104 protein-coding genes and 4 pseudogenes (2 of these 108 only partly in view) are annotated in these 112,289 nt (G+C 71.0%); 52 read left to right on the top strand and 56 right to left on the bottom strand.

The window, feature by feature from the left end:
- From EDD92_RS03100 to EDD92_RS03090, 3 genes are all read left to right on the top strand, one after another.
- Nucleotides 1-296: the final stretch of a thiolase domain-containing protein gene (locus tag EDD92_RS03100; RefSeq protein ID WP_123962874.1), read on the top strand. Its footprint begins 871 nt before the window's first position; only the last 296 of its 1,167 coding nucleotides appear in the window; its start codon lies beyond the left edge, outside the window; the stop codon is at nt 294-296.
- Nucleotides 297-389: 93 nt separating this feature from the next.
- The gene (locus tag EDD92_RS03095) at nt 390-632 is read left to right on the top strand and encodes a DUF397 domain-containing protein (protein ID WP_123962873.1); all 243 of its coding nucleotides are present in this window, start codon (nt 390-392) and stop codon (nt 630-632) included.
- Nucleotides 633-780: 148 nt separating this feature from the next.
- Nucleotides 781-1,686, top strand: coding sequence for a universal stress protein (locus EDD92_RS03090; RefSeq protein WP_123962872.1), 906 nt, complete (start codon nt 781-783; stop codon nt 1,684-1,686).
- A gap of 52 nt (nt 1,687-1,738) precedes the next feature.
- On the opposite strand, the pseudogene EDD92_RS52325 reads toward EDD92_RS03090, so the two are convergent.
- A pseudogene (locus tag EDD92_RS52325) lies at nt 1,739-1,903 on the bottom strand (pyridoxine 5'-phosphate oxidase C-terminal domain-containing protein); the annotation flags it as partial.
- Nucleotides 1,904-2,002: 99 nt separating this feature from the next.
- Here EDD92_RS52325 and EDD92_RS03080 point away from each other — a divergent pair.
- Nucleotides 2,003-2,536, top strand: coding sequence for a CGNR zinc finger domain-containing protein (locus EDD92_RS03080; protein WP_399185365.1), 534 nt, complete (start codon nt 2,003-2,005; stop codon nt 2,534-2,536).
- A 4-nt stretch (nt 2,537-2,540) separates the two neighbouring features.
- On the opposite strand, the gene EDD92_RS03075 is transcribed toward EDD92_RS03080, so the two are convergent.
- The gene (locus EDD92_RS03075; protein WP_123962870.1) at nt 2,541-2,972 is read right to left on the bottom strand and encodes a plastocyanin/azurin family copper-binding protein; all 432 of its coding nucleotides are present in this window, start codon (nt 2,970-2,972) and stop codon (nt 2,541-2,543) included.
- A 265-nt stretch (nt 2,973-3,237) separates the two neighbouring features.
- On the opposite strand from EDD92_RS03075, the gene EDD92_RS03070 reads away from it, so the two are divergent.
- Together EDD92_RS03070 and EDD92_RS03065 are read left to right on the top strand one after the other, a co-directional pair.
- Nucleotides 3,238-6,144 (top strand): AAA family ATPase, encoded by a 2,907-nt coding sequence (locus EDD92_RS03070; RefSeq protein WP_123962869.1) that lies wholly within the window; start codon nt 3,238-3,240, stop codon nt 6,142-6,144.
- A gap of 134 nt (nt 6,145-6,278) precedes the next feature.
- Nucleotides 6,279-6,776: a hypothetical protein gene (locus EDD92_RS03065; protein WP_030927212.1), complete on the top strand. Its 498-nt coding sequence runs from the start codon at nt 6,279-6,281 to the stop codon at nt 6,774-6,776.
- Between the two features lie 6 nt (nt 6,777-6,782).
- Here the strand turns inward: EDD92_RS03065 and EDD92_RS03060 are convergent, their stop codons facing one another.
- Both EDD92_RS03060 and EDD92_RS03055 read right to left on the bottom strand, forming a co-directional pair.
- On the bottom strand, nt 6,783-8,753 hold the full coding sequence (locus EDD92_RS03060) for an N-acetylmuramoyl-L-alanine amidase (RefSeq protein WP_123962868.1): 1,971 nt from the start codon (nt 8,751-8,753) through the stop codon (nt 6,783-6,785).
- Nucleotides 8,754-9,044: 291 nt separating this feature from the next.
- Nucleotides 9,045-10,187, bottom strand: a complete 1,143-nt coding sequence (locus tag EDD92_RS03055) for an aminoglycoside phosphotransferase family protein (RefSeq protein WP_123962867.1) — start codon at nt 10,185-10,187, stop codon at nt 9,045-9,047.
- Nucleotides 10,188-10,431: 244 nt separating this feature from the next.
- On the opposite strand from EDD92_RS03055, the gene EDD92_RS03050 reads away from it, so the two are divergent.
- Nucleotides 10,432-11,922 (top strand): hypothetical protein, encoded by a 1,491-nt coding sequence (locus EDD92_RS03050; protein ID WP_123962866.1) that lies wholly within the window; start codon nt 10,432-10,434, stop codon nt 11,920-11,922.
- Between the two features lie 50 nt (nt 11,923-11,972).
- Here EDD92_RS03050 and EDD92_RS03045 read toward each other — a convergent pair whose 3' ends face one another.
- Nucleotides 11,973-13,406 (bottom strand): PP2C family protein-serine/threonine phosphatase, encoded by a 1,434-nt coding sequence (locus EDD92_RS03045; RefSeq protein ID WP_123962865.1) that lies wholly within the window; start codon nt 13,404-13,406, stop codon nt 11,973-11,975.
- A 397-nt stretch (nt 13,407-13,803) separates the two neighbouring features.
- Here EDD92_RS03045 and EDD92_RS03040 point away from each other — a divergent pair, with 397 nt between their 5' ends.
- Nucleotides 13,804-14,217: an SsgA family sporulation/cell division regulator gene (locus tag EDD92_RS03040; RefSeq protein WP_123962864.1), complete on the top strand. Its 414-nt coding sequence runs from the start codon at nt 13,804-13,806 to the stop codon at nt 14,215-14,217.
- Nucleotides 14,218-14,235: 18 nt separating this feature from the next.
- Here the strand turns inward: EDD92_RS03040 and EDD92_RS03035 are convergent, their stop codons facing one another.
- On the bottom strand, nt 14,236-14,844 hold the full coding sequence (locus EDD92_RS03035) for a DJ-1/PfpI family protein (RefSeq protein ID WP_123962863.1): 609 nt from the start codon (nt 14,842-14,844) through the stop codon (nt 14,236-14,238).
- Between the two features lie 108 nt (nt 14,845-14,952).
- The gene (locus tag EDD92_RS03030; RefSeq protein WP_123962862.1) at nt 14,953-16,050 is read right to left on the bottom strand and encodes a chemotaxis protein; all 1,098 of its coding nucleotides are present in this window, start codon (nt 16,048-16,050) and stop codon (nt 14,953-14,955) included.
- A 152-nt stretch (nt 16,051-16,202) separates the two neighbouring features.
- Here EDD92_RS03030 and EDD92_RS03025 point away from each other — a divergent pair.
- Together EDD92_RS03025 and EDD92_RS03020 are read left to right on the top strand one after the other, a co-directional pair.
- Nucleotides 16,203-16,673, top strand: a pseudogene (locus EDD92_RS03025) (amino acid permease); the annotation flags it as partial.
- Nucleotides 16,674-17,068: pseudogene (locus tag EDD92_RS03020) on the top strand (arginine deiminase family protein); the annotation flags it as partial. It abuts the pseudogene before it with no gap.
- 13 nt (nt 17,069-17,081) lie between these two features.
- Here EDD92_RS03020 and EDD92_RS03015 read toward each other — a convergent pair.
- On the bottom strand, nt 17,082-17,504 hold the full coding sequence (locus EDD92_RS03015; RefSeq protein WP_123962861.1) for a PaaI family thioesterase: 423 nt from the start codon (nt 17,502-17,504) through the stop codon (nt 17,082-17,084).
- A 79-nt stretch (nt 17,505-17,583) separates the two neighbouring features.
- Here EDD92_RS03015 and EDD92_RS03010 point away from each other — a divergent pair, with 79 nt between their 5' ends.
- On the top strand, nt 17,584-18,009 hold the full coding sequence (locus EDD92_RS03010) for a MarR family winged helix-turn-helix transcriptional regulator (protein ID WP_123962860.1): 426 nt from the start codon (nt 17,584-17,586) through the stop codon (nt 18,007-18,009).
- Between the two features lie 4 nt (nt 18,010-18,013).
- Here the strand turns inward: EDD92_RS03010 and EDD92_RS03005 are convergent, their stop codons facing one another.
- Nucleotides 18,014-19,600 (bottom strand): alpha/beta hydrolase, encoded by a 1,587-nt coding sequence (locus EDD92_RS03005; protein WP_123962859.1) that lies wholly within the window; start codon nt 19,598-19,600, stop codon nt 18,014-18,016.
- 321 nt (nt 19,601-19,921) lie between these two features.
- Here EDD92_RS03005 and EDD92_RS03000 point away from each other — a divergent pair, with 321 nt between their 5' ends.
- Together EDD92_RS03000 and EDD92_RS02995 are read left to right on the top strand one after the other, a co-directional pair.
- Nucleotides 19,922-20,611 (top strand): chaplin family protein, encoded by a 690-nt coding sequence (locus EDD92_RS03000; protein ID WP_311736753.1) that lies wholly within the window; start codon nt 19,922-19,924, stop codon nt 20,609-20,611.
- 124 nt (nt 20,612-20,735) lie between these two features.
- Nucleotides 20,736-21,590, top strand: a complete 855-nt coding sequence (locus EDD92_RS02995) for a GNAT family N-acetyltransferase (protein WP_123962857.1) — start codon at nt 20,736-20,738, stop codon at nt 21,588-21,590.
- Here the strand turns inward: EDD92_RS02995 and EDD92_RS02990 are convergent.
- Together EDD92_RS02990 and EDD92_RS02985 are read right to left on the bottom strand one after the other, a co-directional pair.
- Nucleotides 21,587-22,315 (bottom strand): class I SAM-dependent methyltransferase, encoded by a 729-nt coding sequence (locus EDD92_RS02990; RefSeq protein WP_123962856.1) that lies wholly within the window; start codon nt 22,313-22,315, stop codon nt 21,587-21,589. The genes EDD92_RS02995 and EDD92_RS02990 overlap by 4 nt on opposite strands.
- A 7-nt stretch (nt 22,316-22,322) precedes the next feature.
- Entirely contained in the window at nt 22,323-26,618 is a 4,296-nt protein-coding gene (locus EDD92_RS02985; protein ID WP_123970242.1) for an aminotransferase class I/II-fold pyridoxal phosphate-dependent enzyme, read from the bottom strand.
- 490 nt (nt 26,619-27,108) lie between these two features.
- On the opposite strand from EDD92_RS02985, the gene EDD92_RS02975 reads away from it, so the two are divergent.
- Nucleotides 27,109-27,885 carry a GNAT family N-acetyltransferase gene (locus EDD92_RS02975; protein WP_123970241.1) on the top strand — a complete coding sequence of 259 codons (777 nt, stop codon included), beginning with the start codon at nt 27,109-27,111 and terminating at the stop codon, nt 27,883-27,885.
- An 84-nt stretch (nt 27,886-27,969) separates the two neighbouring features.
- Nucleotides 27,970-28,890, top strand: a complete 921-nt coding sequence (locus EDD92_RS02970; protein WP_123962855.1) for an NAD(P)-dependent oxidoreductase — start codon at nt 27,970-27,972, stop codon at nt 28,888-28,890.
- Nucleotides 28,891-29,345: 455 nt separating this feature from the next.
- Here EDD92_RS02970 and EDD92_RS02965 read toward each other — a convergent pair whose 3' ends face one another.
- Entirely contained in the window at nt 29,346-29,609 is a 264-nt protein-coding gene (locus EDD92_RS02965; protein ID WP_123962854.1) for a GlsB/YeaQ/YmgE family stress response membrane protein, read from the bottom strand.
- Nucleotides 29,610-29,888: 279 nt separating this feature from the next.
- Here EDD92_RS02965 and EDD92_RS02960 point away from each other — a divergent pair, with 279 nt between their 5' ends.
- Nucleotides 29,889-31,337, top strand: a complete 1,449-nt coding sequence (locus tag EDD92_RS02960; protein WP_123962853.1) for a hydrolase — start codon at nt 29,889-29,891, stop codon at nt 31,335-31,337.
- A 39-nt stretch (nt 31,338-31,376) separates the two neighbouring features.
- Here the strand turns inward: EDD92_RS02960 and EDD92_RS02955 are convergent, their stop codons facing one another.
- Together EDD92_RS02955 and EDD92_RS02950 are read right to left on the bottom strand one after the other, a co-directional pair.
- Nucleotides 31,377-34,079: a glycosyl hydrolase 2 galactose-binding domain-containing protein gene (locus tag EDD92_RS02955; RefSeq protein ID WP_123962852.1), complete on the bottom strand. Its 2,703-nt coding sequence runs from the start codon at nt 34,077-34,079 to the stop codon at nt 31,377-31,379.
- 104 nt (nt 34,080-34,183) lie between these two features.
- Nucleotides 34,184-35,368 carry an ROK family transcriptional regulator gene (locus tag EDD92_RS02950; RefSeq protein ID WP_123962851.1) on the bottom strand — a complete coding sequence of 395 codons (1,185 nt, stop codon included), beginning with the start codon at nt 35,366-35,368 and terminating at the stop codon, nt 34,184-34,186.
- Between the two features lie 156 nt (nt 35,369-35,524).
- Between EDD92_RS02950 and EDD92_RS02945 the strand changes: the two genes are divergently transcribed.
- Nucleotides 35,525-36,982, top strand: a complete 1,458-nt coding sequence (locus EDD92_RS02945) for an APC family permease (RefSeq protein WP_123962850.1) — start codon at nt 35,525-35,527, stop codon at nt 36,980-36,982.
- Between the two features lie 125 nt (nt 36,983-37,107).
- Here the strand turns inward: EDD92_RS02945 and EDD92_RS02940 are convergent, their stop codons facing one another.
- The gene (locus tag EDD92_RS02940; protein WP_123962849.1) at nt 37,108-37,764 is read right to left on the bottom strand and encodes a hypothetical protein; all 657 of its coding nucleotides are present in this window, start codon (nt 37,762-37,764) and stop codon (nt 37,108-37,110) included.
- Between the two features lie 233 nt (nt 37,765-37,997).
- Here EDD92_RS02940 and EDD92_RS02935 point away from each other — a divergent pair, with 233 nt between their 5' ends.
- Complete coding sequence (locus EDD92_RS02935; protein WP_123962848.1) at nt 37,998-38,768, top strand: metalloregulator ArsR/SmtB family transcription factor; 771 nt, start codon at nt 37,998-38,000, stop codon at nt 38,766-38,768.
- Between the two features lie 76 nt (nt 38,769-38,844).
- Here the strand turns inward: EDD92_RS02935 and EDD92_RS02930 are convergent, their stop codons facing one another.
- Nucleotides 38,845-39,288 carry an SPW repeat protein gene (locus EDD92_RS02930; protein ID WP_123962847.1) on the bottom strand — a complete coding sequence of 148 codons (444 nt, stop codon included), beginning with the start codon at nt 39,286-39,288 and terminating at the stop codon, nt 38,845-38,847.
- A gap of 212 nt (nt 39,289-39,500) precedes the next feature.
- On the opposite strand from EDD92_RS02930, the gene EDD92_RS02925 reads away from it, so the two are divergent.
- A complete protein-coding gene (locus tag EDD92_RS02925) occupies nt 39,501-39,692 on the top strand; it encodes a hypothetical protein (RefSeq protein ID WP_037884436.1) in 192 nt (63 codons plus the stop codon).
- A 12-nt stretch (nt 39,693-39,704) separates the two neighbouring features.
- On the opposite strand, the gene EDD92_RS02920 is transcribed toward EDD92_RS02925, so the two are convergent.
- Nucleotides 39,705-40,622: a LysR family transcriptional regulator gene (locus tag EDD92_RS02920; protein WP_185123914.1), complete on the bottom strand. Its 918-nt coding sequence runs from the start codon at nt 40,620-40,622 to the stop codon at nt 39,705-39,707.
- Nucleotides 40,623-40,760: 138 nt separating this feature from the next.
- On the opposite strand from EDD92_RS02920, the gene EDD92_RS52320 reads away from it, so the two are divergent.
- From EDD92_RS52320 to EDD92_RS02890, 6 genes are all read left to right on the top strand, one after another.
- Nucleotides 40,761-40,844, top strand: a complete 84-nt coding sequence (locus EDD92_RS52320; protein WP_350760414.1) for a putative leader peptide — start codon at nt 40,761-40,763, stop codon at nt 40,842-40,844.
- 114 nt (nt 40,845-40,958) lie between these two features.
- Nucleotides 40,959-42,080, top strand: coding sequence for a dimethylsulfone monooxygenase SfnG (sfnG, locus tag EDD92_RS02910; protein WP_123962845.1), 1,122 nt, complete (start codon nt 40,959-40,961; stop codon nt 42,078-42,080).
- Between the two features lie 28 nt (nt 42,081-42,108).
- A complete protein-coding gene (locus EDD92_RS02905; RefSeq protein WP_123962844.1) occupies nt 42,109-43,326 on the top strand; it encodes an acyl-CoA dehydrogenase family protein in 1,218 nt (405 codons plus the stop codon).
- Nucleotides 43,327-43,412: 86 nt separating this feature from the next.
- Nucleotides 43,413-43,967: an NADPH-dependent FMN reductase gene (ssuE, locus tag EDD92_RS02900; RefSeq protein WP_123962843.1), complete on the top strand. Its 555-nt coding sequence runs from the start codon at nt 43,413-43,415 to the stop codon at nt 43,965-43,967.
- A gap of 5 nt (nt 43,968-43,972) precedes the next feature.
- A complete protein-coding gene (locus tag EDD92_RS02895) occupies nt 43,973-45,157 on the top strand; it encodes an SfnB family sulfur acquisition oxidoreductase (RefSeq protein WP_123962842.1) in 1,185 nt (394 codons plus the stop codon).
- Nucleotides 45,158-45,200: 43 nt separating this feature from the next.
- Nucleotides 45,201-46,346, top strand: a complete 1,146-nt coding sequence (locus EDD92_RS02890) for an LLM class flavin-dependent oxidoreductase (RefSeq protein ID WP_123962841.1) — start codon at nt 45,201-45,203, stop codon at nt 46,344-46,346.
- Here EDD92_RS02890 and EDD92_RS02885 read toward each other — a convergent pair.
- The gene (locus EDD92_RS02885) at nt 46,343-46,693 is read right to left on the bottom strand and encodes a nuclear transport factor 2 family protein (RefSeq protein WP_123962840.1); all 351 of its coding nucleotides are present in this window, start codon (nt 46,691-46,693) and stop codon (nt 46,343-46,345) included. The genes EDD92_RS02890 and EDD92_RS02885 overlap by 4 nt on opposite strands.
- Nucleotides 46,690-47,748 (bottom strand): acyl-CoA dehydrogenase family protein, encoded by a 1,059-nt coding sequence (locus EDD92_RS02880; RefSeq protein WP_123962839.1) that lies wholly within the window; start codon nt 47,746-47,748, stop codon nt 46,690-46,692. Before EDD92_RS02880 ends, EDD92_RS02885 begins: the two co-directional genes overlap by 4 nt.
- A gap of 98 nt (nt 47,749-47,846) precedes the next feature.
- Here EDD92_RS02880 and EDD92_RS02875 point away from each other — a divergent pair, with 98 nt between their 5' ends.
- From EDD92_RS02875 to EDD92_RS02850, 6 genes are all read left to right on the top strand, one after another.
- Nucleotides 47,847-48,203 carry a YciI family protein gene (locus tag EDD92_RS02875; protein WP_030927279.1) on the top strand — a complete coding sequence of 119 codons (357 nt, stop codon included), beginning with the start codon at nt 47,847-47,849 and terminating at the stop codon, nt 48,201-48,203.
- Nucleotides 48,203-49,399 (top strand): RNA polymerase sigma factor, encoded by a 1,197-nt coding sequence (locus tag EDD92_RS02870; protein ID WP_123962838.1) that lies wholly within the window; start codon nt 48,203-48,205, stop codon nt 49,397-49,399. Before EDD92_RS02875 ends, EDD92_RS02870 begins: the two co-directional genes overlap by 1 nt.
- Before the next feature lie 121 nt (nt 49,400-49,520).
- A complete protein-coding gene (locus EDD92_RS02865) occupies nt 49,521-50,843 on the top strand; it encodes an aldehyde dehydrogenase family protein (RefSeq protein ID WP_123962837.1) in 1,323 nt (440 codons plus the stop codon).
- Nucleotides 50,844-50,944: 101 nt separating this feature from the next.
- Complete coding sequence (locus EDD92_RS02860) at nt 50,945-51,322, top strand: helix-turn-helix transcriptional regulator (RefSeq protein WP_123962836.1); 378 nt, start codon at nt 50,945-50,947, stop codon at nt 51,320-51,322.
- On the top strand, nt 51,303-51,968 hold the full coding sequence (locus tag EDD92_RS02855; RefSeq protein ID WP_123962835.1) for an SRPBCC family protein: 666 nt from the start codon (nt 51,303-51,305) through the stop codon (nt 51,966-51,968). Before EDD92_RS02860 ends, EDD92_RS02855 begins: the two co-directional genes overlap by 20 nt.
- Before the next feature lie 220 nt (nt 51,969-52,188).
- The gene (locus EDD92_RS02850) at nt 52,189-53,094 is read left to right on the top strand and encodes an aldo/keto reductase (protein WP_185123913.1); all 906 of its coding nucleotides are present in this window, start codon (nt 52,189-52,191) and stop codon (nt 53,092-53,094) included.
- A gap of 48 nt (nt 53,095-53,142) precedes the next feature.
- On the opposite strand, the gene EDD92_RS02845 is transcribed toward EDD92_RS02850, so the two are convergent.
- From EDD92_RS02845 to EDD92_RS52045, 3 genes are read right to left on the bottom strand one after another with little or no spacing between them, the layout of a single operon-like run.
- Nucleotides 53,143-53,601, bottom strand: a complete 459-nt coding sequence (locus EDD92_RS02845) for a pyridoxamine 5'-phosphate oxidase family protein (protein WP_123962833.1) — start codon at nt 53,599-53,601, stop codon at nt 53,143-53,145.
- A 48-nt stretch (nt 53,602-53,649) separates the two neighbouring features.
- A complete protein-coding gene (locus EDD92_RS52050) occupies nt 53,650-53,811 on the bottom strand; it encodes a hypothetical protein (protein WP_311736752.1) in 162 nt (53 codons plus the stop codon).
- Between the two features lie 14 nt (nt 53,812-53,825).
- Entirely contained in the window at nt 53,826-54,347 is a 522-nt protein-coding gene (locus EDD92_RS52045; RefSeq protein ID WP_311736751.1) for a hypothetical protein, read from the bottom strand.
- On the opposite strand from EDD92_RS52045, the gene EDD92_RS52040 reads away from it, so the two are divergent.
- From EDD92_RS52040 to EDD92_RS02830, 3 genes are all read left to right on the top strand, one after another.
- On the top strand, nt 54,346-54,534 hold the full coding sequence (locus EDD92_RS52040; protein ID WP_311736750.1) for a hypothetical protein: 189 nt from the start codon (nt 54,346-54,348) through the stop codon (nt 54,532-54,534). The genes EDD92_RS52045 and EDD92_RS52040 overlap by 2 nt on opposite strands.
- Nucleotides 54,535-55,039: 505 nt before the next feature.
- Entirely contained in the window at nt 55,040-55,432 is a 393-nt protein-coding gene (locus EDD92_RS02835; protein ID WP_123962832.1) for a VOC family protein, read from the top strand.
- A gap of 49 nt (nt 55,433-55,481) precedes the next feature.
- Nucleotides 55,482-56,552 (top strand): adenosine deaminase, encoded by a 1,071-nt coding sequence (locus EDD92_RS02830; protein ID WP_123962831.1) that lies wholly within the window; start codon nt 55,482-55,484, stop codon nt 56,550-56,552.
- Here EDD92_RS02830 and EDD92_RS02825 read toward each other — a convergent pair.
- Together EDD92_RS02825 and EDD92_RS02820 are read right to left on the bottom strand one after the other, a co-directional pair.
- A complete protein-coding gene (locus tag EDD92_RS02825; RefSeq protein ID WP_123962830.1) occupies nt 56,534-57,049 on the bottom strand; it encodes a mycothiol transferase in 516 nt (171 codons plus the stop codon). The genes EDD92_RS02830 and EDD92_RS02825 overlap by 19 nt on opposite strands.
- Nucleotides 57,050-57,066: 17 nt before the next feature.
- Nucleotides 57,067-57,960 carry a LysR substrate-binding domain-containing protein gene (locus EDD92_RS02820; protein WP_123962829.1) on the bottom strand — a complete coding sequence of 298 codons (894 nt, stop codon included), beginning with the start codon at nt 57,958-57,960 and terminating at the stop codon, nt 57,067-57,069.
- Nucleotides 57,961-58,098: 138 nt separating this feature from the next.
- On the opposite strand from EDD92_RS02820, the gene mgrA reads away from it, so the two are divergent.
- Complete coding sequence (mgrA, locus tag EDD92_RS02815; RefSeq protein ID WP_123962828.1) at nt 58,099-59,091, top strand: L-glyceraldehyde 3-phosphate reductase; 993 nt, start codon at nt 58,099-58,101, stop codon at nt 59,089-59,091.
- A 67-nt stretch (nt 59,092-59,158) separates the two neighbouring features.
- On the opposite strand, the gene EDD92_RS02810 is transcribed toward mgrA, so the two are convergent.
- Complete coding sequence (locus EDD92_RS02810) at nt 59,159-59,446, bottom strand: DUF1905 domain-containing protein (RefSeq protein WP_123962827.1); 288 nt, start codon at nt 59,444-59,446, stop codon at nt 59,159-59,161.
- 70 nt (nt 59,447-59,516) lie between these two features.
- Entirely contained in the window at nt 59,517-59,900 is a 384-nt protein-coding gene (locus EDD92_RS02805; protein ID WP_123962826.1) for a nuclear transport factor 2 family protein, read from the bottom strand.
- A 324-nt stretch (nt 59,901-60,224) separates the two neighbouring features.
- Between EDD92_RS02805 and EDD92_RS02800 the strand changes: the two genes are divergently transcribed.
- The 4 genes from EDD92_RS02800 to EDD92_RS02785 are packed head-to-tail and all read left to right on the top strand — an operon-like array spanning nt 60,225 to nt 64,564.
- The gene (locus EDD92_RS02800) at nt 60,225-60,635 is read left to right on the top strand and encodes a hypothetical protein (RefSeq protein ID WP_030927310.1); all 411 of its coding nucleotides are present in this window, start codon (nt 60,225-60,227) and stop codon (nt 60,633-60,635) included.
- 59 nt (nt 60,636-60,694) lie between these two features.
- Nucleotides 60,695-63,034, top strand: a complete 2,340-nt coding sequence (locus EDD92_RS02795) for an FHA domain-containing protein (protein ID WP_123962825.1) — start codon at nt 60,695-60,697, stop codon at nt 63,032-63,034.
- Nucleotides 63,034-63,579 carry a hypothetical protein gene (locus tag EDD92_RS02790; protein WP_123962824.1) on the top strand — a complete coding sequence of 182 codons (546 nt, stop codon included), beginning with the start codon at nt 63,034-63,036 and terminating at the stop codon, nt 63,577-63,579. Before EDD92_RS02795 ends, EDD92_RS02790 begins: the two co-directional genes overlap by 1 nt.
- A complete protein-coding gene (locus EDD92_RS02785; RefSeq protein ID WP_123962823.1) occupies nt 63,569-64,564 on the top strand; it encodes a serine/threonine-protein kinase in 996 nt (331 codons plus the stop codon). Before EDD92_RS02790 ends, EDD92_RS02785 begins: the two co-directional genes overlap by 11 nt.
- Nucleotides 64,565-64,704: 140 nt before the next feature.
- Here EDD92_RS02785 and EDD92_RS02780 read toward each other — a convergent pair whose 3' ends face one another.
- Nucleotides 64,705-65,130: a nuclear transport factor 2 family protein gene (locus EDD92_RS02780; protein WP_123962822.1), complete on the bottom strand. Its 426-nt coding sequence runs from the start codon at nt 65,128-65,130 to the stop codon at nt 64,705-64,707.
- Between the two features lie 53 nt (nt 65,131-65,183).
- Nucleotides 65,184-66,461, bottom strand: coding sequence for a streptophobe family protein (locus EDD92_RS02775; protein WP_123962821.1), 1,278 nt, complete (start codon nt 66,459-66,461; stop codon nt 65,184-65,186).
- A 161-nt stretch (nt 66,462-66,622) separates the two neighbouring features.
- Between EDD92_RS02775 and EDD92_RS02770 the strand changes: the two genes are divergently transcribed.
- Both EDD92_RS02770 and EDD92_RS02765 read left to right on the top strand, forming a co-directional pair.
- A complete protein-coding gene (locus tag EDD92_RS02770; RefSeq protein WP_123962820.1) occupies nt 66,623-67,750 on the top strand; it encodes a DUF6777 domain-containing protein in 1,128 nt (375 codons plus the stop codon).
- Between the two features lie 117 nt (nt 67,751-67,867).
- Nucleotides 67,868-68,323 (top strand): ATP-binding protein, encoded by a 456-nt coding sequence (locus EDD92_RS02765; protein WP_123962819.1) that lies wholly within the window; start codon nt 67,868-67,870, stop codon nt 68,321-68,323.
- A 56-nt stretch (nt 68,324-68,379) separates the two neighbouring features.
- Here EDD92_RS02765 and EDD92_RS02760 read toward each other — a convergent pair whose 3' ends face one another.
- A complete protein-coding gene (locus EDD92_RS02760; RefSeq protein ID WP_123962818.1) occupies nt 68,380-69,267 on the bottom strand; it encodes an RNA polymerase sigma factor SigF in 888 nt (295 codons plus the stop codon).
- 195 nt (nt 69,268-69,462) lie between these two features.
- Between EDD92_RS02760 and EDD92_RS02755 the strand changes: the two genes are divergently transcribed.
- A complete protein-coding gene (locus EDD92_RS02755) occupies nt 69,463-69,855 on the top strand; it encodes a helix-turn-helix domain-containing protein (protein WP_123962816.1) in 393 nt (130 codons plus the stop codon).
- A gap of 22 nt (nt 69,856-69,877) precedes the next feature.
- Here the strand turns inward: EDD92_RS02755 and EDD92_RS02750 are convergent, their stop codons facing one another.
- The 3 genes from EDD92_RS02750 to EDD92_RS02740 form a co-directional block, all read right to left on the bottom strand.
- Entirely contained in the window at nt 69,878-70,480 is a 603-nt protein-coding gene (locus EDD92_RS02750) for a ClpP family protease (RefSeq protein WP_123962814.1), read from the bottom strand.
- A 1-nt stretch (nt 70,481) separates the two neighbouring features.
- Complete coding sequence (locus tag EDD92_RS02745; protein WP_123962812.1) at nt 70,482-71,120, bottom strand: ClpP family protease; 639 nt, start codon at nt 71,118-71,120, stop codon at nt 70,482-70,484.
- 115 nt (nt 71,121-71,235) lie between these two features.
- Complete coding sequence (locus tag EDD92_RS02740; RefSeq protein WP_123962811.1) at nt 71,236-72,444, bottom strand: epoxide hydrolase family protein; 1,209 nt, start codon at nt 72,442-72,444, stop codon at nt 71,236-71,238.
- A gap of 123 nt (nt 72,445-72,567) precedes the next feature.
- On the opposite strand from EDD92_RS02740, the gene EDD92_RS02735 reads away from it, so the two are divergent.
- On the top strand, nt 72,568-73,050 hold the full coding sequence (locus tag EDD92_RS02735) for a VOC family protein (protein ID WP_123962810.1): 483 nt from the start codon (nt 72,568-72,570) through the stop codon (nt 73,048-73,050).
- A gap of 73 nt (nt 73,051-73,123) precedes the next feature.
- On the opposite strand, the pseudogene EDD92_RS02730 reads toward EDD92_RS02735, so the two are convergent.
- From EDD92_RS02730 to EDD92_RS02695, 8 genes and pseudogenes are all read right to left on the bottom strand, one after another.
- Nucleotides 73,124-75,652, bottom strand: a pseudogene (locus EDD92_RS02730) (beta-L-arabinofuranosidase domain-containing protein).
- A gap of 159 nt (nt 75,653-75,811) precedes the next feature.
- Nucleotides 75,812-76,726, bottom strand: a complete 915-nt coding sequence (locus tag EDD92_RS02725) for an SGNH/GDSL hydrolase family protein (RefSeq protein WP_123962809.1) — start codon at nt 76,724-76,726, stop codon at nt 75,812-75,814.
- Nucleotides 76,727-76,807: 81 nt separating this feature from the next.
- Entirely contained in the window at nt 76,808-78,478 is a 1,671-nt protein-coding gene (locus tag EDD92_RS02720) for an ATP-binding protein (protein WP_123962808.1), read from the bottom strand.
- A 29-nt stretch (nt 78,479-78,507) separates the two neighbouring features.
- Entirely contained in the window at nt 78,508-79,182 is a 675-nt protein-coding gene (locus EDD92_RS02715; RefSeq protein ID WP_099926314.1) for a response regulator transcription factor, read from the bottom strand.
- A 233-nt stretch (nt 79,183-79,415) separates the two neighbouring features.
- A complete protein-coding gene (locus EDD92_RS02710; protein ID WP_123962807.1) occupies nt 79,416-80,294 on the bottom strand; it encodes a geranyl diphosphate 2-C-methyltransferase in 879 nt (292 codons plus the stop codon).
- Nucleotides 80,295-80,341: 47 nt separating this feature from the next.
- Nucleotides 80,342-81,391: a family 2 encapsulin nanocompartment cargo protein terpene cyclase gene (locus tag EDD92_RS02705; RefSeq protein ID WP_123962806.1), complete on the bottom strand. Its 1,050-nt coding sequence runs from the start codon at nt 81,389-81,391 to the stop codon at nt 80,342-80,344.
- A 14-nt stretch (nt 81,392-81,405) separates the two neighbouring features.
- Entirely contained in the window at nt 81,406-82,848 is a 1,443-nt protein-coding gene (locus EDD92_RS02700) for a family 2B encapsulin nanocompartment shell protein (protein WP_123962805.1), read from the bottom strand.
- Nucleotides 82,849-83,102: 254 nt separating this feature from the next.
- Nucleotides 83,103-84,107, bottom strand: coding sequence for a zinc-binding alcohol dehydrogenase family protein (locus EDD92_RS02695; RefSeq protein ID WP_185124389.1), 1,005 nt, complete (start codon nt 84,105-84,107; stop codon nt 83,103-83,105).
- Between the two features lie 162 nt (nt 84,108-84,269).
- Between EDD92_RS02695 and EDD92_RS02690 the strand changes: the two genes are divergently transcribed.
- Nucleotides 84,270-85,064 carry a VOC family protein gene (locus EDD92_RS02690; protein ID WP_123962801.1) on the top strand — a complete coding sequence of 265 codons (795 nt, stop codon included), beginning with the start codon at nt 84,270-84,272 and terminating at the stop codon, nt 85,062-85,064.
- A gap of 52 nt (nt 85,065-85,116) precedes the next feature.
- On the top strand, nt 85,117-85,815 hold the full coding sequence (locus EDD92_RS02685) for a ribonuclease H (protein WP_123962799.1): 699 nt from the start codon (nt 85,117-85,119) through the stop codon (nt 85,813-85,815).
- A 41-nt stretch (nt 85,816-85,856) separates the two neighbouring features.
- Here EDD92_RS02685 and EDD92_RS02680 read toward each other — a convergent pair whose 3' ends face one another.
- The 3 genes from EDD92_RS02680 to EDD92_RS02670 form a co-directional block, all read right to left on the bottom strand.
- Nucleotides 85,857-86,309 (bottom strand): SRPBCC family protein, encoded by a 453-nt coding sequence (locus tag EDD92_RS02680; protein ID WP_030927359.1) that lies wholly within the window; start codon nt 86,307-86,309, stop codon nt 85,857-85,859.
- Between the two features lie 85 nt (nt 86,310-86,394).
- Nucleotides 86,395-87,219: a tyrosinase MelC2 gene (locus EDD92_RS02675; protein WP_123962797.1), complete on the bottom strand. Its 825-nt coding sequence runs from the start codon at nt 87,217-87,219 to the stop codon at nt 86,395-86,397.
- A 34-nt stretch (nt 87,220-87,253) separates the two neighbouring features.
- Entirely contained in the window at nt 87,254-87,625 is a 372-nt protein-coding gene (locus EDD92_RS02670; RefSeq protein WP_123962795.1) for an apotyrosinase chaperone MelC1, read from the bottom strand.
- 406 nt (nt 87,626-88,031) lie between these two features.
- Here EDD92_RS02670 and EDD92_RS02665 point away from each other — a divergent pair, with 406 nt between their 5' ends.
- Complete coding sequence (locus EDD92_RS02665) at nt 88,032-89,513, top strand: MFS transporter (protein ID WP_123962793.1); 1,482 nt, start codon at nt 88,032-88,034, stop codon at nt 89,511-89,513.
- 4 nt (nt 89,514-89,517) lie between these two features.
- Complete coding sequence (locus EDD92_RS02660; protein ID WP_123962791.1) at nt 89,518-90,114, top strand: TetR family transcriptional regulator; 597 nt, start codon at nt 89,518-89,520, stop codon at nt 90,112-90,114.
- A gap of 341 nt (nt 90,115-90,455) precedes the next feature.
- Here EDD92_RS02660 and EDD92_RS02650 read toward each other — a convergent pair whose 3' ends face one another.
- Nucleotides 90,456-92,189, bottom strand: a complete 1,734-nt coding sequence (locus EDD92_RS02650) for a cholesterol oxidase substrate-binding domain-containing protein (RefSeq protein WP_123962789.1) — start codon at nt 92,187-92,189, stop codon at nt 90,456-90,458.
- A gap of 136 nt (nt 92,190-92,325) precedes the next feature.
- Between EDD92_RS02650 and EDD92_RS02645 the strand changes: the two genes are divergently transcribed.
- Nucleotides 92,326-93,309, top strand: a complete 984-nt coding sequence (locus tag EDD92_RS02645) for an aldo/keto reductase (RefSeq protein ID WP_123962787.1) — start codon at nt 92,326-92,328, stop codon at nt 93,307-93,309.
- A 15-nt stretch (nt 93,310-93,324) separates the two neighbouring features.
- Here EDD92_RS02645 and EDD92_RS02640 read toward each other — a convergent pair whose 3' ends face one another.
- Nucleotides 93,325-93,669 carry a hypothetical protein gene (locus tag EDD92_RS02640; protein ID WP_123962785.1) on the bottom strand — a complete coding sequence of 115 codons (345 nt, stop codon included), beginning with the start codon at nt 93,667-93,669 and terminating at the stop codon, nt 93,325-93,327.
- A gap of 160 nt (nt 93,670-93,829) precedes the next feature.
- Here EDD92_RS02640 and EDD92_RS02635 point away from each other — a divergent pair, with 160 nt between their 5' ends.
- The gene (locus EDD92_RS02635) at nt 93,830-94,327 is read left to right on the top strand and encodes a DUF6328 family protein (RefSeq protein ID WP_185123912.1); all 498 of its coding nucleotides are present in this window, start codon (nt 93,830-93,832) and stop codon (nt 94,325-94,327) included.
- On the opposite strand, the gene EDD92_RS02630 is transcribed toward EDD92_RS02635, so the two are convergent.
- From EDD92_RS02630 to EDD92_RS02620, 3 genes are all read right to left on the bottom strand, one after another.
- Nucleotides 94,251-94,958 carry a DUF2238 domain-containing protein gene (locus EDD92_RS02630; protein WP_123962783.1) on the bottom strand — a complete coding sequence of 236 codons (708 nt, stop codon included), beginning with the start codon at nt 94,956-94,958 and terminating at the stop codon, nt 94,251-94,253. The genes EDD92_RS02635 and EDD92_RS02630 overlap by 77 nt on opposite strands.
- 91 nt (nt 94,959-95,049) lie before the next feature.
- The gene (locus tag EDD92_RS02625; protein ID WP_123962781.1) at nt 95,050-96,066 is read right to left on the bottom strand and encodes a hypothetical protein; all 1,017 of its coding nucleotides are present in this window, start codon (nt 96,064-96,066) and stop codon (nt 95,050-95,052) included.
- A gap of 109 nt (nt 96,067-96,175) precedes the next feature.
- Nucleotides 96,176-97,147, bottom strand: a complete 972-nt coding sequence (locus EDD92_RS02620) for an LLM class F420-dependent oxidoreductase (RefSeq protein WP_123962779.1) — start codon at nt 97,145-97,147, stop codon at nt 96,176-96,178.
- A gap of 75 nt (nt 97,148-97,222) precedes the next feature.
- Between EDD92_RS02620 and EDD92_RS02615 the strand changes: the two genes are divergently transcribed.
- The gene (locus EDD92_RS02615) at nt 97,223-98,668 is read left to right on the top strand and encodes a serine hydrolase (protein WP_123962777.1); all 1,446 of its coding nucleotides are present in this window, start codon (nt 97,223-97,225) and stop codon (nt 98,666-98,668) included.
- Here the strand turns inward: EDD92_RS02615 and EDD92_RS02610 are convergent.
- From EDD92_RS02610 to EDD92_RS02580, 7 genes are all read right to left on the bottom strand, one after another.
- Nucleotides 98,660-100,285: a serine/threonine-protein kinase gene (locus EDD92_RS02610; protein WP_123970239.1), complete on the bottom strand. Its 1,626-nt coding sequence runs from the start codon at nt 100,283-100,285 to the stop codon at nt 98,660-98,662. The genes EDD92_RS02615 and EDD92_RS02610 overlap by 9 nt on opposite strands.
- 180 nt (nt 100,286-100,465) lie before the next feature.
- The gene (locus EDD92_RS02605; RefSeq protein WP_123962775.1) at nt 100,466-101,425 is read right to left on the bottom strand and encodes a threonine/serine dehydratase; all 960 of its coding nucleotides are present in this window, start codon (nt 101,423-101,425) and stop codon (nt 100,466-100,468) included.
- 152 nt (nt 101,426-101,577) lie between these two features.
- Nucleotides 101,578-102,615 carry a polyprenyl synthetase family protein gene (locus EDD92_RS02600; protein ID WP_185123911.1) on the bottom strand — a complete coding sequence of 346 codons (1,038 nt, stop codon included), beginning with the start codon at nt 102,613-102,615 and terminating at the stop codon, nt 101,578-101,580.
- Nucleotides 102,612-103,652 carry a lipopolysaccharide assembly protein LapB gene (locus EDD92_RS02595; RefSeq protein WP_123962773.1) on the bottom strand — a complete coding sequence of 347 codons (1,041 nt, stop codon included), beginning with the start codon at nt 103,650-103,652 and terminating at the stop codon, nt 102,612-102,614. Before EDD92_RS02595 ends, EDD92_RS02600 begins: the two co-directional genes overlap by 4 nt.
- A gap of 174 nt (nt 103,653-103,826) precedes the next feature.
- Nucleotides 103,827-104,504 carry an AIM24 family protein gene (locus tag EDD92_RS02590; protein WP_123962771.1) on the bottom strand — a complete coding sequence of 226 codons (678 nt, stop codon included), beginning with the start codon at nt 104,502-104,504 and terminating at the stop codon, nt 103,827-103,829.
- 64 nt (nt 104,505-104,568) lie between these two features.
- Nucleotides 104,569-106,044, bottom strand: a complete 1,476-nt coding sequence (locus EDD92_RS02585) for a CAP domain-containing protein (protein ID WP_123962769.1) — start codon at nt 106,042-106,044, stop codon at nt 104,569-104,571.
- 82 nt (nt 106,045-106,126) lie between these two features.
- Nucleotides 106,127-107,320, bottom strand: coding sequence for a serine hydrolase (locus tag EDD92_RS02580; RefSeq protein WP_260326286.1), 1,194 nt, complete (start codon nt 107,318-107,320; stop codon nt 106,127-106,129).
- 262 nt (nt 107,321-107,582) lie between these two features.
- On the opposite strand from EDD92_RS02580, the gene EDD92_RS02575 reads away from it, so the two are divergent.
- Together EDD92_RS02575 and EDD92_RS02570 are read left to right on the top strand one after the other, a co-directional pair.
- Entirely contained in the window at nt 107,583-109,388 is a 1,806-nt protein-coding gene (locus EDD92_RS02575; protein ID WP_123962766.1) for a M4 family metallopeptidase, read from the top strand.
- 293 nt (nt 109,389-109,681) lie between these two features.
- Nucleotides 109,682-110,929 carry an SGNH/GDSL hydrolase family protein gene (locus tag EDD92_RS02570; protein ID WP_123970236.1) on the top strand — a complete coding sequence of 416 codons (1,248 nt, stop codon included), beginning with the start codon at nt 109,682-109,684 and terminating at the stop codon, nt 110,927-110,929.
- Between the two features lie 2 nt (nt 110,930-110,931).
- Here EDD92_RS02570 and EDD92_RS02565 read toward each other — a convergent pair whose 3' ends face one another.
- On the bottom strand, nt 110,932-112,289 hold the 3' portion of the coding sequence (locus EDD92_RS02565) for a helix-turn-helix transcriptional regulator (RefSeq protein ID WP_123970235.1). Its footprint extends 1,657 nt past the window's final position; only the last 1,358 of its 3,015 coding nucleotides appear in the window; the start codon falls outside the window, past its right edge; it ends in the stop codon at nt 110,932-110,934.

The following is a 112,289-nucleotide window of genomic DNA, read 5'->3' as shown; positions in this document are numbered from 1 at the left end:
CCATGTGGCTGGAGAACCTCGGCTTCGCCGACGAGGGCGAGGGCTGGAAACTCACCGAATCAGGGGTGACCGAGCTGGACGGCGACCTGCCCGTCAACATGTCGGGCGGCGTCCTGTCGACCAATCCCATCGGAGCCTCCGGCATGATCCGCTTTGCCGAGGCGGCGCTCCAGGTGCGCGGGCAGGCCGGAGAACACCAGGTGGAAGGGGCCCGACGGGTCCTCGGACATGCCTACGGAGGCGGATCGCAGTTCTTCTCTATGTGGCTCGTGGGGAGCGAACCTCCGGACTCGTAAAAGACTCCGGAAAGGTCCCCCTCACGTGGCCTGTTGGCATCAGAAACCGATCGCTAGGCTGGCCGCGGACGACGAATCGGGAGGAGCACGGACGTGGCCGAGAGCACCATCCAGCAGCACCCGCTTGCGGGCTGGGACAAGCCTGAGCTGGACCTCAGCAGCGCCGATTGGCACTCGAGCAGCCGTGGCCTGGGGGATGTCCAGATCGCTTTTGTCGAGGGATTCATCGCGATGCGCAACAGCGGCCGCCCGGAAAGCCCTTCCTTGATCTTCACGCCTGCGGAATGGGGCGCGTTTGTGTCGGGGGCGCGGGAAGGAGAGTTCGACCTGACGTGACCCGGCGGCCCTGCGGCTGAGCCGACGGGCCGATCCGGGGGTGTTCCACCCGTCTTTGCGGACACGCGACCTTGAGCGCCCTTCCCGGGCCGATGCCTGAGCGAGGCTGGCCCGGGAAGGGAAGGTCGTCTCCCGGAGATGAGGAACCATGAGCAGCACCCTGCCGGTCATTGCGGCGGTCGACGGTTCGGACGACAGCCTGCGCGCCCTGGACTGGGCCCTCGACGACGCCCGCAGACGCGGGGTGCCGCTGCGGGTGGTCCATGTGCGGCAGTACGCCGTCTGGGCGCAGCCCGACATCCTTGCCGCCGGGCCTCCGGAGCCGGGCGACGATCCGGTGCTCGGCCAGGTGCGCAGGTATCTGAAGGGGCGGGCCGACCTCCCCGCCGTGGAATACCACGGGCTGGAGGGGGCGCCGGGCGCCCTGCTGCCCGAACTGGGTACCGGCGCCCAGCTGTTGGTGCTCGGCTCCCGAGGGCGCGGCGGCTTCGCCAGTCTGCTGCTCGGCTCCAACGGCATGGCCGCCGCCCGCGACGCCGAGTGCCCCGTCGTGGTGGTGCCCCGGCCCGGCCGTGAGGTGCACGGCGACGTACCGGTCGAGCCCGGCCCGCGCGTGGTCGTCGGCCTGCAGGTGGACAGCCCCGACGAGGCGACCCTGGCCTTCGCCTTCACCGAGGCCGGGCTGCGCGGCGCACGCCTCCATGTGGTCGCCGCCTACATGTGGCCCGTGCAGACCTGGGCCACCCCCGGCGAACTCGTCCCGCCGATGGTCGACCAGCACGCCGTCGAGAGCCAGACGTGGACCCTCGCCGAGGGCTTCCTCGCCCCGCACCGCTCACGACACCCCGACGTCCCCGTCGACACATACGCGATGCCGGGTGACGCGGCGGGCCAGCTGGTCGCGGCCTCCAAGGACGCCGGCCTGGTCGTCGTGGGCCGTCACCGCCGCCGCCTGCTGGCCCCCGCCCGCATGATGGGCTCGGTCGCCCAGGCGGTCCTGCTGCACGCGGCGGCCCCGGTGGCGGTGGTACCGCCGGCCATGGGCGAGGAGTGAGGACACCCGCGGGTCTGGCAGCGAGCGCCGGCATGGTCCACGGCCACAGCAGGTGACGGCGCCGGCCCGCGTCCTCCCGCAGGTGGACGAGACGAGTGTGCCGACGCTCCTGGTCGCCCTGCCAGAACTCGACCGACTCGGGCTGCACGGTGTGCAGCGTCCAGCCCGGAGCGACCAGGTCCGGCCCCCTCCCCAGCCGGGCCGGCGACTCCCTCACCGCCCTGTCGCGCTCGTCGAGGTCGGCGAGCGGCTGTGACGGGCGCCCCAGCAGGGCATCCGCACGGGCCCCCGCGCCCCGGCGCGGAAGTCGGCCGCACTGTCCCGGCGGCTCGCGGCCCCCACGGTTCCACGGACCTGGCGGGCCTGCTGCGGCCACCCCGAGACCGTGCCGGACGCCGCCGCCTTTGTCGCCGACCAGCCGAGCCTCACCGCCGTGCGCGACCTGCTCGGGGCCGTCCGCGCCCTCTTCGCCCACGCCGTACGCCCCGCCGAGCCCAGCCGCGCCGACGCCACCCGCCTGCTGCCCTTATCCGAAGCCGTCGCACTCCTCAACGCCGCGGCCGCCCGCACCCAGTCCGTCCCCGTGCTGCACTGGCCCGAGGACGCCGAACCCGCCGTCCACAGAAAGGCGGCCGACTGCGCGCACGACCTCACCGCGACCCTCGCGCAGGCCGCGATCGCCTTCCTCGCCGGCCCCGACCGGCGGCGGCTGCGCGCCTGCTACGCGCCGCGCTGCGGGCGCTACTTCCTCAAGGAGCACCCGTGCCAGGAGTGGTGCAGGCCCTCCTGCGGCAACCGCGCACGCGTCGCCCGCCACCACGACCGGCACAAGACCGTCCGGGGGTCTTGACGGTTCAGCCGACCTGGATGTTCTTGTTCATCCCGAGCTGCTTGTGACCGGGGATCGGGCAGTACAGGTCGTACGTGCCCTTCTTGAGGGTGACCGTCAGGTTCGCCTCCTGGCCGCCCTGGATGTTCTTGGTCTTGGCGTCCTCCACGCCGGGGCCGTCGACGGACAGGGCGTGCGTGATCTTGCCCTTGTTGTCGGCGACGAAGGTGTAGGTGCCCGGTGTGAACGACGACCGGGACAGCTTGAGCCCGTATTCGGTCTCGGTGACCGTCACCCGCGTCCCTGAGGCCTTGCTCGCGCCTGAGGAGGCCGAGCCGCCTCCACCGCCCCCGCCCCCGCTGGAGCAGGCGGCCAGGACGAGAGCGGCGGCGAAGACCGACGCCGTGACCCGGAGTGCCGTACCCGTCGTACGGACCTTGCATGCGGTGAGTGCCATGTGGCTCATCCCCTTCCGGGTCCGCCCGCCACCCGTCGGGCTTGTCCGTGTCTGCCATGGAAGACCCTCTATGGGGGATACGGACGGAGATGCCCCGGTGTTCAGGGCGGACGCCACCGCCTGGCGGAACAGCCCCTGAAGCGGTTCGGTCAGTAATCCACAGTCCGGGTCGCGCGACCCCCGCGAGGCGTACGCTGAGGTGCCTGTAGGTCACGGTGCGCGCCCGCTCCCCGCGCGGGCGCACCACCGTGGCGGGGGGTACGCCATGGGGCAGCGCAGCGTGCGGAGCAGCCGCACCATCTTCGAACGCGAGAGTGAACTCGCCGCAGTGGACGAGGCGTTGGGAGAGCTCACCGGGCTGCGCACGGACGGCGCCGAACCGTCCGACCGCCCCCGCGGCGCACTCCTCGCCTTCGCCGGGCGTGCCGGCATCGGCAAGACCACCCTCCTCGCCGAGGTCCGCCGGCGCGCCGCCACCCGGGGCTGCACCGTGCTGTCCGCCCGCGGCGGCGACCAGGAGCAGCGCGTCGCCTTCCATGTCGCCCGCCAGCTGCTGCAGCCCCAACTGGCCGGGTCCGCGGAGAGCGATCTGCGGGCCTCGCTGGGCAGTTGGTACGACATCGTCGGCCCCGCCCTCGGCCTGTGCGCCCCCACCGACGGCGCGCCGCCCGACCAGCAGGGCCTGCGCGACGGCCTCGACTGGGTGCTCACCCATCTCGCCGTGCTGCGCGCCCCGATGGTGCTCGTCCTCGACGACGCCCACTGGGCCGACCCCGAATCCCTGGGCTGGCTCGCCGCTTTCGCGCCCCGCGCCGAACAGCTGCCGCTGCTGGTCGTCGTCGCCTACCGGCCCGACGAACTCCCCGACCACGCCGAGTCGTTCAAGGGTTTACCGGGGCGCGCGGGCGGCCGCCCCCTCGACCTGGAACCGCTGAGCGCCGCCGCCGTGGCCCGCCTCGTACGGGAGACGCTCGGTGCGCACGCCGACGACGCGTTCTGCCGCGAGTGCTGGGCCGTCACCGCCGGCAGCCCGTTCGAGACGGTCGAGCTCGTCGCCAAGGTGCGCGACCGCGGCCTCACCCCGACCGAGACCGGCGCCCATCTGCTGCGCGACCTCGCCGCCGCCGTCAAGGGCAGCGGCCTCATCGCCCGCCTCGAACGCCTCGGCACCTCCACCGTGCGCTTCGCCTGGGCCTGTGCCGTCCTCGGCACCGAGATCCATCCGCTGCTCGCCGCCGCCGTCGCGGGACTCGGCCACGAGGAGGCCGCCGACGCCGCAGACGCCCTGCGCGGCGCCCGCATCCTCACCGGCGCCGAGACCCTCGAGTTCGTCCACCCGTTGATCGCCACCGCCGTCTACCGGGCCATCCCGCCCGGCGTCCGCGTCGCCCTGCACGGCCAGGCCGCCTGGTGCGTGATCAACGAGGGGCAGGGGCCCTCCGCAGCCGCCCGCCACCTCCTGGAGACCCACCCCGACGGCGACAACTGGGTCGTCCAGCAACTGCGCGCCGCAGCCGAGGAGACCCTCCGCGCCGGCGCCCCCGACGCCGCCCGCAGCTACCTCGCCCGCGCACTGCGTGAACCCCCGCCCTACGACGACCGCGCCGCCGTCCTGTACGAACTGGGCTCCGCCTCCCTGCTCACCGAACCCGCGACCACCGTCAACCATCTGCGGGCCGCCCTCGAGGAACCCATCGCCGACGCCCACCTGCGCCAGCACATCGTCTACCGGCTGTCCCAGGTCCTCGCCCACAGCGACCGCCTCGCCGAGGCCTCCGACACCCTCGCCCGCGAGATCCGCGTCACCGACGACGCCCGCGTCAAGCTGCGCATGGTCGCCGAACAGTTCATGTGGGACGCCTTCCGCGCCGACGAACCCGACCACCCCTCCCGCTCCCGCCGCCTCACCAAACTGGCCGACCGCCTCAGCGGCCGCGACCTCACCGAGCGCTACATCATCGGTCTGCGCTCCTGGGACGCGGTCCTGCGCGGCGAACCCGCCCACGTCGCCCTCCACCACGCCGAACGCGCCCTGGCCGGCGGTCTAGGCTGGGCCGAACCCGACCGCGGCTTCGAGGTGCCCGTCCTGGTCGCGCTCGCCTTCATGTACGCGGACCGGCCGGGGCGCACGGAAGAGCTGTTCGCGACCGGCATCGCCGACTTCGAACGCCAGGGCTGGCGCGGCGCCCACCTCTCCTTCGCCTACACGCTCCTCGCCTACGTCCGCTACCGCCGCGGCCGGCTCTCCGAAGCCCAGGACTTCGTCATGGCGGGACTCCGGCTCGCCGAGCGAGTGGGCCCCGGCACCCCCGCCCACTGGTACGCCGTGGGGATCCTCATCGAGGTCCTCCTCGCCCGCGGCCGCGTCACCGAGGCCGCGCAGGTCGCCGAGGACTACTCCTTCGGGGCACCCTTCCCGGCCGCCGTCGTCTTCCCCGACGCCCAGACCGTGCACGGCGAACTCCTGCTCGCCCGCGGCCGCACCAAGGAGGCGGCCGAGGAGCTGGCCGCCGCCGGGCGCCGCCTGGAACCGCGCGGCATGCGCAACCCCGCCTGGTGCCCCTGGCAGCTCCACCTCGCCCGCGCCGAGAGCCACGACACCCCCGAACGCGCCGTCGCCACCGCCCTCGAAGCGCTCGCCCGCGCCCGCCAGTTCGGCACCCCGTCCGCCATCGGCCAGGCCCTGCGGACAGCCGCCGACGTCTCCTCGGGATCGGCCCGCATCAAATACCTGGAGGAGTCCGTCGCCCACCTGGAGCGCTCCCCGGCCGCCTACGAACTCGCCTGCGCGCTCGTAGCCCTGGGCACCGAACTCCGCCGCACCGGCCGCCCCACAGACGCCGCCGAACACCTCTACCGAGGCCTTGACGCCGCCGTCCAGTGCAGCGCCGACGGCCTCGCCGAAACAGCCCGAGACGAACTGGCCGCTGCCGGCCTCCGGCCCCGCCGCCTCCACAGCACCGAGACGGACATGCTGACGTCCCGAGAGCGTACTGTCGCGAATCTTGCAGCCGAGGGCAGCACCGAGGCAGAGATCGCAAAGGAACTGCACTTGGACGAGCCGACGGTCGTACGCCTGCTCTCGGCGGTCTACCGAAAGATGGGCACGGAGAGCACGGGCTTGAGGGCAGCGCTGGGTCCTGAACAGCCGACGCAAGGGGCAACGCCTTAGGGGCGCGGGGCTATATCAATATGCGGTTGCGCCGCGGGGCGCGACCAGCCCCCACAACCCGCACCCACACGACGGCCTCGAAACCCCCGCGACCTCCCGCCCATCGCCGAACGGCACCACGTACCATTGGCGACATGTCGTTCCTCCGCCGCCGCAGCGCCACCCCCGCCGGGCCCGACTTCGACGTACTGGCCATGGACCCGGGCGACTGGCCCGGCAATCTGGGCGCCGGCCTGCTGCCCGCCCCCGACGGCACCTGTCAGGGCGTCTTCCTGCGCTACGACCTGTTCGGCGGCCGCGGCCCCGCGATGATCATCGGCAATCTGCCCGAGGGTTCCCCGGCCCGCGAGACCGCAGAGGACGAGATCCCCTTCGAGGTGGCCCAGCTGCTGATCGCGCTGGAGAACGACGAGGAGGTCAGCGTCGTCGGAGTCGAGGACATGCCGGTCATGCAGGGCGACAATCTCCTGATCGTGCGCCGCCTCAAGCTCTCCGAGAGCCGCATCTCCTGCGTGCAGTTCGACCGCAGTGACAACGTCCTGGTGACCATCGCCGCCTGGGACCGCCCCATCACCGACGACCTGTACGCCCTGCTGAAGCCGCTCCCGGCGGAGCTGTTCCAGCAGGGCTGACACCGACTACCGGCGGGACCGCACCACCTGCACGTCCGCCGCCCGTACGAACGCCACCCGGTGTCCGAACTGGATCTCGTAGTACAGGTCCTTGCCGACCACGACCCGGTGCGAGTCGGTGGTGAAGGTGACCGCGTAGTAGTACTCGCCCGGCACCTTGTCGCCGACCACGTACTTCTGTCCCTTCGGCAGCGTGTACGGCAGCGGCGAGACCGCCTGCGCGGGCACCTCGGCCGGGTAGGCCGTGGCCTCCGGGTAGGCCCGCCCGTACACCGGGACGCTGTCCAGGCCCGGCTTGGGGGTGACCACGTAACCCGACGCGTTCACCGCGGTCCGGTGCTTCTTGGGGTTCTTGAACCATGCCTTCTGGCCGAGGTACCAGATCGCCGTCCAGTCGCGGTAGTGGCCGGCCACGGCGAACTGCTGGCCGGTGGACGCCCGCGAGCCCACGTCATTGACGTCGATCGTCGAGTCGGCGTTCTTGTGCAGACCCACGTCCTTGATCAGGGCGGAGTCCTCGTCGTGATCGGAGTACAGCCGCACCTCGCTGGAGCCGTGCGCCGCGCAGGGCTCGTCCTTGGTGACACAGCCCGTGTACTCCGGCTGGTTCGCCTCGTAGTCGGGCCGGATCGTCACCAGCCCGCCGCTGCGGCCGGCGGTCTTGCGGAAGGGGTGGCCCAGCAGCTCGAAGTAATGCCGCCAGTCCCAGAACGGGCCGGGGTCGGTGTGCATGCCCGGGATGGCCGACGTCGTCGGGCCCGGCACATTGTCGTGGCCGAGGATGTGCTGTCGGTTCAGCGGGATGCGGTACTTCGCGGCGAGATACCGCACCAGGCGCGCCGACGCGCGGTACATCGCCTCCGTGTACCAGGCGTCGGGCGCGGCGAGGAAGCCCTCGTGCTCCAGGCCGATCGACTTGGCGTTGATGTACCAGTTGCCCGCGTGCCAGGCCACGTCCTTCGCCTTGACGTGCTGGGCGATGAGACCGTCCGTGGAACGCAGGGTGTAGTTCCACGACACGTAGGTGGGGTCCTGGACCAGCTTCAGGACCCCGTCCCAGGTGCCCTCCGTGTCGTGGATGACGAGGTACCTGATGCCCTGCGAGGCCGGGCGGTCGCCCACGTCGTGGTTGCCGTAGTCGTTGTTCCCGAACTCCTCGTACGGCGCCGGGATCCACTGGCACGACACGGACTTCGGGCATTCCGTGCCGTCGGCGGAGACGGTGCGCAGGCCGGACTTCTCCAGTTGCGCGGTGTCGGGCGCCAGGTCCGGCTGGGCGGTCAGGACGACGTGCTGACCGGCGTCCGTCGTGCGCTGCTCGCCGGTGCGCATCACCTCGTACACGTCGTTCGCATACGCCGCCGCCGTCCGCGAGTCGTCCGCGCCCGAGAAGCGGGCCACCGCGCCGTACCACTGCGCGGGGTCCGCGCTGAGCGGCTCGCCCAGGTCTTTCTGCTCGGCGGCCAGCAGCGCGGCACCGCCCGCCACATTGGCGCCTGGGTCCGTACGGAGCCGCTCGGCGCTCAGCCCCGTCAGGCCGGCCGCCTTCGGCAACGTCTTGAGCCGGGGCGGGAGTTCGGAGTTCTCCGGCACCTTCGTGTCCGGGTGCAGGGCGGCGCGGGCGGTGTCCCCGCGGGCGTCCCCCGTGCCGTCGCTGAGGCGCGCGGTGCGGGCGATCGCGGTATGGGCATCGGTGAGGTGCATCGGGCCGTAACCGCCCGACACGCTCGGCGCGCCCCCGTGCGCGTCCCAGCGGGACTGCAGATACGAGACGCCCAGCAGGACGCTCTGCGGCACGTGATACCTGGCGGACGCAGAGGCGAACGCCTGCTGGAGCCGGTCCTCGTCGGACCGGGCGTCGGACGGGGCCGCGCCGAGCAGCGGCAGCAGCAGGGCCGCCGCGGCGAGGGCGCCGGCGGTTCTGCGGGCGCGTCTGTGGCCGCGTGCGGACGTGGGGTCGGTGGCAGATCCTCGCAATGCAGCCTCCTGGGACGAACGAGCGTGGCGGGGCGTGCAGGGCCGAGCGGTGGGTCAGTGGTACCCGCTGGCCGACGATCCGTCAATCATGCCCAGAGGCAGGAGATTTCCCATGTCAACACGAGCGTGGAGGAGTTTCCGGGCGGCGGTGTTCGGGCCTGCGGGGCGTCAGTGGCGTACACCAATGGCCCCTCGCGAAGGCTTCGCCGAGAAGGTCTGCCGAGCAGGTCCGGACATACGAAGGTCCGCGGTACGCCGCTGTCCTGGGCGCACCGCGGACCTTCGTCCCCGTCAGCGAGTGCCGACCGCCGCGCGTACGGCCCGTCGGGCCAGCTGGCAGTCGTCGTGCAGCCGCCTGAGCAGCAGCCGCTGTTCCTCGCCGGACGGCGCAGCACCCGGGTGGGCCACTCCCGGTGCCGCCGGGGTCGTGTCGTGCATCGAACGCTGCACGGCTGTTTCGTAGGTACGGATCTCACGGGTCAGTACGAGCATCAGGTTCACCAGGAACGCGTCCCGCGAGGCCGGGCCCGCCGACTGCGCGATCTGGCTGATCTGGCGGCGGGCCACCGGCGCGTCGCCGAGCACCGACCACAGCGTGGCCAGGTCGTAGCCCGGCAGGTACCAGCCCGCGTGCTCCCAGTCCACCAGCACTGGACCGGCCGGTGAGAGCAGGATGTTCGAGAGCAGTGCGTCGCCGTGGCAGAACTGGCCCATGCCCTGCCGGCCCGCCGAGTGCGCGATGCCGTGCAGCAGCTTCTGCAGGTCGCCCATGTCGCGGTCGGTGAGCAGCCCCAGTTCGTGGTAGCGGGAGATACGGGCCGCGTAGTCGAGCGGGGCGTCGAAGGTGCCTGCCGGCGGCCGCCACGCGTTCAGTCGGCAGATCGCGCCGAGGGCCGCCCTGATGTCCGCGCGCGGCGGGGCCTCGGCCGGGTGCCGCTGCAGTGCCGCGACCCGTCCCGGCATCCGCTCGATGACCAGTGTGCAGTTGTCCGGGTCCGCCGCGATCAGCCTCGGCACCCGCACCGGCGGGCGGTGCCGGACGAACGAGCGGTATGCCGCTATTTCATGGCGGATCCGCTCGGCCCATGCGGGGGAGTGGTCCAGTAAACACTTGGCGACGGCCGTACTGCGTCCGGTCGTGCCGACCAGGAGCACGGATCGGCCGCTGCGGCGCAGCACCTGCACCGGAGCGAACTCGGGACAGATCCGGTGCACCGACGCGATCGCCGTACGCAGCTGGGCGCCCTGGGGGCCGGACAAGTCGAGTCTCCCGCTGAGCGGTTGGGTGCCGAGACCCGGCACGCGCCGCGTCCGGGCCGCGCCGAGCGCGGGAGCCGCCGGACGCGCGGCGGGATCGAGGTAGGGGCCGCTGCCCGCCGGGCGGGAATGCAGCGACCGGGGCGGGGCGGACACGGAGGACGATGCTGCGTACATGGGCGAAACAGATCCCTTCGTGTGCCTGCGACGACAATGCGCTACCCGGCCCGGCACCTCGGATGCACCCTGGGGAATGCATCCCTTGTTCAAGAAGGCGACCGGGTCGGGGTGGCGCTTTCCTACCTGACACCCGATGCCCAGTGGCACACCATCTGGCGAACCCTGGCGAACCCTGGCGAATAGTCGCCCGGCAACTTGCACCGGGCTACTGTCAACTCAGCCGAGAACCTGGGGGCTTGACGTGAGCGGACAACCCAACACCCGCCTATCGGACCTGTTCGGCCTGGCCGGCTGGTCCAAGGGTGAACTCGCGAGGCTGGTCAACCGGCAGGCGGCGGCCATGGGCCACCCGCAGCTGTCGACCGACACCTCCCGGGTACGGCGTTGGATCGACATGGGAGAGATCCCGCGCGATCCGGTGCCGCGGGTGCTGGCGGCTCTGTTCACCGAGCGTCTCGGCCGTGTCGTGACCATCGAGGACCTCGGTCTGGTCCGGCACGGGCGTGCGGGGAAACGGCAGGACGCCGGGAGTGTGGAACATCCCGACGGTGTGCCGTGGGCGCCCGAGCGGACCGCGGCGGTCCTCACCGAATTCACGGGAATGGACCTCATGCTCAACCGACGCGGCTTGGTGGGCGCGGGTGTCGCGCTCACCGCAGGATCCGCACTCAGCAGCGCCATGTACGACTGGCTGCACACCGATCCCACCCTCTCCGCCGACGCACCCGACTTCGACAATCCCCTGCACGCCGACCCCGCCGGGTTCGACCGCTACGAGGCAGCCCCCATCGGGTCGCAGGAGATCGAGGAACTGGAGCGCTCGGTCGAGGTGTTCCGGGCCTGGGACGCTGCCCGCGGCGGCGGGCTGCAGCGCAAGGCAGTCGTGGGCCAGCTCAACGAGGTGGGCGGCATGCTCGCCTACCGTCACCCCGACCATCTCCAGCGACGCCTGTGGGGCGTCGCCGCCAACCTCGCCGTCCTCGCGGGCTGGATGTCGCACGACGTCGGCCTGGAGCCCACGGCCCAGAAGTACTTCGTCATCGCCGCCCACGCCGCCAGAGAGGGCGGCGACCGGCCCCGCGCCGGAGAGGCACTCTCCCGGGCGGCTCGCCAGATGGTGCACCTGGGCCGGCCCGACGACGCACTGGACCTGATGAAGCTCGCCCAGTCCGGCTCAGGTGACGAGGTGCTGCCGCGCACCAGGGCGATGCTCTACACGATCGAGGCCTGGGCACAGGCATCGATGGGCAAGGGCCAGGCGATGCGCCGCACCCTCGGCCGGGCGGAGGACCTCTTCGTCTCCGACCGGGGCGATGTACCGCCGCCGAGCTGGATGCAGATGTTCAAGGAGGAGGACCTGTACGGAATGCAGGCCCTGGCCTACCGCACCCTGGCCGAGCACGAGCCGGGAGCGGCCGTGCACGCCCAGCACTACGCGGAGAAGGCGCTGGCCCTGCGCGTCGACGGACGGCAGCGGTCGAAGATCTTCGACTTCCTCTCCATGGCGTCGGCCTGCTTCATCGCAGACGACCCCGAACAGGCCGACCGCTATGCACGCCTCGCCCTGATGTCGATGGGATCCAACTCCTCCCACCGCACCTGGGACCGGCTGCGCCAGATGTACCGGCTCACCGCCGAGTACTCCAGCTACCCGAAGATCCACGAGCTGCGGGAGGAGATCAAACTCGCGTTGCCCAGGACGGCGAAGGGCGGCAACAGCGCACGGGCATAGGGGGCCCGTGCAGCTGTCGCTGCTTCACCTCACCAGGGCACCGCGGCGGTTCACCTCACCTTGGCGACGAGCAGGCACGCGTCGTTCTCGCGGTCGGCCTCGCCGTACTCCTGCACGACCATCCGTACGCAGTCCTGCGCGGTCGCTGCCTCGCCGAAGCGGGGGGCCAGGTCCAGGAGTTGCTCCACGGTCACGGTCTCCGTACGCCTGCGCCCGGGCACCAGCCCGTCGGTGTGCAGCAGGAGCACGTCGCCCGGCTCGAGGGTCTCTTCCGCCTGCTGGTAGGAGACCTGTGAGGTCGCTCCGAGCAGGACGCCGTTCGGTGCGTGCAGCCTGCGCCCCGTCCCGTTGCGGAACAGCAGCGGGGCGGGGTGTGCTGCCTGTGCCCAGGTCAGCGTGCGGGTCTCGGGGCGGTAGCGGCAGCAGACGGCGGTGCCGAGGGCGGGTTGCGCGGTGGCGTCGAGTAACTGGTTCAGCCAGGACATCAGTTGCCCGGGCTCGGTGCCGGCCATCGCCATTCCGCGCACGGCGCCCAGCAGCGTCGCCATGCCCGAGGCGACGGCCACGCCGTGTCCGGTGAGGTCGCCGACGCTGAGCAGGGTCTGGCCGTCGGGGAGTTCGAGCGCGTCGTACCAGTCTCCGCCGATCAGTGCACTGGTCGACGACGGCAGATGGTGCGCCGCCAGATCCAGTGTCTCGGGCCGTTGCTGCGGGAGCCGCAGGGAGCCACGCCACGGCGGCAGCACGGCCTCCTGCAGCTCGACCGCGAGCCGGCGCTCGGTCTGCGCGCGGTGCTGGTGGCGCTGCAGCGAGTCACGGGTCTCGCTCACCACCTTCTGGCTGCGGCGCAGTTCGCTGACGTCCCGCAGCACCGCCCACATCGAGGCGGTGCTGCCGTCAGTGTCGAGCACGGGCTCGCCCATCATGTGCACCGTGCGCACCACGTCGTCCGGGCGCACGATGCGGAACTCGCCGTCGATGGGCTTGGCGTCGACGAGGCAGTCCGTGACCATCGCCGTGAGCTTCGCGCGGTCCTCGTCCAGTACCAGGGACGGCAGTTCGTCGAGGGTGAGTGCGGGGGTGGCGGGGTCGCGGCCCAGGATCTGGTAGAGCTCGCCGGACCAGCTCGCCTCGTCCGTCAGCAGGTTCCACTCGGCGCTGCCGACCCGGCTGAGCAGCGAGTCGTGCCGGGGTGCGGAGGGCACGGCCCGGGCGAGGTGCGCCGTGTCCGCGGCCGGGAGAACGGGCGGCGGGCCGTCCCGCAGCTGCCCCAAGTGGGTGTCGAGGTCGGTGAGTTGGTGCAGTGCCAGCTCGCACAGCGCGCGCTGCCACCGCTCCTGCGGGTCCGAGCCGTCGCCATGGGAGTCCCGCCGTACGGCGTCCACCTCGCCCTTGAGTTGCCGCGTCTGCGATATCAGCGCCTCGACCGAGCCGCGTCCTGGCGGCTGGGCGGCTGGGTGATCCGCAGAGAGGTGGGACGGCATGACGCACTCCGATGCGGGGACGGTACGACCGGGGCCGGCGACTTGAAGGACCGTTACGACTGTTGCACAGCCCGCGACGCCCCGTAAGGGATTTGGCAACACACGATACGGTGGTGCTTCTGGCATATGCCACAGTCTTCACGGAGTGGTCGTGCGGTGCCAATGGTGTACGTCGCGGGCCAGGTCAAGTCGTAGGCAGCGTACGCGATTTGAAGGGTTGTTGAGAATTTCCGGTGCGCGTTCAGTCGCGCGTTCGACGGCTACTTGTTCTAGGTCTCGATACGTGACGCAGGTCACACAAAACTGCAAGCGCTTCCACGTAATGCAAACGGCTTCTGCGGGGTCGTACAAGCACACCGGTAATCCGGCCGACCTCCGACCGCAGTGGAGACCGACCATGGACCTCACCCTCGAGCAGCCCGCCCGCGGACGTCTGATCACCGCCGACGAGCGAGAGCTCCCGGTTCCCGCGACGTTGCGCTATGCCGCCACGGACCCGCTGGCCGTGCACGTCGATTTCCCGCCCGAGGTCTCCCTGGACGGCACGGGAGTCACCTGGACCTTCGGCCGCGCCCTGCTGGAAGAGGGGCTGCGCGCTCCCGCCGGCAGCGGTGACGTGCACATCTGGCCGTGCGGACAGGCCCGTACGGTCGTGGAGTTCCACTCTCCCCACGGCCTGGCCCTGCTCCAGTTCGACACCGCCGCCCTGCGCCGGTTCCTGCTGCGCAGCTATGCCGTGGTGGCGGCCGGCCAGGAGGACCTCGGCGCGGCCGTGGAGGAGGGGCTGAACTCGCTGTTCGGCAGCGTCTGAGGGCCGGTTCGCGGGGCGTCAGCGCAGTGCGGCCTCGCCCGCGCGGACGGCGTGCAGGGCGCGCTCGACGCTCTGCCGGTTCTCGCCGACCGGGGCCACGTAGTCGAGGACGTCGCGCGCGGCGTCCTCCCCGAGAGTGCGGGTGATGACCCAGGTGGCGAGGTACTGCGAGGCCAGACAGCCGCCCGCCGTGGCGACGTTCCCCTCGGCATGGAACGGCGCGTCCAGCACGCTGACGCCGCAGGCTTCGACAAAGGGTCGGCTCTTCCTGTCCGTGCAGGCGGGCATGGAATGCAGCAGCCCGAGCCGGGCGAGCACCAGCGCGCCCGAACACTGCGCACCGATCAACTGGCGTGCGGGGTCGAGCGGCAGCCGGGAGATCAGCCGGTCGTCGGCGACCACGTCCCGCGTCTTCACCCCGCTGCCGATCAGCACGACGTCGGCTTCGGTCACGAACTCCATGGGGCGCTGCCCGGTCACCTCCACGCCGTTCATGGAAGTGACCACCGGCGTAGGCGTCGTGATGAACGCCTCCAGACCGTCCTTGCGGCACCGGTTGATCAGCGCGGAGGCGATGAAACTGTCAAGCTCGTTGAATCCGTCAAAGGTGACCACGGCGACCTGCATGAACATCTCCTCGGGGCACGGCACCAGGGGGTCGCAGTTTCCCAGCGGTGCCGTGCCCGGGTCGCGGGCCAATCGGCCGGCGGTGGCCCGCATCGAGGCGGGCGAGGTTCAGTAGCGCAGGATTCCCGCGATCCCGTGGGCGTCGCCCAGCATCCCGTCCGGAACGAAGCGGACGTCCGCGCCCGTCTCCAGGCACTGTTCGACGATCTCGTCCACGATGTCCTCGCGGGAGTCCAGGTCGCCGCTCTCGGCCGGGATCAGATGGCCGCCGAGGATGTCGCGCACGGTCACGCGGTAGTTCTCCTCGACCGCGAGCAGCCGTACGCGGCCCTCGCGGGCGCTCTGCCAGACCTCGTCGACACCGGCGGCGAACGCCTTGCGCCCACGGGCCGTTTCGAGCTCCCGGGCCACGGCCTCGGTGCTTCTGCGGGCCTCGGCGGCGACCTTCGGCCGTACCGCCTGCCACACGGCGTCGGGGGTGCCGTGCGCGAGGCCGCCGTGCGGCACGTGCACCGCCTCCTTGGTGACGCTGCCGACCTCGTCCATGGCGGACAGGGCCGCCTGCTCGCCCGTGACGTACAGCGGCCGCGGCTGCTCGCGCAGGACCATGCCCATCGCGGCGTCGGCCTCCCGCAGGAAGTGGCGCGTGTCCTCGTCGCGGAAGGTGCTCGGCATGTCGCCGATCCGCTCCTGCCGCTCGGCGTCGAAGTTCACCGGACGCCTGGTCATGGGGAATCCGCCGGTTCGGTCCTCCGTGACGCGGTCGGTGCCGCCGCTCCACAGGGTGACCCGGTCGGAGGAGACCGACAGCACCCAGAACGGCCGTTCGGCGGCCTGCGCGGAGACGAGGTTGCGGGTCAGGAAGGTGTCCGAGAGCACCACGCGCTCCGGCACCGTACGGCCGAGCGACCACACCTGGTGCTCACCCGGAGCGGCGAAGATCACCAGGCCGTCCTCGGCATGCGCCAGATCCACCTCCTGAAGAGCCTGGTCGAGCTGACGGACCACGTCGGAGCGCCGTTCGCGGGTCACCGCGGGATCGGACTCCAGTTGCTTCTTGGCCTCGGCCACCACATTGCGCAGCCGGACCGGATCCTGGGCGTTTTCGGGCTCCCGGCGGTGTGTGGGCGTCAGCACCGACACGGCCGGATAGGCGCGCGGGCGCCGGAGCTCGGAGAGGGTTGAGGGACTCAGGTCGTGCTCCATACCAAGCACGATAGGGCCGTTTCGCCCAGAGGGCATTAGGGACAGCCACGCCGGGCAATCGGCACAATTCATTGCTGAACTCGCTCAGGTCGCCGGATGGCGCTCTCCGTATCGCCGGTCCATGTCGATGCCCGACCGTCGCAGGACGTCTCATGACGCAGGTCGAGAAGGAAACCCGGGCCCCGGACGCCGTCAGGCTCACCCTCCCGACGCTCACCACCATGGTGGTCGGCTCGATGGTCGGAGCCGGCGTCTTCTCCCTCCCGCGCCGCTTCGCGCAGGAGACGGGTGTGGCCGGTGCCCTCATCGCCTGGGCCTTCGTCGGCACCGGCATGCTGATGCCGGCCTTCGTCTTCCAGACGCTCGCGGTCCGCAGGCCCGACCTCGACGCGGGTGTGTATGCGTACGCCAAGGCGGGCTTCGGCGAATACCTGGGCTTTTTCTCGGCGTTCGGCTACTGGGCGAGCGCCTGCGTCGGCAACGTGACGTACTGGGTGCTGATCATGTCGACGATCGGAGCGATCGCGCCCGCGCTCGGCGACGGCGGCACGGTGCTCGCGGTGGTGCTCTCCTCGATGGGCCTGTGGCTGTTCTTCGCGCTGATCAGCCGCGGGGTCAAGGAGGACCGCGACCTGGTGACCCTGTACCCGGTCATCATGAACGCCGTCCGCACCTTCTCCCTGCGGCCCAGCGGCAAGGCACCCGGCCTCGACGTCACCGACGAGGGCCAGACACCCTTCGTCGACGTCGTCGCCAAGGCGCTCGGACTGCCGAAGCTGCGGATCGTGGAGACCGGCGGCGACGTGTACGCATCGCCAGCAGTGGGACAGCGGCAACAACGCGGTCGCCCTGGAGCCCGGCGTGGTCTTCACCTACGACCGCAACACCCAGACCAACACACTGCCGCGCAAGGCGGGCGTCGAGGTCATCACCATCGTGGGCGCGGAACTGGGGCGCGGACGGGGCGGCGGGCAACTGCATGACATGCCCGATCGTGCGGGATCCCGTCGAGTTCTGACCTGGCTTCCGGCCTAGCGCTTCTCGCCGTTCGGTTCGATCACCGCGATGTTCCCCTGCGCCACCGCGCACAGGGTCTGCGCCCCGGCGGCGTCGATCGTGATCAGGTCGCAGCGGGTGACCACCCGGGTGCGGCCGGCCCGCACCACCTGGCCGTGCGCGCGCAGGATCTCGCCCGTGGCCGGACGCAGGTAGTCGATGGTGAACCCGGACGTGATCAGTCCCGTTCCCACGACGGTCCCCGCGGCGAGCGTGAGCGTGTTGTCGGCCGCGTAGGAGAGCACCCCGCCGTGCACGAAGCCGTACTGCTGGAGCAGGTCCTCGCGGATGTCCAGTTCGAGGGTGGCCTCGCCGTCCCCGAGCGCGGTCACCCGGGCGCCCAGCAGTCTGCTGAACGGCTGCTCGGCGAGGACCTTACGGGCCAGGTCCAGATCCATCGTCCTGCCCACCTCTCCATCTCACTTCACTGGTGAAGTGAGGGTGGCGCGGACCGGCGCCGTCTGTCAACATCGGCCCATGTCCGAGCCTGATCAGCGCCTTTACTTCCTGCTGCAGCGGGCGGCGCACCAGCTGCGCACCACCGTCGACCGCCGCTGCCTGGCCGCCGCCGGCGTCACCACCGCCCAGCTCGGCGCGCTGTTCGCCATACAGGACCAGCCCGGGCTCACCCAGCAGGAGCTGGCCCGCATCCTCGGCCTGCGGGAATCCGCCGTCACCGCACTCGTCGGACGGCTCACCGCGGCGGGTCTCCTGCTCAAGCAGGCGCACCCCCGTGAACACCGGGCCGTGAGGCTGGAGTTGACCGAGACCGGCGCCGCTGCCCTGCGTGCCGCGCAGCCGGAGGTCGACCGCCTGAGCGCGGAACTGCGGGCGCTGCTCGGGGACGACGGGTTCGTGCGGACGGCGGGGGCGCTGCAGCAGCTCGCCTTCTGGCAGGGCTGACACGTCAGGTGGCCGGGGTCTCGTCGTCCTCCGGACCGCAGGAGCTGCCGGTCGGCGGCAGGCTGCCGTAGAGCAGGAAGTCGTCGACCTTGCCGTGCACGCACTTGGAGGACGCGTAACCGGTGTGGCCGTCGCCCTTGTTGTCGAGCACCACGGCCGAGGAGCCCAGCCGCTTCGCCGTCTCCACGGTCCAGCGGTACGGCGTCGCCGGATCGCCGCGGGTGCCGACGAGCAGCATCTTCGGGGTGTGGACGTCGCGCACCTTGTCGCGGATGAAGTCGGTTCCCTTGGGGCGGCCGTAGCACATCAGCAGCTCGGTGAGGCGGTAGCGGCCGAAGACCGGGGAGGCCTGCTCGTACTCGGCGCGCAGCCGGCCGAGATCCTTGACGATCCGGTCGGCGGCGGGGCGATCCGGATCGTCCGCGCAGTTGATCGCCATCAGCGCCGCCGGAAGATTGTCGAGCGGGACGTCGTTCTCGTCGACCAGGCCGGCGCCGGCGTGCTGCCGGAAGGGAAGTGCGGCCCCGCCGGACGAGAAACCCATCACCCCGCGTGCGTCGCCGTCCTCGACCAGCTGCGCGACAGCGCGCTCCAGCGACGGCCACAGCTCCTTGCTGTAGAGCGCCTGGCCGATCGCACCCACGAGATCCTGCCCGGTGAACTCCTGGCCGAAGTCCGTCGGCAACGGGTCCTTGTCGAGGGAGCCGACGAGCTGGACGACCTGCTGCCGGGCATCGCGCGGATCCTGGCCGAACGGACAGGCGATGTCCTTGGTGCACCAGGTGATGAAGTCGTCCAGGGCCGTCTGCTGTCCCTCGGCGCCCGCCACCCCCTGCTCGGACATCGGTTCGGTCAGCGTGTCCACTCCGTCGAGGACCAACCGCCCCACCTTCTTGGGGAACTGGGCCGCGTACACGGCGCCGAGCCGGGTTCCGTAGGAGAAACCGAGGTAGTTGAGCTTCTTGTCACCGAGCGCCTCACGCATCACGTCCAGGTCGCGTGAGGCGTTCACCGTACCGATGTGGGGGAGTACCGGACCCGAATGCTTCGCGCACTCGGTGGCCGCCTTCTCCAACCGCCGCAGCACGGCCCGCGGATTCTTGCTGTCCGCGATCCCGTCGGCCGCGGCTGCGGCCTCCTCGGCGCCGTCGCCGCAGCTGACCGGCGAGGACCTTCCGACACCGCGCGGGTCGAAGGTCACCACGTCGTAGCCGTTGGTGAGGCCCATGAAATCGTCGCCGCCGGAGGCGAGTTCGCTGACGCCCCCCGCGCCGGGGCCGCCGAAGTTCAGCAGCACCGAACCCCGCTTCTTGCCCGTCGCCCGGTAACGGGCGAGGGCCAGGTCGAGCGTGCCCGCCTTGGGCCTGGCGTAGTCGAGGGGGACGGTGACCTTTGCGCACTGAAGATCCTTGGGCATGTCGTCGCCCTTGCACCCGGACCAGGTGATCTTCTGCCGGTAGAACCGCGACAGGTCGGGCCCGGTGCCGTCCGAGGCCGCCGTGGGCAGCCCTGCGGCCAGCAGGGCCAGACCTACGGCTCCGGTGACGGTGAAGCGTCGGACAGCGGGCCGCGTTGATTGCTTGACCAGCATCAATGCCTCCCGGGGCGCCCGCCGGGGACCGGGAGAACGGCGCCCTCGATCACGATAAGCGGATGCCGCAGGGCGCGCCTCCGGGCGAGCGGGACCGCGCGGGATGCCTTACCCTCCGCTCCTTCGCTGCGGATACGGCGGGTTTGCTGCCGGTTCGACAACCGCGCCACTCGATGGGGTGAAAGGTGAATAAGCCATAACTCGGACGGTTTCTGGGCGTTTTATCCGGTGCGGGTGAGTGCCCGCTTCTCCGGCTCGGGTATGTACCCGCGGCCATGTCTGGAAGGCAGGGAACCTATGAGAAGGGTTACCCGAAACGGTGTGATCGCCGTCGCCGCTGCCTCGGGAGCGATGGCGTTGACGGTTCCGGCGTACGCCGTGGCCGGGGCGGACGGTGCGACCGCCGGCTCGCCCGGTGCGACCTCCGGCAACACCGCCCAGCTCCCGGCCCACGTTCCGGCGAACGTGTGCGGGAACACCGCGAACGTGGCGGGGCTCCTCAACCCGGCCGCGGGCAGCAGCTGCAGCAACAAGGGCGCGGCCGGCAAACGTGCAGCCGACGACGGCGCAGCCCACGGCAGCAGCGAGGATTCGCCGGGCGTGCTCTCCGGCGACACCGCCCAGCTCCCGGTCCACCTCCCGGTGAATGCCGACGGGAACACGGCGAACGTGGTCGGCGCCGGCGATGAGGCCGCCGAAGACGAGGCCACGAACGACTCCGGCGGTCACGCCTGCTCCTGCAGCAAGCCGGAGCCGAAGCAAACCGTCCCGGCCGAGGTGCCTCCGCAGCCTGCGAAGGTCCCGGCGAAGGTTGATCCGAAGCCTGTGGCCGCCCCGCCCAAGGCACATACCCGGTCGGTGCCCGCCCAGCACGCCGCCCCACGCAAGGCGCCGGCCGCCCTCGCCCATACCGGCACCGACCAGACCCTGCCCGCCGCCGTGGCGAGTGCCGCGCTGGTGCTGGGTGGAGCCGCCCTCCGTCGGCGCTTCCGCCCAGGGCCCGGGCGCTGAGCTCGCTCGGCAACGGCTCAAACCCACCGTGACGCGCCCCGCAAGATCCGCAAGGATGCTGCGGGGCGCGGTCGATCATCGCGCCCCGTTTGTCCGCCGTACCACCACGGAATGGAGCGCACGTATGACCTCCGCTGCCCTCGAAGACCTCGTCGTCACCCAGGCCGGACCCGACGACTGGCCGGTGATCAGCGGATGGGCCGCGGACGAAGGGTGGAACCCGGGAGCGGCCGACGAAGCGGCGTTCTTCGCGCAGGACCCCGACGGCTTCTTCCTCGGCCGGATCGACGGCGAACCGGTGTCGGCGATCTCCGTGGTCAACTACGGCCCCGACTACGCCTTCCTCGGCTGCTACCTCGTCCGGCCCGACCTTCGCGGCCGCGGCCACGGCCTCACCACCTGGAAGACCGCGCTGGCCCACGCGGGCAGCCGCACCATCGGCCTCGACGGTGTGGTGGCCCAGCAGGACAACTACCGCCGCTCCGGCTTCGAACTCGCCCACCGCACTGTCCGGTTCACCGGAACCGCGCCCGCGGCAAAGACCCCGGCCGGCGTGCACCCCGTGCAGGAGACCGATCTCGCCGACCTCGCCGCCTACGACAGCGCCTGCTCCCCGGCCGACCGCCCGCGCTTCCTGGCCCACTGGCTCACCGGCACCGGACACCGCGCCCTCGTCCGCCGCACCGGCGGCCGCGTCACCGGCTACGGGGTGATCCGACCCGGCCACGACTCGCTCCGTATCGGCCCGCTCTTCGCCGACACCTCCGAGGACGCGCAGGCCCTGTTCACCGCCCTGACCGCCGAGGCGGCCGGAAGCGAGGTCGCCGTGGACATTCCCGAGACGAACGCGCCGGGCATCGCCCTGGCCGAACGGGCCGGCTTCACCCCCTCCTTCGAGACGGCCCGCATGTACACGGGCCCGGTCCGCCCCTACGCCCAGCACCGCGTCTTCGGCGTCACGACCCTGGAACTCGGCTAACGCGCCACCGCCGTGAGCAGCACCATCCCCGAATCCCCGTAGTCCGGCAGGGTCGGGTCGGTGTCGATGTGGCTGACGGACAGGTCGCGGGTCATGGGGGTGAACACCCTGGTGACGATGTCCGGGTCCACCGGGCAGCCCGGCCAGCGCGACGCCGGGCCGATGCGGTAGGTGGGCATGTTCTCCATGAAGGCGGCCACCAGGTGCCCGCCGGGGACCACGCAGCGGACGAAGGCGCGGCAGAAGTCCGTGAACTCCGCGTAGTCCTCGGTGGCGCCCTCGGCGACGAAGTGCATGGACGCCAGTTCGTACCCGGCGGGCTCCAGCTCCCTGACGTCCGCGTGGACGACGTTGACGTGCGCGAGCGCCCCGGCCAGCGTGGCCGGCAGGTCGGGGTTGAGGCGTCGGCACAGCGCGTGGAAGGGCAGCCAGCTGGCGTCCGGGCCGCACTGGATCTGGCGCTCCAGGTAGTCGATGTTGCCCGCACTCGCATCGACGGCCTCGATCCGGCGGCTCGCGGCGGCCGCGAGGATCAGGGGATACAGGTTGGGTCCGGCCCCGAACTCCACCGAGCGCTGGACGGAGCCCGGCGCGAAGCGGCGATAGAACGCCGAGTGGTGGGTGATGACCGCCGCGTCGGAGGGGTGCAGGTCGCGGTAGTTCTCCGCGAGGTAGTCCGCGACCGGCCAACGGTCCCAGTCGACATCGTCGTTGTGCGTCTTCATGGCCGTCTCAGACCTTCGCCCTCAGCGGGAACCGCGCGGCCAGCCGGGTCAGGGTGCCGTTCAGCCGCTCGATGTCCTCGTCCGAGTTCAGTGCAGTGATCTGGATCCGGAAGCCCACCCGGTCCCGCGGCACCAGCGGATAGGCGGCCAGCGTCACGTAGATGCCCTCCTCCCACAGGAACGCCCCGACCGCGTCGAGGTCGTCCGCGTTCGCCAGCGGGATCTCGATGATCGGCAGGCGGTCCGTGTTCAGCGTCCTGACGTCCAGCCCGTCGAGGTGATCCAGCACCCGCGAGGTCCTGCGGTAGAGCTCGGCGCGCAGGACGTCCCCGCGGCGGTCGTTGACGTCCAGTCCGGCCAGCGCCGTGGCCAGGGAGGCCGTGGGGGAGGGGCCCGAGTACAGGTAGGGCCCCGCGGCCGTCTTCAGCCGGTTCTTCAGCTCGGTGGGCAGGGCGAGGAAGGCGAGCAGCGACGAGTACGCCTTCGAGAAACCGGCGGCCAGGACGATCCCGTCGTACGACTCGCCGGTGTGCCGCACCACTCCGTTGCCGCGAGAGCCGTAGGGACACAGCTCGTCCGGGCCGCGTTCCCCGATCACACCGAACCCGTGCGCGTCGTCCACGTAGAGCGTCGCGCCCCCGGCGCGGCAGACCGCGGCCAGCGTGGGCAGATCGGGGACGTTGCCGGTCATGCTGTTCACGCCGTCCAGGCACACCAGCCGCGGCAGGCCCGCGGGCACTGAGGCCAGCAGGTTCTCCAGTTCGTCGGGGCGTTCGGCGTGGAAACGGTGCAGGGTGGCGCCCTGGCCGCGGGCCACCACGCAGCCGTCGTACACCGTCCTGTGCGCCGTCGACTCCACGAACACGTGGCCGCCCTCGGCCAGCACCGGGATCGCCGAGGCGTGGATCAGGGTCAGTGTCGGCAGCAGCAGCGTGTCCGAGGCGCCCAACAGGTCCGCAAGCCGTGCCTCGATCTCCGGGTACAGGCGGGGGCTGCCCAGCAGCCGCGACCAGCTGGGGTGGGTGCCCCACCGCTGCAGGGCGGGATCGACGGACTCGATGATCTCCGGGTCCCAGTCGAAGCCGAGGTAGTTGCAGGACGCGAAGTCGACCAGCCAGTGGCCACGGCTGCGGATGTGCCGGCCCCGCACCTCGTCCAGCACCGCGTCGCTCATCGGGCTGGTGCGCCGCAGGTGCTCGAGGTCCGCCCACAGCGCCGCCCGCCGCTCCCGGGACGCGGGCCGTGCCGCCGGTACGGCCACCGCCTTGGCCGCACCGTTGCCGGGCGCATAGCAGTGTCCCTCGCTCTCCCGCAGCACACGCTCGCTCTGCTCCACCGTCATCGGCTTGGCGAACAGATAGCCCTGCCCGAACCGGCACCCCATGCCGGCCAGCAAGTCGCGCTGCGCCGCCTCCTCGATCCCCTCGGCGATCACCTGCAGGCCCAGGGTGTCGGCGATCCGCACGATGCCCTCGACGAGCGCGACCTGTTGCGGGTCGCGCGTGATGTCGTCGATGAACGTCTTGTCGATCTTCAGCGCGTCGATGGGGAAGTCCCGCAGATAGCGCAGCGAGGAGAAGCCCGTCCCGAAGTCGTCGACCGCAATGTGCACGCCCAGTTCTTTGAGGGAGCGCAGCACCGACTGGATCTGGGTGTCGCGGCGCAGCAGCACCGTCTCGGTCAGCTCCAGCTGCAGGGAACCGGGTGCCAGGCCCGGCGTGCGCAGCGCCTGTCCGACCTGGTCCAGGAAGCCCGCGTCGCGGAACTGGCGGGCGGACACATTCACGCTGACGTACGGCGGGCTGACGGTGCCGGGCAACTGCTGCAGTCCCACGATGTCGCTGACCGCGTTCTCCAGGACCCACGCCCCCAGCACCGCGATGTGCCCTGTCTCCTCGGCCAGCGAGATGAACTGTTCCGGAGTGACGGGCCGGTGCGGCGCCTTCGGCCAGCGGATCAGCGCCTCGAAGCCGACGACCTCGCCCGCCGCGATGTCCACGACCGGCTGGTAGCGCAGGGCGAACTCGTGGCCGGCTACCGCCTGGGCGAGCCGACTCTGCAGGTCGTGCCGCTCGACCATGCGAGTGTGCAGCAGCGGCTGGAAGCGCCGCCACTGCCGCTTGCCGGCCGACTTCGCCGCATACAGTGCGAGGTCGGCGTGGCTGAGCAGTTCCTCCGCGTCCGTGCTGTCGCGGGCCGTGGCCACCCCGACGCTGGCGGAGACCGTCACCGACTCGTCCGCCAGGGCGAACGGCCTGGTCAGCGTCTGGATCACCTGGGCCGCCAGCAGCTCCGCGTCCAGCGGTTCGCGGGCGTCCTCCATCAGGACGGCGAACTCGTCGCCGCCCAGCCGGGCCGCGGTGTCGGTGCGCCGCAGCGTCTTGGAGAGGCGGTCACCGACGGCGATCAGCAGATGGTCGCCGGCCGAGTGCCCGAGCGTGTCGTTGACCAGCTTGAAGTCGTCCAGGTCGATGAAGAGCAGACAGGTCATGGACGACTCGCGGCGGCCGCGCAGCAGGGCGCGTTCGATCCGCTCGAGCAGCAGGGTGCGGTTGGGCAGGCCGGTCAGCGAGTCGTGGAAGGCCCGCTGGGTCAGCTCGTGCGCCAGCCGGCGCTGCTCGGTCACATCGCGCAGGGTGACGACGAGCCCGGCCACGGTCCGCTCGTCCCGGAAGTCGCTGCACCGCACCTCCACCTCGACGCGGCCCGCCCGGTGGCGCACCCACCAGTGGTCGTGGGTGGCCCGCGGCCCGGTGTCCCGCACGGCCGTCAGCTCCCGCGCGGCACGGTGCCGGTCCCGCGGGTCGACCAGGTCGGGCAGCGATTCGCCGACCACGTCGTTGGTGCCGAAGACGGTGGCCGCCGAGGGGCTGGCGTACCGGATGGTGTTGTCGTCCTCGACGATGAGGATGACGTCCGAGGTGTTGCGCACCAGCGTGCGGAAGTACGCCTCGGACTCCCTGCGGACGATCTCCTGGCGCAGGGCGATGCGCTCCATGGCCAGCCCCGCGTGCGAGGCCAGGATCTCCATCGAGCCCCGCGTCTCGGCGAGCGTCTCGGCCGGCCCGGCGACCAGCAGGACACCCGGGACGTCTCCGTACGGGCGGTCGGGCGGGATCATCAGGCAGACCAGGACGGTTGCCGCCTCGTCCAGCTCGGCGCCGGTGTCGGCACCCAGTTCGCGGGCGCGCACGATCTGCGCGTGATACGGGGCCAGATCCGGCGCGTGTTCCGCGGGCAGCAGCAGGGTCCGGTGGACGACCGTGGTGCCCAGGAGCCGGTCGACGGCGGACTCGCAGGAGCGCGCGACCTCCTGCTGCCGGACCGCCGAGACCAGCGAGGCGCCCGCCCTGCGCAGTGCCAGTTCCCGCGTCACCGCCTTGCGGTGGGCCACCACCATCCCCGCCAGCCGCATGATCACCAGCAGGAAGAGCAGACCGGAGAACGCGGCGATCACGGCTGCATCGTGCGCCGAGCGCCTCAGCCCTTCGTACAGCAGGATTCCCGGCGCGATGAGCGTGACCAGGGCCAGCATCAGCAGCCGCCGCGGCGGCGGCAGCACGGAGCCCTGCTGGGGCAGGGCGGCGGTCAGCTGCACCATGTCAGGGTGCAGCGCTGCCTGGCCCCAGGCGGTGTAGAAGACGATCCAGCCGGAATCCAGCACCGTGCCCGCCTGCCAGGTCTCGTTGAGCTGCAGGATCCCGTAGGCGATGTCGAAGCCGAGCAGGGTGACCGTGCCGACGACCAGGTACTGCACCGACCGGTTGTGCCGGTCGACCGGATTCGGTGTCAGCAGGCGGGCCAGCAGGGCCAGGACCAGGACGTCGCCGAGCGGGTAGGCGATGCTGATGGCCCGCTGCTCCCAGGTCAGCCCCTCCACCGTGGCGAGCGGCTGCACCAGGTACACCCACACGGGCAGCGCCAGACCCGCGGTGATGATCAGCGCGTCGAGCAGGCTCGGCAGGTCGTGGCCCGCCCAGCGGTATCGGACCAGGCCGGACAGCCCGAGGGCGAAGAGTGGATAGGTGCTCAGGTAGGCGGCGTCCGCGGGGGAGGGGAACGGGTTGGAGGCGTGGAAGTACTCCTCCACGACGTTGTAGTAGGTGTCGCCCGCGATGAAGGTGAGCAGGGCGGCTGCGAGAACCCACCAGGGCCAGCGGTGCGCGGGCCGGTTGACCTGGCTGCCGATGAACACGGCGGCGGTGCCGGAGAGGCCGATGACGGCCCACACGGGGGCGCGCGCGGCGGGCACCGTCAGGTAGACGGCCGTGGCGGCGGCCACCAGCGCTATATGTGCGGCCATCAGCCGCTTTGCCGGCAGCAAGGGCAAGCGCCTCCCCCGTTGGAGGGGACCGGGCCGGGCCGTCCACCTGGTCTGGTCGTCCTGGCTTTCTAGATCGTAGGCACTGTGGCCGGGCGGCTGCATCTCGGGAGCGGAGGTCCACGCCCATGCCCGGCGCGACCGGTTGACGGGCAGGGTCCGCAACGGCGGAGCGGACATCCCGAACTTGATCGGCCATGACGACAGTTGCTGCGACGACGCCACGGACACGGTCCCGTCCGAGGCCCCACACCGACTACGGCGCGCCCGCGGTCCAGGACGTCCTGCAGATCCGCGGGCTGCTGGACTCCGGCCTGACCACGGCCATGACCCGGGCGACCCCGCTTCGGTCTGTCCGGCCCGGACGAGCTCCTGCTGGGAGTGCCCGACGCCCGATACCGCCGCGCTCCTGCAAGACCTCGCGGCCCGAAAACCTGTTGCCGCGGCCGCACCCGGATGCTGGAGTGAGCACATGGATCATGCCGGGGTGCTCGCCCTGTTCGACCGTGACATGCGCGAAGGCGCCCAGCCCGACGGGCCCGATGCACGCGTGGAGCGGGTCGGCAGCGTGGTCCGCCACGTCTCCTCGGCCCTCGGCTGGAACGGCGTGGTCTGGTCCGACCTGGACGAGACGGGCGCCGATGCGGCGATCGCCGAGCAGATCGCGTACTTCTCCGGGCTGGGCCGTGAGTTCGAGTGGAAGCTGTACGGGCACGACCGGCCGGTGGATATGGGACAGCGGCTCAGGGCCGCCGGATTCGAGCCCGAGCCGGAGGAGACGCTGATGATCGCCGAGGTGGCCGGCCTCGACCTCGACGCCGAGCCGCCCGAGGGCATCCGTCTGCTGCCGGTCACCGACGCGGCGGGCGTCGACCTGGTGGCGGACGTGCACGAGAAGGCCTTCGGCACCGACGGCTCCCGCCTACGCCACCAGCTGCTGGCCCGGCTCACCGGGGAGCCGGACACGGTGGTTGCCACTGTGGCCCTCGCCGGCGACGAGCCGGTGAGCGCGGCCCGTATGGAGCTCGTGCCCGGCACCCGGTTCGCCGGCCTGTGGGGCGGCGGCACCGTCGAGGCCTGGCGCGGCCGCGGCGTCTACCGTGCCCTCGTCGCCCACCGGGCCCGCGCCGCCGGGCAGCGCGGCTACCGCTACCTCCAGGTGGATGCCTCCAGCCAGAGCCGCCCCATCCTCGAACGGCTGGGCTTCGAGCCGCTGACCACGACGACGCCCTACACCTACGTGCCGTAGCCACGACGCCCGGCAGCGACCTGCGAGGCCGTCCCCGCCGCGCCGCGATGTCACATCCGCGGCCGCTCGATCCGTCGCACGGTCATGACGACGAACCAGAAGAACCAGAGCATCCTCCTCGCCGGAGCCAGGGGCATCCTCGGCGGTCACATCACCCGCGCCCTGACCGAGGCCGGCCACAAGGTCACCGACCTCGGCCGGGGACCGGGGAACGGCGTCCGGGCCGACCTCATGGATCGCGACGCACTGCTGCGCGCCGTCGACGGACAGCACTTCGACACCGTCATCCACGCCGCGACGGCCCTGCGCAAGGCGCCCATGCGCCACCGCGACATGCATGCCACCGACGCGCTGCGCATCGCCGGCACCGCCCACCTCGTGGAGGCGGCGCAGGCCACCGGCGCCGACCGCTTCGTGAGCGAGTCGATGGTCTTCGGCTACGGCTACGGGGACTTCGGCGAGCACGTGATCACTGAGGACGACCCGTTCGGCCCGCGCGGCACCACGGCGGAACTGGAACGGCACGTCGAGGGTATGCGCATCAAGGAGCAGCTCACCTTCGAGGCAGCCGGGCTGGCGGGCATCTCGCTGCGCTTCGGCCTGTTCTACGGCCCCGGCGGCACCGACGCCATCCTGCCCATGCTGCGCAAGCGGCAGCTGCCCGCCCCCGACGATCACGGCCGGGTCCTGCCGTGGACCGAACTCACCGACGCGGCACGCGCGGTGGTCGCCGCCGTCGAACGCGGCCGAGCCGGCCAGGCGTACAACATCACGGACCGCACCCCGCTCGGGTTCCGGGCCCATGTCCTGTGCGTGGCCGAGCAGTTCGGCCTGCCCAGGCCGATGACGGTGCCGCGGTGGTTCACGAAGCCGATGTCCTACGCGCACACGATGTTCCTGACCAGCATGCGCGTGTCGTCGGCGAAGGCGGAGCAGGAACTCGGCTGGACGCCCCGCTACCCGTCCAGCCGCGAAGGGCTCGCCGCGCTGGCGGCCCGACGGTGAATTCCAACTGGGGCCGTTCGGACCTTTGCCCAGGGCCGAACGACCCCGCCTCACGGGCCGCTCCGGCTGGAAACCTCGTGAGAGGAATCAGCCGCCCCGGGGACAGCCTCCCGACGTGCCCGACTCTCCCGCTGAGGGTGCTCGGTCGAGGCGGCAGGCCCGCCGATTGCCGAGGGGAGCCGCGTCGGCGGGCCTGACTCCGGGCCCTCCCGCTGCCCGACACGACGCTACTTGGCCGGGACGAGGATGCGGAACGCGCAATTCGGCTGCTTTCCGCGCGCCGCCGAGCAACACCGACCACACCCGGGCTAGGTCCCGTCGTTTGGATCAGGCCGGCTGTAGGAATCGGTGCGTGCCAGGCCCCGCGACGCCGAGCTGATCCAAACGAGAGGGCCTAGGCGCGCAGCGCCCCCGCCCGGGCTCGAAACGGTCGGTGCGTCACCGTGGTTGTCGGGTCAGCGGCGCGCCCTCGACCGGTCCAGGGCGGCGACGCCGAGGGCGGCGAGGCCGATCTGGATGAGCCACTCGATCCAGTCGATGCCGTTGGTGTCGGCCACGTCGAAGGCATTGGCGATCGCCGATCCGATCAACGCGGCCACGATGCCGACGAGGATCGTCAGCAGGATGCCGATGCGCTGCCGGCCCGGGACGACCAGCCGGCCGAGCACACCGATGACGATGCCGATCACGATGGCACTGATGATGCCTGAGATCTCCATCTCCGCCCCTCTTTGTCAAGGCCCCCGCACTATCCGGATGCCCCGTGCCGCGAGGGACAGTCCGTTCCGCTTCAACCACGGGTCAACGCCGGGTCAATCTCCGTCCGATGGGGCCGGCGACTCCTGTTCAGCTCCACTTCTGCCATGTACGGTTCAATCGATCGGCCGCCCGCCAGTCGTGCGGCCGAATGTCTACGCGCGCAGATGACCTGTGTCTACGCGCGTAGGTCCGGCCCCGCACCGCCCGCTCTTCCCCAACCCCACACGGAGGTACGCCGGATGCTCGGACTCACCAGATCCCGCCGAAGACTCACCACCGCGCTTGCCGCGTTCGGTCTGCTCACCGCGGCGGCCGCCGCCCAGGCCACCGTCGTCGCCACGCCCGCCCACGCGGCCACCACGCACCGCATCCTGTTTGACGACGGCCACGCCGAGGAGGCCGGCAACGCCGACTGGATCATCTCCACCAGCAAGCCCGACCCGCTGGGCGAGGACTCGTCCCCGTCCTCCGAGACCGACTGGACGGGCGCGCTGTCCTCCTGGGGCGTAGCCCTGCAGAAGACCGGCAGCTACAGCCTCAAGACCGCCACCAGTGCCCTCACCTACGGCGGCTCGTCCTCCACCGACCTGTCGAACTTCGACACCCTTGTCCTGCCGGAGCCCAACACCCTCTTCACCACCGCCGAGAAGACGGCGATCATGACCTTCGTCAAGAACGGCGGCGGACTGTTCATGATCTCCGACCACACCGGAGCGGACCGCAACAACGACGGTGAGGACGCGGTCGAGATCCTCAACGACCTGATGACCAACAACAGCGTCGACTCGACCGACCCGTTCGGCTTCTCCATCGACTCGCTGAGCATCAGCTCCGACCACCCGTCCGCCATCAGCGACAGCAGCGACCCCGTGCTGCACGGCTCGTTCGGCACCGTCACCAAGAGCCTCATCGCCAGCGGCACCACCGCCACCCTCAAGCCCTCCGACAACTCCGCCGTCAAGGGCCTGCTCTACCGCACGGGTTACTCCGGCAACACCGGCGCCTTCTTCCTCACCAGCACCTTCGGCAGCGGACGGGTCGCCTTCTGGGGCGACAGCTCGCCGATCGACGACGGCACCGGACAGTCGGGCAACACCCTCTACGACGGCTGGAACGACACCAGCGCCACCAATGCAGCCCTCGCCCTCAACGCCACCGCCTGGCTCGCCGGGGACGGCAGCAGCAGTGGGGGCGGCGGTGGCGGCTCCGGCACCTGCACCGCCGCCCAGCTCCTCGGCAACAACGGCTTCGAGTCGGGCAACACCACCTGGAGCGCCTCCAGCGGCGTCATCACCAACTCCAGCAGCGAGTCGGCCCGTACGGGCTCGTACTACGCCTGGCTGGACGGCTACGGCACCGCCACCACCGACACGCTCTCCCAGTCGGTGACCATCCCGGCCGGCTGCACCACCGCCGCGCTCAGTTTCCATCTGCACGTCGACACGGCGGAGACCAGCACCAGCACTGCGTACGACACGCTCAAGGTCCAGGTGCTCAACAGCTCGGGGACCGTGCTGGGCACTCTGGCGACGTACTCGAACCTGAACGCCGCCAGCGGCTACACCCAGCGCAGCTTCAGCCTGGCGAGCTACGCGGGCCAGACCGTCACCCTCAAGTTCACCGGCACCGAGGGCTCCACGCTGCAGACGTCCTTCGTCATCGACGACACGGCGCTCAACGTCAGCTGACGCCCGTGGGGCCCGGCTCCTGCGCCGGGCCCCGCACGGTCATGCGGCCGGGACCGTCCGCTCCGGCGTGTTCCACCCGGAGACCCGCACCCGCGGCACCGACCCGTGCAGATCCGCCGTCCGGTAGGTGGCGGTCAACGTGACCGCCTCGCCCGGCCAGAGCCCGACCTCGTTGTCCGACCACTCGACGGGCAGCACCGGCTTGCCCTGCGCGTCCACGAGATGGACGTCGGTGAACAGCGCCGGCGTCTTCCCGCTGCCCGTGCTGCGCAGGGTCACAGTCGTCGTCGCCGTCTCGCCCGACGCATCCGTCGACGCCGTCGCCGACACCGGCACCTGCGCCATGGCACTCAGGCCCTTGAGGTCGGCGTAGCTCGTCGTCGGCGTGTAGTACCAGTCGGTGTGGGACCAGTCGAGGGTGTCGGGCCTGGTGGACAGCCAGTACACGTTCCGGCTTATCTCCTTGCCGGAGGAGTCGCTCAGCGTCAGACGCGCCAGATACGTGCTCGCCAGCCCGGTCACCGACGTCGGCAGGGTGAGGGCGGTGCTGTGCGCGCCGTCCCCGCTCACCTTCACCCCGGTGACGGTCCTGTCGTGCTTCTGCGTGCCGTCGGGGTTGAACAGCGTGGCCCGGACGGTGAGCCCGGAGGCGGCGGAGTGCCGGTTGTCGACGACGACCACCGAGCGGTCGTCGTAGGAGTACTGGACGTGCAGCGGCTCGTTCGCCTTCCTGGCCCCGAAGTAGGCGCCGCCCTGGTCGAGGTAACGGTCCATCAGCTGCCAGTGCAGCGAGGTCCAGCCGCTGTTGAACATCCAGTACACGACGCCGGTCGACGGCTTCGACGAGTCGGTGGCGCCCCGCTCGTACGCCTCGAACTGGGCGCGGACGTTCTCGTACTGGGCGAGCTGCGCCTTGCGGACGTAGTCGGCCAGGCTCGTCGGGGCGCCGTAGCGGCCGGTGAGGGCGTCGTCGTAGAGCTTGAGGGTGCCGAAGGTCGACGACGGGGAGCGGTGGTACTGCTTGGCGTTCGGGTTCTTCCACAGGGTGTCGAGTTCGGCCGGGCTCATCATGCGGCGCAGGGTGTCGAGCGTCGGGATGTCGGGGCCCGCGCTGGTCTCGGAGTTGAAGCCGGTGGCGCCGCCCTCGCGTTTTGCGTACCAGTAGTTCGGCGGGATCCAGTCGTAGGGGCCGGTCATCTTCATGCCCGAACTGCCCAGCTGCGGTGAGGAGTTGGCGGAGGCGGCGGCGACCACCGGGACCGGCCAGTCGGCGGCCTCGAGGGCGTCGAGGTAGTTCTTCTCGATCGTGGCGTCGGGTGCGAAGTCGCTGCCGATGAGGAAGGAGATCACGCTCGGGTGGTCGCGCAGCCGGGCGGCCTCGGCGGCCATCGACGCCTTGGCGACCGGATAGTCCGCGGCGGTCCACTTGTCACCGGACTCGCCGCCGTTGACCTGGCCCTCCCACTTGTCGCAGCACTCCCAGCCGGGCAGCGTGAGGATGCCGTAGCGGTCGGCGAGGTCGAAGAACTCGTCCGGCTCCAGGTGGCCTTCGAGGCGGATGGTGTTCAGGCCGAGGTCGAGGGCGTACTTCAGCCGGTCCTCGACGTACGTCCGGTCCCAGCGCAGGAACTCGTCCGGCGACCAGCCGCCGCCCTTGACCAGCAACCTGCGGCCGTTGATGCGGTACTGACGGGCGCCGTCGGAGTTCAGGGGTGCCTGCACGTCGCGGATGCCGAAGGTCTGCTGTGTGGTGTCCGAGACGGTGCCGGAGACGGACGCGGTGAGCTTCAGCTCGTACAGGGGGTGTTCGCCCATGCCGGCCGGCCACCACACCTTCGGCGAGGTCATGTGGAGGCCGGGAACGTCGGACGGGCCAAAGCTGACGGTCTTCGTCTCGTGCGCGGCCAGCGTGAGGGTCTTCTCGAAGGTCGTCGTGCCGATGCTGCCGGAGACCGTGGTGGTCGCCGGCGCGCCGGAGTCGTTGCGGGCCTGCGCCTTCACCGTCAGGTCGGCCGAAGCGAGCGAGGGCACGTCCAGCCTGGTGACCACGTGCGCATCGCGCAGGGCGATCGGGCCGCCGCGACGGACGAGGACGTCGCGGACGATGCCCATGTTCTCGTCGGGCGGCGGCTGGAGCCAGTCGATCCAGCCCATGGTCAGGTTCTTGTCCGGGTCGTTGGGCTGGATGCGGAAGGCGACCGTGTTCGAGCCCGCGTGGACGAGTGAGGTGACGTCCAGCTCATGGTGGGTGTACGCGCCGGTGACGTCCTTCGCCGTGGCGACCTGGTCGCCGTTGACGTAGACGTCGGCTGCCGAGATCACGCCGCTGAAGTCGAGGTAGGTGCGCTCGGAGGTGTCGGTGACCGTGAAGTCCGAGCGGTACCACCAGGGGACCTGGAAGTCGGCCTTGGGGATCTTCTGCTGGTTCGTCGAGTAGAACGGGTCCGCGTACACGCCGTTCGCGAGCAGGGCTGCCAGGACGGTGGAGCGCGAACCTGTCGGGTACCAACCGGCCGCCGGGTAGCCGGGAGAGGAGACCTCGGCCGGCGGGTCGGAGACCTCGGCCGTCGACTGGATCGTGTAGCCCGTCAACGCGGTCGAACTGCCCGGCACGGAGGAAACGCGGGTGTCCCGGTCCGGTGGGGCGGCCCGACGGGCATGGGGCCCGGCCCAGGCGCTGGTCGTCAGGGAACCCAACAGACCCAGGACTACGGCGGCCGTGGCGAGACGGTGTCTGTTCACGGAGTCTCCAGCCCCTTCGTAAAGTTAGGAAACTTTACTAACTGCGGCCACGCTAGGGGCGCCGAGTGGGCCCTGTCAATCACCGCGGTCCGTACCCGAGTTCGTCACGGCCCGGCCGACCGGCGCTCGAACACCACGTCCCGCGCCGTCCCGAGCGCCGTGGCCACCGCCCCCAGCAGCACCGCGTCCTCGCCGAGCCGGCTGGGCACGACCTTGGGTCGCAGCGGGGTGAGCGAGCGGAGGTGCTCACGCACCGGGCGCAGCAGCAGGTCCACGCTGTGGCCCACCCCGCCGCCCAGGACCACGAGATCCGGGTCGAGCACGGCCGCTGCCGCCGCCACCGTGTGCGCGATCCGCTCCCCCTCCAGCTGAACCGCCTTGACCGCGGCGTCGTTTCCCTGCCGGGCCGCATCGAAGACCGCCTTCGCGGTGAGCTGCCCGCTCATGCCGAACCGGCGCGCCGCCTCGACCACCGCCACCCCCGACACAGCGTCCTCCAGTCGCTCCGGCTTCTGCTGTCCCGGCCAGGGCAGGAACCCGATCTCCCCGGCCAGCCCGTGCGCCCCCGTGAACAGCCGCCCCTCGCTGACCACGCCCATCCCCAGACCGGTGCCGATCAGGATGTACGCGAACAGTCGGCTGCCCGCGCCGATGCCGTAGGTGTACTCGCCCAGTGCCGCCAGATTGGCGTCGTTGTGCACCTCCAGCGGAACGCCCAGTTCCTCGCGCATCCGGTCGAAGAGCCCGGCGCGCCCCCAGCCCGGCAGGTGCATCGCATAGCGCACCCGGCGCTGCTGCTCGTCGTACACGCCCGGCGTACCCACCACCGCATGCACCACCTCCTGAGCGGCCACGCCCGAGCCGCCGACCACCTGGCGGGCCGTCGCCACCACCAGGTCCGCCATCGTGCCGGAGCTGCGGGCCCGGTTGCGGACGTCGGAGCGGGCGACGACGGTGCCGTCCAGGTCGGCGACGGCGACCCGCAGCCAGCTGCGCCCGACGTCGATGCCGAGGGCGTAACCCGCTGCCGGGTCCGGCGCGTACAGGACGGCGGTGCGGCCGCGCTCCGGTGCGAGGGTGCCGACCTCGTGGACCAGCCCGGCCGTCTCCAGTGCGGCGAGCGCGCTGGAGACGGTCGGCTTGGACAGGCCGGTCTCCCGGGCCAGTTGGGCGCGCGAGGCGGCGCCGCCGCTGCGCAGCCGGTCGAGCAGCAACCGCTCGTTGGTGCTGCGCAGCCGCCGGCGGTTCCAGGGCTGTTCCTGCTGGTCTACGGCGTCACTGGCGGGCATCGCACCATTCTCACGTATCCGCGGGGCCGTTCGATGGGCCTCTTGACGCATCAAGTAAGGCTCCTTAACTTTATCGGCCAACAGCCTCGCCGGGCGAGTCGAAGTCGGCCAAGGTCAGCCATGGGCAGCCCAGCGCCCGGTGCTTCAGGAGTCCTCATGTCCGGTAGTCCGCCACCCACCGGTGGTTTCGTCCGTCGCGTCGGCCTGTTCCAGGCCACCGCCATCAACATGAGCCAGATGTGCGGCATCGGGCCGTTCGTCACGATCCCGCTCATGGTCGCCGCGTTCGGCGGCCCGCAGGCCGTGATCGGCTTCATCGCCGGTGCGCTGCTCGCGCTCGCCGACGGGCTGGTGTGGGCCGAGCTGGGTGCGGCGATGCCCGGATCCGGCGGCAGTTACGTCTATCTGCGTCAGGCCTTCCAGTACCGCACGGGCCGGCTCATGCCGTTCCTGTTCGTCTGGACGGCGATGCTGTTCATCCCGCTGATCATGTCGACCGGCGTGGTGGGCTTCGTCCAGTACCTCGGGTATCTCGCCCCCGGCCTGGGGCAGAGCTCCGGCGACCTGATCGGCCTCGGCGTCATCGCCCTGGTGGTGATCCTGCTGTGGCGGGGCATCGAGCACATCGCCCGGATCACCGCCGTGATGTGGGCCGTCATGATCACCTCGGTGGTGCTGGTCATCCTGGCCGCCGCCACGGACTTCAGCACGCACCTGGCCTTCACCTACCCGGCACACGCCTTCGACCTGGGCAGCAACCACTTCTGGCTCGGCTTCGCCGGTGGCCTGACCATCGGCATCTACGACTACCTCGGCTACAACACGACGGCCTACATGGGCGCCGAGATCAAGGACCCCGGACGCACCCTGCCGCGCTCGATCATCTTCTCCATCGTCGGCATCATGGCGATCTACCTGCTGCTGCAGATCGGCACGCTCGGTGTGATCGACTGGCACCGCATGACCGCCCCGGACGACATCGCGTCCACGTCGGTGGCCTCGGCGGTCCTGGAGAAGACCTGGGGCAAGGGCGCGGCGGACACGGTCACCGTCCTCATCCTGATCACGGCCTTCGCCTCGGTCTTCACCGGGCTGCTGGGCGGCTCGCGGGTGCCGTACGACGCGGCCCGCGAGCGTGTCTTCTTCCGCCCCTACGCCAAGCTCCATCCCAAGCACCGCTTCCCGATGCTGGGCCTGGCGACCATGGGCGTGATCACGGCCGTGGGCTTCCTGATCGGCCGGCACACGGACCTGGCGACACTGATCCAGCTGCTGACGACGGTGATGGTGATCGTCCAGGCGCTGGCCCAGATCCTCGCGTTGACGGTGCTGCGCAGGCGCCAGCCGGCCCTGCACCGGCCGTACCGCATGTGGCTCTATCCGGTGCCGAGCATCGTCGCGTTCGCCGGCTGGTGTGTGATCTACGGTTACGCGGACAAGAACTCGCCCGGCCGCCATCCCATCGAGTGGTCGCTGGCCTGGCTGGCTCTGGGCTGCATCGCGTACGTGCTCTGGGCGCGCTTCGAGAAGGTGTGGCCGTTCGGCCCCAAGGAGATCGCGGAGGAGTACCTGGCGGCCTCGGCGGTGTCGGACGCGGAGCCCGCGGGCGCGTAAACGTCCGCCGGGACGGAACCGCGGGCCGGTGGGGAGTGGTCGCGCAGTTCCCCGTGCCCCTTGAGGGGCGCGGGGACCGCACCAGGAAGCTCCACAGCGAGCGCGCCGACGTGTGCAGTTGCGCGTCAGCCGGCTTCGGCCGCGGCGCTCGGCGTGCCGGACGGGGCCGGGGTCGGCGACTGGTCGACCCACGACGACAGCTGACCGTCCGGCCGCAGCACGACGTGCAGGCCGTTGAGCTCGCCGTAGGCCGCGCGTCCGTCGGCGACGAGGGTGTCGAACCTGGCGCCGTCCGCGTAGAGGTCGGCCTCGTAGTGGTTGGCCGTCACCTTGTAGATCTTCGCCGTCGACGTGCCGTCCGCGAGCGGCGCGGAGGCGATCAGGCTGCGCTGGACGACCGGCTTGGGCTGCGGCTTGGCACGCTCGACCCAGGAGGTGATCGTGCCGTTCGGGTGGAGGGTCATGTGCAGGCCGTTGTGTTCGGCGTGCGCGGTCCTGTCTTTGGCGGCCATGGTGCCGTACTTGAGGCCCTTGCCCCAGATCTCGGCCTCGTAGCGGTGCTTGCCGGTCTTGAAGACCTTCGCGCGGGAGACCTTGTCGGCGAGCTTCACCGTCTTCACGTAGACCCGCTCGGTCTTGCAGTGGCCGCTCGCGTGCGTGGCCGACGCGGCGGTCCTGGCCGCGGGCGCCGAGTGGGCGAAGGCGCCGGTGGCCGACGCGCCCAGGGCGGCCGTGACGCCGGCGGCGACGAGGGCGGTACGCAGAGTGCGGCGAGCACGCATCAGAAGCTGTCCTTCGGTGGTGGTTCGTGATGACGCATCCGAAGTTACGGACCGTTCATCAAGAGTCCCCATACGCCGCGTAACAGATATCCAGCGCATATCGCTCGAAACGGTTGATAATTTCCCGCTCAACTGCCTACGGGACGCAAGAAGTGCCGTACGGCTGCTCCCTCCTTGACATGCAAGTAATTGCCTGCATAACGTTGAGTGTGCGATCAGAGAGTGACTCCGGGATGGACAAGGTCTTCAAGGCGCTGGCCGACGAGACCCGCAGACGGCTGCTGGACCGGCTGCACGAGCAGAACGGTCAGACGCTGGGCGAACTGTGCGAGCGCATCGCGATGACGCGCCAGTCCGTAACGCAGCATCTGGGCGTCCTGGAGGACGCCAACCTGGTCAGCACCGTGCGGCGGGGGAGGGAGAAGCTGCACTACCTCAACCCGGTCCCGCTCCACGAGATCCAGGAGCGGTGGATCGACAAGTTCGAGCGCCCGCGCCTGAGCGCGCTGAGCGACCTGAAACGACGAGCCGAGGAAGCCACCATGACCGACAAGCCCCATTACGTCTACGTCACCTACATCCGCAGCACGCCCGAGAAGGTCTGGGAGGCACTCACCGACGCGGACCTGACCGCCGCGTACTGGGGTCACCGCAACGAATCGGACTGGCGGCAGGGCTCACGCTGGGAACACGTCCGCACGGACGGCTCCGGCATCGCCGACGCCGTCGGCACCGTCGTGGAGAGTGAACACCCGACCCGCCTGGTCACCACCTGGGTCGACCCCCAGAACGAGGGGCAGGAGGACAAGTACTCCCGGGTGACCTTCGACATCACGCCGCACGAGGACATCGTCCGCCTCACCGTCACCCACGAGGACCTCTGGGACGAAGGCGCGCTGTCCGACGTCTCCCGCGGCTGGCCGGCCGTGCTGTCGAACCTCAAGTCGCTGCTGGAGACCGGCAGTCCGCTGCCGCAGCAGCCCTGGTCGGTGCCCGGCCACTGAGCGGCCACGGGACACAGGACGGCCGGTCCGCGCAGAGCGCGGACCGGCCGCAACGCCGTCCTTTCCTGGTCCGTTCCTACGGCCTGGGGGCGCTCCTCGCCGCCGCACCGGCGCACATCAGCCCCAGGATCACGGCGAGCGCGCCGATGATGATGTTGTTGAGGGCGACACCGGTGTCCGGGCTGGTGCCGACGACCCACGACGCGATGATCATCCAGATGCCTACCGCGCAGAACGCCCAGCTGAGGCCGTACATGCGCTCGGGGGCCCGGGTGAATCCGAGGGCCAGCAGGCCGATCGCGATGCCGACGACAAGGTTGTGAGTCACCAGCGGGGGCTGGCTCGTCGTGTAGTGGAGTATCCACGGGGATACGGCGCAGTACAGACCGAGCAGGAACACCGGTCCGTCCAAGAGCGTCACATCGCGACCGCCAAGCATGCGGGCATAGCGATCCCGCATTTCGGAAACATCAGGGTGGGTGGTGATGTCCCCCCTGCTGGTGGGCGAGACGTTGGCCATGACTCGTCTCCTTTGACTCGCAGGCCTGACCGCGTCTGGTGCGGTATGCGGGTAAGCGCCGCGTAAGTACATTCTGCGCTTATTTCATCTTTATGTGTAGTGGTCGGCGGGTCGCTTGGGGTGGAAGCGAGGGGCTGTGGGGGGAGCTTCCGGCTCACAGCACATGTCTGCGCAGATCGCGGGCATGCGGACCGTAGAGGGGTTGTAACCGCATGTCGCAACTGGAGGTGGCTGCCGCTATGGGCGCGAAGGTGTTGGAGCGGTTTCCTGCGGGAGCTCCGCGCGGATCGTGGCCGGCGGAGGAGTACGCGGCGCGGTGCCGCGCCGAGGGCCGGCCCGCAACGGTGATCATGGATCTCAAGTCGGACGCGTTCCTCGTGGTGGTGCCGGCCGACGAGGACTGACCCGGCGCGCGGTCATGTCAGGGAGGCGCCCAACTCGCGCGCCCTGCGCACGAACACCTCGTAGAGGTCCTGGGCCGCTCGGGGCGCCGAAACGGCGCGACGGCGCTGCAGCATCAGGAGCACCTCGGTGGAGTCGTCGGAGATCGGACGGCAGGTGATCGAGCCCCGTCGCTCCAGTGGGTCGCCGATGACACTGAAATCGGGCAGGAGGGTGGCGCCCAGCCCCTCGGCCACCATCAGCTTGCCCATCTCGGCGCCGTCGGTGGAGAAGGAGAAGTCGGGGGAGCGGCCCCGGAGCAGCCGGTGGGCATAACGGTGCATGACATAGCCGGAGCGCATCGCGATCACCGGCTCCGGACCATTCAGGACATCGTCCACGGTGACGGCGGACAAGGTGGCGAGCGGACTGTCCGGGCGCAGACACAACACCGGGCGTCCGCGCAGCAGTTCGGTGCTCTCGAAGTCTGCGGGCAGGTCGTCGCCGTCCAGATGGTTCACCAGACCGAGGTCGAAACCGCCCTCCAGCAGAGCCCGGTGGATCTCGGACTGCTGGGCGCCCACCACCTCCACCTGCGTCATCGGATGGGCCGTGCGGAACGCCTGTACGGCCGGGATGAGCAGCGGGACCGTTGCGGCGTTCACCGTGCCGACCCTGACCATACGGCTGATCCTGTGCTGCTCTCCGGCCGCGCTGCGCAGCCGGTCCACCGCGTCCAGGACATCGATGATGTGCGGCAGCAGTTCCCGGCCCTCCGCGCTCATCGTCGCCCCCGACCGCTTGCGCTCCAGCAGGTCGACTCCCAGTTCGCGTTCCAGGTTGCGCACCGTCTCGCTCAACGCCGGCTGGGAAAGGCGCAGTTCATCCGCGGCCCGGCGCAGTGAACCGAGCCGGGTCACGGCCGCGATGTATTCCAGTTGTTCCGTCCGCACACCCAGCACAATGCAGGCCTTTTCACGGCGGGTTCAAGGGTTTCCCTGTCACACGTTCGTGAAATTCAATGGTCCGGGATGCGAGACCGGTCGGGTTTTCCTTGACGGCCCGCGGCGCCGACTGCCACGATCTACGGCATGAAGATGCGACTGGACCTCACGCGGCGACGCCATGTCGACCTCGCGCGCGTCTCCAGCGCCTCCTGTTGCGCCGCGGCCTGATCAACCTCTCCCTGGATCCGCCGCCCCTTTTTCCCTTTCTCCGCCTGAATTCGCCGTGCCCCCGCACTTCTTGAATTCGGCGTGCCCGGAAACATTCCGCAACAGGAGTCACGCATGCCTGCCGCACCCGTGAAATTCGCCTACTGGGTCCCCAACGTCAGCGGGGGACTCGTCACCAGCAAGATCGAGCAGCGCACCGACTGGGGATACGAGTACAACCGCGAACTCGCCGTCCTCGCAGAGAACAACGGCTTCGACTACGCGCTCAGCCAGGTCCGCTACATGGCCAGCTACGGCGCCGAGTACCAGCACGAGTCGACCAGCTTCAGCCTCGCCCTGCTCCTGGCCACCCAGCGCCTGAAGGTCATCGCGGCCGTCCATCCCGGACTGTGGCACCCCGGCGTCCTCGCCAAGCTCGGCGCCACCGCCGACCATCTCTCGAACGGCCGCTTCGCCGTCAACGTCGTATCGGGCTGGTTCAAGGGCGAGTTCACCGCCCTCGGTGAGCCGTGGCTGGAGCACGACGAGCGCTACCGCCGCTCCGAGGAGTTCATCCGCGCCCTGCGGCAGATCTGGACCGAGGACCACACCGAACTCTCCGGCGACTTCTACCGGTTGCGCGACTTCTCCCTCAAGCCCAAGCCCCTCAACACCGCCGAGCGGCCGCACCCGGAGATCTTCCAGGGCGGCAACTCCACCGCGGCCCGCGCAATGGCGGGCCGGGTCTCCGACTGGTACTTCTCCAACGGCAAGGACTTCGACGGGGTCACCGAGCAGATCGGCGACGTACGGAAGTCGGCTGCCGAAGTCGGCCGCAGGGCACCGAAGTTCGGCCTCAACGGCTTCCTCATCGCCCGTGACACGGAGGCCGAGGCCCGTGACACGCTGCGCGAGATCGTCGCCAAGGCGGACACCGAGGCCGTCGAGGGCTTCGGCGCCGCGGTGAAGCAGGCGGGACAGTCCACCGCCGACAAGAAGGGCATGTGGCAGGACTCCTCCTTCGAGGACCTCGTCCAGTACAACGACGGCTTCCGTACGGGGCTCATCGGCACCCCGGAGCAGATCGCGGAGCGCATCGTCGCCTACCGGAAACTCGGCGTGGACCTGCTGCTCCTCGGCTTCCTGCACTACCACGAGGAGGTCGAGTACTTCGGCAAGCGGGTGCTGCCGCTCGTGCGTGAACTGGAGGCCCAACTTCCGGACGCGGAGCCCGAGTCCGTCCCCGTTCACGCCTGAGCGCCCCACCGCGAAAGAGGTCATCAGCATGAGCACCGCCACGCCCACCCACTGGACCACCCTCCCCGCCCCGCGGACCGCCCAGGACTGGATCTCCCGCGCCGCCGAGGTCGCCGCCGTCCTCGCCGCTGACGCCGCTGAGCGCGACCGCGCCGGAGCCACCCCGTACGCCGAGGTCCAACTGCTGAAGGACGCCGGCCTCGTCACCCTGCTCGGCCCCACCGAACACGGCGGCGCAGGCCAGGACTGGCCCACCGCCTATCGCGTGGTGCGCGAGGTCGCCAAGGCCGACGGGTCCATCGGCCAGCTCCTCGGCTACCACTACCTGTGGTTCTGGGCCGCCCGTCTGGTCGGCACCCGTGAGCAGTGGGAGCAGGTGGAGGCCGAGGCGAGCCGCAGCCGCTGGTTCTTCGGCGGAGCGGTCAACCCCCGCGACAAGGACGTGATCGTCACCGAGGACGGCGACGACCTCGTCTTCACCGGCCGCAAGTCCTTCTCCACCGGCAGCAAGGTCTCCGACGTCACCGTCCTCGAGGGCGTCCTGGAGGGCACCGACCAGCATGTCTTCGCCATCGTGCCCTCCGACAGCGTAGGCCTGACCTTCCTCGACGACTGGGACAACATAGGCCAGCGCCTCACCGAGAGCGGCGGCGTCACCCTCGACCGCGTGCGCACCCCGTGGTCGTCAGCGGCCGGCTACGTCGACAAGCAGTTCCGGCCGCGGACGTACAACACGCTGAACGTCCCCACCATCCAACTCGTCTTCGTCAACTTCTACCTGGGCATCGCGGGCGGCGCCCTGGAGACGGCGGCCACCTACACCCGCACCAAGTCCCGGTCCTGGCTGCACGGCGGCCACGAGCGTGCGGTCGACGAACCGTACGTGATCGACACCTACGGTGACCTCACGGCAAAGCTGTGGGCGGCCGAGGCGCTCGCCGACGCCGTCGCCGCCGAGGGGCAGAAGCTGCACGACGACCCGGACGCGGTCACACCCGAGAGCCGGGGCGCCTTCGAGGTCCGCGTCGCGGCGATCAAGGCCCGCGCCACCGACGTGGCCCTGGAGGTCGGCAACCGGATCTTCGAGGTCACCGGAGCCCGCGCCACCGCCACCTCCGAAGGCCTCGACCGCTTCTGGCGCAACGTCCGCACCCATACCCTGCACGACCCCGTCGCCTACAAACGCCGCGAGGTCGGCCGCTGGGTCCTCGAAGGCGAACTGCCCGAACCCACCTGGTACTCCTGACCGCTTCCCGGGGGGCGTCCGCCACGCGCGGGCGCCCCGCCTCCTCGCCACACGAGGCAACCCCGCGCATTCCCGAAAGAGGACCCATGGCCACCGTCCTGTCCGTCTCCGGCAGCCCGTCCGCCTCCTCCCGCACCAACCGCCTGCTGCGTCACCTGGACAAGAGGCTGATCGCGCAGGGGCACGAGGTGATTCCGCTCGACGTCCGCACCATCCCCGCCGAGGCCCTTCTCGGCGCCGACTTCAAGCACCCCGCCATCGTCGGGGCCACCGAACTGTTCGCGCAGGCCGACGGCGTCGTCGTCGGCACCCCCGTCTACAAGGCGTCGTACTCCGGCGTCCTCAAGGCGCTCCTCGACCTGCTCCCGCAGTACGCCCTGACCGGCAAGACCGTGCTGCCGCTGGCCACCGGCGGCTCCACCGCCCACGTCCTGGCCATCGACTACGCCCTGCGCCCAGTCCTGTCCTCCATGGGCGCCGGCCACATCGTGCAGGGCTGGTTCACCCTCGACAAGGACATCACCGTGCACGAGGACGGCTCGCTCACCGTCGCACCGGCCGCCACCGAGGCCCTCGCCCAGGTCGTCGACCAGTTCTCCACGGCCCTGGGCCGCGTCCGGCTCCTGGCCGCGGCGAGCTGAGCGCCGTGTCCGCCCATGTCATCGCCGACGACACGGAGGCCCTCGCCGTCGCGGCCGCCCTGGCCGAGGAGTTCCGCGTCGGCGCCTCCGCCCGGGACGCCGAACGCAGGCTCCCGCGCGAGGAGGTGGACAAGCTGTCCGCCTCCGGACTGCTCGCCGTCACCGTCCCCGCCGAGCACGGGGGCGCGGACGTCACCGTGCTCACCCTCGCCGAGATCTTCCGGCTGCTCGCCTCGGCCGACGGGAGCCTCGCCCAGATCCCGCAGAGCCACTTCGCCTACGTCAATGTGATCCACCGTCAGGGCACGGAGGAACAGCGGAAGTTCTTCTACGCCGAGCTGCTCGCAGGCTGCCGCTTCGGCAACGCCCAGTCCGAGGCGGGCACCAAGCACGTCCAGGACATACGCACCCGCCTGGCACCGCAGCCGGACGGCTCCTACGTCCTCACCGGCGTCAAGCACTACTGCACCGGGGCCCTCTTCGCCGACTGGATCCCGGTGCTGGCCCGCGCCGAGGACGACAACCTGCACGTCGCCTACGTGCCCCGTCAGGCCCCCGGCCTGACGGTGATCGACGACTGGGACGGCATGGGGCAGCGCACGACGGCCAGCGGAACCGTGCGCCTGGAGGATGTCGAGGTGCCCGCCGACCGTGTGCTCCCGCACCACCTCACCTTCCAGGGGCCGCAACTGCACGGCGCCGTGGCCCAGTTGCTGCACGCGGCCATCGACGCGGGGATCGCCGGGGGAGCCCTCGCTGAAGCCGCCGAGTTCGTGCGCAGCAAGAGCCGCCCCTGGTTCGAGAGCGGTGTCGACACCGCCGCCGAGGACCCGCTGCTCATCCAGCGGTTCGGTGAACTCGCCCTCCAGGTACGGGCTTCCGAGGCCCTCCTCCGCGACTCCGCCCGCGCGGTCGAAGCGGCGCGCACCGACCTCACCGACGACACGGCGGCCGAGGCATCCATCGCGGTCGCCGCGGCCAAGGTGCAGGCCGCGCAGACGGCGGTCGAGGTGGCGAGCGCCCTGTTCGAGGTGTCCGGCACCCGGGCGGCACTCAACTCCCTGAACCTGCACCGGCATTGGCGCGACGCCCGCACCCACACCCTGCACGACCCGACCCGCTGGAAGATCCAGCACATCGGCCGATACGTGCTCAACGGCACTAGGCCGCCCCGCCACGGACTCCTCTAGCGCCATCCGCGACACCAGCGACACCCCTGATCGGAGACCCCACGTGTCCCTCACCTTCCACTGGTTCCTCCCCACCAACGGCGACAGCCGCCACGTGGTCGGCGGCGGCCACGGCACCCCCGCCACCGCCTCCGGACGCGACCGGCCGCCGACGGTGGCCTACCTGAGCCAGATCGCCCGTGCCGCCGAGGACCTGGGCTTCGTGGGCGCCCTCACCCCGACCGGCGCCTGGTGCGAGGACGCGTGGCTGACCACCGCCATGGTCAGCCAGCACACCGAACGCCTGAAGTTCCTGGTCGCCTTCCGCCCCGGCTTCGTCTCGCCGACGCTGGCCGCGCAGATGGCGTCCACCTTCCAGCGGCAGAGCGGCGGCCGACTGCTCCTCAACGTCGTCACGGGCGGCGAGAGCCACGAGCAGCGGGCCTACGGCGACTTCCTGGACAAGGACGCCCGCTACCGCCGTACCGGCGAATTCCTGGAAATCGTACGGGGGTTGTGGGAGGGCAAGAGCGTCGACCTGCACGGCGAGCACCTCCAGGTCGCGGACGCGAAGCTCGCCCGCGTGCCCGACCCGGTTCCCGAGGTGTACTTCGGCGGGTCCTCGCCCGTCGCCGGAGAGGTCGCCGCCAAGTACGTCGACACCTACCTCACCTGGGGCGAGCCGCCCGCCCAGGTCGCCGAGAAGATCGCCTGGATCCGGGGGCTCGCCGCCGAGCAGGGCCGCACCCTGCGCTTCGGCATCCGGCTGCACGTCATCACCCGCGACACCTCCGAGCAGGCGTGGGCGGAGGCGAACCGGCTCCTCGACGGCTTCGACCCGCAGACCGTGCAGTCCGTCCAGGCGGGCCTCGCCCGCAGCGAGTCCGAGGGCCAGCAGCGGATGCTCGCCCTGCACGGGGGCGGCAACCGCGCCGGCCTCGAGATCCACCCCAACCTCTGGGCCGGCATCGGCCTGGTCCGCGGCGGCGCGGGCACCGCCCTGGTCGGCAGCCACGACGAGGTCGCCGAACGGATCAAGGAGTACCACGCCCTCGGCATCGACGAGTTCGTGCTCTCCGGCTACCCCCACCTGGAGGAGGCCTACTGGTTCGGCGAGGGCGTGCTGCCGCGCCTGGCCGCGCAGGGGCTGTGGCGGCATCCGTTCGCCAAGGAGGCGGCGCCGTCGGCGCAGGTGCCGTTCGCGAGCTAGCCCCTCGCGCCCACGCGGCCGCCGAAGAAGACCTGCACTTCCCGGATGAGTCCGTCCCGGACGGTGATCGCCTCGACATTGCGGTGCCGGTCGCCGGTCGTGAGCTCGTACTCGTAATGGACGAGTACGAGCTCCTCGTCGGCGGGGACGACATGCAGCAGCCGATGCTCCACGAACCGGTCCGCGGTCGGAAAGCACCGCTCGAAGAAGGCCGCCTTGTCGATGTGGTCGTCCTGCGGACTGGTGAAGGAGAAGTCTTCGGCGTACAGCGCGAGGGCCGCCTCGCGGTCCTGTGACCAGTAGTACCGGAACGCCGCTTCGACGACATCGGCCCGACTCTTCATCATGAGGCCTCCTGGATCTCCGTGAGCGCGTCGAGGTGCGCCCGCCGCACCACCGACGTCTGCCCCTGCACCAGCAGGAACATCCCCTCGCGGGCCAACCGCTGGGCAGGATGGCGTACGTCCATGGTGCGGCCGCCCCCGGCCACGACCGCCGCGGTCGTGGCCGCACGCATGAGGTCGTAGGACTGCGTCCTGAGCGCCAGCCGTTCCGCGACGCGCTCGTGCGGGACCGGGTGATCGGCCAGTTCGTACGCCCGCTGCCGCACCTCGTCGAGGCGGCCGCGCAGCCCCTGGGCGGTCTCCGTCTCGCCGGCGTCCTCCAGCACGCGCAGCGCGGCGTACGCCACCCCGAACACGGCCGGAGACGTGTTCGTGCTCCGGGGCAGGTCGACCAGGGCGAACTTCTCCCGCGGGGTGCGCAGCACCATGCTCTCCCCGGGCAGCCACAGGCCGTCCAGCTCCAGCGAGACCGTACGGGCGGCGGTGAGCGCCGCCAGCCGCATCGGTGCCGAGGCGCGCAGCCCCGGCTGTTCGCGGGCGTCGGCGAACGCGAACACGGTCTCGTCCGAGTCGGTCACGCCCGCGAGCAGCATCACGTCGTTCAGTCCCCAGCCGGTGTACCAGGGGACGGTGCCGTCGAACCGCCAGCCGTCCCGATCCGCCGTGGCCCGCACGGGGACGCGGGGGAAAGCACGGACGTGGGCGTAGGCGATCCCGGCCAGCAGCTCACCGGACGCCAGCGGATCCAACAGCCGCTCCCGCACGGGGAGTTCGGACCTCGCCAGCAGACGCACCGGCGTGTGGTGCTGGGTCTGCACGAACCACGTCGAGCAGCACGCCCCCGCCAGGATCTCCTGAACCTCCCGCGCCACCCGGTCGGGGGCGCCCGCCCCGCCGTACTCCCGGGGCGCGCTCACACCCAGCAGTCCCGACCGCCGGACGGCCTCGATGTGGCTCGCGGGCACCCCCTCCTGGTCGACACGCGCCGCGTTCGGGGCGAGGAGTCCGTCGGCGAGGGCGCGGGCGGTGGAGACGAGGGGGTGCGGTGCGGCGGTCATGCAGAAGATTCTCCCGATGTCGTCGTGCGCGGTGTCGATCCGGGGGTGTGCCGTTCGTGTAGGAGGTGAGAGAACGACACGATGCCAAGGAGGACGTCATGCAGTACTACCTGCTCAGCGTGATCACGCCGACCGACGGAACGCCGCCCGGGCCCGAGGCCATGGCTCAGATCGTCCGCAACCTCGACACCTTCCACGCGGAACTGCGCGAGGCCGGCGCCTGGGTCTTCGCCGGCGGACTGCACGGCCCCGAGACGGCCACCGTGCTGCGGCCCCGCGACGGCGACGTCCTGATCACCGACGGGCCGTACGCCGAGGGCAAGGAGTACCTGGGAGGCATCTGCCTGATCAAGGCCCCCGACCTGGACGCGGCCCTGGAATGGGGCAGGAAGGCGACCCGGGCGACCACCCTGCCCATCGAGGTGCGCCCGTTCATGCACCAGGCCGAGGAGTGATGTCCCCTCCCGTCGACGTCGAGGCCGTCTTCCGCGCGGAGTACGGCCGCGCCGTCGCCGTCCTCGTCCGCTTCCTCGGTGACATCGACCTCGCCGAGGAAGCGGTGCAGGACGCCTTCACGACGGCCGTGCAGCGCTGGCCGGAGACCGGCGTGCCGCCGAGCCCGGCCGGCTGGATCATCACCACCGCGCGCAACCGCGCGATCGACCGGCTGCGCCGCGAGTCCTCCCGCGAGGCCCGCCACGCCGAGGCGGCCCTGTTGCACACCCCCGACGCACCGGCCGAGGAGGGCCCCGTGCGCGACGACCGACTCCGCCTGATCTTCACCTGCTGCCACCCGGCGCTCGCCCCCCAGGCGCAGGTCGCCCTGACCCTCCGCCTGCTCGGCGGACTCACCACGCCGCAGATCGCGCGCGCCTTCCTGGTGCCCGAGCCGACGATGGCCCAGCGCCTCGTCCGCGCCAAGGCGAAGATCCGCGACGCCCGCATCCCCTACCGCGTGCCCCGGGACGCGGACCTCCCGGACCGCCTGAAGGGCGTCCTGGCGGTCGTCTATCTGATCTTCAACGAGGGCTACGGCGGCAGCCCCGAACTGTGCGCGGAGGCCGTCCGCCTCGGCCGCCTCCTGTCCGAGCTGATGCCGGACGAGCCCGAGGTGACCGGCCTGCTCGCGCTGATGCTCCTCGTCGACTCCCGACGGTCCGCACGACTGGACGAGCGCGGTGCGCTGGTACCGCTGCCGGAGCAGGACCGCAGCCGCTGGGACCGGGAGCTGATCGCCGAGGGGCAGTCACTGGTCCGCCGCTGCCTGCGCCGCAACCAGCCCGGCCCGTACCAGATCCAGGCCGCCATCCAGGCCGTCCACAGCGACGCACCCACGGCCGACGCCACCGACTGGGGCCAGATCCGGCAGCTGTACGACCAGCTTCTGGTCCTCGCGCCGAGCCCCGTCGTGGCCCTGAACCGGGCGGTCGCCGTGGCCGAGACCGAAGGCCCCCGCCAGGCCCTGGAAGCAATCGAAGCGCTGGACCTCGACGGCTACCACGTCTTCCATGCCGTCCGCGCCGACCTGCTGCGCCGCCTGGGACGCGACACCGAGGCGGTACGGGCGTACGAGGCGGCCATCTCGCACTCGGAGAGCGAGGCGGAACGTGCCTATCTGGAACGCCGGCGGCAGGAACTCGGCCGCATGTGACGGGCTCGCCTCCGCGTGATGGGTCGGCTTCGGAAAGTAGTCCTCCCGCGCCGGGATTTATTTTGGTGTATGAAAGGTTGCCATATACACCTGACCCTGACCGTTCCAGCAGCGAGGCATCGTGAACCACTCCACCCCCGAGCAGCCCGGCGACGTCGTGGCCCGGCTGCGCGCCACCTTCCGCACCGGCCGCACCAAGCCCGTCGAGTGGCGCACCGCCCAACTGCGCCGCCTGCGCGAACTGCTCACGGACAACGGCCCCGACCTGGCCGCCGCCCTCCATGCCGACCTGGGCAAGAGCTCCACCGAGGCCCACCGCACCGAGATCGACTTCACGGTCCGCGAGATAGACCACACCCTCGACCACCTCGCCGACTGGCTGCGCCCCGAACCGGCCCCGGTCCCGGCCCACCTCGGTGCCGACGCGAGCGCCTGGACGCAGTACGACCCGCTCGGCGTCGTCCTCGTCATCGCCCCCTGGAACTACCCCGCCCAGCTCCTGCTCGCCCCGCTGGTCGGCGCCCTCGCCGCGGGCAACGCCGTGGTCGCCAAGCCCAGCGAACTGGCCCCCGCCACCTCCGCCGCGCTCGCCCGCCTGCTGCCCGCCTACCTCGACACCGACGCGGTCGCCGTCGTCGAGGGCGGCATCCCGGAGACCACTGCCCTGCTGGCCGAGCGCTTCGACCACATCTTCTACACCGGCAACGGCGCTGTCGGCCGCATCGTCATGCGCGCCGCCGCCGAGCACCTCACCCCGGTCACCCTCGAACTCGGCGGCAAGTCCCCGGCGTTCGTCGACCGCGACACCGACCTCGACGTCGTCGCGGACCGGCTGGCCCGCGGCAAGTTCCTCAACGCCGGGCAGACCTGCGTCGCCCCCGACTACGTCCTGACCGACCCGGCCACCGCCGCCGCCCTGGAGTCCGCGTTCCAGCGGGCCGTCGAGTCCCTGTACGGCGCCGACCCGTCGGCCTCCGCCGAATACGGCCGGATCATCAACGAACGGCACTTCGACCGGCTCGCCGGCCTGCTCGACTCGGGCCGCGTCGTCGTCGGCGGCAGCAGCGACCGGACGACGAAGTACATCGCACCGACCGTCCTGGCCGACGTCGACCCCAAGTCGCCCGTCATGCAGGAAGAGATCTTCGGGCCGATCCTGCCGATCGTCACCGTGCCGGACCTGGACGCGGCGATCGACTTCATCAACGACCGCGACAAGCCCCTCGCCCTCTACGTCTTTGCCGAGTCCGAGGGGACCCGCGGCCGGATCGCCGCCGAGACGTCCTCCGGCGGTCTCGGCCACGGCCTGCCGCTGGCCCATCTCACCGTCTCGGACCTGCCGTTCGGCGGAGTGGGCGAGAGTGGCATGGGCAGCTACCACGGCCGCTACTCGATCGAGACGTTCAGCCACCGCAAGGCGGTGCTGCAGAAGCCGCTGCGCTGAATCCGGCGAAAACAACGCCCGGCCGTGCGACGCGGCCGGGCGTTTTGCGAGCCATAATATCGGGCGCTGCTTATATAAGTGGCAGCTGATATAGTTGGCGCATGCACGCCTTCGATGTGCTCGGGGACCCGGTGCGCCGACGGATCCTGGAGCTGCTGGCCGGTGGGGAGATGACCTCGGGGGCGCTCTGCGAGGTCATCGGGGAGGAGTTCGGGATATCGCAGCCCGGAGTGTCGCAGCATCTGAAGGTGCTGCGGGAGAACGGGTTCGCGACCGTCCGCCCCGAAGGAACCCGGCGGCTGTACGCGGTCAATGCCGAGCCGTTGCAGGACATAGACGCCTGGCTCGACCGCTTCCGTCGCTTCTGGACCCCGCATCTGGACGCCCTGGCCACCGAGCTGGCGCGCGGCAGACGCGCGCGCCGGCTGCGGGATGCCGACGAAACCGCGAGGAGCACCCATGACCGACGTGACCCATGACATCAGCGACGTGCGCCGGCAGGTCGGCCGGCGCACCTTCAAGGCGGGCGAGGCACGTGTGGTGACCGTGACCCGGACCTTCGACGCCCCGCTCGACGACGTGTGGGACGCCTGTACGAACCCCGAGCGCATCCCTCGCTGGCTCCTGCCCGTGACCGGAGAGCTGCGGCTGGGAGGCCGCTATCAGCTCGAGGGCAATGCGGGCGGGGTGATCGAACACTGCGACCCGCCCAAGGGCTTCTCCGCGACCTGGGAGTACGGCGGCGAGGTCAGCTGGATAGAGCTCCGCCTGGCCCCCGAGGAGGACGGCACGCGCTTCCAGCTGGAGCACATCGCCCACGTCGACGACACGAAGTGGGCGGAGTTCGGCCCGGGTGCGGTCGGCGTGGGATGGGACCTGATGGTCCGGGGGCTCACCCTGCATCTCGGGAGCGGTGGCGCGGCCGTCGACCCGAAGGAGTTCATGGGCTGGATGGGCTCGGACGAGGGTCGTCGATTCATGACGTCGAGCAGCGAAGCCTGGTACGCGGCGAACGTCGCCGGCGGCGAGGACGAGAAAACGGCACGTGAGGCGGCGGACCGGACCACGGCGGCCTACACGGGAGCGGGGGAGGGCGGCGAACCGGGCGAAGGGGGCGCGAGCTGAGCACTGGGGACCCGACCCGTCCAAGGGCGCCCGGCGTGCACCGCGCGCCGGGCGGAAATCCCGCCCAGGGTAAGGCCGCGTCGGCGCCTGCCAACGCATCACCGCCGTCCTCGGCGTCACACCAGGCAACAACCTCTCCTGCTGACCTGCGCCCTCTACTTCGTACACGTATCCGCAAAGTCTCTGCGCCGGCACGCCCAGCGTGTGCGAAACTCCGCCGATGACCTCCCACATGATCACCGCGGACGCCCCGGGCACCTGGAAACTCGGCTCACTGACCGTCAACCGCATCGGCTTCGGTGCGATGCGGCTGACGGGCAACGCTGCCTTCCACCTCGGAACACCGGGCGACCGCGGGCGGTCGATCGCCGTGCTGCGCAAGGCGGTTGAGCTCGGCGTGAACCACATCGACACGGCCGCGTTCTACTTCTCCCAGCTGCGGTCCGCCAACGAGATCATCAACAGCGCGCTGGCCCCGTACCCCGACGACATGGTCATAGCCGCGAAGGTCGGCCCATACCGCGACTATCACGGCGACTGGGGCACCCCGGCCCGCCCCGACCAGCTGCGCGGCCACGTCGAAGAGAACCTGCGGCAACTCGGCCGTGACCATCTGGACATGGTCTACCTGCGGCGCATGGGGCAGGACTCCATCGCAGAGCACTTCGGCGCGCTGGCCGAACTGCGCGAGGTGGGCCTGATCCGGCACCTCGGCGTCTCCGACGTCGAACCCCGGCACCTGGCCGAGGCGCAGGCCATCGCGCCCGTGGTCAGCGTGCAGAACCGGTACGGACTGGGACACCACGCTCCGGTCACGGACGAACTGGTGCGGATCTGCCGCGAACAGGGCATCGCTTTCGTACCGTTCTTCGCCGTCGCCGGTTCCGGCGGGGCGAAGGGCGCGAGCACCACGTACGACGAGGAAGTGCTCGCCGTCGCCCGCGCCCACGACGCAAGCCCCAGCCAGGTCCGCATCGCCTGGACGCTGCACCGGGGCCCGCACGTCCTGGCCATCCCCGGTACCGGCAACCCCGACCACCTGGCCGAGAACGTGGCATCCGGAGCGCTCCGCCTCACCGCCGACGAGCTGGAGCGGCTCAACGCCCTGCACAGCAAGGCCGGTTGAGGTCGAGGGGCCCTTGCCGGGGCCCCTCAGTCGCCGTGCCGAGTCGTCTCAGACAGCCCACACACCGTCCCGCATCAGATGCCGCCCGGGCAGCTCGTGTACGCCTCGCCAGGCCTGCACGCCGCGCGGCCGCACCCGGAAGAAGGCGTACGACGCGCTGTCCCGGCGCGGATCCCACCCCGTCTTCGCCACGAACGCGTCGGCCGCCGCGGCCGGCACGTCCTGCCCGCTGAATGCCTCCACATCCCCGTCGACGAGCACCACGTCCTGCGTGTTCCCGAACGCCAGCCGGGTGCGCCCACCGTCGCGCAGATTGCGGCCCGTGGGGTTGGTGACCCGCGTGGACATCCAGACCGACTCCCCGTCCCAGGCGAACCACAGCGCCACCAGGCACGGCAGCCCGCCCTGATCGGCGGTGGCGACCCAGATGTCCAACTCCCGTGTCAGACGGGCCAGTACGTCCTGCTTGCGCTGCTCGAGGCTGCGGGGTGGCTCGGTGATCTTCATGCCCGGGACGCTACCGGCGCGTCCGGGATCGCACCTCGGGCCGCAGCCCTAAGTCCACAGGCCTCCTTCTCTCCTGGAACCGAACGCGCGTACCACCCGCCCCGCCGCCACCTTCCGCAGCAGCCCGTACGCCAGCACCGGCAGCAGGATGTGCGGACGGTCCGGCAGCGTCGTGGTGATGAGCACGGCACTGGCGCTGCTGTTGTTCATCCCGCAGGCCGGCGTCACGGAGGCGCCGGCCCTCGCATCCAGCCGCAGGGCGCGGGCGGCGACCCGGCCCAGCGCGAAGGACAGCCCGCACACCGTCGCCGCGACGGCCGGCGCTGCCGCCGGCAGCACCGGACGCGGATGGCGCAGGAACGGCCCTGCACGCCACTGGCATTCACATACGTCAGCAGCAGCGAGGCCGGGAGAGGCCCGGCGGCTGCGGCGTCGACGAGCCCGTCCGACGCCCGCCGGGGCAGGAGCAGCCGGCGCAGCAGACCCGCGCCGCAGGGCAGCACGACCGAGGTGAGCGCGAAGGCATGCCCGGCGGTCTGCGCCGCGCCGGCCGGCCGGCCCGCGTGGTCGCCGCGCAGCAGAGGGCACAGCACTGCCAGGGCCAGCGGCACCGTCAGCGGGCTGACCAGAGTGGAGGCGAGGACCAGTCCGACAGCCGTCGGCTGGTCGCCGTCCCCCTTGGCCGTCCGCACCGTCGCCCCGGCCGCCACCGGCATCGCGACGATCAGGAAAATCGCGGCGACCATGCCGCTGCCGCCGTCCTGGTCGGGGGAGTGCCGCAGTGCGAACGCGACCCCCGGGGACGATCAGCAGCGGCGCCACCACGTGCAGCACGAGTCCGGCGACCAGAGCGGCGGGGCGCCGCAGCAGCAGCCTCAGCTCCCGCAGCGGCACCTGGAGGCCGGCACTGAACAGCACGAACGCGAGGAGTAACTTCGGTGTCCTCAGGGAGAGTTCAGCGAGACCGGGGAGGCCGATCGGGTGCGGGCGCCGCAGCCACAGGCCGGGAGCGGGCAGCAGCGCAGCGGCGGCGTAGGCCAGGGCGATCGCCGCGCCGAGACGGCCCCGGAGCAGGGCGTACGTGCGAGGTCGCCGCGGTGGTCGCGGCTGGTGGTCGGCGGTGGTCTTCGCGGGTCGGGGGCACATGGCGGCGTTCTTCCGTCGTGGGGCTGGGGCGGAGAAGGAACGCCGGTATCGCGAAGCGGCCCACCGGGGTGCTCGCATGCGTGTGTGCGCAGGGCCCTGCGGTCATGGTGGGCTGCCCCTTTCGCGTGGTGGATGCGGGCGCGACAGGATGCCGCGGCCGAGCGGCTACAGCCATGTAGACGGTCTATTGAACCGTAGACGACGGCAGTGACAGAGACTGACTGGCGTAGTCCAGGTTTTACGTATAACCTCACCCGTCAACCACCCCTCTCCGACCTCGCGAAAGGCCCCGATGAGACGCATCGCCCTGGTCACCCTCGTCGTCGACGACTATGACGAGGCGATCCGCTTCTACACCGAGGCCATCGGATTCCGGCTCGTCGAGGACACCCCACGCCCCGACGGTTCGCGCTGGGTCGTCGTCCGGCCCGGCGCCGAGGCCTCGGGCACCGACCTTCTGCTGGCCCGGGCCAAGGGCGAGGCGCAGCAGGCCCGGGTCGGGGACCAGACCGGTGGGCGCGTCGGCTTCTTCCTGCACACCGACGACTTCGCCCGCGACCACGCCCGCATGCTCGCCGCGGGCGTGACCTTCCTGGAGGAGCCGCGCCACGAGCCCTACGGCTCCGTCGCCGTCTTCCAGGACCTGTACGGCAACCGCTGGGACCTGCTCCAGCCTGCCGACTGACCACCCGCCTCACGCCGACCCGAACCACCGCTCAAGGAAAGACCTCGCCATGACTGCTACGCGCGTAGACGCCGAAGTGATCCGCCGCCTGCCCAAGGCCGTCCTGCACGACCACCTCGACGGCGGCCTGCGCCCGGCCACCGTGGTGGAACTCGCGGAGACGGTCGGGCACACCCTGCCCACCACCGACCCGGACGAGCTCGCCGCCTGGTACGTCGAGGCCGCCAACTCCGGTGACCTGGTGCGCTACATAGCCACCTTCGAGCACACCCTTGCCGTGCTGCAGACCCGGGAGGGCCTGCTGCGCGCCGCCGAGGAGTACGTCCTCGACCTGGCCGCGGACGGGGTCGTCTACGCCGAGGTGCGGTACGCCCCCGAGCTGAACACCACCGGTGGGCTGGCCATGGCCGAGGTCGTCGAGACCGTCCAGGAGGGCCTCGCCGCCGGCATGGCCAAGGCGGCGGCTGCGGGCACCCCCGTCCGGGTCGGCACCCTGCTGTGCGGCATGCGGATGTTCGACCGGGTCCGGGAGGCCGCCGACCTGGCCGTGGCCTTCCGTGACGCGGGCGTCCTCGGCTTCGACATCGCCGGCGCCGAGGACGGCTTCCCGCCCGCCGACCACCTCGACGCCTTCGAGCAACTGCGCCGCGAGAGCGTCCCGTTCACCATCCATGCCGGTGAGGCGCATGGCCTGCCCAGCATCCACCAGGCCCTGCAGGTGTGCGGTGCCCAGCGCATCGGCCACGGCGTGCGCCTCACGGAGGACATCGTCGACGGCAAGCTCGGCCGACTGGCGGGCTGGGTCCGTGACCGCCGTATCGCCCTGGAGATGTGCCCCACCTCCAACCTTCAGACCGGGTGCGCCACGTCGATCGCCGAACACCCGATCACCGCCCTGAAGGACCTCGGCTTCCGCGTCACCCTCAACACCGACAACCGCCTGGTGTCGGGCACCACGATGACCCGCGAGATGTCGTTGCTGGTGGAGCAGGCGGGCTGGACGGTCGAGGACCTGCGCACGGTCACGGTCAACGCCCTGAAGAGCGCGTTCATCCCGTTCGACGAGCGCAAGGCCCTCATCGAGGACGTCGTCCTGCCGGGCTACGAAGCCGCGCTCTGAAGCAGCCCCCGTACATAGGCGGCCTGTCCGACGTGCTGAAGATCGTCGGACAGGACGCTCACCAGCCGCACACCCAGGGTGACCGGCGGATCCCAGTTCTCGTCGACGATGCGCTCGAGATCCTTGGCGGCCAGTTCGCGCAGGGCGCCGAGGGACTGCTCGTGCACGGCGTCGTAATAGCCGGTCAGCAGTTCGCCGGAGTCGACCCGCACCTTTGCGACCTTGGCGGAGCTGTGCCCGTAACCGGTGTCGCGGCGTGGCAGATCCAGCCCGAAGCGCTTCTCCCAGTCCTGTGCGAGCCACACCTGGTCAAGTCCGAAGGCGTCGGCCATGTGGTCGTCCTGGACCCGGCTGAGGTGCCAGACCAGCCACGCGAGGGAGTTGGTGTCCGCGGTGGGACGGGCGTTGAGGGCGTCCGGCCCGAGGTCGGCGACTGCGGCGTGGACTTCTTCCTGGATACGGTTGAACCCGTCGATGAGGATGTCCTTGGCATGCATGCATCCACCATCGCGCATTACGGTCCCTCGTGCGTCCCCTGTTCCAGAAGTGCCATCAGCGCCCGGGCCGCGGGGCTGGTGGCCTGGGGCGGCGGCAGCAGCGCCACCGTCTCGTAGACCGCCTCGCCGGTGCCCTTCACCGGCAGGGCGGTGAGCGCCTCCCGCTTGTGCCGGAAGTGCCGGGGCGCGACCGCGATGCCGAGGTTCTCGTCCACCAGGTCCAGCAGGCTGTGCACGTCGTTCACCTCCAACGCCACGGTGCGCCGTACGCCCGCCGCGGCGAAGGCAGTGTCGGTGGTGCGGCGCGGCCCCCAGTCCGGGTGGAAGTCCACGAACACCTCCCCGCCGAGCTCCTCCGGCGTCACCGCCGCGCCGCCCGTCGCCAGACGGTGGGTGGGATGGCACAGCACTGTCATCGGCTCACCGGTCAGCGACACCGAGCGCAGCTGGTCGGTGTCCGCCTGCGTCCGGTAGGCGAACGCCAGGTCCAGGCGCCCGGCCGCGACCTCCTCCGCGAGCACACCCGAGCCCGCCTGCCGCAGCCGTATCTCCACGTCCGGGTGACGCCGCCGGAACGCGGCGAGCAGCCCCGCCACATGCACCCCCGCGATGCACTGCTCGGTGCCCAGCGCGAGCGTGCCGCGCAGCACGCCCTGCACGGCCGCGACCGCCTCGTGGGCGGACCGCACCTGCGCCAGGATCCGCTCCGCCTCGCCCAGCAGTGCCCGCCCCGCCTCCGTGAGCGTGACCCGGCGGGTCGTCCGCACGAACAGCGGGGTCTGCAACTCCCGCTCCAGCGCCCGGATCGAGGCCGACAGTCCCGACTGGGACACCATCAGCCGTTCCGCCGCCCGGGTGAAATGCTGGTCCTCGGCGACCGCGACAAAGTGCTGGAGATGGCGCAGTTCCATAATTGAGAAGCCTATCCGCTCAATCCCATCGCATTCTCCTGTTGGACCACTGCCCGCAGGTCGCGAAAGATATGGGGTGCCGGATTCCCTCAAGTTCCGGGAACCGGGAAACCGTGTGCCAACCCCTCTGGAGTCGCGTTGTACACCGCACACCCCGACCGTTACGCGAACCTGCCCTACCGGCGCACCGGACGCAGCGGCCTGAAGCTCCCCGCGATCTCGCTCGGCCTGTGGCACAACTTCGGTCCCGACCGGCCGGTCGAGACCCAGCGGGCCATCCTGCGCCGCGCCTTCGACCTCGGCGTCACCCACTTCGACCTGGCCAACAACTACGGCCCGCCGCCCGGCGCGGCCGAGTCCGCGCTCGGTGAGTTCCTGAAGGCGGACTTCGCTCCGTACCGCGACGAGCTGGTCATCTCCACCAAGGCCGGCTACCACATGTGGTCCGGGCCGTACGGCGAGTGGGGCTCCCGCAAGTACCTGCTGTCCTCGCTCGACCAGAGCCTTGCGCGGATGGGCCTGGACTACGTCGACATCTTCTACTCGCACCGCCCCGACCCGGAGACTCCCCTGGAGGAGACGATGGGCGCCCTGCACTCGGCGGTCCAGCAGGGCAAGGCGCTGTACGCAGGCATCTCCAACTACTCGCCCGAGCAGACCCGCGAGGCCGCCCGCATCCTGAGCGAGCTGGGTACGCCCCTCCTCATCCATCAGCCGCGCTACTCGATGCTGGATCGAGGCCCGGAGGAGTCGGGGCTGCTGGACACGCTGGACGAGCTCCAGGTCGGCTCCATCGTCTTCTCCCCGCTGGAGCAGGGCGTGCTGTCCGCCCGCTACCTCGACGGCATCCCGGAGGACTCGCGGGCCGCGAGCGACAGCCCGTTCCTGAACTCGGACAGGCTCACCGAGGAACTGGTCGGCCAGCTGCGCGCCCTCGACGAGATCGCCAAGGGCCGCGGCCAGACCCTCGCCCAGCTGGCCCTGGCCTGGGTGCTGCGCGGTGGCCGGGTCACCTCCGCGCTGGTCGGTGCGAGCAGCGCGCAACAGATCGAGGACAGCGTCGCGGCCACCCGCAACCTGGACTTCGACGCCGACGAGCTGGCCCGCATCGACGCGATCATCAAGCAGTAGGACGCTCGTCGACGTCCCGGAGGCGGGCCGCTACCTCTGAGGGGCGGCCCGCTGCCGTGCCGGGACGTCAGGAGCTGAGCCGTTCCTCCAGGTGCACGGTCACCCTGTCGCCCTCGCCCTTCCCGATGGCCTTGCGGATGCCGGCCTTCACCGGCAGTTTGTGCGTGCCGTCGCCCAAGGCCATGAACGAGCTGCGGAACGGGTGCCCGTCGATCGTTCCGCGGACCTTGACGAGCCCGCGGGTACCGAAGAACTCGACGCTCTTCGGCCAGACGAGAAAGGTCCAGCCGCTGTCACTCGGGCTCTTGCGCAGGACGGCGGTGAACTCCTCGTCCAGCTCGGTGGCCGTGGTCATGATCGTTCCTCCGCTCGCGGTGGTCATGTACTCAAGAGACCACCGCGAGCGCCGAAACTCATCGCCCGGCTCACGCCCCGGCGGGCACCCGGTCCAGGAAACCGAGCACGGAGCGGATACGGCCGTCCGCGTCCAGTGTGATCACGTCGAAGCCGGCCACGGGCGCCGAGCCGTCGGCCTCGCTCACCAGCTCCCAGGAGAAACGCGCCGTGTCGTGGTGACCGTCCACGGCGCCGGTCAGCCGGAAGGCGAAACCCGGGAACTGCCCGTGCGCCGCGGTGATCAGGGCCGCTATCTCCTCGTGGCCGCCGACGGCGGCGAGCGGGTCGGTGTACGTGCCGTCCGTCGCCCAGGCGGCGGCGACCGCCTTCGCCAGCGTCTCCGGCTCGCTCGCGTTCCAGGCCTCGAAGTAGCGGGCGACGGCGTTCTCGTGACGGTCGGTGTTCGCGGACATGGGAAATCAGCCTCCATCGAGGTCGTAGCTGCTGGTCAGGACCCGGATTCGCGGTTGCGGCGACCCGGTACGACAACCATGCCCGGAACATGAGCGAGCGTCGATTACCCCTCGGGTAATGGCGGCACTCGCAGGGTTTCGGCCAACTACCCCTGTGAATATGCCAGGAGACTGGCCGGAAAGTCGTGGTGACAGTGATTCAGTAGTGAACATACTCAACAGTCAAGGGACTTCACGGCGAGCGAAGACGCGATCACCCACAGCACATGAGCCGCACCGAAAGCGAGGCCGGCCGACAGGCGAGCGAGCAGCGGGGGAGCGAACGTGCACGACGAGTTCTTATGCCACGTCACGGCTTACGGGACCTGCGGAGGTGAGCGTATCGGTGTGCCCTTGGGCACCTACCGGGCCCCCACGCTCGCCCTCGCCCTGTGGTGGTTGCGCGACCGCGCGAACTGGATCGCCGACCGGCTCGATCCGCAACCGGAGGCGGAGCACTTCCCGCCGAGCTCGCTCGTCCCCGTCGCCGACACCGTGCCCGACGTACCGGCCGTACTGCGCTCGTGGTGTCGCAACCCGGCCCAACAGGAGCTGGTCGCCGACGAGTTGGCGGGCGGGCGGCTGGTGCGGATCGCGACCCGCGACGAGACCACCGAGTACGAACTGCTGGCCGAGTCCGTCGACGCCCTGCGTATGCAGCGGACCATCCCGGCGCTCGTCCTGCCCGTCGGCTGAGCGCCGGCGGCGCCCGCCACACCGGGCGCGTATGTGGACGAATCGGTAGAATTCACTTCATGGCAGAGCGGCCTGCAGCGCCGACTGCGCCCGAACTCGTTCTGGAGACCGAGGCGGGCTCCACGGTGATGACCCCAGGCCGCGACTACCACGTCGGGCGCGACCCGTTGAGCGACATCGTCATCGACGACGCACGGGTCTCGTGGCACCACGCGGTGCTGCGCCCCGACGCCGGCCGGTGGACCATCGAGGACGAGAACAGCACCAACGGCACCTTCGCCGACGGCCGCCGCATCCACGAGCGGGGCGTGGGCCCCGGCAGTGTCATCCGCTTCGGCAACCCCTCCGACGGCCCGTGCGCCGTCCTCGTCAGTCCTCCGACGCCGGTCCCCGAGCGCCCCTCCGCCGTGTCGATGCCCGGCCTGACCGGCACCTTCCGGCGGCCCACCACCGTACGGCCGCTGCCCACCCGCACCGTCCGCATCGGCCGCGCCGCCGACAACGACCTGGTCATCGACGACCTCGTGGTCTCCCGGCACCACGCCGAACTGCGCGCCCTGCCCGACGGCAGCTATGAGATCGCCGACCTCGGCAGCCACAACGGCACCTTCCTCAACGGCTCACCCGTCGACGCCGCCCCGATCGGCGCCGGCGACATCGTCGGCATCGGACACTCCGCGTTCTGCCTGGTCGGCGACCAGCTGCAGGAGTACGTCGACACCGGCGAGGTCTCCCTCGACGTGCAGGACCTCACCGTCGCCGTCGACCACGGCCGCAAGACCCTGCTCGATCACGTGTCGTTCCCGGTGGGGGAGAAGTGCCTGCTCGCGGTCGTCGGCCCGAGCGGCGCCGGCAAGTCCACGCTCCTGAACGCCCTCACCGGGCAGCGGCCCGCCGACCACGGCACCGTCCTCTACGACGGCCGCGACCTCTACCGCGACTACGCCGAGCTGCGCCAGCGCATCGGACTGGTGCCGCAGGACGACATCCTGCACGCCCAGCTCACTGTTCGCAGCGCTCTGTCCTACGCCGCCGAGCTGCGCTTCCCCGAGGACACCGCGAAGGCCGAGCGGCGCGCCCGCGTGGACGAGGTGATCCGCGAACTGGGCCTCGAGCAGCGCGCCGACCAGCCGGTGCACAGCCTGTCCGGCGGACAGCGCAAGCGGGTCAGCGTGGCCCTGGAACTGCTGACCAAGCCGTCGCTGCTCTTCCTCGACGAACCGACCTCCGGCCTCGACCCCGGCATGGACCGCTCGGTGATGCACATGCTGCGCGGCCTCGCCGACGACGGCCGCACCGTCATCGTCGTCACCCACAGCGTGCTGAGCCTCGACGTCTGCGACCGGCTCCTCGTGCTCGCGCCCGGCGGCCGGATCGCCTACTACGGCCAGCCCGAGGACGCCCTCGCCTTCTTCGGCTTCGAGCAGTGGCCGGAGGCCTTCGAGGCCTTCGAGCACGACGACCGCGACTGGGCCGGCGACTACCGCTTCTCGCCCTTCCACCGGCACTACGTCACCGAAGCCACCGCACAGCCCCGCGTACCCCGCTCGGGCCCGGTCGTGATCACCCCGCCCGCCCGGCCCCGCAGCCGGGGCGCCCAGCTCGGCACGCTGGTGCGCCGCTACGCCTCCGCGCTCGGCGCCGACCGCACCTTCCTCGCCATCATGATCGCCCTGCCGTTCGTGATGGGCGCCATGGCCCGCGCCCTGGCCGGCAGCAGGCTCACACAGGAGACCGCGATGAACGCGCTGCTCATCCTGTGCGTCGGCGGGGTCCTCACCGGCGCGGCCAACGCCGTGCGTGAACTCGTCAAGGAACGCACCATCTACCAGCGCGAGCGGGCCGTGGGCCTGTCCAGATCGGCGTACCTGATGTCGAAGGTCGTCGTACTGGGCACGATCACCGTGCTGCAGGCCGTGGTGCTCACCCTCGTGGCGCTCGCGGGCGTCGACCTCAACGCGCCCGGCGGCGAAGGCGTGTTGATGCCGCCCCTTGTCGAAATCACCGTCGCCGTCGCCCTGCTGGCGTTCACGGCGATGACACTCGGGCTGCTGGTGTCGGCGCTGGTGCGCAAGGAGGAGGTGACGATGCCGCTGCTGGTGCTGCTCGCCATCGTCCAGGTCGTCTTCTGCGGCGCCCTCCTGAAGCTCCACGGAGTGCCGGGTCTGGAGCAGCTGTCCTGGCTGGTGCCCTCCCGGTGGGCGCTCGGCGCGATGGCCGGCACCGTCGGCCTGGCGCGGATCGTGCCCGGCGACCTGACCGGCGATCCGCTGTTCAAGCACTCGACCGGGGTGTGGCTGCTGAACATCGCCATGCTGGTGGTGCTCTCGGCGGTCTTCTGCTTCGCCGTCTCCCGGCTGCTGCGCCGGCACGAACCCGCCGTGATGCGGAAGTCGTGATGGCGACCCCCGGCTTCCGGCCCACCCACGTCGTCCCCCAGCACGGCATGCCCGCATGGGAAGACCCCGACCCGGCCCACCCCACTGTGCCCCTCGACCCGCTGCTGCCGGTCCAGCTCGTCGAGCGGCGCGGCGACTGGGGCCACGTGCTGTGCGCCAACGGCTGGTCCGCCTGGGTCGACGGCCGCTTCCTGGTCGCCGTACCGCAGGACCCGCCCGCCGCTGGCGGCCCCCAGGCCCGCACCCCCGATCCGCGCCCCCTGCTCGCCCGCACCGAACAGACCCTGGCCCGCTACCGCAGCGCGGTCGAGGAACTGGCCTGCGGAGGCCTCGACGGCGAGTCCTTCCGCGGCCGTACGCAGGGACTGCGCATCGGGGTCGTCGTGGACGGCGAGTCCGTGTGGGTGTACGACACCGAAGAGGGACGCTGGGTGTACGGCGACGGGAAGGACCTGAGCACGTACGCCACCGACGACGAACCCCGTGCCGCTGCGGCCGACCCCGGCCATGCCCCCACCCAGGTCGTGACCCCCGATGGCCCGTGACACGAGCCTGTTCTCGGGCCGGCCCTCCGAACTGATCGGCCGGCAGGTCGCCGGCTACCGCATCGAGCGCGAGATCGGCCGCGGCGGCATGGCCGTCGTCTACCGCGCCCGCGACCTGCGCCTGGACCGCACGGTCGCCCTCAAGCTGCTCGCCCCCGAACTCGCCCGCAACGACACGTTCCGCCTCCGCTTCACCCACGAGTCCCGGGCGGCCGCCGCGATCGACCACCCGCACATCGTGCCGGTCTACGAGGCCGGAGAGACGGACGGCCTCCTGTACATCGCCATGCGCTACGTCGAAGGCAGCGACCTGCGTCATCTCCTCGACCGGCGGGGCCCGCTCGCGCCCGCGGCCGCACTGCGCATCGCCGCGCAGGTCGCCTCCGCGCTGGATGCCGCCCACGAGCACGGACTGGTCCACCGTGACGTGAAACCGGGCAACATCCTGGTCGCCCGCGGCACCGACAGCGACCACCCCGAGCACGCCTACCTCACCGACTTCGGCCTGACGAAGAAGTCGCTGTCCCTGACCGGCTTCACGACCGTCGGCCAGTTCGTCGGCACCCTCGACTACGTGGCCCCGGAGCAGATCTCCGGTCGGCCCGTCGACGGGCGCTGCGACGTCTACGGGTTCGCCTGCGTCGTGTTCGAGTGCCTGGCGGGCCGCCCGCCCTTCCGGCGCGAGGACGACATGGCCCTGCTGTGGGCCCACCAGTACGACCAGCCGCCGCCGCTGACGGAGTCCCGCCCCGACCTCGCCCCGGCCGTCGACACCGTGTTCGCCAGGGCCCTGGCCAAGAGCCCGGACGAGCGCCACGACTCCTGCCTCGCGTTCGTCGCCGCCCTGCGCGGTGCCGTGACCGGCGCCGCCCCGGGCACCGACCATCCGCCGACGGAGGTGGACCTGCGGGCCGTGCACCCGGGCCGGGACCGGCCCGAGCCGCCGCCGCGCTGGGCCGCGCCGGTCTTCCGGGGCCGGAGCTGAGCGCTCCGCTGGATGTGCCGCGATGTGCTGTCGATCGTCTGCAGCGCCGTCGTGGCTGGTCGCGCCCACGCGGCGGAACCGCATATGGATGCAGCCCCGCGCCCCTTTGGGGGCGGTGCCGAATCCCGGCGGGACTTCGCTCAGCCCGCTGCGACCTCCTGGCCGAGCCCCCCGAGTGGTGCACGGCGCGCCACGACCTTGCGGCGGCAGATGCGCCAGCCCGCGTCGACCCGCACCACGACGTCCTCATAGGTCACGGACCCGCACGAGCCGTCGGCCATGATCCCCAGCCCCTTGGAGCGGGCACGGACCCGGCCGTCGGCCACCTCCTCGATCACCACGTTGGTCACATGATGCGCCACCGGGTTCTTCGCGCCCAGCGCCAGCGCGGCCTGCTTGACGGAACTGAGTCCGGTGACCTCGCCCTGCCCGAAGTCCGACAGGTCGTAGACGACGTCCGAGGTGAACACCTCGTCACAGCGGTCCAGTTCCCCGCCGTCGACCAGATGGCCGTGCAGGGCGATCAACTCGGTGACGGCCAGCCGGTCTTCGAGAGCCAACGCCATGGCGTTCCCTTCCCCTCGGCACCTCGACTGATCGGACACTGCCACGGACGGCATCATGCCTCCCACTCCTTTTCGGTCTTCCCTCGCCGCCGCACCGGCCGCGCCAGCAGCGCGCCGAGGAAACCGGTCACCAGCCCCCACAGCACGGCGAAGCCCAGCGCGGTCCACACCTTCGGCTTCAGGAACAGGTCCCCGGACAGACCCCCGCCCAGGTCCCCGACGCCGAGCAACGACAGTCCGTAGTGCGCGTCGATCCGGCCCACCAGGCAGATCATGAGCACCGTCAGCGCGAGAGCGACGGCCATGTGCAGGGCGTGCTGCCAGGCCCGCATCCGGGCCGGGGAGCGCGCCGCCAGCACGAACGCGGCCCCCAGCAGCAGCACCGCGTCGACGGCCACCAGCCACCACACCCTCCCGTCGTACTCGGCGAGCGTGCGGAGGTTGAGTGTGGAGACCTCCTTCGTACGCAGCACCTCGTCGAGCACATGCGGCATGGGCAGCCCGAACGGCCCCTGCACCCGCCCCGTCCAGGTGGCGCCGAGACCGAGCGTGAGCGCCAGCCAGACCAGGTTCGGCAGACCCAGCAGGACCACCGCCAGGGTCTCCTCGGAGTGGCCGCGGGTCACGGCGACGACCAGGGCGACGACGACACCCAGGACGACGTACGCGAGCAGCAGCACGACCATGGCGAACGCGGCCGGCCGCACCGACTCCTGGAAGCGCAGCAGCCGCCCCGGCAGCGGGGCCCCGCGCGAGACCAGCAGAGCCAGCACCAGCACACCCGCCAGCCACAGCACACCGAACAACAGCGTCAGCGGCACGTCCGTCTTGAAGCCGACCTTCGGCGCCGCGCCGAACAGGTCGCCGATGTCGCCGAGGGTCCCCTTGCCGAGGTCGACCGCGAAGGTCTGGCGGGCGGCGAGGGCCACGCCGAGCAGCGCCAGCAGCCACACGACGGCGACCCGGGCCGCCCACCCGGCCAGCTCCGTGGCGCCGGCGACGGCCCGGTGCCGCAACGGGCGCAGGAAACCCGCTGCGAGGACGAGCGCACCGGCCAGCGTCACCGACAGCGGGATCACGGTCATTCCGGCCGCCGACTCGGCCAGCGCGCCGGCGTTCCCCGACAGCTCGATCGTGCCGCCGACGGCCGTCACCACCGTCGCCGCGACCACCCGGGGGAACGCGCCGTCCGGGAGATCCGCCGCCCCGGCCGCCCACAACCCCAGGCCGGCGACCACCCCCATGACGATCAGCGCGGCCAGCACCCCGGCCAGGGCCTGCACCCAGCCGTGGCGGGCGACGGCCAGGTCGGAGGGGGTTCGCGGGCTCACCCTCGCCACGCTAAGCAGCGCCCGCGCGCCCCGCCCGCCGGGAGGGCCGTCCGCGTCGGCTTGCGGGCGGCACCGAACCGGAGCACACAATGGTTGCGGCAGGTAGGAAAGCGGCTCAACTCGGGGCAGGCCGCAGGAAACCGCATCGGGAAGAAGAGCTCGTGAGCCTCGAACCGCCGTCCTCCGGACGCCCCACAGGCCCCCCTTCCGGCCCGCTCTCGGGCCCCTCCCAGCCCCCCTCGGGCCCGCCCTCACAGCCACCGGGCAGCGGCGGCGGCGGCACACCTTCGCCACCGCCCCACCGCCCCTGGTGGAAGTCCGCACCCCGCGTCGCCGTGCTGACCACCGTGGTGGTCGCCGCCGTAGTCCTGGCCGTCGTCTTCAGCCGGTCCGGCGGCGGCTCGGGCAAGGGCGGAGAGGTCTTCCTGCAGGCCGCGGGCAAGACCGGCCCCGAGCCGTTCACGCAGTCGACGGCAACGCACAGCTCCGCCCCGGCCGTCCCCGCCTCTCCGGCCACCGGATCGGCGCCGGTGAACGCGGTGCGGGCCGTGGACGGCGGGGCGCCCGGACTGTACGGCGGCACCCGCAACATCTCCAGCTGCGACGTGGAGCGACAGATCAAGGCCCTCCAAGCGGCCCCGCCGAAGAACACGGCGTTCGCCTCGGTCGCCGACGTCGCCCCCTCCCAGGTCCCCGCCTACCTCCGCGCGCTCACCCCCGTACAGCTGCGCATGGACACCCGCGTCACCAACCACGGCTACCGCGACGGCGCCGCCACCAGCTACCAGGCCGTCCTGCAGGCGGGCACGGCCGTCCTCGTCGACGGCCACGGTGTGCCGCGCGTGCGCTGCGCCTGCGGCAACCCGCTGACGCCGCCCGTCGCCCAGCAGACCACCCCGAAGCGGACCGGTGACACCTGGCCGTCCTACCGCCCCTCGAACGTCGTCGTGGTCACTCCCGCACCGCAGATCATCAACATCTTCGTCATCTACGACCCCGACCACGGCGAATGGATCTCCCGGCACCGGGGCGACACGGGCCACCACGACCACCGGACCAAGCCGCCGGTCAAGCCCTCCCCGTCGGTGAGCGTCTCCACGCCGACGGCACCCTCGTCGCCGTCGTCCACCTGCGCCTCCGGCACGCCGGCCCCCTGCCCGCCGACGTCGACCGCCCCTTCCTCCTCCTCGCCGAGCACCGAATCACCCTCCACCGAGACCGGGACGACCGAGCCGGAGTCACCCGGTGACACCGGCACGTACAGTGCTCCCGAGTCGAGCACCACATGACCGGCGTTCCGCGTGTTAGCGGACACATCGGCCCGGACGGGGACTGCCGGGCGCGGCTCGGGGTAGCAGCACTGATGCAGCAGCGTCCGGCCTGGCCGGCTTCCGAGAGAGACATGCATGATCGAGCACGTGGGCGGGGCAGTGATACCGACTGGTTTCGACGTGCCCGTGGAACCGCTACGACGGGCGGCGCACTACACCGGCGAACCGGGATGCATCGCCGAGGCACGGTCCTTCGCCGCGCACTTCGTGGGCCGGCTCCGCACCGAGTGGTGCGCCAAGATCGACGACCGCGCCCAGGACGAGGTGCTGCTGGTCGTGAGCGAACTGGTCACCAACGCGGACCGGCACAGCAACGGGCCGTACATCCTGGAGCTCGAGGGCACCGACACCGCGGTCACGGTGTGCGTCTACGACAGCAGCGCGGCCCTGCCGCGCCGCTTCCCGCGCGACCCCGAGCGCGTCGGCCGGCACGGCCTGGAGATAGTCCATGTGCTGGCGAGGCAGGTCACCGTGGAGCGGGTGCCGGTCGGCAAGCGGGTCTCCGCCGTGGTGGACCTGTCCAGCGCGTGACCGCCGCGGCCGACCGTGTCGGCACCGCGGCGGTCACGGATGCGACCGGCTGCCCCTCACGCGCAGCCGAGCTCGCCCAGCATTCCCTCGCGCAGTTGCGCGATGATCCGCTTGATCAGTCGGGACACATGCATCTGCGAGCAGCCGAGACGTTCGCCGATCTCCGCCTGGGTGGCCTCCTCGACGAACCTCATGTGGATGATCTGGCGGTCGCGCTCACCGAGCTCCGCCATCAGCGGGGCCAGCGACTGGAAGTCCTCGACGAGCCGCAGCCCGTTCTCCTCCACGCCGATGAAGTCGGCGAGCACCGCCTCGCCGCCCTCCGGGCCCTCGCCGGTGAGCGCCGCGTCCAGGGACGAGGAGTTGTAGCCGTTGGACGCAATCTGAGCCTCGATCACCTCGTCCTCGGGGATGTTCATCAGGGTGGCGAGTTCGGGAACCGTCGGCTCCCGGTCCAGCCGGCTGGCGAGTTCCTCGCGCGCCTTGGCCAGCTCGACACGCAGCTCCTGCAGCCTGCGCGGCACGTGCACCGCCCAGGTGGTGTCACGGAAGAAACGCTTGATCTCGCCGACGATGTACGGCAGCGCGAACGACGTGAACTCGACCTCACGGGACAGCTCGAACCGGTCGATCGCCTTGATCAGGCCGATCATCCCGGTCTGGACGATGTCCTCCATGTCGTCGCCGCGTCCACGGAACCGTCCGGCTGCGAACCGCACCAGCGAGATGTTCATCTCGATGAGCGTGTTGCGCGCGTACTGGAATTCGTGCGTGCCCTCCTCGAGCTCCGAAAGGCGCTGGAAGAACTGACGGGAAAGTTCCCGTGCGTCACGCGGAGCGACGGCGCGCGGCTCCGCGATCCCCGGCAGTGGTCCATCACCCGTGCAGGTCCCGGCGGTCTTCTCGATGACCTGTGCCTCCGACCGTTCCACGGCGGTGTCCATTTCCTCTCCCACGAAGTCACGGTTCGACGTCTGTCTGGGGCGTGCCCTTCTTTCTGCGGGTACCCGTTCTGCGCGGGGACATGCCCGAGACCGGGACGTGGTACACACCGTCACCGCAGACCCCGCTTCTGTGATTCCACCCAGAGCGGAATGCCGATCTCTTCCCATCGAGGCGAGGGAATCTAGTCTGAAGCCGTGAGCAGCCAAGCGCCGAACGAAGCCGATGTCATTCCGCTGCGCCGCCCGCAGGGCGAGCGGCCCGCCGCCTCGCCTGCGCCGCCCAGGGAGCCCCTGTGGCGGGACCTCGTCGGCGACGTCCTGCGGCGCGAACGCCTCGCCCAGGAGCGCACCCTGAAGGACGTGGCCGACGCGGCCCGGATCTCCATGCCGTATCTCTCCGAGGTGGAGCGCGGCCGCAAGGAGGCCTCCTCCGAGGTCCTCGCGGCCGCCGCCCACGCCCTCGGCCTCGGCCTCGGCGACCTGCTGTCGCGGGCTCAGGGAGAGCTCGTCCGGATCAGCAGCCGGCAGCCCGGCAGGAGCCGCCGGACGTCGGCTTCGCCGTACGACGGACTCTGCCTGGCCGCCTGACGGACGCTTGCGGGCCGGCGCCTCAGACCGCGGCGAGGCGCCGGCTCAGCACCTCGTCGGCCAGCCCGTACGCCACCGCCTCGTCGGCGGTGAAGACCTTGTCGCGGTCCATGTCCGCACGCAGCGTCGCGATGTCGTGCCCGGTGTGCCGGGCCAGCACATGCTCGACCTGGGAGCGGATCCGGACCATTTCCTGGGCCTGGAGCGCGAGGTCGGAGATCATGCCCCGGCTGCCACCGGCGGCGGGCTGACCGAGCAGCACGCGCGCGTGCTCCAGCACGAACCGCCGCCCGGGATCACCGCCCGCCAGCAGGACGGCCGCCGTGGAGGCCGCCTGGCCGACGCAGAACGTCGAGATCGGCGCCTGCACGAACGTCATCGTGTCGTAGATCGCCATGAGTGAAGTGAACGAGCCGCCGGGGGAGTTGAGGTAGATCGCGATCTCGTTCTCCGGTGCCGACGACTCCAGATGGAGCAGTTGCGCGATGACGACGTTGGCCACGCCGTCGTCGATCTCGGTGCCGAGGAAGATGATGCGCTCGGACAGCAGCCGGCTGAACACGTCGGAGGACCGCTCGCCGTGCGCGGTGCGCTCGACGACATATGGAATCGTGTAGTTGCCCATGTCACAGCCCCATCCGTCGCTTCGAGGCGGCCGGGCGGACATCCGCAAGGGACTCCAGGACCCGGTCCACCATGCCGTACTCCCTGGCCTCCTCGGCCGTGAACCAGCGGTCACGGTCGCCGTCCCGGGCGATGGTCTGAGGGCTCTGGCCCGTGTTCTCGGCGATGAGCCGCTCCATGGTCCGCTTGGTGTGCTCCAGGTTCTCCGCCTGGATCTCGATGTCGGCGGTGGTGCCGCCGATGCCCGCCGAACCCTGGTGCATCATGATCCGCGCGTTCGGCAGGGCGTACCGCTTGCCGGGTGTGCCGCCGCACAGCAGGAACTGGCCCATGCTGGCCGCGAATCCCATGGCGAGCGTCGAGACGTCGTTGGGGATCAGCCGCATCGTGTCGTAGATCGCGAGGCCCGCGTGCACGGAGCCGCCCGGGCTGTTGATGTACAGGCTGATGTCGGTGCGGGGGTCCTCCGCGGACAGCAGGAGCAGCTGCGCGCAGACCCGGTTCGCGGAGACCTCGTCGACCTGGGTGCCGAGGAACACGATGCGCTGGCCGAGGAGTTGGGCCGCGAGATGGTCGTCGAGCCGGCTGGGCGGGGTGTCGCCCTCCTCGGCGCGGGGCGCGAGCGTGGTGAGTGGAGTCATGGTCTTCGGTTTCTCCCGTCGAGCGGTGATGCCGTCGACTCCACTCTTGGCCCCGCCCCGGCCCCGCATGCGGTTTCTCTGCCCGTGGCAGATTCGCCACGGGCAGAGCCCGCTCTCAGCCCTTCTCGCGCAACTGCCGGAAGAACGCCCGCACGTCCTTGACCAGCAGGTCGGGCTCCTCCATCGCGGCGAAGTGCCCGCCGCGGTCGAGCTCCGTCCAGCGCACGATGTTCTCCGTACGCTCGGCCTTGTGGCGCAGTGGGATCTGGAGCTCGGCGGGGAAGAGGGCGAGCGCGGTCGGAGCGGTCGACGGCTCGGCCGGCCGGGCGACACGGCCCGTGGCATGGGCGCGCTCGTAGTAGATACGGGCGGCGGAACCGGCGGTCCCGGTCAGCCAGTACAGCATCACGTTGGTGAGCATCCGGTCCCGGTCCACGGCCTCCTCCGGCAGCAGCGCCGAGTCCGTCCACTCCCGGAACTTCTCCACGATCCAGGCGAGTTGGCCGACGGGCGAGTCGCTGAGCGCGTACGCCAGGGTCTGCGGCCGGGTGGAGTGCAGGACGGCGTACCCCGTGCCTTCGCGCGACCATTCGCTCCATCGGCGCCAGGACAGCAGCGCCCGCTCCTGCTCCTCCGTGCCCAGCTGGTCCAACTCGTCCGGCGTCGGTTCGGTGGCCTGCTGCGCGCCCGGGAGCAGGTTGAGATGAACGCCGATCACACGGTCCGGGTGAGCGCGCCCCAGCTCGCGGGAGATGGCGGCGCCCCAGTCGCCGCCCTGCGCGCCGAACTGCTCGTAGCCGAGCCGTCGCATCAGTTCGGCCCATGCGTCGGCGACCCGGCCCGCCTCCCAGCCCGTGTCGGCGGCAGGCCCGGACAGCCCGAACCCGGGGATGCTCGGTACGACGACGTGGAACGCGTCGGCCGGGTCGCCGCCGTGCGCGCGGGGGTCGGCGAGCGGCCCGACGACGTCCAGGAACTCGACAATGGACCCCGGCCAGCCGTGGGTGATGATCAGCGGGGTGGCGTTCGGCTCGGGGGAGCGGACGTGGGCGAAGTGGACGGTCGATCCGTCGATCGTCGTGGTGAACTGGGGCCACTCGTTGAGCTGCGCCTCGGCGGCCCGCCAGTCGTAGGAGTTGCGCCAGTAGTGGTGGAGCTCGCGCAGGTAGTCGGCCGGCACGCCGTAGGCCCATCCGGTACCGGGCAGCTCGTCCGGCCAGCGCGTGCGGTCCAGGCGTTCGTGGAGGTCGTCGAGGTCGCTCTGCGGGATGTCGATGCGGAAGGGCCGGATGCTGTCCGCGGTCTGTGCGGGCGAAGACGTCATGGCCGCGAGCCTAGTTCCGGGCGGGGATGCGGCCACCCGGATTAATCAGCCGCCCGACCGATGAGTTCCGCGGCGAGGATCAGTCGGTACAGGTGACCGCGTTCCATGCCCCAGGAGGTGCTCATGACCACCGACGGATTCACCACGTGTCTCTGGTTCGACGGCCAGGCGGAGGAGGCCGCGCACTACTACGTGTCGATCTTCAAGAACTCCAGCATCGGCCGTGTCGGCCGCAACGTCGAGGGAGGCGCGGGCCCCGCCGGCTCGGTGCTGGCGGTGGAGTTCACGGCCAACGGCCAGAAGTTCGTCGCGTTGAACGGCGGCCCGCAGTTCAAGTTCAACGAGTCGGTCTCCTTCCAGATCTTCTGCGCGAACCAGGAAGAGATCGACTACTACTGGACCAAGCTCACCGAGGGTGGCGGCGAGCCCGGCCCCTGCGGATGGCTCAAGGACAAGTACGGCCTGTCCTGGCAGGTCGTGCCCGACAGGCTCATCGACATGATCAGTGATGCGGACCAGGAGAAGGCGTCCCGCACGACCAAGGCGTTCATGGCGATGAGCAAGTTCGACATCGCCGCCCTGGAGAGGGCCTACGCGGGCGAGTGACGGTCGCTCCTGGGTGACGGCCCGGCCCGCCCTCCGCGGGGAAGGGGGCGGGCCGGCCGCACTCGCTCGTCCGCTAGGCGGCGGAGGCCTGGGCCAGCGCCGCCACCTCGGTGGCGCTCAGCGTCCTGCCGTACACCCGGAAGTCGTCGACCGCGCCCTTCAGATACGGATCGGCGTACTGGGACCTGCCGACGTACCCGGCGCGGATGTGGTTGCCGAAGTGGCGCGGCTCCACGGTGACGCCCGCGTTCCGGCCGGCCTCGGCGCCGTCGACGTACAGGACGGCGGTCCCCCCGCCGTACGTCACCGCCACGTGCACCCATCGGCCGGCGGGCAGCGGGTCGGCGTCGATGCGCTGCTCGCCGCCCGCGCCGCCGGCGGTGATCGCATACCGCAGGGTGCCGTCGCCGCTGAGCGGGGTCAGGAACAGGTTGGCGGTGACGCCGGTGCCGACGTCGAAGATCCTGCTCCAGGCACCCGGCTGCCCGTCCAGCCGAACCCAGGTGGCGAGGGAGTAGGCGGAGGCACCCGCCAACAGGTCCTCGGCGAGGGCGACATGGCCGTCCGTGCCGTCCAGGGACACGGCGCCGCCGAGCCGTCCGGAGGCCAGCCATGAGGCGCCGCCCACCAGTTGGGCCGCCTTGGCGTTGCCGGTCGCGTCGGCCGCGGTCGTGCCCGAGGTCTCGTCGAAGCGGTGCCACGCGGCGAACGCAGGGGGAGGGGGCGGGGGTGCGCCGGTGAGCCAGTACACCGAGTAGTGCTGGTGGTGGACGCGGGCGATCGGCAGCAGGGTCACCGCCTCGCCGTCGGCGCGGGCGGTGAACCGCAGCGGGTTCGACGACGCCTGCTGTACGGAGCTCACGTCGAGGCGGGGCAGCGAGGAGTTCGCCCGGTCGCCGTACGCTCCCGCCAGGACCACCGGACCGTGCAGCACCGCCTGCACATCGGGGTCGTCGGGGGTGGCCTCGACGGTCGTGCGCATCGGCAGGGACACCTTGATACGGTCGCCGGTGCGCCAGGCACGGTCCAGGGCGAGCCAGGTGCCGGGCTTCGGGCGGTCGGGCAGCGCGCGGCCGTTGAGGGTGGCGCGGGCGTCGGAGGCCCAGGACGGGATGCGGATCCGCAGCCGGTGCGTGGCCTGCCCGGCGGTCACCGTCAACGTGGTGGTGGAGCTGTCCGGGAAGCCGGTGGTCTGCCGCCAGGTGATGCCCTGCTCGCGCCACACGACCTGCGACGGGACGAACAGGCTGACCAGCAGGTCGCGGTCGCCGTGCGTGTAGATCGTGTCGGCGAACTTGGCGTGCGTCTCCATGCCCGTGCCGTGGTCACAGGAGAAGTTGTCGTAGTCCGTGGAGTAGGCGTTCGGGTCGGTGCCCATGAAGGACGGCTGACGCTTGAACGAACCGGGCGCGAGACCGGTGTAGTAGATGTTGAAGCCGTGCGCGGAGTCCGGGTCCTGCTCGCCCAGCATCTGGTTGAACAGGGTGCGTTCGTAGTAGTCGAGCAGGTCGGTGCGGTCCGGCGTGTGGAAGTGCAACAGCCGGGTCAGCTTCAGCATGTTGTAGCTGTTGCAGTTCTCGCAGGTGCTGTCGGACAACTGCCCGGCGACCACGTCCGGTTCGTGGAAGGCCTCGCCGTTGCTGTTGCCGCCGATGACGTACGAGTGGTGGCCGGTGACGATCTGCCAGAAGTTCGCGGCGATGGTGCGGTACCGCTCGGGCCGGCCCTCCTCCCACAGCCGCAGCGCGCCGACCATCTTCGGGATCTGCGTGTTGGCGTGCAGACCGGCGAGCTGGTCCTCGCCCCGGGCCAGCGGGTCGAAGACCCGGGCGTGCGTGAAGCGCTCGGCGACCTCGAGCCATTTGGCGTCCCCGGTGAGGGCGTGCAGGTCGGCGAGCACGTCGTTCATTCCGCCGAACTCGGTCTCCAGCACCCGCTGCATCTGCTCGTACGACAGCTTCGCCGTGCGTGCGTCGACCCACCGGGCCTGCCGGAGCACCACGTCCAGCGCCTGGTCGTTGCCGGCCAGCCGGTGCTGCTCGACCAGCCCGGCCATGATCTTGTGGATCGTGTAATACGGCGCCCATACGCCGGTCCCGGCCTCCAGCCGGTCGAAGAAGCTCTCCGGGAATGCGGACAGATATCCCTTGCCGAACCCGGCGGCGGGCGAGGCGGCCTGGCACTTGGCGAGTTCGGCGACGAGGGTGCGGCCCTTGTCGCGCAGAGCGGTCTAACCGGTGCCTGCGTGGGCGAGGGCGAGCCCGGAGAGCAGATGGCCGGTGGAGTGACCTCGCAGCTCCACGCTGGGCCCCTCCCAGCCGCCGCAGGGCTGGGCGCTGCTGGACAGGCCGACGTTGGTGCGGAAGGTGTGCAGCAGCCGGTCGAGGTCGACGAAGCGCAGATAGGCCGAGTTGCGGCGCTGGTTGTCCCGGAATGGACTGTCCAGCAGGGTCACCGCGGTGAGCGGGAAGGGCCGCACGACGGTGGCAGCGGCCCGGGCGGCTCCGGAGGCGGCGTGTGCGGTCCCCGTGCCGGTGAGGGCGAGGGCCGAGGCGGTGCCGGTGGCCGCGAGGAACTGGCGTCTGCCGAGGGGTGGGGTCATGACCAATGTCCTCCGCATGTCGAAGAGCCGGGGCGGCGGTGTCCCTCCGTCGCCCCCTCTTGTTCGAAATGACGAATGTCGTGCGACATGCTGTGCGGGGGACACGCTATGCGGCTGCTGTGTGATGTCAACAGTGCCTGGAGAGGCGGAAGTTGCCTTTCATCGAGCGCGAGCTCGTTCCCCGATCACCCGCGTGATCTCGCGGGTGATCCGCAGGATGCCGGGGGAGCGCGCCGGGCACGGCTTGGGCGTCGGTGTCGTGGGCGCCAGACAGAAGTGCAGGTAGTCCTTGCCGTAGTGCAGGGCGGTGCGGTCGGAGGACGGCTGGGTGCAGTAGTCGGGGTGTGCGCGCTCGTACGCCGTGCACGGCAGGTACTGGGCCCAGGTGTAGCGGGCCCCGGCGGGGCTCACCGTCGCGCCCGCGTCGGCGACGAGGTCCCCCGAGGCGGCGGCCTGCTTCTCGTACATCTCGTTCACGCGCCGCACCCGGTCGGGGGTGATCGGGTCGGGACCCTGCAGTACCCACACGATCCGCGGGCGCTTGCTTCCGCCCGCCGCCGCGATCTGCTCGGTGAGCCGGCGCAGGTCGGCCTTGTAGCGGGTGAAGTACTTCTGCTGCGAGGCGTTGTAGGTGATGCCGTCCATGCACCACGTGTAGCCCCACGCGTTGCCCCAGAACTGCATGACCACATAGTCCGGATGCTGCGCACGGACCAGTGCGGCCGCCTTGTCCGCGTCGGGTACCAGCGACTTCGCCCCGGTGCCCTCCAGGTAGTCGCACAGGGTGGTGCCCGAGTACGGAGCACTCGTGTACGTGGCCTTCAGGTCACGGCGCAGCTCCTGCCCCAGCACGTTCTGGGCCTCCATCGCGAGCGAGTCCCCGAGGTACAGCACGCGCGGCGCCACGGCAGGGGCGCTCGCGGAGGCCGGGGCCTGCTGATGGGTCGTCGATGCCGACGCTCCCGGTACGGCGGGGGAGGGCGGTGCCTCCTCCGGGCCGGACGACGGGTCGCCGCACGCGCCGAGCAGCAGCACTCCGGTCAGCAGCATCCCCACGATCCACGGCTTCCGCATACGGCAACTCCAGCCCCGGCAACCGAAAACGGCTCCCAGGCAAGCACAGGCGGGCCCAAGGCGGAAGACACGGGGGTGAGTTCAGGCGTCGTCCGGCCGCTGCAGCCGCTCGAGGAGGTCCAGCAGGTCGGTCAGCGGCAGCGGTTTGGCGAGGTGGGCGTCGAACCCGGCCGTCCGCGACAGGGTACGGTCGGTGCCCCGGCTGAACCCGGACACCGCGATCAGGCGCAGCTTGCCGCCGCCGGGCCGCGCCCGCAGGGCACGTGCGACCGCGTAGCCGTCGATGTCCGGCAGACCCAGGTCGCACAGGACGACGTCGAAGGCGTGGGCGTCAGTGGCGGCTAGGGCGTCCTGGCCCGTGTGCACCGCCGTGACCCGGTGGCCCTGGCGTTCCAGCAGGGTGCGGTAGGTGGCGGCCAGGTCCGCGTTGTCCTCGACGATCAGGAGGGACAGCCGGCGAGGGGAGCTGTGGACGGCCGGCGGCCGGGACGGGCGCGGGCTCACGGCGTCGGTCGTCGGCAGCAGCACCGTGAAGGTCGCGCCCTTGCCCGGTCCGTCGCTGTGCGCGGAGATGCGGCCGCCGTGCAGTTCCACCACCGTCCGCGCCACGGCGAGCCCGAGCCCCAGACCCTCGGGGGTGTCAGGACCGGCCGGAGCGGCCCGCATGAACACCCCGAACAACTCCTCGGCCTGGGCGGGGGAGAAGCCGATGCCGTCGTCCCGCACGGTCAGCCGGGCCTGCCCGTCGGCGGCCGTCAGGCCCACCTCGGTGCGGCCGCCCGGCGGGGTGTACTTCAGCGCGTTCGACAGCAGGTTCGTCAGCACCTGGGCCAGCCGCAGCCGGTCGCCGTCCACCATGACCGGCTCCTCGGGCAGGACGACGTCCAGCGTGCGGCCCTCGTGCCCGAACAGGCCCCGGATGTCGGCGCACGCCCCGTGCACGACGGACCGCACGTCGACCGGATCGCACACCAGCTCCAGCCGCCCGGTGACCGCGCGTGTGCCGTCCAGCAGGTCGTTGCTCATCCGTGCCAGGGTGCTCAGCTGCCGCTCCAGGACGGAGAGCGCCGGATGGCCCTCCGGTATGTCGAGGGCCAGCAGCTCCGTGGCCGCGGTGGCGGCTGCGAGGGGGTTGCGCAGCTCGTGCGAGAGCGTCGCGATGAACCGGTCCTTGGCCTGCTGCTCCTCCCGCAGCCTGCGGCCCGCCGCGTCCAGTTCGTGATTGGCCCGGCTCAGCTGCTCGTTGACCTCGCGGATCTCCCGGGCCCGTACGAACAGGTCGATCTCCATGCCCTCGGCGCGCATCTCCGCCTCGGCGACTGCCCTCTGCTGCTCCCGCCCCGCCCGCCGCAGACGCACGAACTCGGTGACGTCCTCGACCCGGTGGATGATGTAGCGCAGCTGCCCGTCGTCACCGAGCACCGGCGTGTTGACCGGACTCCAGTACCGCTCGGTGAAAGTGCCCTCCTCGCCCGCCGGGATGTCGTAGCGCTGCATCGCCATGGTGTCCGTACGGCGGCTCGACACCACCGTCTGGAGCGAACGGCGCAGATTGGCGACGCCGTCGGCCGACGGGTCGTCCGGGTTGTCGGGGAACACGTCGAAGACGGGGCGGCCGACGATGCTCCGCCCGGTGCGGGTCGCCGTGAGGTAGGCGCGGTTGACCTCGACGATCGTGAAGTCGGGGCTGAGGACGAGCAGCGGGGAGAGTATCGCGTCGAACAGGCTCCGGAAGTCCGGCGCATCGGGCATGGTCGGACCTCCGCGGCCGAAGCGGTGACTCAGGGGTCGAGGCGGTAGCCGTAGCCGCGGACGGTGGTGATCCGCGGCGCCGGTGCGGGCAGGCCGGCGAGCTTGCCGCGCAGCCGGTACACGTGCTCCACCACGGTCGCGGCCTGCTGCCAGGACGTGCCCCAGATGCGCTCCAGCAGCTGTTCCGCCGAGAACACCCGGCCCGGTGCGGCGGCCAGCATCTCCAGCAGCGCGTACTCCTTGGGGCGGAGCATCAGCTGGACACCGTCGACGGACGCCAGGCGGGCGGCGGAGTCGATGCGCAGCGCGCCGACCTGCAGCACGCTCGGCATCTCGGGCGGCTGCGAGCGGCGCAGCACGGCGTGGATGCGGGCCACCAGTTCCCGCTGCGAGAACGGCTTGACCAGGTAGTCGTCCGCACCGATCTCCAGGCCCGCCACCCGGTCGGCCTCCGCGCCGCGCCCCGTCACGACGATGACCGGCAGCCGGCTCGTGGACCGCAGCGCCCGCAGCAGCTCCAGGCCGCTGCCGTCCGGCAGCCCCAGATCGAGAACGGCGAGATCGACACCGCCCTCGTACAGGGCGGCCTTCCCGGCGCGCGCGTCCATGGCCCAGGTGACCGTGAAGCCCGCGCGCTCCAGATAGGAACGGCACATCAGTGCGAAGTCGGGGTCGTCCTCGATCAGAGCGAGGTGCGGTCGCATGCCGCTTCACCCGGACCGTCTGGCGTCAGCCCGTTGTGCCGCTGATGAGCGGGCGTTGATGCCACGACCATGTGGCGAAGGTAGAACAGTAAATGCCCACGGTTCAAGGGGGAGCCGCTCGGGGGGGTTCCGGCACGGGCTCGTGCGATGCGGGGATGCCGCATTGATCGCACAGGCCCGTGCCGGTACGTGCGCCCCGGCGCGTGTGGGCCGCTACCGCGCGACCGAGGGGATCACACCCGGTCGGCGGCGATCAGCAGGTACTGGAAACTGCCGTTCTTGTACGCGGTCAGGAACGTGTCCTCGATGCCCGTGACCAGGTGGTCTGCCTGCCGTCGCAGCTCCCAGTAGGGGATGGCGTCGGCCGTGAGGTCCTGTACGTGGACGGGGACGAGACGGTGGCGGGCCATCGCCCGGAAGTACTCCGAGCGCGGGTGGATGTCGCAGATGTAGTGGGCGTTGATCTGGGACACCTCGCGGGAGGCCCGCCCGTAGGTGTCGTTGTAGCAGCCGGTGACCACCACATAGCGCCCGCCGCGGCGCAGCAGCCGGGAGTGCTCGGCGAACAGCAGCTCCAGCTCGACGTACATGGTCGACTCGTTGTTCCACGACGCCGCGTACGCGCCGGTCGCGAAGCCGGTGTCGAGCATGTTGCGGTGGTGGTAGCGCACCTGGCTGTCGATGCCCCGCTTGCGGGCCTGCTCGCTCGCGAACGCGGCCTGCTTGGCGGAGATCGTCACGCCGTCCGCGTGGCAGCCGTAGCGCAGATGCGCCACGACACTGCCGCCGCCGCGCCCGCAGCCGGCGTCGAAGACGCGGTCGGTGGCGGAGAGCGGGCCGAGGTGACCGGCGAGGAGTTCCGCCTGGGCGTGTTCCAGGCGGTGCAGTTCGGTGGTGATCCGTCCGCGCCGCAGGTCGGGGTCGGGCTCGTCGAGCACGGTCCAGTCGACGTCGCCGATGCCGTAGTGGTGGTGATAGAGGTCGTCGATCTTGCCGAGTTCGAGGTTGACCGGGTTCTCCTCGGCGTTCCAGTAGTCCGCGACGCGGTTCTGGTACGTGGACTGGGTCGGCACCGGTGCCGCCTTGGTGTCGGCGTGGGGGGCGATGGTCAACTAGGACTCCTTGTGAAGCGTCTGACGGGGTGTCAGCAGTGCGGGTGTTACCAGTAGTTGGGCAGGTGGTAGCGGTGGGTGTTGGTGGCGTGCCACTCGTGGTTGCCGGCCACCCAGTCGGACAGGCCCCGGGCGTAGCGCTCCACGAGGGGCGAGGTGGCGGCCAGGAGGGCGGACTCGTCCTCGAACGCGGTCATGATCTCGTTGTGGATCTCGACGGCCTTGAGATAGGCGGCTTTCAGCCCGCAGCGCTCGTTGGCGGCGAGGACCTGGGGCAGGTTGAGGTGGGTGGGGTCGCTCGCCAGCTCCTTGGTGAAGGAGTAGAGGTCGTTGACGATGGTGGTGGCGTTGCAGGCGAGCGCGGTGATGCGCTGGATCTCCGGGCGGGCGTAGACGGCCTCCGGCAGCTCGTAGCCGTCCACGGCGTCGACGATCGACAGACACGGCCGGAAGTTGTTGAACTGCCGCATCACCAGGTACTCCCACACCTGCGGCACGTACCGGATCTCCGCCCATGCGGCCTCGGCGAGATAGCCGAGGTGCAGCCGCGCCATGTCGTGGACGAACCGGTCGGTCTGGCTGGGGGTGGCGACCGCGGCGTAGTCCTTCATCGCCCAGTGGTACGAGCGCAGCGGTCCGTCGGCCTGCACTCCGTGCGCCCACTGCTCCTGCAGCGCGGGAGTGCTGTGGAAGGGGTCGAGCGCCGACTGGGCCAGGATCAGCCGGCCACCGAGGCCGCGGCGGGCGCCGCCCCTGCCCTCGTCCTCCTCGCAGTAGCAGCTGTCGACGAGGTTCTCCGCCAGCAGGAACTTGCCGGCGGCGGTGAGGCGTTCCAGGTCGGCCGCCGCCGGATGCTGCAGCACCACGGCCCGGCCGAACTGGAAGCCCGAGAAGTCCCCGGACCACGCCTTCGGGAACAGGTCGAGGCCGTGGGCCCAGGCCTCCAGCCTGCGGTCGACCTCCTCGACCTTCGCCGGGTCGGCGGGGGCGACCTGCCGGTACTTGAGCCCGGGGATCGCCCCGCCGCGCCGGGTGCGCACGGTGCGGGCCAGATTGGGCGGCCCCGGCAGCGAGGACGGGGCGGCGGGCGTGCTCATTGCGTACTCCACCCTCAGTCGGCCGTCCGGCCGATCTGGACGTTCTCCAGGATCCCGGCCGCGTCCGGCACCAGGATGGCCATTGAGTAGTAGGCGGTCACCAGGTAGCGGATGATCGCGGCCGTGTCGATGCCCATGAACCGCACGTTCAGGCCCGGCTGGAACTCGTCGGGGATGCCGGTCTGGTAGAGCCCGATCACCCCCTGGTCGGACTCCCCGGTGCGCAGCGCGATGATGCTGCTGGTGTGATCGCGGCTGATCGGGATCTTGTTGCAGGGGAAGATCGGAACCCCGCGCCAGGCAGGGATCTCGTGTCCTTCGACGTTCGCCGTGCCCGGCACCAGGCCGCGCCGGTTGCACTGCCGGAAGAAGGCCGCGATCGCCTTCGGATGGGCGAGGAACACCTTGGTCTTGCGGCGCATGGCCAGCAGTTCGTCCATGTCGTCGGGGGTCGGCGGCCCCGTGAAGGTGCTGACGCGCTGGCCGTAGTCGATGTTGTGCAGCAGCCCGAACTCCCGGTTGTTGACCAGTTCCCACTCCTGGCGCTCGCGGATCTCCTCGACCGTCAGGCGCAGTTGCTGCTCGGTCTGGTTCATCGGGTTGTTGTAGAGGTCGGCCACCCGGGTGTGGACCCGCAGCACGGTCTGGGTGAGCGACAACTCGTACTCGCGCGGCGCGAGGTCGTAGTTGACGAAGCCGCCGTTCAGTGTCGGCTCGCCGACATGGCCGGCCTGTACGGGGACGTCCGCCTCGCCCTTGCGGTTCATCGGCAGCTTCTGCCGCGCCGCGAACGCCTCCAGATGCGCGGCGAGGGACGGCACCCGGTCGGTGAACTCCGTGACCACGTCCCAGGGCAGCACCAGCAGTACGCCGGCCGTCTCCGCGCGCACCGAGCTCAGCCACAGCGGGTTGGACTGCCCGATGGCCTCGTCGCCCATCTGGTCGCCGTCGGCGACGACCCCGGTGATCTCCTCCTCGCCGTACTTGCCCGCGGTGTACCGGGTGAACTTGCCGTGCACCACGAGATAGGCCTCCGTGACCGGCTGCCCGGCCTCGAACAGCACCTGTCCCGCCCGCACCTCCCGGACCCGGAAACGGGTGGCGACCTCCTTGAGGACGTCGGTGTCGGAATAGCCTCGCAGTACCGGCAGTTCGGTGAGCGTCTCGGGGATGACCTTGATGTCGTCGGCGCCGTTCTGCTCGAACTGCACCCGCCCGCGGCCGATCCGCAGCTGCAGACGCCGGTTGACCCGGTAGGTGCCGCCCTTGACGTCCACCCACGGCAGCGTCCGCAGCAGCCACCGCGAGCTGATGGCCTGCATCTGCGGTTCGGACTTGGTCGTCGTGGCGAGCTGGCGCGCCGCCCGGGTGCTGAGACTGGTCAGCTGCCCCTCGCCGTCGGGTTCGGGGGCGGGTTCGTCGGTGGCGGGTCCGGAGGCGCTTTCGGGGGCGGACACATTCCCTCCCTGGGGACGTACACGGCGATGTACAGAAGTGGGCGGAGTGGTCGGAGATGAAGGCGACGCCGCGGTGGACGACAGCCCGGCGTCGCATGTACAAGGCAAACAGCCCCGCGGATGCCCCGGTACGGCGCGAAGGGGGCGTTTTCGTCGCCTTGTAACGCAAACCTCGCGAACGAGGCAGCGCGGCGAGACCACCGCACTCCCGCGCCCCTCGCCCGCCTCGTGCGCCCCCGACGCCGCACCCCTCGCTAGAGGTCGTTCACCAGCACTGCTGCCCCGTCGAAGCGCCCGGCCTTGAGGTCCCGCAGTGCCTCGTCGGCCCGCGTCAGGGGATACGTGTGGGTGGTGGCGTGGACGCCGTGCCGGGCGGCCAGAGCCAGGAACTCGCGGCTGTCCTCGCGGGTGTTGGAGGTGACGCTGCGTATCTGCTTCTCGTAGAACAGGTCGGTCTCGTAGTGCAGGGGCGGTGTGTCGCTGAGGTGGATGCCGGCGATCGAGAGGGTGCCGCCGCGGTCGAGGGCGCGCAGCGCGACCGGGACCAGATCGCCGACCGGGGCGAACAGGATCGCGCTGTCCAGGGGCTCGGGCGGCATGGCGTGCGCGTCCTGCGCGGATGCGGCGCCCAGGCCGAGCGCGAGGTCCCGCGCCGCCGCCCCGCGGGTCAGGACGTGCACGGTGGCGCCCTCGGCCAGCGCCAGCTGCGCACACAGGTGCGCGCTGCCCCCGAACCCGTACAGACCGAGCCGCCCGCCCGGCGGCAGCGCCGCCCGCCGCAGCGCCCGGTAGCCGATGATCCCCGCGCACAGCAGCGGCGCGAGCGCCACGTCGTCGACGGCCTCCGGCAGGCGGTGGGCGAACGCGGCAGGCACGGTCGTGTACTCGGCGTAACCGCCGTCCGCGTCCCAGCCGGTATACCGCGAGGACGGGCACAGGTTCTCGGCCCCGCGCGAGCAGTACCCGCAGGTGCCGTCCGTGCGCCGCAGCCACGCCACCCCCACCCGGTCCCCGGTCGCGAAGCCTGCGACCCCAGCCCCGGACCCGGCCACCACGCCCACCACCTCGTGCCCTGGCGTCACCCCCGCCCGGTGCACCGGCAGATCCCCCTCGCTGACATGCAGATCGGTGCGGCACACCCCGCAGGCGCGCACCTGCACGAGGAGCTCGTCGTCGCCGGGCACCGGTACCGGTTTCTCCACGAGCTGCAGACCCATCTCCTCGACCGGTCCCGGTGTCACCGCCGACCACGCACGCATCGTCCCGTCCGCCATTCCGCACCCCGTCCGCAGCGTCGAAAGTGTGCCGAGGCCCTTCCCGTCCAGTCTGAAACGGACCCGGGCGTTCGGCGCGCGCTTCGCCCGACGCATGACTAGCGTGAGGAAACGGACCATCCGCCGATTCGGGAGAGGGCCGCAGCCATGGCCGTACAACCTGAGGGAACCCCCTGTTGGGCCGACGCGATGTTCGGCGACGTCGAGGGAGCGAAGAGCTTCTACGGTGACGTCCTCGGCTGGACGTTCGGCGAGGCGTCGTCGGAGTACGGCAACTACACCCAGGCCTACTCGGACGGCAAGGCGGTCGCCGCCGTCGTACCGCCGATGCCGGGCCAGGAGGCCCCGTCGCAGTGGTGCCTCTACTTCGCCTCACCGGACGCGGCCGCCACCGCCGCCAAGGTCCGGGAAAACGGCGGCGAGGTGCTGATGGAGCCCATGCAGGTCGGCGAGTTCGGCACCATGTGCATCGCCCGCGAGCCCAGCGGCGCCGTCTTCGGCGTGTGGCAGGGCGGCACCCACGAGGGCTTCGAGGCGACTGCCGAGCCGGGCGCCTACGGCTGGGCCGAGGTCTTCACCCGTGAACCCGAGAAGGCCGACGCGTTCTTCAGTGCCGTCTTCCCGTACACGGCCCAGCAGATCGTCGACGACAATGTCGACTTCCGCATGTTCAACCTCGGCGACACCACGGTCCTCGGCCGGATGAAGATGGGCGAGGAGTTCCCGCCCGAGGTGCCGTCCTACATCAATCTCTACTTCGTCGTCCCCGACTGCGACGACGCGGTCGCCAAGGCCACCAAGCTCGGCGGCGTCCTGCGCTTCGGGCCGATGGACAGCCCCTACGGCCGCTTCGCGGCGATCAGCGACCCACAGGGGGCGAGTTTCTCGGTGATCGACATCACGCGGACCGAGGGAGAGCTGCCCAAGACGAAGGACGTCTAGGGCCTACGAGGCGTCTCTCGGACGATGGTCGAGGTCCCCGTCCGCCCGTGGCATGATCGAGGCCATGCGTGAACGTGTGGTGGCCGCGTGCGACGGCGCTTCGAAGGGAAATCCGGGACCGGCGGGCTGGGCATGGGTGGTCTCCGACGACTCCGCGACCCCGGCCCGCTGGGAGGCGGGGCCGCTCGGCACGGCAACCAACAACGTCGCCGAACTCACCGCCCTGGAACGTCTGTTGGCAGCGACCGCCCCGGACGTCCCGCTCGAGGTCCGCATGGACTCCCAGTACGCCATGAAGGCCGTCACCACCTGGCTGCCCGGCTGGAAGCGCAACGGCTGGAAGACCGCCGCCGGCAAGCCGGTCGCCAACCAGGAACTGGTCGTACGCATCGACGCACTGCTCGACGGCCGCTCCGTCGACTTCCGCTACGTGCCCGCCCACCAGGTCGACGGCGACCCGCTCAACGACTTCGCCGACCGCGCCGCAAGCCAGGCCGCCAAGGTCCAGGAGCCCGCAGGCAGCGACCTCGGTTCACCGGTGCCGCCGCCCTCCCCGGACACTCCGGCCGCGGGCGCCCCGCGCCGCAAGCAGGCCGCGTCCCGGCAGCGTGCGGGCTCGTCGTCCCGCACCATCAAGGCGAAGTTCCCGGGCCGCTGCCTGTGCGGCCGTTCCTACGGGGCCGGCGAGCCCATCGCCAAGAACGGGCAGGGCTGGGGGCACCCGGAGTGCCGTACGGCGGAGGCCGGTTAGGGCCGGGGCCGTACGGCACACCGTTCAGGACCGGGTGCAGGTCAGGTGACCACGCCGCGCCACTCCCCGGTCTCCTGGCCGCGCGCCTCGATGAACTTCTTGAAGCGCTCCAGGTCGCCCTTGGTCTGCCGCTTCACGAAGCCGAGCTTGTCGCCGACCTGTTCGGTGACGCTGTCGGGATGGAAGTCCATCTGCAGCATGACCTTGGTGTGGTTGTCGTCGAGGCGGTGGAAGGTCACCGCCCCGGCCTGCCGGGCCTGACCCGCGACCGTCGTCCAGGCGACCCGCTCGTCGGGGATCTGCTCGGTGATCTCCGCATCGAACTCGCGGTGCACGCCGTTGACGCTGGTCACCCAGTGCGTGAGCGTGTCCGTGCGCTGTTCGATGCGGTCCACGCCGTTCATGAACTCGGGGAACGTCTCGAACTGAGTCCACTGGTTGTAGGCGGTGTGCACCGGGACGCCGACCTCGATGGATTCCTCGACCTGCGACACGGGTGAACCCCTCCTTCGCTCTCACATCGGTTGCGTCCGGCGCGGGTACCCCTGACCTGCGGAGCAAACCGCCTCGTCCCGGCCGTCAGTCGGTGTCGAAGGTGTAGTGGGCGGTGTGGTCCAGCAGATCGGCGGGCCGTACGTCGTTCCACGGCTTCATCGTCTCGCCGAGGTCGACCACGTCCGGTGTTCCGGCGGTCGGCAGATAGCCGGAGCCCGGGTGGCGCCGCTGCCACTGGGTCCACAGCTTGTCGATGTAGGCGTGATGCAGCCAGAACACGGGGTCGTTGGGGGAGACCCCGGTGGCCATCTGCCCGCCGACCCACACATGGACCCGGTTGTGCAGGTTCACGCCGCGCCAGCCCTCCAGGTGGTTGCGGAAGCCGTCCGAGGCGCTGTTCCACGGTGGCATGTCATATATCACTGTGGAAAGCACCGACTCGACCTCGGCCCGGGTCGGCAACTCCCGTACGTTCGCACCCAGTTGGCGACGCAGGAACGTACGCCCGTCCACCCGCACGTTGATCGGCCAGTTGCCCGCGGACGCGGCGAACGGACCGTCCATCACCTGGCCGTCGCGGCTGCGCCCGGTGCCGCCGAGGAAGTCAGGTGCCCACAGGGAGGAACGCGGCGAGCGGTCGGTGCTCCAGTCCCAGTAGGGCAGCGCGACCGATGCGTCCACCGACTGCAGTGCGCTCTCGAACTCCAGTAGGAATCTTCGGTGCCAGGGCAGGAAGGACGGTGAACGGTGGCCGGTGCGTTCGCCGGTGTCGGTGTCGCCGAGGATGAAGGCGTTGTGGGTGGTGACGAAGGCGTCGTAGCGGCCGCTGCGCTTGAGTTCGACGAGGGCGGCGACGAAGCGCCGCTTCTCGTCGGCGGTCAGGCTCGCCTGGTTCTTGCGGACGGTCATGGTGCGGATGCTCCCAAGGTGCTTTCGCGAAAGGTCAGTTGGCGGGGAAGGGGAGGAGCCGGGCGCCCTGCAGCTCGTCGACGGCGGCGCGTGCGGCCGCGTGCGGCGTGGGCACCGGGGCGTAGTGGCTGACGACGCTGATCCAGGTGCCGTCGGCGTTCTGCATGACGTGCAGTTCGACCCCGTCGACGAGGACGGCGTAACCGGTGCCGTGGTGGTGACCGCCCCCGGAGGCAGGCCGGCCCTGTATCCGGCGGCCCTTGTAGACCTCGTCGAACGGCTCGGGGGAGCCGGGGTGCTGGTGGTCCGCTGCGGCTGCGGCAGGGGCGGCGGCGGTGTGCGCGGCGGCGGCCGCGGTCAGGGCGGCCGCCGCGGTGAGCGCGCGGCGTCGGGTCAGGGTCGGCACGGGTGATCTCCAGGGTTCGTTCGGTTGACGACCCGGAATGCCTATCGGCCTCGCCGAGACCAGGAGAAATCCGTCGGGAGCGGTTGGCTGCGATCAGGACAATTGCCGACATGTTGTACAAGGCTGAACGAAGATGATCTCGCCGTGCGGGGTACCTCGCGACACCCGGAAGGGGAAATTCCTTCTCGCCGCCCCTGCGTTCCGGGTGGTCCTTGGCGGGTGAATGCGCCGTCAGTGGCCTGCCTCACCTCGGGAAATCGACGTGATCCCGCTGCTCGGCGTCCGCACCATCCCCAAGGGCGCATCCGGCGTCGCGGCGGCCCGCCCTCTTTGGTGAATGGAAATTCACCGGCTAAGGTGAATGAGTATTCACCCGAACCTTCGCCGCATCGCTGCTGGAGTGCCGATGGACCAGCCAGGCCCGATACCCCGCGCCTCCGGAACGGGAGCCCTGCGTGACCGGCTCACGATTCCGGTGCTGGCGTTCGGCGGCATCCTCATGGCCGTCATGCAGACCGTCGTCGTACCGCTCCTGCCCGATCTGCCGCGGCTGACGGGCGCCTCCGCCGGCACGGTCTCCTGGATGGTCACGGCGACGCTGCTGTCCGGCGCCGTGCTCACCCCGGTGCTCGGCCGGGCCGGCGACATGTACGGCAAGCGCAGGGTGCTGATGTCGGCCCTCGTCCTGATGACTTTCGGCTCGGTGATGTGCGCCCTGTCGTCCGACATCGCCGTCCTCATCGCGGCCCGCGCCCTGCAGGGCGCCGCCGCCTCCGTGGTGCCGTTGTCGATCAGCATCCTGCGCGACGAGCTGCCGCCGGAGCGCCGTGGCTCCGCGGTGGCGCTGATGAGCTCCACCGTCGGCATCGGCGCCGCCCTGGGCCTGCCGCTGGCCGCGCTGGTCGTGCAGTACGCCGACTGGCACACCATGTTCTGGCTGACCAGCGCCCTCGGCGCGCTCGGCGTGACGGCGGTGTGGTGGGCGGTGAAGGAGTCGCCCGTGCGGCAGCCCGGTCGCTTCGACGTGCCGGGCGCGCTGGGTCTGGCCGCAGGGCTGGTGTGCCTGCTGCTGGGCGTCTCGCAGGGCGGGCCGTGGGGGTGGGGAAGCGCGCGTGTCGTCGGCCTGTTCCTCGGCGCTGTCGTCGTACTGGCACTGTGGTGGTGGCAGCAGCTGCGCACCGAACTCCCGCTGGTCGACCTGCGGCTGGTGTCCAGGCCGCGCGTGGGCCTGTCGCACGTGGCGGCCCTGCTCACCGGGTTCGCCTTCTACGCCAACTCCCTGGTGACCGCCCAGCTCGTGCAGGCGCCCAAGGCCACCGGGTACGGGCTCGGACTGTCGATCGTGCAGACCGGCCTGTGTCTGCTGCCCGGCGGCGTCACCATGCTGCTGTTCTCACCCGTCTCGGCCCGCATCTCCGCGGCCCGCGGCCCGCGCATCACCCTCGCCCTCGGGGCCGCGGTCATCGCCTGCGGCTACGCGGTGCGCATCGCCGACAGCCGCGACCTCTGGATGATCATCCTGGGTGCGACAGTGGTGTCCACCGGCACCACCCTCGCCTACTCGGCCCTGCCCACCCTGATCCTGCGCGCCGTCCCTGCAGAGCAGACCGCCTCCGCCAACGGCGTCAACGTCCTGATGCGCACCATCGGCCAGGCGGTCTCCAGCGCCGCTGTCGCCGCCGTGCTGGTCCACCACACCAGCCTGGTCGGCTCAGCCCCCGTGCCCACCCTGCACGGCTATCTGCTCGCCTTCGGCATCGCCGGCGCGGTCGCCCTGGCGGCCAGTGCCGCGGCCCTGACCATCCCCGGCGACCCGGCGACGGGCGGGACACCCCGAAGCCGCGGGCGGACCCGGGACCCCCGCGACGGGGCGCTGGAGGGAGCATGAGTCCGTGAGCACTCCCCCCACCACGTCCGCGCCGGCCCGCCGGGACGCCGAGGCGACCAAGACGGCCATCCTCAAGGCGGCCCGCCACCTGCTGGCCCGCCACGCCCACGCCGACATCACACTCAAGGCGGTCGCCGAACGAGCGGGTGTCAGCCCCCCGTTGATCCTGAAGTACTTCGGCAACAAGGACACCCTTTTCGCCCGCGTCATGTCCTTCGAGACCGACGCCGACGCCCTGCTCGACGCACCGCTGGACGAGCTCGGCCGGCACATGGTCCGACATGTGCTGGTCAGCCAGTCGCAGCAGGGCGCCGACCCGCTCCTGCGGATCGTGTTCGCGCCCCTGCACGGCGCACAGGGCGACATCCTGCGTGCCAACTTCCGCACCCAGGTCACCCAACGCCTCACCGAACGCCTCGACGGCCCCGAAGCGGGCCTGCGCGCCGAGCTGGCCGTCGCGAACCTGCTGGGCCTCGGGGTGATGTACGGCATCGCACGCGGCGCCCATGTGCGGGGCGCCGCACTGGAGGAGACGGTGGCCCGTTACGCGCCCGCGGTGCAGGCACACCTCACACCGGGCGAAGGAATGCCGCGGCCGTAGCCACGAACCGGCACGTTGAACGTGCGAGCGTCGAGCGGGCGGCGGCCTCCTGGTTCCTCTGCCGGGCACCGCCGGCGGGGTGAGATCGGTCCGCCTCGTCCCAACGGCCGTACAGGAAAGGCGCGACGGCGTCACAGCTCCGGTGCGGGACCTGGCAGGTGGCGAGGGGCTGCAGGGCGGGCTCTGGCGCCGGGCCCCGTGCAGCACGGCCGTTTTCGCGCCGACTCACCGGTGCCTCGGAAGTCATGATCAGCTGCCGTTGCGCGGACAGGCTCCCGAGCTCGCCCAGGTATGCGGACGCCCGCTTCGGCCCGCTCGGGCGCGTGCGGCAACGGCAGCGCTCAATGCAGCAACCGGTCGAGGAAGCCGTTGCCGAAGACGCGGTGCGGATCGAGTCGGTCCAGGGTTCCGGCCGCCTGCCCCCACGCCGCCTCGCCCAGCGACGCGGGCACCGCCGTGCCCAGCACCTCCTCGTCGCTCCAGGCCGCCTCGTCCGTGTAGGCCCAGCCCTTGGACCACTCGACCCGGGTGAGCGCGTGCTCCCCGTCGAACGTGCGCAGCAGGAACTGTTCGAGCTCGCGCAGAAAGGCCTCCGCGTACGGTGTGCCCGGCAGGGTGAGAACGTCCAGCCACACCGCCGTGTCCCACTCCGGATGCGTGTCGCTCTGCCGCAGTGCCGACAGCAACGGGGCGCGGGCGCCCGCCAGTTCGGCATCGGCCGGGTCGTCGAGGCCGGTCACCCGGATCTCCACCGAACCGTTCACCGGGAAGCGGCCCAGCGCCGCGTACGCCGCGAGCCGCTCCCGGTAGAAGGATGTGAACTCGGCGACCACGCGCTGCACTTGGGTCCGCGTGGTGAGCACGGCGTAGCCGTTCGCGGTCACCCGCAGCGTCGTCGGCTTGATATAGAGCAGAGTGTTCTTCGACGGCCCCCAGATGTCCGCCGACAGCGTCGCCACCAGCCCGAGCGCCGCCACGTCGTACTGCGCGTTGCCCAGCACCGGAGCCAGATACCAGGCCGCGTCCGAGGTCATCCGCCCCACCAGGTCCGCCACCACGGTCGGCACGTTGTCGGAGAACGGGTAGTTGTACGGCGATGTCACATGCCGCGAGGTGAGCGGCCGCGTCGGCGCGACGCTCCACACCTTGAACCAGGGGAACTCGGTGAAGGCGAACCAGATGGCCTCCACGCGGCCCGACGTGTCGAGGTAACTCGCCAGCGTGCGCCCGCCGGAGCCGGGCGCCGCAAAGAGTTCGGCCGCCGGGATGTCCGTACGGCTCACACACCGCAGATTGACGTTCGCGCCCACCCGCAGCACGACCTCCGTCACCAGCGCACGGCCGAGGTGCGTGAGCAGCGCGGCACAGTCCGCCTCGGCGCGGTCGTACGTCCGCAGCACATACGCGCCCGAGCTCTCGTCCCACACGACCGCCGTCAGCGACAGCACCAGATTGCTGAGCGAGCCGTACGTGTGCCCGGGCAGCCGCTGCTCGCCCTGCGCCGGTACGGCGCTGCCGTGCGCGTCGATGGCGAGCGCGCCGCCCAGGGTGAGGTCACCGGGAGCGGGCGCGGCGGTGACCCCCAGGCCGTGCCCCTCCAGATGGGTGAGCAGGGCCTCCATCGTGACGCCGGTGCCGGCGCGCACCGCGCTCGCCGAGTCCAGCGACAGGCCGGTGAGATGACGCGCGGTGTCCACGAGGAGAACGGGGGCGTCCGACGCCGTGCCCTCGGTGATCGTCAGCGGCGACCAGCCGTGCGCGGAACCCCGGGCGCGCACCCTCCAGCCGTGCCGCCAGGCCCAGTTGACGACCTCGGCCACCTGATCCGCGGCGCCCGGAGCACAGGCCCACAGGCCGTCCGCGGTGATCTCACCGACCCAGTTGCGGTACGCCGATCGGTACAGGGCGACATCCGCCGGGAAGTCCGGCAGCTCCTGCGCCGCGACCGCCGGATCGGCCGCGATCAGCACCGGGCCGGCTGCCAGCGCGGCCGCGCCGACCAGGAAGCCGCGACGGCTCAACGACGTCTTCTCCGACGGCCCGGACGGGAAGTTGCTCACTGAACAATCAGTCACGGGTTCACGCTAGGGGGCCGTTGACACGTGCAGGATTCCTGTCCAACAACATCACTCGTCCGAGTGAATGATTCACAGGTGGCTCTTCGGACCCTCCGGTTCCGTGTGCAGGCGTGACGGATGACAGACTGCACCCATGGACGAGCGCACATTCGGTAGGTCGGGTCAGCACGCATCCGTCGTCGGTCTGGGCACATGGCAGCTGGGTGCCGACTGGGGAGACGTCGACGACAAGGAAGCCCTGGCGGTGCTGGAGGCGGCGGCCGAGTCTGGGGTGACCTTCTTCGACACCGCCGACGTGTACGGCGACGGGCGCAGCGAGCAGACCATCGCCGCCTTCCTCAGCGGCAGGCCGGACCTGCATGTGCTGGTCGCCACGAAGATGGGCCGCCGCGTCGAGCAGATCCCCGAGAACTACGTCCTCGACAACTTCCGTGCCTGGAACGACCGTTCACGGCGCAACCTCGGCGTCGACCGCATCGACCTCGTACAACTGCACTGCCCGCCGACGCCCGTGTACTCCACGGACGAGGTGTTCGACGCCCTGGACACCCTGGTCGAGGAGGAGCGCATCGCGGCCTACGGCGTCAGCGTGGAGACCTGCGCGGAGGCGCTGACCGCGATCGCCCGGCCGAACGTGGCGAGCGTGCAGATCATCCTCAACGCCTTCCGTATGAAGCCGCTGCGCGAGGTCCTCCCGGCCGCGCAGGAGGCCGGCGTCGGCATCATCGCCCGTGTCCCGCTCGCCTCCGGTCTGCTGTCGGGCAAGTACACCAAGGACACCGTCTTCCCCGAGAACGACCACCGCACCTACAACCGGCACGGCGAGTCCTTCGACGTCGGCGAGACCTTCTCCGGCGTCGACTACACGACCGGCGTCGAGGCCGCCGCCGAGTTCTCCGCGCTCGCGCCCGAGGGGTACACCCCGGCCCAGCTCGCCCTGCGCTGGATCGTGCAGCAGCCCGGCGTGACCACCGTGATCCCCGGCGCCCGCTCACCCGAGCAGGCCCGCGCCAACGCGGCCGCCGCCAGGCTCCCGCAGCTCACGGACGAGACACTCACCGCGATCCGCGACCTCTACGACCGCCGGATCAAGGACCAGGTGGAAGCCCGCTGGTAGACCGGGGCGACCGGCTCACGGCTCCAGGAGCAGCTGCCACTCCTGCTCCTGGTCGCCGGAGACCGAGCCCTGATCCTGGGCCGTGAAGGCGTGGGTGAGCGTCTCGCGCGCCTGCGCCACCGCCACCGGCGAGCCCTGCACGGTCAGCGTCACCGCCCCGGACAGATGGCCGGCGGGGCCGGCCTCGGACGGCGGCCCTGCCGGCTCGTGCTCGAACCTCGCCGTGTGGACGGTGACCTCGTCGTCGGCGGGAAGGTCCTCCTTCGCCATACCGAAGGTGGGCTCCAGAACCCGCACGACTGCGCGTGCGTCCGCGGCGGTGCCGCCGCTGACAGTGACTGTGAGCTCGGTGCCGGACATGGTCGTCGGACTCCTCGGGTGGTCGTCGTACGCCATGCGCTCCGTGTAACCGCCCGGTGATCGCCCAAACAGGGCCGATTGCGCCCGGCCCGGTCAATCCTGCGCGAAGAGGGAACCCGGGTCAGGGTAGACATCCGGGGCGATCGAGCCGGGAGGAACCTTGCCGGCCACAAACAGCAGAGAAGAACTGAACGAGTGGGGGCGGCACGAGACCGAGGAGGAGAGGGCCGACCGGAAGTGGGGTGAGCTGATCCAGGAGGTCAGGGTCGCCCAGACCGGGGTGCAGATCCTGTTCGGCTTCCTGCTCACCGTCGTCTTCCAGCAGAAGTACGACTCGCTGGAATCCACCGACAAGACCATCTACATCGTGACCGTGGTGCTGGGCGCCGCCGCCACCGGAGCCTTGATCGGGCCCGTCTCCCTGCACCGCCTTGTCGCAGGGCAGCGGGTCAAGCCGCAGGCCGTGGAGTGGGCCTCCCGGATGACCTTCGTCGGTCTGGCACTCCTGCTCGCCACCATGACCTCCTCGCTGCTGCTGATCCTCCGGGTCGCCACCCACAACGGGGCCGTGCCCTGGCTCGTCACAGGCGTGGTCGCGTGGTACGCGCTGTGCTGGTACGCGGTGCCTCTGTGGACCCGGCGCCGCCATACGGAGTGACACCCAGCGCGTCGAGCTGCCGGTCGTGCAGGCGGGAGAGCACCAGCACCGAGACCGTGGCGCCGATCAGCGCGCAGAACATGTCCCACTGCGTGTCCCACACGTCGCCCTGCGTGGCCAGGAAGGCGTCCGCGGAATGCCCGCCGGTCACCGCGGCCAGCCACTCCAGCATCTCGAAGACAGCACTGAAGGCGAGGCACGCGCACACGGTCAGCGGAGCCAGCCAGCGGCTGCCGCGCAGCGGCGAGGTACGGCTGAGCAACTCCCGTACCAGAACCGCCGGCACGAAGCCCTGCATGAGGTGGCCGAAACGGTCGTACGGGTTGCGGGCCAGGCCGAAGGTGTCCCGCACCCAGTCGCCCAGCGGCACCTGTGCGTAGGTGTAGTGGCCGCCCACCGCCAGCACCAGCGCATGGACGGCCAGCAGGCAGCACAACAGGTTCGTCAGCGGGAAGCGGCGCCAGGCCAGAACCACCAGCGGCAACCCGACCAGCGCCCATACCGTCTCCAGGAACCAGGTGGTGCGATCGCGCGCCCCCCAGGCCGAGGCGGCCAGCCCCAGTGCCACGACGACAGCCAGCAGGGCGGGCAGCCGCCGTCGCGGGACGGCGGAGTGCAGGACAGCAGTCATGGGGGCTCCTCCTCGTGGAAGCCCCCATGCTGGCCGAGCGGTTGGACGACGGCATGAGTACGGCTACTCAGCCCCGCCCGGGCCGGGATCCTCAGCCCTTGTCGCCGCGCAGCGCGCTCAGGCACATGACGATGGCCTGCTGGAGCTCCTCCAGGCGCTGGACCATGTCGTCCTCGACGAAGTCCTGCACATCGTCGAAGGTCAGCTCCTCGAACGCCTTCGTCGCCTTCTGCAGGCTGCTGTAGAACTTCGTCCGCCGCTCCTGGACGCGCAGTTCGGGATCGGCCTCCACGGCCTCGGCGACGAGGGACTTCATGGTGTCGTAGGCCTCGCTGGCCCACTCGCCGCTGTCCTCGTCCTCCTCGAGCTCGTCGATGAGCGACAGGTGCCGCTCGGCCTCCTGGCGCAGGTCGACCGGCGCGTCGATGGTCTGCCCCGCGGGCGTTTTGACCTGCCCCGACTCGGCGATCTGACGCACGTAGCCGATCCGGTCGGCGGCCCGGCTCTCGGTGGCGACGGCCTTCTTCAGGTCGTCGGTGCGGACGACGTCCCGCGCCAACTCGGCCTGCAGCTCCGGGTCTTCACGGACGCGGTCGAGCAGCGCCTGGCGTGCCGCCCGGGCGGTGGAGGGGTCGGCGAGGATCGCGGCGCGCAGGGCGGTGGGGTTCTCGGCGACCTCCAGCGCCTTCGTCGGCCGGATGCCCTCCGCCTCGGCGGCCTCCGCGATGGCGGTGCCGCGCTCGGAGGTGGCGCTGTTGCGGGACACGTAGTAGCTCAGCCAGACGTCCGCGTCCGGCAGCTCCACCTCCTGGCCCGGGACCAGCGCCTCGAAGTGCGGGACCATGCCGTCGTCGGCTGCCCGGTCCCAGGCCTTGTAGTAGCGCATGACGCGTTCGGGGGAGCACCCGGCCAGCTCCGCGAACTCCTTCGCGGACACCTTCGGCGTCTCCTCCGCGCCCTGCCCACCGGGCCGTACGCTGCGCGCCACCATCAGGCCGAAGGCCCATCCTCCGGTCCGCGCATACACCCCGAACTCGCGCGCGTCCCGCGCGACGAGGTCGGACAGCGGGACGGGGGACGACTCGGACGGGACGATCGCTAGGGCCACGGACGACTCTCCTGTGCAAAGCTGGTCGGACTGCAGAAGTGCAGACCGGCAGCCTATATGGCCCCATTGGCAAGGCTTTGAACAGGGCGCCGTCCCGGAGGCCTCCCGGTCAGTCGAAGCTGTCGCGCAGGGCCGGCAACAGCGTCTTCTCCGCCCAGTCGAGATACGCCGGCTGCGACTCGCCGCCGATCTGCACGAGGGCGATCTCGCCGAATCCGGCGTCGGCGTAGGGGCGTACGGCTTCGACGAAGTCGTCGGGGTTGTCGCCGCAGGGAATCGACGCGGCGACGTCGTCGGGGGTGACGTACTGGGTCGCCGACTCGAAGGAATCGGGGTGCGGCAGCTCGGAGTTGACCTTCCAGCCGCCGCCGAACCAGCGGAACTGCGCGTGCGCGCGCTTCACCGCCGTGTCCCGGTCGGGGTCGTAGCAGACGGGCAGCTGGCCCACGCGCGGCTTGCCCTCACCGCCGTGCCGGTCGAACGCCGTCAGCAGCCCCGCCTCGGGCTCGGTGGCGATGACCAGGTCGGCGAGTCGGCCCGCGAGGGCGCAGGACTGCTCGCCGGAGACGGCGATGCCGATGGGCGGCGGCTGGTCCGGCAGGTCCCACAGCCGGGCCGACTCCACGTCGAAGTGCGTGCCGCGATGGTTGACATGGCCGCCCTTGAAGAGCGCCCGGATGATCTCCACCGCCTCCTCCAGCATCTCGTGCCGCACGTCGACGGACGGCCATCCGCCGCCCACCACATGCTCGTTGAGGTTCTCGCCGGAGCCCAGCCCCAGCCGGAAGCGGCCTTCGGACAGCAACTGCATCGTGGCCGCCTTCTGCGCCACCACCGCCGGGTGGTAGCGGACGGTCGGACACGTCACATAGGTCATCAGCGGAATGCTCGAGGTCGCCTGAGCCGCAGCGCCCAGCACGCTCCACGCATACGGCGAGTGCCCCTGCGAGCGCAGCCAGGGAAAGTAGTGGTCCGAGGTCACGGAGAAGTCGTAACCGGCGCCCTCGGCCCGCACCAGATGGTCGACGAGGTCACGGGGGCCGGCCTGCTCGGTCATCATCGTGTATCCGATTTGCACCATAAACGTCGAGTCCCCTGGACCGGCGGCGGAAAACAGCCTCTCGATCAACCAGGGTTCACCGGGGAGGATGCCCTCATGAGCGCTCGCCCGCTGCCCGTCGGCAGCCCCGCCGCCCAAGGTGTCGACGCCACCGGCGTCCACGCCTTCCTCGACGCCCTCGAAGCGGCGCCTGACATCGAACCGCACAGCCTGATGATCATGCGGCACGGTCACCTCGTGGCCTCCGGCTGGTGGGCGCCGTACACCTCCGATCGACCGCACCTGCTGTACTCCCTCAGCAAGAGCTTCACGGCGACGGCCGCCGGGATCGCCGCCGGCGAGGGGCTGCTGCGCTTCGACGACCCGGTGATCTCGTACTTTCCCGAGTTCGACGCCGACATCACCGACCCGCGCAGTCGCGCGATGCTGGTGCGGCACGTGGCGTCGATGGCGAGCGGGCACGAGGCGGAGACCCTCGACCGGGCGCTCGCCACCGACCGAGCGGACATGGTGCGCGGCTTCCTGCTGCTCCCGCCCGAGCGGGAGCCGGGGACCGTCTTCGCCTACAACCAGCCCGCGACCTACACCCTTGCCGCGATCGTGCAGCGTGTCACGGGTCAGCCGCTGACCGAGTACCTGCGCCCGCGGCTGCTGGACCCGCTCGGGATGGGCGAGGCGGCCTGGCTGCGCGACCGCGCCGGCCGCGAACTGGGCTTCAGCGGGCTGCACGCCGCCACCGATGCCGTCGCCCGGCTCGGCCAGCTGTATCTGCAGGACGGGGTGTGGGAGGGGCGGCGCCTGCTGCCCGAGGGGTGGGTGGCCGAGGCCACGCGCCCGCACATCGGCAACGGCGACGGTACGGCTGCTGGTGCGCTGTCGGACTGGCAGCAGGGCTACGGCTTGCAGTTCTGGACCTCCCGGCACGGCTACCGCGGCGACGGCGCGTACGGGCAGTTCTGCCTGGTGCTGCCCGAGCACGACGCCGTGATCGCGACGACGGCGGCGACCGAGCAGATGCAGCAGGTGCTCGATCTGGCCTGGCAGCACCTTCTGCCGGCCTTCGGCACCGAACCGCTGCAGGGCCGGGAGCACGAGGACACGGCCCTCGGTGAGCGGCTGACGCGACTCGCGCTGCCCCCGGCCACAGGGAAGCCCGCACCGCCGGAGCGGGCGCAGAACTGGTCCGGCGCCGAATTCACGCCGTACGGCGGAGTCTGCGCGGCCCAGCCGAAGCTGACCGGCGCCCAGGTGACGGTGGGTTCGGACGGCTGGGCCCTGCGCCTCACCGAGGACGGGCACGAGCTCGGCCTGCACGTCGGGGAGGGCGGCTGGACCGTCACCGACGAGCCGCTGCCCACCGCGGTGAGCGGCGGATGGACCGACGAGGACACCCTCGCCGTGGACGTCCTGTTCCTGGAGACACCGCACCGGCTGACCGTGACGTGCTCGCTGCCGGACCGCACCTTCACAGCGCGGTGGCACACCACTCCGCTGCACAGCACCCCACTGCGCGCGCTGTGTGCACCCCGGGCCTCAGCCTGAGGACACCCGGAAGGTCCGCAGGAAGGTGTCCAGCGCCAGCCGGTTCGCGGAGTCGTTCCAGTCGGCGGCCGGAGTCGTCCAGCGCAGCGAGAAGCCACGGCCGCCGCCGAGCAGGAAACCGCGCCCGAAGGTCCGCACCCGTGTGCCGTCGGCCTCGGAGAGCCACTCCATGTCGGCGGCCTTGTGGCCCTGGTACGTCGTGGCCTTGATCTCGCCGATCCGCTGGAAGCCGTCGTCCTTCTCCAGCCGGGGCTGGACGTCGTCGCGCCAGACGGCGACCGGGTCGGAGCCCACGACGGTGCTGTAGGTGACCGCGAGGGTGCGGGGATCGCCGTCCGCGCCGAAGGTCACGCGGGTCGAAAGGTCGGCGACGCGTGAGGTGCGCACCCGTTTCCAGTCCTTGGGGAGGGCCACGGAGAAGCCCTCGGGTGCGGTGTAGCGGTGGAAACCCGGCGGCAGCGCGCCGGCCGACGGGGAGGACGAGGGCGACGGCGCGGATGTCGTCCGCGATGCGGTCGGCGTGGGTGACGCGGACGGGCTGGAGTTCCTGCCGTCGGTGCGGCTGTCCGGCGGCGTGGCGGACGCGGTGGCGGACACCGACGGCTGGGGCGCGGTGTCGGTCGCGGCGGTGCCGGTGCCCGGCAGTTGATCGGTGGCGGCCAGCACGGCGGCCGCCACGGTCACCACGGCCAGCGCGGTGCCGATGGCCATGGTGCGTCTGCTCCAGCTGGGGGCGGCATGGCAGGCGGCGGTGTAGACACCGCGCAGCCGGGGCCGCGCCACGGTGCCCGAGAGCGTGTCGGGGTCCTCGGTCAGGACGCGGGTGAGGGCCTCGCGCACCACCGGGCGGGTCAGCCGCTCCCTGGAGTTCTTGCGGAGCAGCCCCTGCACGGTGGGGGTGAGGGGCCCGGCGTGCACCGGGGTGCGCAGTGGAAGCCGGTCCACGCCCTTCAAGGTGGCCTCGGGCCGGTCCCGGTCCCGGAACGGAGGGCGTCCCTCGACCATCGTGTAGAGGATCGCGCCCAGCGCCCACAGGTCGGCCGCCGGGCCGATACGCTCGTCGCGGGCCTGCTCCGGGGAGGCGTACGACGGCGCGGAGAGCCTCGGTGCCAGGGTCGCGCCGGCCAGGCCGAAGCCGGTGACGACGATCCCACCCCGGTCCTGCACATAGACCTGCCCCGGGCTGAGTTCGCCGTGGGTGATGCCCTCGCCGTGCGCCGCTTCCAGTACATCGAGCAGCTCCAGCCCGATGCGTGCCGCCCGCACATAGTTGAACATGCCCTGCTGGGCGACGAGTTCGCCCAGGGGCGTCCCGTCGATCCATTCGGTCACGGTCCACAGCATGCCGTCCTGCTCCACGGCGTCGACGACCGTCGCGACCGCGCCGGGGCACATCAGCCCCATGGTCTCGGACATGCGGATGATACGGGCGGTCGCCCGGGGCGCGGCCTCGGCGTCCGGGTCGTCAGGGAGGGCGATCTGGGTGAGGAGATAGGCGCGTCCGACGTTGACGTCCTTGCCGTACCAGCAGATGCGGTTCGTCTCCTGGTGGACGACATCGACGAGCCGGTACCTTCCGGCGACCAACTCGTGCGTGAAGACATGCGCCTTGACCATGGTCATCCCTCGTCGAAACCCTGGGTCTCACCTTTCACAAGAGGTACGGGGGCTGCGACGGGATGCGTTCAATGAATCCGCAACTGACTGGCCGGTAAAGTCATTTGGTCATGTGCCGTTGGGTGAATTCGCCGAAGCCACGGAGAGCTGACCGGAATTCAGGAAGGTGGCGACGGAAACTCAGCGCAGTCCGAAGCGTTGCGCCCACCCCATGACGTCGCCGGTCGTCGCGTTGCCCCCGCACACGACGAGTCCGAGCCGTGCGCCCTCACCGACCCGTTCCAGGACCTGCCGGGCCGCGGGCAGCAGACAGCCGGCCGCGGGTTCGGCCCACACCTTGGCATGGTCGGCGAGGTCGAGCGTGCCCTGCACCGCCTCCCGGTCCGGCACCACGAGCACCTCGTGGACCAGCGCGGACACATGGTCGTAGGTCAGCTGCGAGACGGACGGTGCGCTGAGCGTGCTCACGATGGACGACAGGGCGACCGGCACCGGCCCGCCCGCCGCCAGCGCCTGCGACATGGCCTGCGCACCCTCGGTCTCCACACCCCAGATCCGCACCTGTGGCCGCCGGTCCCGCAGCGCCGCCGCGACACCCGAGATCAGTCCTCCGCCCCCGATGCTGACGAGCACGTCGGTGACCTCACCCGCGTCGGCTGCGAACTCGAGCCCGACGGTGCCCTGTCCGGCGACGACCACCGGATCGTCGAAGGGATGGACCAGCGTCAGTCCCTCCTCCTGCAGCCGCTCCATCAGCGCGAACGCCTCGCCCATGTCGTCCGTCAGGCGCACCGACGCTCCCGCGGCCTCGGCGATCTCGACCGCGCGGGCGGGTGCCGAGCGCGGCATGACCACCGTGGCCTTCACATCGAGGGCGGCGGCCATGACCGCGAGGGCGATCCCGTGGTTGCCGCCGCTGACCGCCACGACTCCGGCGGCCCGCTCACCGGCACTCAGCGACAGCAGCTTCGCCGTCGCGCCGCGCGCCTTGAACGAACCGGTGCGCTGCAGCAGTTCCAGCTTGACGGTGACCGGGGCTCCGAGCAGCGCGGCCAGTCCCGGGCTCGGCAGCGTCGGTGTACGCACGACGTGCCCGGCGATGCGCTCGGCCGTTGCTTCGACCTCGGAGATCCCGATCAAGACAGTCACCCTTCCCGGCACGGGGGAGACAAGGGCCCGCACCACTTCGCACCCTGACGCCGGAGGCGGCGTAGGTCAAACGGTTTGGCGTTTCGCGGCGGGCGAGGGGCGGCGGCGTCCGCCGCCGAGCGCGAGCAGGCCCGGCCACCCCCTCAGAGATCCCGCCGCACCAGATACTCCAGCAAGGACCGCAGCTCCTCCACCGGCCGTGCCCGCAGGGTCGCGTCGGCGAGAGCCGCCTCCACCGCGGCGATGTGTGCGCGCGCCTCGGCCAGCGCCTCCGTCCGGCCGCCCAGCGTCTCGATCAGCGCGGCCGCCTCCCCGGGTTCTCCGCCCGCGTCCAGAAGTGCGGCGAGTCGGCGGGACGCGGGGGCGCCGGAGTCGAGTGCGGCCAGTACCGGGAACGTCTTCTTTCGTTCCCGCAGATCGCCGTGCACGGGTTTTCCAGTGATGGCGGGGTCGCCCCAGATGCCCAGGACGTCGTCGACGATCTGGAAGGCGATCCCGAGGTGCCGCCCGGCACGGTCGAAAGCGTCGACCACCGAAGGCGCAGCGCCGCCGAGCAGGGCGCCGAGCGCCGCGGCGCAGCCGAGCAGCGCGCCGGTCTTGTGCTCGGCCATCGCCCGGTATTCGTCCGGCCGCACCCGCTGCGGCCCCGTCCACGGGCGCGTGGCGAACAACAGGTCGTCCGCCTGGCCGCGCACCAGGTCACCCAGCGCCACCGACAGCACCCGCACGGCCTGCGGCCCGCCCGGTGCCGCGGCGAGGGTCTCGACGGCCAGCGCGAACAGCGCATCGCCCGCGAGGACTGCGGGCCCGGTGCCGTACGCCTTCCAGACGGTGGGGCGGCGGCGCCGGGCCGCGTCACCGTCCATGATGTCGTCGTGCAGCAGGGAGAAGGTGTGCACCAGCTCCACCGCGACCGCCGCGGGCACCCCGGCCCGACCGGGTGCGCCCGCGGCCTCGGCTGCGAGCACGGCCAGCGCCTGCCGCACGCCCTTCCCGCCCGACGCGCCGGTCGGTGCACCGCCCACCTCGCACCAGCCGAAGGAGTACGCGGCCATCTCACCCACCCAGGGATGCATGCGCTCCACGGCCTCCATCAGCGCCGGCCGTACCAACTCGCGGCAGCGGGCGAGGAGGTGGGGCGCCTCGGCCGGTGGCCGCAGCGTCGAGGGAAACGCCGTCACCGTACGACCTCCGCAGCCACGCCGAACTCCTGCTGCGCCCGCGCCACCATCTCCCGCGCATGCCGCAGTCCGATCCGCTCCAACTCGCGTGCCAAGTCAGCGAGTTCGGCTGCCGTTTCGGCGCGGTCGCGGCCCAGTCGGGCCAGGGACTTGGCGAGCCCCAGCCGCGCCAGCGCCTGCCCGCGTGGTTCGCTCATCGCACGGAACTCCGTGAGAGCCTGCTCGTACAGGCCCCGGGCCTCGGCCCAACGCCCCGCCCGGTACAGGACGTTGCCGCGCATCTTGTGGTTGTAGGCCAGTGCGCTGGACAGCTTCATCGCCCGGCAGGCCGTCTCCGCCTCGGACAGCAGCGTCAGCGCCCGCTCGACGTCCCCGTCCCGCACGGACACGATGTCGGCGAGCCCGCGCAGTGCCCAGGCGTGGCCCCGCCGGTCGTCGGCGCGCGCGGCTATCTCGGCCGCTTCCTCGAACAACGCGTACGCGGTGTCGTACTCACCCGTGTTGCGGTGGATCTGCGCGATGCCCTCCAGCGCCCACACCGTGTGCCGCGCCTCGCCGCGCCGCCGGGCCTCGGCGAGCAGTTGCTCGTGCAGCCTGCGGACGGCCTCGTAGTCGCCCTGGATGCGGCCGGTCTCGGCGAGTCCCGCAAGCGAGTAGCCGCGTACGACGACGTCACCGCCGCGTTCGCCGAGTTCGGCCGCGAGCCCCAGCAGCCGCCAGGCCAGTGGGAAGGCGCCGCGCTGCCGGGCCAGGGTGCCGCCGCTCCACAGCGCCCACGCCATCGCGGCCGTGTCCCCGGCCGCGCGGGCCGCACGGTAGCTCGCCTTCCACGCCCGGTCGGCGTCCCCGACCTGCCCCAGCCGGCGGTGCGCCTCGGCCACCGCGAGGCCGGACCGGGCCACCTCTCCGTGCTGCCCGGCCCGCTCGGCGGCTCTCAACTCCCGTGTGCCGACGGCCAGTACATCGGTCAGCGAGGAGTTCACGGAGAGGGTGTTCAGGGCGCCCTGGTATTCCGGGGCGAATGCCTTGCCGTACATGGATCCCTTTCGGTGGCCTGTATACACCCCATCTATACATTCTGTGTATACATGGCGTGTATAGCGCGTCGGAAATAGGCCCTGGCCCAAGGGGCCAGGGCGTCACCTGCTGGGGATCAAGACGTCGTCGGCGCCGGAGAGGTTGCTCCTGAGGCGCAGATCACTCCGTGGGACTCAGTGCTGCTGGGCCTTCTGCGGCGTCGCCTCGCTCGGCCGTACCACCACGTACCCCTCGCCCTGCAGCATCAGCTGCACGGCCTCCCCGCTGCCGCCGCGCAGCATCGATCCGATGGACTGCGAACGGTGCAGCGAGGTCTGCAGACCGGCCGTCCAGCCCACCACCGCGTCCGTGTCGACATACACCGGGAACTGCGCCGAGACCGGGATGACCAGCGGATTGCCCTCGCACACCAGACCCAGCCGGCCCTGTCCGGTGAAGACACTGTTGAACAGACCGCCGCCGGCGATGCCCGCGCCCTTCACCGTCGCGATCCGGTACGACAGCGAGGCGTCGAAACACAGGACGTTGCGGCCGTTGACGGTGAACTCGTCACCGGGGTCGACCTCGACGATGAAACAGTTCTGCGCCTCGTGCGCGAACCAGGCCTCGCCCTGCCCGCGCACCGCCATCAGCGGCAGCCCCTCCCCGGTGACCGCGCGCTTGAGCATGCCGCCCACGCCCTGGCCCTTGCGCTCGAACTGGAGGTTGCCGCGGTAGGCGACCATCGCACCCTGGCGGGCGAGCATCTCGCCGTTCACCGTGTATTTGACGCACTTGGCGTTCTCGATCGTCATGCCGGGCGCGGTGGCCGGCTGGACCATGTGCTCGCTGGAAAAGAGGGAACCCTTCATGTGGGCATCCTGTCCCGGAAGATTCCGTTCCGCCAAGATCGCGGGGAGGGTCGGTTTCCGGTGGTCAGGCGCCGAACAGCTGGGTCCAGTACATGCCTGCCGGGCCGCCGCCCGCGAAGCCGATCCCGATGTGGGTGAAGTCGGGTTTGAGAATGTTGGCGCGATGGCCGGGGCTGTTCATCCATCCGTCCACGACCTCGGCGGGGGAGCGCTGACCGCAGGCGATGTTCTCGCCGATCGAGTGCCGTCGTGCACCCGCGGCCGCGGCACGGTCCCAGGGTCGGCTTCCGTCCGGCGATGTGTGCGAGTAGAAGACGCGGGCCACCATGTCCGCGCTGTGCGCCTGCGCCGCGGTGGTGAGCAGGGGGTCGGTGGCCAGGGGCGGCAGCCCCGCACCGGCGCGCTCCCCGTTGGTGAGGTCGACGACCTCGGCCGCCGTCCGCGCCAGGTCGCCCGGGGTGAGCGGCCTGGCCCACAGCGCGGTCCAGTACGTGGCGCCCGACCGGCCGTCGCGGGCGTACGCCAGGCCGGCATGCAGGTAGGCCGGGTCGCACAGGGTGCGGCCGGACTGCTCTTCGCTCAGGCAGTGGCGGACGAACTCGGCGGGTGTACGTGGACCGGAGACCAGGTGCTCGCCGACGGTGAGATACGTGTATCCGGCGGCCGTGACGCGCTGGTAGACGGAGGGGCCGTCCCGGCCCTCGATGCCCAGGCAGCCTGCGGAGGCCATGACGTCGGCGTGGGCGCGGGCCGCCGATGTCAGACGGGCGTCAAGGGCCACGGGCGGGGAACCGGCTTCGGCACGGGCGGAGTTGACCAGGCCGAGGAAGCCGTCCGGGCCGGGGGAGTTCGGTGCAGGGGCGGGGGCCGGGGTGGGGGAGTGGGAGCGGGCCCTGGGTATCGGCGGCGTCGAGGATGCCGGCCGGGTTCCGACGCGCGGCGTGGTCGGGGGTATGGGCCGGGACGGTGGCGTCGAGGACGTGGCCACGCCTCCGGGCGCCGTCCGCGTCGCAGAGCCGGTCTGCACCCCGGGTGCCGTGGCCGGCGCCGCCGCGGTCCCGTCGTCGAGGACATCCACGCCGAAGTCCCGCGCAAGCCCGGCGAGTCCGTCGGCGTAGCCCTGCCCCAGGGCCCGCAGCTTCCAGCCGCCGCCCCGCCGGTAGATCTCCGCGAGCAGCAGCACCGTCTCCTGGCCCGGGTGCGCCGGGGCGAAGCGGGCGAGTGGGCGGCCGCCTGCAGCCGAGACGTGGAGCGTGGGCGCGGGCAGGCGGGCGAGGGGAGTGCCGGGCTCGGCGGGGCTGACGACCACCGTGACCCTGGTGGCTCCCGGGCGCAGCCTCGGCGGGTCGACGGTGAGGGTGTCGCCGCCGAGTCGGGCGCCCGGCGCGGAGGGCTGGTTGTAGAACACGAAGTCGCCGTCGCCGCGGACCCTGCCCCCGTCGTCCGTGATCAGCGCGGACACGTCGAAGGGGCCGGGCACCCGTACGGTCACGGCACCGTCCGGAAGGGGCATGTTGCCCCCGGGCACCAACTCGCTCATCCCGCCGCCCCGGTGTCGTCGCTCACCCCTCGATGGGCTCCACCGGACAACGTCCACCGGGGCGGCCGGGTTCCCCGTCGGCTCAGTGCCGGGCAATCCCGGGAGCGATGTCCTCGTAGCGCTCGACGGGCGGTGCGGCGCGCCGTACCTTCGACTGCTTGCCGCAGAACGCGGACTCCATCGTGCCCTGCATCGTGTTGAGCACGGCAGCGTTGTTGGACGTGGTGGCCACGGCCGTGAAGCTGCGCCGGCCGTCCTTCGTGGCGAACGCGTACGTGTAGTAGCCCTGGACGACGCCCGTGTGCCCGTACACCGAGACCCCGCAGGACAGGTCGCGGCGACCCAGCCCCAGCCCGTACCCCTGGGTGCTGCTGACCGGCACCATGCGCTCCATCTGCCGCAGCTGCGCGGGCGAGGTGAGCCGGCCGCCGAGCAGGGCGGACAGGAAGGTGTTCAGGTCCCTCGTGGTGGAGATGACCGCGCCCGCGCTCTGCGCCCAGGACATCGTCTGCTCGGTCGCGTCGATCAGGGGCGCGTCCTTCTCGTCCGGGGTGAGATAGCCCCTGGCGTGGCGGCCGGGGATCTGCGCGCCGGGGTGGACGTAGAAGGTGTCGCGCAGTTTCAGCGGCTTGATGATGCGGTTCTCGTACTCCGTCCCTACGGAGTGGCCGGTCAGCTTCTCGATGAGCATGCCGGCGACGACGAAGTTGGTGTTGGAGTACGAGAACGAGCCCGGGGCGCTGGTGCGCGGGTGCCACAACGAGCGCTTGACGAGCTCACGGTAGGTGAAGACCTTGCTGCGGACCTCCTGGAAGCCGGGCACCGTCTTCGCGAACATCGTGTTCGTGTAGTCGTACAGGCCGCTTCGGTGGCCCAGAATCTCGCGCACTGTGATCGTGCGGTCCGGCAGCAGCCCCGGCAGATATCGGTTGACCGGGGCGTCGAGTCTCAGCTTGCCCTCGTCGGCCAGTTGCAACAGCACGACGGCCGTGAAGGGCTTGGTGACGCTGCCGATACGGAACCGGTCGGCGTTGCTGATCGCCCGTCTGCTCCTGCGGTCCGCGATGCCCATGGCGGCCCATTCGACTCTGCCGTGGTCGTCGATCCGGGCGGTCGCGCCCGGTGCGCCCTGTTTCAGCGCGGTGACGAGGCGGCCTTGAAGGCCCATCAGGTCGGGCTTGGGCAGCGGCACGGTGGGGGTGGCATGTGAGGGGACCGCGAGCAGGGAGAGCACGACCGTTCCCAGGACCGTGCCCTTGGATGCGAGATGAGTCACATTCACGTGAGGCAACTTTCTTCCGTGTCGTCACATCTCCACAGTCGACGCACAGTTGGTCACCCACTGATCACTGAGCGATGTGGATTTGCAAAGTATTGCCATATATCGCACGGAAAGCGATATTTTAGTCTTTACATGTACATGACTCGTCCGAAAGGGTTTCTTGCCGGGGCCCGACCAGCCCCCATGGCGCTCAACGGCGCCATGCATCAAGGCGGTTGGTGATCCCGGCCGCCTTGCAAGGAAGGAACCCTCATCAGTGCGTAGACCGCACATACGCAGCGTGGCGGTTGCCGTCGCCGTGACGACGGCCGCCACTGGCCTGGCCGGCACCGCCTTCGGCACCACCACGGGGACGGGTCACACCGCTGTCGCTGCCGGCACCTCGGCCGCGTCCGTGGTGTCCGCCGCCCGCGCAGCCGCCTTCGCCCACTCGTCCGCGACCGGCGTCTCCCAGGGCGACGAACTGCAGGCCGAGGACGTCATGATCGACCCGGAGGGTGCCCGGCACGTCCGGTTCACCCGGGCGCACCAGGGCATGCAGGTGCTCGGTGGCGACCTCGTCGTCCACCTCACCGGGCAGCTGGAGTACGCGGGTGTCACCCGGGCCGCCGGACACACGGTCAAGCCCGCTGCCGCCACCGCCGCCAGGCTGTCGGCCGCGGAGGCCCGGCAGAAGGCGGCCACGGCCGCCAAGGGTGACGCCGGCACCGCCGAGCTCGTCGTGGACGCCCGCGACGGCGCGTCCGCCCTCGCCTACCAGGTGCGGGTCAGCGACAGCGGCACCGCCGAGGGCGGCGGCTCCCGGACGGTCGTCGTCGACGCTGTCACCGGCAAGGTGCGCAGCAACACGCCCGACAGTGACGAGTTCCTCTCGCCCGGGCTGCTCGACACCCTGCGCGAGCGCGGCGAAAGGCTCGACCCCGCCACGGGCGCCGGTTCGCAGACGGCCGGACTCACGGCCGCGTCGGCCTCGTCCGCGGCCGGTGCCACCCGCTATCCGTCGACGGCCCACGGCACCGGCAAGTCCCTCTTCGTCGGCACGGTCCCGCTGACCACCACCCGCACGGCCCGCACCACCTACCTCCTCAAGGACCCGACCCGCTGGGGCACCGAGACCCGGGACGCCAAGGGTCAGGAGCTGGAGAGCTTCGCCCGCGGCAAAAAGATCACCACCAACAACGACGTCTTCGGCAACGGCAGGGTCACCAGCCGCAACAGCGCCGCCGCCGACGCCCAGTACGGCATCACCAAGACCCTGGACTTCTACAAGAAGACCTTCGGTCGCAAGGGCATCGAGAACAACGGCAAGGGCGCCCACGCCATGGTCCACTTCGGTAACAAGGTGGCCAACGCGTTCTGGGACTCGACCTGTGACTGCATGCTCTACGGCGACGGCGACGGCGACATGTTCAAGAAGCCGCTGGTCGCCCTGGACGTCACCGGCCACGAGCTGACCCACGGCGTCGTGGACGCCACCGCCAAGCTGGAGCCCACCCGTGTCGACGCGCAGGGCAACCAGTACGGCGAGCCAGGCTCGCTGAACGAGTCACTCGCCGACGTCTTCGGCTCCAACGTCGAGTTCTTCACGAACAACGCGTCGGACAAGCCGGACTACCTCATCGGCGAGAAGATGGGGCTGGCCCAGAAGTTCCTGCGTCGCCTCGACCACCCGTCGCTCGACCGGCTCGAGGGCACCATCGACTACTGGTCGCCCGAGGCGTACGACGCCGAGGTCCACGCCGGCTCCGGGGTCTCCTCGCACGCGTACTACCTGCTCGCCGAGGGCAGCGGCCAGAAGACGATCGGCGGCGTCAGGTACGACTCGCCGACCTATGACGGCTCGACGGTCAAGGGCATCGGCCGCACCAAGGCCACGGCCATCTTCTACCGGGCCCTGACCCGCTACATGGTCTCCACGACCGACTTCCACGACGCGCGCAACGCGACGCTGAAGGCGGCCAAGGACCTCTACGGGGCGAACAGCACGGAGTACAAGACGGTGGACCTGGCCTGGGCCGCCGTCAACGTCACCTCGGCCAACACCCCGGCCGCGCACCGCTGATTGCGAAACCATGACACCGGTCCGGGTGCCCCTGTCAGTGGGCGCCCGGATCTGGCAGACCCACCCTCTTCTGAAGGGCGCCCGGTCACCACTGCCCTGCGGCGCCCGAACTCGAGTGCGACAATGCATACGCGGCCACCGTTGCCGGTCCCCGCACACAGCTGTATCTCCCGCAGGTGAGCCCGAAGCCCGTCCGGCTGGAGGAGTGGATGTCCCCCGACAACCCCGGCGAAACCACCGGTGAGGGGCGTCGGGGCCCGCGGTGGCTCCGTCACGCCGAAGGAGCTCGCCCGGTGCGGGCCCGCTACGCCCGGGCCGGCCGCCTGGGGGCCCTCCTGTTGCTGGCCGGCGCCATCCAGGCCACCCCGGTGCACGCAACCGATGATCAGCCCCCGTTCACCGTGGTGGGAGCGCCCGCGGACCGTCATGGGGTCGTCACCTGGGGTGCGAGCGCCGACCGCATGGACGACGCGGCCGCCGACCGCGGCTACCGGCTCGTCGTCCACACCAGCACGGGCGGAAGCGACCTGCGGATTCGCCTCTCCAACGCCTTCGGGGACCGGCCGGTGACCTTCGACAGCGTCTACGCCGGCCTCCGGCAGGAGGGCGCCCGGCTCGTCCCCGGCAGCAACCGCCGGATGACCTTCGACGGCGCCCGCTCCGTCACCGTCCCCGCGGGCGCCGCCGCCCTCAGCGACCCCCTGCCCGGCCGACTGCCCGCCGCGACCGACCTCGTGGTCAGCATCCACTCACCGGACGCGGCCGGACCCGCGACCGGTCACTGGATGGCCATGCAGACGTCCTACACGACCGAGGGCGACCACACCGCCGAGGAGAGCGCCGCCCACTGGACGCAGACGACCGGCTCCTGGTTCTACCTGGACGCCGTCTCCGTGCGCCCGCCCGCCGGTACCGCAGCGGTCGTGGCCCTCGGCGACTCCATCACCGACGGCTGGCAGTCCACCACCGACCTCGACCGCCGCTGGCCCGACTACCTCGCCCGCCGACTGCGGTCCTTCGGCGGCCACGTCAAAGGCGTGGCGAACGAAGGGATCTCCGGCAACCAGGTCCTCGCGGACGGCGGCGGCCAGAGCGCCCTGAAGCGGCTGCAGCGCGACGTCCTCTCCCAGCCCGGCGTCCGCACCGTGTTCCTCTTCGAAGGCGTCAACGACGTCAAGGCCCATACCGGAGTCACCGCCCAGGACCTGATCGCCGGTTACCGCGAGATCGTCGAGCGCGCGCACGCGGCCGGGAAGTGCGTCGTCGGCGCGACCGTCGCCCCGTACAAGGGCTGGCCGGAATGGGATCCGGCCGGCGAGAAGGTACGCGGGGCAGTGAACCAATTCATCCGCGGCAGCGGCGAGTTCGACGCCGTCACCGACTTCGATCATGTCCTTCGCAGCCCCTACGACCCCGAGCGCATCCGTCCCGTCTTCGACGGCGGCGACCATCTGCACCCCAACGACAAGGGCATGCAGGCCATGGCCGACGCCGTCGATCTGACGAGCCTCGACTGCGCCGCCCGGCACCCCGGCGGCTGAGGTCATCCCGATGCCGTCGGCTCCGGTGCGATCAGCCCCTGCCGGTAGGCGATCGCCACCGCCTCCGTACGGCTCGAAGCACCCAGCTTGGCCAGGATGTTGGAGACGTGGACGCTCGCCGTCTTGCCGGTGATGAAGAGCTCCTCGCCGATCTGCCGGTTGCTGCGGCCGCGGGCAAGGAGCCGCAGCACGTCCTGCTCCCGGGCGGTCAGCGGCGAGGGGCGCTCCCCGTCCGACGGGGCGGTGGCGAGACGGCCGCGGCGTATCAGACCGTCGATCCGCTCCAGCAGGGGCGCCGCGCCGAGCCGCTCGGCCACCGCTCTGGCCTCGCGGGCCTGCACGGCTGCCTCCTCACGCCGCTCTGCCGCCAACAGGGCCTCGGCGAACCGCACTTGACAGCGGACCCGCTCGTACACGTCCCCGAAGCCGAACGCGGTCACTGCCTTCTCCCAGGCGCCCGCGTCCGGCCCCGACACCGCGCGCAGCCACTCCGCCTCGGCGCGAGCCAGCCAGGCCATCCCCTCGGGCCCCTGCGGGGTGCCGTCCTCGCCGTGCAGGGCCGTCTGCCGGGCGAGCTCGACCAGTTCGTCCGCGGTGTCCTTCCAGCGGTGCCACTCGCCACCGGACGAGCGCAGTTCCATGGCCGCGTCGGCCACCGCCGACAGGGCGAGCGCCGCGAACCGCACCGTGGCGCTGGGACGGCGGCCCGCGTCGTCGGTCAGCGCGCCGACCGTCGCCCGGGTACGCTCCACCGCCGCCTGCGGCTCGCCACGCAGCACGGCCGCCTCGGTCAGCGCGATGCCCGCAACCAGCGTGGCCATCCAGTCGAAGGGCCCCTCCAGCAGGACCCGCGCCCGCTCGACGGCACCCAGATCCCCACGGGCCAGCGCCACATACAGGGCGGGTCCCAACGCATACCCGCCCGCCGAGGGCAGCACGGCCGCGTCCGCCGCCCCGGCCCGTACACACTCGTCCCAGCGGCCCAGCGTGTACAGCACCAGCAGATGCAGATAGCGCATCTCCAGCGGATACGGCGACGACAGCAGCCCGGCCCGGCGGGCGCGCTCCAGACCCTCGGTCACCCACGGCAGACAGCCCTCGAGGTCACCCGCCTCGAAGCAGCCGACGGCGAGGTTGAACAGGGCGCGCATCTCCACCGGGGCGTTCCCCGCCCGCCGGGCCAGCTCCCGGGCCTCCTTCAGCCGCTCACGGCCCTCGACGGTGCGCCGGCCGCCGCCCTCCAGGATCGCCAGTGAGATGAGCAGGTCGGCCTGCGCGTCCGCGACACCCAGCTGCTCGGCGATCCGCAGGGCCTCGTGAGCGACCCGCACCGCCGTCTCGTCATCCCCGATGTGGCGGG

Source organism: Streptomyces sp. TLI_185, assembly GCF_003814765.1.
GTDB lineage: Bacteria > Actinomycetota > Actinomycetes > Streptomycetales > Streptomycetaceae > Streptomyces.
Note: the sequence above shows the minus strand (reverse complement) of the source record. Positions and strands in the feature narration are given on the sequence as shown.

Excerpts from the sequence above, each read along its gene's own strand:
- EDD92_RS03090 (WP_123962872.1), top strand. The coding sequence starts at position 781 with ATGAGCAGCACCCTGCCGGTCATTGCGGCGGTCGACGGTTCGGACGAC.
- EDD92_RS03075 (WP_123962870.1), bottom strand. The coding sequence starts at position 2,972 with ATGGCACTCACCGCATGCAAGGTCCGTACGACGGGTACGGCACTCCGG.
- EDD92_RS03070 (WP_123962869.1), top strand. The coding sequence starts at position 3,238 with ATGGGGCAGCGCAGCGTGCGGAGCAGCCGCACCATCTTCGAACGCGAG.
- EDD92_RS03065 (WP_030927212.1), top strand. The coding sequence starts at position 6,279 with ATGTCGTTCCTCCGCCGCCGCAGCGCCACCCCCGCCGGGCCCGACTTC.
- EDD92_RS03055 (WP_123962867.1), bottom strand. The coding sequence starts at position 10,187 with ATGTACGCAGCATCGTCCTCCGTGTCCGCCCCGCCCCGGTCGCTGCAT.
- EDD92_RS03045 (WP_123962865.1), bottom strand. The coding sequence starts at position 13,406 with ATGCCGTCCCACCTCTCTGCGGATCACCCAGCCGCCCAGCCGCCAGGA.
- EDD92_RS03040 (WP_123962864.1), top strand. The coding sequence starts at position 13,804 with ATGGACCTCACCCTCGAGCAGCCCGCCCGCGGACGTCTGATCACCGCC.
- EDD92_RS03035 (WP_123962863.1), bottom strand. The coding sequence starts at position 14,844 with ATGCAGGTCGCCGTGGTCACCTTTGACGGATTCAACGAGCTTGACAGT.
- EDD92_RS03030 (WP_123962862.1), bottom strand. The coding sequence starts at position 16,050 with ATGGAGCACGACCTGAGTCCCTCAACCCTCTCCGAGCTCCGGCGCCCG.
- EDD92_RS03015 (WP_123962861.1), bottom strand. The coding sequence starts at position 17,504 with ATGGATCTGGACCTGGCCCGTAAGGTCCTCGCCGAGCAGCCGTTCAGC.
- EDD92_RS03010 (WP_123962860.1), top strand. The coding sequence starts at position 17,584 with ATGTCCGAGCCTGATCAGCGCCTTTACTTCCTGCTGCAGCGGGCGGCG.
- EDD92_RS03005 (WP_123962859.1), bottom strand. The coding sequence starts at position 19,600 with ATGCTGGTCAAGCAATCAACGCGGCCCGCTGTCCGACGCTTCACCGTC.
- EDD92_RS02995 (WP_123962857.1), top strand. The coding sequence starts at position 20,736 with ATGACCTCCGCTGCCCTCGAAGACCTCGTCGTCACCCAGGCCGGACCC.
- EDD92_RS02990 (WP_123962856.1), bottom strand. The coding sequence starts at position 22,315 with ATGAAGACGCACAACGACGATGTCGACTGGGACCGTTGGCCGGTCGCG.
- EDD92_RS02985 (WP_123970242.1), bottom strand. The coding sequence starts at position 26,618 with ATGGCCGCACATATAGCGCTGGTGGCCGCCGCCACGGCCGTCTACCTG.
- EDD92_RS02975 (WP_123970241.1), top strand. The coding sequence starts at position 27,109 with ATGGATCATGCCGGGGTGCTCGCCCTGTTCGACCGTGACATGCGCGAA.
- EDD92_RS02970 (WP_123962855.1), top strand. The coding sequence starts at position 27,970 with ATGACGACGAACCAGAAGAACCAGAGCATCCTCCTCGCCGGAGCCAGG.
- EDD92_RS02965 (WP_123962854.1), bottom strand. The coding sequence starts at position 29,609 with ATGGAGATCTCAGGCATCATCAGTGCCATCGTGATCGGCATCGTCATC.
- EDD92_RS02960 (WP_123962853.1), top strand. The coding sequence starts at position 29,889 with ATGCTCGGACTCACCAGATCCCGCCGAAGACTCACCACCGCGCTTGCC.
- EDD92_RS02950 (WP_123962851.1), bottom strand. The coding sequence starts at position 35,368 with ATGCCCGCCAGTGACGCCGTAGACCAGCAGGAACAGCCCTGGAACCGC.
- EDD92_RS02945 (WP_123962850.1), top strand. The coding sequence starts at position 35,525 with ATGTCCGGTAGTCCGCCACCCACCGGTGGTTTCGTCCGTCGCGTCGGC.
- EDD92_RS02940 (WP_123962849.1), bottom strand. The coding sequence starts at position 37,764 with ATGCGTGCTCGCCGCACTCTGCGTACCGCCCTCGTCGCCGCCGGCGTC.
- EDD92_RS02935 (WP_123962848.1), top strand. The coding sequence starts at position 37,998 with ATGGACAAGGTCTTCAAGGCGCTGGCCGACGAGACCCGCAGACGGCTG.
- EDD92_RS02930 (WP_123962847.1), bottom strand. The coding sequence starts at position 39,288 with ATGGCCAACGTCTCGCCCACCAGCAGGGGGGACATCACCACCCACCCT.
- EDD92_RS02925 (WP_037884436.1), top strand. The coding sequence starts at position 39,501 with ATGTCGCAACTGGAGGTGGCTGCCGCTATGGGCGCGAAGGTGTTGGAG.
- EDD92_RS52320 (WP_350760414.1), top strand. The coding sequence starts at position 40,761 with ATGAAGATGCGACTGGACCTCACGCGGCGACGCCATGTCGACCTCGCG.
- sfnG (WP_123962845.1), top strand. The coding sequence starts at position 40,959 with ATGCCTGCCGCACCCGTGAAATTCGCCTACTGGGTCCCCAACGTCAGC.
- EDD92_RS02905 (WP_123962844.1), top strand. The coding sequence starts at position 42,109 with ATGAGCACCGCCACGCCCACCCACTGGACCACCCTCCCCGCCCCGCGG.
- ssuE (WP_123962843.1), top strand. The coding sequence starts at position 43,413 with ATGGCCACCGTCCTGTCCGTCTCCGGCAGCCCGTCCGCCTCCTCCCGC.
- EDD92_RS02885 (WP_123962840.1), bottom strand. The coding sequence starts at position 46,693 with ATGATGAAGAGTCGGGCCGATGTCGTCGAAGCGGCGTTCCGGTACTAC.
- EDD92_RS02880 (WP_123962839.1), bottom strand. The coding sequence starts at position 47,748 with ATGACCGCCGCACCGCACCCCCTCGTCTCCACCGCCCGCGCCCTCGCC.
- EDD92_RS02875 (WP_030927279.1), top strand. The coding sequence starts at position 47,847 with ATGCAGTACTACCTGCTCAGCGTGATCACGCCGACCGACGGAACGCCG.
- EDD92_RS02870 (WP_123962838.1), top strand. The coding sequence starts at position 48,203 with ATGTCCCCTCCCGTCGACGTCGAGGCCGTCTTCCGCGCGGAGTACGGC.
- EDD92_RS02860 (WP_123962836.1), top strand. The coding sequence starts at position 50,945 with ATGCACGCCTTCGATGTGCTCGGGGACCCGGTGCGCCGACGGATCCTG.
- EDD92_RS02855 (WP_123962835.1), top strand. The coding sequence starts at position 51,303 with ATGACCGACGTGACCCATGACATCAGCGACGTGCGCCGGCAGGTCGGC.
- EDD92_RS02850 (WP_185123913.1), top strand. The coding sequence starts at position 52,189 with ATGACCTCCCACATGATCACCGCGGACGCCCCGGGCACCTGGAAACTC.
- EDD92_RS02845 (WP_123962833.1), bottom strand. The coding sequence starts at position 53,601 with ATGAAGATCACCGAGCCACCCCGCAGCCTCGAGCAGCGCAAGCAGGAC.
- EDD92_RS52050 (WP_311736752.1), bottom strand. The coding sequence starts at position 53,811 with ATGAACAACAGCAGCGCCAGTGCCGTGCTCATCACCACGACGCTGCCG.
- EDD92_RS52040 (WP_311736750.1), top strand. The coding sequence starts at position 54,346 with ATGCCGCTGCCGCCGTCCTGGTCGGGGGAGTGCCGCAGTGCGAACGCG.
- EDD92_RS52045 (WP_311736751.1), bottom strand. The coding sequence starts at position 54,347 with ATGGTCGCCGCGATTTTCCTGATCGTCGCGATGCCGGTGGCGGCCGGG.
- EDD92_RS02835 (WP_123962832.1), top strand. The coding sequence starts at position 55,040 with ATGAGACGCATCGCCCTGGTCACCCTCGTCGTCGACGACTATGACGAG.
- EDD92_RS02830 (WP_123962831.1), top strand. The coding sequence starts at position 55,482 with ATGACTGCTACGCGCGTAGACGCCGAAGTGATCCGCCGCCTGCCCAAG.
- EDD92_RS02825 (WP_123962830.1), bottom strand. The coding sequence starts at position 57,049 with ATGCATGCCAAGGACATCCTCATCGACGGGTTCAACCGTATCCAGGAA.
- EDD92_RS02820 (WP_123962829.1), bottom strand. The coding sequence starts at position 57,960 with ATGGAACTGCGCCATCTCCAGCACTTTGTCGCGGTCGCCGAGGACCAG.
- EDD92_RS02810 (WP_123962827.1), bottom strand. The coding sequence starts at position 59,446 with ATGACCACGGCCACCGAGCTGGACGAGGAGTTCACCGCCGTCCTGCGC.
- EDD92_RS02805 (WP_123962826.1), bottom strand. The coding sequence starts at position 59,900 with ATGTCCGCGAACACCGACCGTCACGAGAACGCCGTCGCCCGCTACTTC.
- EDD92_RS02795 (WP_123962825.1), top strand. The coding sequence starts at position 60,695 with ATGGCAGAGCGGCCTGCAGCGCCGACTGCGCCCGAACTCGTTCTGGAG.
- EDD92_RS02790 (WP_123962824.1), top strand. The coding sequence starts at position 63,034 with ATGGCGACCCCCGGCTTCCGGCCCACCCACGTCGTCCCCCAGCACGGC.
- EDD92_RS02785 (WP_123962823.1), top strand. The coding sequence starts at position 63,569 with ATGGCCCGTGACACGAGCCTGTTCTCGGGCCGGCCCTCCGAACTGATC.
- EDD92_RS02780 (WP_123962822.1), bottom strand. The coding sequence starts at position 65,130 with ATGGCGTTGGCTCTCGAAGACCGGCTGGCCGTCACCGAGTTGATCGCC.
- EDD92_RS02765 (WP_123962819.1), top strand. The coding sequence starts at position 67,868 with ATGATCGAGCACGTGGGCGGGGCAGTGATACCGACTGGTTTCGACGTG.
- EDD92_RS02760 (WP_123962818.1), bottom strand. The coding sequence starts at position 69,267 with ATGGACACCGCCGTGGAACGGTCGGAGGCACAGGTCATCGAGAAGACC.
- EDD92_RS02750 (WP_123962814.1), bottom strand. The coding sequence starts at position 70,480 with ATGGGCAACTACACGATTCCATATGTCGTCGAGCGCACCGCGCACGGC.
- EDD92_RS02745 (WP_123962812.1), bottom strand. The coding sequence starts at position 71,120 with ATGACTCCACTCACCACGCTCGCGCCCCGCGCCGAGGAGGGCGACACC.
- EDD92_RS02740 (WP_123962811.1), bottom strand. The coding sequence starts at position 72,444 with ATGACGTCTTCGCCCGCACAGACCGCGGACAGCATCCGGCCCTTCCGC.
- EDD92_RS02735 (WP_123962810.1), top strand. The coding sequence starts at position 72,568 with ATGACCACCGACGGATTCACCACGTGTCTCTGGTTCGACGGCCAGGCG.
- EDD92_RS02725 (WP_123962809.1), bottom strand. The coding sequence starts at position 76,726 with ATGCGGAAGCCGTGGATCGTGGGGATGCTGCTGACCGGAGTGCTGCTG.
- EDD92_RS02720 (WP_123962808.1), bottom strand. The coding sequence starts at position 78,478 with ATGCCCGATGCGCCGGACTTCCGGAGCCTGTTCGACGCGATACTCTCC.
- EDD92_RS02715 (WP_099926314.1), bottom strand. The coding sequence starts at position 79,182 with ATGCGACCGCACCTCGCTCTGATCGAGGACGACCCCGACTTCGCACTG.
- EDD92_RS02705 (WP_123962806.1), bottom strand. The coding sequence starts at position 81,391 with ATGAGCACGCCCGCCGCCCCGTCCTCGCTGCCGGGGCCGCCCAATCTG.
- EDD92_RS02695 (WP_185124389.1), bottom strand. The coding sequence starts at position 84,107 with ATGCGTGCGTGGTCGGCGGTGACACCGGGACCGGTCGAGGAGATGGGT.
- EDD92_RS02690 (WP_123962801.1), top strand. The coding sequence starts at position 84,270 with ATGGCCGTACAACCTGAGGGAACCCCCTGTTGGGCCGACGCGATGTTC.
- EDD92_RS02685 (WP_123962799.1), top strand. The coding sequence starts at position 85,117 with ATGATCGAGGCCATGCGTGAACGTGTGGTGGCCGCGTGCGACGGCGCT.
- EDD92_RS02675 (WP_123962797.1), bottom strand. The coding sequence starts at position 87,219 with ATGACCGTCCGCAAGAACCAGGCGAGCCTGACCGCCGACGAGAAGCGG.
- EDD92_RS02665 (WP_123962793.1), top strand. The coding sequence starts at position 88,032 with ATGGACCAGCCAGGCCCGATACCCCGCGCCTCCGGAACGGGAGCCCTG.
- EDD92_RS02645 (WP_123962787.1), top strand. The coding sequence starts at position 92,326 with ATGGACGAGCGCACATTCGGTAGGTCGGGTCAGCACGCATCCGTCGTC.
- EDD92_RS02640 (WP_123962785.1), bottom strand. The coding sequence starts at position 93,669 with ATGTCCGGCACCGAGCTCACAGTCACTGTCAGCGGCGGCACCGCCGCG.
- EDD92_RS02630 (WP_123962783.1), bottom strand. The coding sequence starts at position 94,958 with ATGACTGCTGTCCTGCACTCCGCCGTCCCGCGACGGCGGCTGCCCGCC.
- EDD92_RS02620 (WP_123962779.1), bottom strand. The coding sequence starts at position 97,147 with ATGGTGCAAATCGGATACACGATGATGACCGAGCAGGCCGGCCCCCGT.
- EDD92_RS02615 (WP_123962777.1), top strand. The coding sequence starts at position 97,223 with ATGAGCGCTCGCCCGCTGCCCGTCGGCAGCCCCGCCGCCCAAGGTGTC.
- EDD92_RS02610 (WP_123970239.1), bottom strand. The coding sequence starts at position 100,285 with ATGGTCAAGGCGCATGTCTTCACGCACGAGTTGGTCGCCGGAAGGTAC.
- EDD92_RS02595 (WP_123962773.1), bottom strand. The coding sequence starts at position 103,652 with ATGTACGGCAAGGCATTCGCCCCGGAATACCAGGGCGCCCTGAACACC.
- EDD92_RS02590 (WP_123962771.1), bottom strand. The coding sequence starts at position 104,504 with ATGAAGGGTTCCCTCTTTTCCAGCGAGCACATGGTCCAGCCGGCCACC.
- EDD92_RS02585 (WP_123962769.1), bottom strand. The coding sequence starts at position 106,044 with ATGAGCGAGTTGGTGCCCGGGGGCAACATGCCCCTTCCGGACGGTGCC.